The sequence below is a fragment of the Arthrobacter sp. alpha11c genome (assembly GCF_054149985.1).
In genome coordinates this window covers 2,007,622-2,122,964 of sequence record NZ_CP196747.1, presented here as the reverse complement: position 1 = coordinate 2,122,964, position 115,343 = coordinate 2,007,622, and the positions used below count along the sequence as shown (strand labels likewise).

Below are 115,343 nucleotides of genomic sequence, written 5' to 3'. Positions count from 1 at the left end.
CGAGGAGAAGGCAGCCGAGATGAAGATCGAGCTGCCCGTCAACGCCCACTTGCCACATGATTATGTGCCCGGTGAGAGGCTGCGCCTGGAGGCCTATCGGAAGTTGGCTGCCGCTGTGACCAACGAGGCCATCGATGAGGTCCTCGCCGAACTCGTGGACCGCTACGGTGAGCCGCCCTTGCCGGCGCAGAACCTCATCGCCGTGGCCCGCTTCCGGGTGGGGGCCCGCGAAGCCGGCCTGTCCGACGTCGCGCTCCAAGGCAACTTCATCCGCTTCTCGCCGGCGCAACTGCCCGAGTCCAAAACCATGCGCCTGAACCGCATGTACCCGGGTTCCCAGGTCAAGCCTGCCCTGGATGCCGTGCTGATCCCCAAGCCCAAAACGGCCAGGATCGGCGGCCGTGATCTCCAGGACGCCGAGATCCTCCAGTGGGCCAACAGCGTGATCGAAGCGATCTTCTCAGATGTACCCGTAAAGGCAGGCTAACCGAATGATGGGAGGACACCACGCCGCGTCAGGAGCCGCGGCGTGGATTGCTATTGCCTCAACCGGGCCCTACGCCCTGGGCTGGTACCCGCTGGACTCCACCGGCATCCTCATCGGAGCCATGGCGACGGCGGGCACAGCGTTGGTGTGCGACTGGGACCACCGGCACAGCACCATAGCGAATTCGCTGCCGCCGCTGTCCAATGTGATTGCGGTGGGCATTGAGAAAGCCAGCGGCGGCCACCGACAAGGAACTCACTCGCTGTTGGGAGCCGCGGCCTTTGTAGTGCTGGCGGCCATGGCAGCTCAATTTCAGATGGTCACACCGGCTGGGAAGCTCTCCGTCGGCGCTGGTTTGCTGTGCATGTTCATGATCAACCTGGCGGCCAAGGCTTTGAACCTGTTTCCGAAGTCTGGCTGGATTACCAACTGGCTGTTCGCTGTGGTGATGGCCGGCCTGGTGACGTTGTTCGCACCGGATCAATGGGGATGGTTGCCGCTGTCAATGCTGACGGGCGTCGCGGTCCACATTGTGGGGGACATGATCACCGTGGGTGGCGTACCGTTGCTGTGGCCGATCGTCATCAAGCCACCTAAATTCCTGCGGAAATCACTGATCAGTGGCATCTGGCGGGCCAACGGGGCTTTTTCGATTCCGCTGTTGGGCAGGGCAGGTTCACGGCGCGAGTGGCTCGTACTGATTCCTGTCAGCGGATACGCCATGGTGGGCATGGGCGCGGCGGGCTGGGCTCTGGCCCAGCAACATTGGCCCGGAGTGTTGGCGGCATTGGGCGGTGTGATCCAAGCCCCTTGATCCGGACGCCAAGTTGGCGTCATGTCTCGCGGCCTGTGCCCACTCCCTTTACGAGAAAGCGAACTTTTGCGTTTTCACGTATACGGAGGTTCAGATGGCTGTGCTCCACTCACGCAGTATGCACATCGGCAGCAGGGGAGGCCTTCAGGCACTGCGACATGCGGCTTCACTGCGTCGTTCCGTGGTTGATCTTGAAGTCATAATTCCGGCCTACAACGAGGCCGGACGAATTCCCAATACCCTGCTGCAGGCAGTCGATTTCCTGGCAAGTCAGCCCTGGTCTTCGCGGATCGTGGTTGTAGATAACGGCAGCGTTGACGAGACCGGGGCTGTAGTCCGCCGTATTTCGCGCGAGACAGGAAGCCGCGAGTCAGGAAGCACCGTCCCGATTTCCGTGATCGGATGTTCCCGTCGTGGCAAGGGGGCAGCTGTCCGCAGGGGCCTCCTCAGCGGTACGTCACGTTTCACCGGGTTCTTTGATGCGGATCTGGCCACACCGTTGGATACGCTGACTGCTGCCATGTCCCACCTCGAAGAGGGTGCTGCTGCAGTTATTGCCTCGCGCCATGCGCCTGGCTCCACCCTTGTCCGGCCGCAACAATTGGGACGGCGCGTGGGTGGTAGTGCTTTCCGCGCACTGACCAAGTCCAAAGTGAAGGGCATCTTCGATACCCAGTGCGGCTTCAAATTTTTTGAGCGGTCCTCGCTGACGGCGGCCATGGTCCAATGCCGCGCGACGGGATTTGCCTTTGATGTGGAGTTGCTTCTGAGGCTGCAACACCAAGGGGCCCGAATCATCGAACTGCCTGTCGCCTGGACTGACGGAGAATCGTCAACCTTCCGGCCGTTTCACGACGGAATCGCCAGTTTTGCCTCCGTGCTTCAACTAGAGAAATCGATCCTATGACCAGTGCTTTCCCAATGTCCCCAACACATCTTGCTGGAAAGCACGTACTTATCCTGAACTGGCGTGACGTCGGGCATTCCCAAGCCGGGGGCGCCGAGCAATATATGCACGAGATTTCCCGCAGATGGATAGAGGCCGGGGCCAAAGTCACGTGGTTTACCGGGCGAGAAGCGAATCAGACCGCGGAGGACGTCATCGACGGCATCCGGATCCTACGCGCTGGCGGTCCCTTGGCAATCTATGCCCACGCGGCGCTCAAGCTCGTGCGAAAAGGCAGCCTTTACGATGCTGTGGTGGATTGCCAAAACGGGATCCCCTTCTTCTCTCCGCTCTTCATGCCAGCCGGGACTCCCATCATTCAATTGATTCACCACGTTCACCAAGAACAATTCCGCAGCAGATTCTCGCCGCCCTTGGCTGCCCTCGGCCGCTTCCTGGAAAGCCGCGGCGCAAGAGCTGTCTATGGCCAGCGGGCCATTGTTGCCGTATCGCCCTCTACACGGTTGGAACTTCGCAAGCTTGGATTCTCCGGACCAATTCACGTAGTACCCAATGGCACCATTGACGTTCCCGCAGAGGTTGGCCCCAGGGCTCCTGAGCCCACCATTACCGTCGTCAGTCGTTTGGTGCCGCACAAACGGCTGGACTTGTTACTGGGCCAGATTGCCGTTGCAGCCTCCCGTATCCCTAATCTGCGCCTGGAAATCGTGGGCGATGGGCCCGAACGAGGCCGCCTTCAGCAACTTGCGATGGACCTGGGGCTCAGCCACGTTGTGACTTTCCATGGCTATCAGCCCAACGAGGTCCGCAACAGGCTGCTGAACCGGGCATGGCTTACTACTTCCACGTCGGCCTCAGAGGGCTGGGGATGTTCAGTCATCGAGGCGGCCGCCTGGGGTGTTCCCTGCCTTGCCTTGCGAGTTCCGGGCATCCGCGATTCCGTGGTAGACGGCAGCACAGGATGGTTGGTGGATACGCCCAAGGAATTTGGCAGCGCCATGGTTGCCGCCCTGGAGGCGTTGGCCGCCCATCAGGCATCGCAGGAGTTCTCTGCACAATGCCAGGAGTGGGCACGTTGCTTTACGTGGGAGCGGAGTTCGGCACTTCTGGCTGGCGTTGTCCTTGAAGAGACGCAAAGCCTGGAGGCAATCGGTGGACGCAGTTCCCGCTCCGATATGTCCACACTGGTTCGTTTCGAATTACCGCCAGGGACCGACCTCCGGGCCGTACTGCGCCCCACGGATGAAGTGTGGGAGGGCGAAGGCCAGGCCTCGGTATTGATGAAGGGCCGGGACGAGTTCGAAGCCTTCGCAGTCCTGAAGCAGATCGGGGTTGACTCAGCTGAGTTGCAACCGGCCGGACGGAGCGTCCTGCTGGCCGGACCTGGAAGCGTTGCTTCGCCTGCCCACGCCGTTGATGGCCTGTAGGGCGCATCCGGCCGCGACCGGCCAGGGGTGCGAACATGGCTGACACCCTGCTTCAAACGGATCAGGAAGCCACGTCCGGTGGCTTGGAAACGCCATCCCGACGCAGAAGCAAAGTCGGGGGAAACAGCAAAGTAGGTGAAAACAGCGTCTTCCTGGCCATGTCGGCCGGGGTGGTGGGTGCAGTCAGTTACGCCTGCAGTTTGCTCATGGCCAACATGCTTCCAACTGCGGACTACACGCACTTTGCGTCTGCCGCGATGCTGATGGGAATCGTCGGGATTGTTGCATCAGCCTTGGTGCCGCTTCCGCTTTCCCACGTAGTCGCTGTCAATCCTGAAGGCTCCGAGGAACGCAAGGATGGCATGGCCTTCTCGGTTTTTGTGTCATGCCTGGCGGGAGCAGCGGCAGCCGCAGTGACAGGAATGGTGACTCTGGCCTTTGCCACACCAGCGCTCGCGGGCGCTGTGGCGTTGGGTTCGCTGGCTATCTTCATCGTGACGGCGCCCTCGGGTTGGTTGCAGGGTGAATTGCGTTTCACCTGGGTTGCCGTGACGAACATCGGCGAAGTTGTCCTCAGGCTCGGGTTCAGTGTGTTGGTGATCGTCCTCGCATGGGGTGCAGGGGGAGCGGTCCTCGGTTTTGCTGTGGGCTCAGTAGCTCCGCTTGCCGTGCCGCTTTCCTTCTATCGGGACCTGCATTGGCGTCCGCGGGTTCTGCTGGACAAGTGGCGGTGGGCGGAGACCATCGAGATCGCCTCGGTGCTGTGCGTAGTTTCGGTGCTGGTTGGCCTCGACGTTGTGGTGGTTGGGTTTCTGGACGAAGGATCTTCCGCGGCAGCCGGATTCCAAGCATTGGCATCAATTGCCAAGGGGCCGGTGTATGTGGCGGCCGGTACTGCCTTGGTGGTTTTCCCCTTGCTACGCATTCCAGGCGCGGACGTGCGCCAGATCCTTGGAGCCGCTTTCACCTCCTTTGGGCAACTGGCGGTAGTGGCCTTCGTCATTATCGCGACGGCACCGCATGCGCTGGCCGGGCTGATTGTGCCCCAGAAGTATCATGGCTCCCTGGAACTGTTGCCATGGTTGGCAGTAGCTGGCCTTGGCTACGCGGTGCTGATGGTACTGTCCACAATCCTTCTCGCGCTGAGGGCCTACCGGCGATGCCAGGTAGGCCTTGGCATCGCTTGCTTCCTGGTGGTGGGTGGGTTGTGGGCTGGCTGGCATCTGAATGCTGTTGCCGGCATGGCAGTGGGCTCAGCGGCGGGTTCCGTGCTGGCCTCGGTGGTCCTGGCGCTCATCGCTCATCCGGTTCTTGCCGCCACCGCGCGTCCGGGACGTGTGGCCTGGCGGTGGTTTGCCTACCCAGCCGGACTGGTTGTGGTGCTGGCCGTGGCCAGCGGGTTTCAAACGTTTGTATGGCTGCTCCTAGCAGCCGCTGCCGGTTTTGCCATCTTGGCACATCAGCGTGGCTTGTTGCCCGGCTGGAGCAAGGTTGCACGGCGAATTCAGGGACTCACGGGCACCTGGATGCCGTTCTTGGCTGTGGTTGCCGGAGCCTTCGGCGTTCGCGCCCTCGGTTTGGGACAGGGTTTTGAGCTCTGGGTGGATGAGTTGCTGTACGTGCGTCTGGGCGAGTCTGTCAGTGCCGGCCACTTTCCCACGCTCCCTGACGGGCCATTCTTCCTCCACCCGCCCGGCTATTTCCTCCTCGAAGCCGGCGTCATCAGGCTGTTCAACGTCTCTGGTGAAATTGTGGATGTCGTAGTGCAGTTGCGGTGGCTGAATGCGGCGCTCGGAGCATTGACCGTGGGCTTGGGGTTCCTCCTTGTCAAAAGGCTTGCCAGTATCAGGCCCGCGTGGCTCTGCGCCGTGCTTCTTGCTTTCGAGCCTTTCATCCTGCGCAACAACAGCCATGCCTTCCTTGAGACCTCTGCCATGGCAGCTGTGCTTGCGGGGTTTTTGGTATTGATAGGAACGCCGGAACCCGCGAGGAAGATGACCGCTATCCTGCGCTGGTCGTTGGCGGGATTGCTCTTGGGATACGGCGTTCTCTGTAAGGACTTCTTCATCATCTGCACCATCGCTCCGGTGATGGTTGCTGTGTTGTGGAAGAGAACCCTGCCTTTGCGAAAGGCAGCGCTTGTGGTGGCGGCGACTGTCATTCCCTATGCCGCTTACCTCGCTGTGGTAGCGCTGCAGGGACAAATGCCCGATTGGATCTGGGCCAAAAGCAATGGGCTGCTTCGGATGTCCGGGGTTGAGGAGAACACGGGTTTCACGGCGGAAGGCTCGCCCAGCATCGTGTCCCGATTGATCGAACAGAGCGGTCACTTCGGCACGAGTTATATCCTCCTGGCGCTGTGTCCCGTAGTGGGCCTCCTCCTGTGCTTCAGCCTTCATGCAGGGCGCCGGTTCATTGGACTCGCAGGGTTGGCTCTGGGTGTCGCTGGTGCCTACAGCGCTGTGTTCGGCACCTTCGAAGAGCAAAATGGGTATGGCGTCATGGCGGCAGGGGCCTTGTGCTCCGTGCTGGCCGTGGTGGAGCTCATGGAGAGATATCCGAAGGGTCGAAGGGCCCTCGCGGCGATGTCCATATGCTTCGTTGCCTTGGCGGTGCTCCTTGGTATGCGCACGGCACTCACTGTGGACAATGGCTTTGCCAGTGCGAGGCAGTGGGTCAAAGCGAACCTCCCGGCAGATGGGCGCGTGAGCGTCACGAACAGCACTGCCGAGTTGATATTCAGGGATGACGCCAGGTTCGGAATCTGGCCATCAGCACCCTTGATGAAAGAGCACGGAGCAAGTTACATCCTGACCCAGTCGCTGCCGACCAGCCAGGGATACGGCTACGCGAATCCCACCATGCTCGGTTGGCTAAAGGAGCACGCAACTCCTGTTTTCACTTCCGAGGGACCCACCAATGGTGATACGACGCTCTGGTTCGTGCGTGAAGCCGACCTGGATGTTGCTGCATCGGCGAATATCGGGTTCCCGTCCAAAGACCATGGCACAGAACGGTAAAGATCATGAGGGTTTTACATCTTGGGTTCGAAGACCCAGACATGCCCGGCGCCGGTGGGGGATCAGTGAGGACACACGAGGTCGATCGCCGGCTGGCTGCGAACGGCTTCCGGTTGACCGTCCTGACCACCAGGTACCCCGGGTGGTCAGAGCGTGTGCAGGACGGCGTTCACTACGTGCCAATCGGAATAGGCCATGGACGGAACAGGCTGACCCGGCTCCTGGGCTACGTGCTGATGCTTCCCTTTGAGGTTCGACGGCGTCGCGCAGCCGTTGATCTGGTGGTGGAGGACTTTTTCGCGCCCTTCTCCAGCATGGCTGCGCCACTCTGGACTAAGCGCCCCACCATTGGCCTGGTCCAGTGGCTGCATGCGCGTGAGAAGGCACGTGAATACGGGTTGCCCTTGCACTGGGTGGAACGCTGGGGTGTTAGGCGCTACGGGCGAATGATCGCAGTATCGCAGGGAATAGCCGACCGCTTGACGGCCATGAACAGGGACGTCCGCGTGGACGTGATAGGCAACGGTGTGGATCCCGCAGCGTGGAAGCCCGAACCAAGCACCGGACAGGACATCCTGTGCATCGGGCGCTTGGAATTCGGTGGCAAAGGTCTCGATTTGTTGTTGGCGGCCTGGGAAAAATGTGGTGGACGCGTCGATGGCCAGCTCCTGATTGCAGGTGCCGGTCCCGACGAAGCCAAGCTTCGCGCTGTCATCGAAGAGAGGGGCCTCTCCAACCGGATACGCCTTCTGGGGTGGCTCTCCGGGGAGCAGAAATTCCAGGCAATGAGTGATGCGCGGCTTGTGGTTGTTCCCTCCAGGCAGGAGACCTTTGGGCTGGTGGCCATCGAGGCATTGGCTGTTGGAACTCCGGTGATTGCCTTCGATATCCCTTGCTTGAGGGAGATTGTCCCCGACGCCGCCGGCTGGTTGGTTCCGGCGTTCGACGTCGATGCCCTTGCTGCGGAGATCGTTCGAAGATACCCGCAGGATGGACTGATGGAGGTGGGGGCCCAAGGCAGGTCGTTTGCTTCCGGCTTCAATTGGGACCGGCTCGCCGAAATGCAGGCCACATCCTTTCGCAATGCGGTTGCTGAAGCCGCTCCAACAGGGCCTCATCCACAAGGAGGGCCTCCGCATGGCAATTGAATCAAAAATCGAACGATCCTTGGCAGGCGACGCTCCCTGGCTGTTCCTGTCGCCCCACCTCGATGACGCGGTTTTGTCCTGTGGCGCGCTTATTGAGGCGCAGGCGCAGGAACGGGAGATCATCGTGGCAACTGTGTTCACAGAAGCCTCCCCTGCACCGCACACCCGGGCCGCCCGCTCTTTCGTGCGCCAGTCCACGCTGGAGGATGGCGTGCAACTGTTTGAGGCCCGCAAAGCAGAGGACAAGGCCGTCCTTGATGCCATGGGGGTACAGCTCGTACATATGGGCGCCGTGGATGCCTTGTTCCGTCGTCGAGCTTTACCGCGGCTCGCCAAAGGCGCGTGGAACAAGCTCCTGCCGGAATTGACGCACCGCTACTCGACGTATCGATTCGACATCGCGCTCGGACGGATAGCACGGGGAGATAATGCGCTCATCCGGCAACTCCAGGACAACGTTGCCGAGCTAATGGCGGCGACCAGGGCAGAACTGCTCTTCGTTCCCGTAGGTGTGGGTAGCCATGTTGACCACCTCATCACCCGCAAGGCCGGGGAGGGCCACCCTGAAAACCTGGTCCTTTACTCGGACTTTCCCTATGATCTGGTCTCGCCGCCGGATATGGCGGGGTTGGCGCGCCTTGGGTACCAGCCGTGGATTTGGGAACAAGATTTGTCATCCAAGCACCCGCGGATCAGGCAGTATTCCACGCAAGCGGACGGGTTGTTCCCCAGCGGTGTAATTCCGATCAAAGCGGAAACCTACTTTGTCCCGCGTTCATCCTGAAGCTCAAGCAGCTAAGCCCGCCCCAAAAAGCAATGGCCCGGGCATATGCCCGGGCCATTGAGAAACTGCGTGAAAGTTTAGCTTTCGCCAGCTGAGTCCGAGCGGCCAAGGATGGTCTGCGGAATCCAGAATGCCAGTGCGAACAGGCCCAGGCAGACGGCCATCGGCCACGGGTTATCCAGGGTGAGGAATGACAGGGAGTAGATGGCGCCCAGGAAGAGCACGATCATAATCAGGAACAGGACGATGCTTCCGCCGAGGTTGTTCTCTTTTTCAATGGGGGCGCTTGTTGCGTTCTTGGACATTCATTCCTCCTCGGCCCCGCAGGGCTCAAAATCTGTGGCGGTCGCGGATGCCTCAGTAATCCGATGAACCCTGTTCACCTTTGACAATGGCTATTCCGGAACTCGCTCCGATACGTGTTGCACCAGCAGCAATCATAGCCTGTGCGTCAGCCAGGGACCGCACTCCGCCGGACGCTTTGACCCCAACATCGGGCCCAACGGTCTTGCGCATCAAGGCAACGTCTTCAACGGTTGCTCCGCCGCCGTTGAATCCGGTGGAGGTTTTGACGAAGTCAGCCCCGGCCTCCACGGCGGCTTCGCAGGCAATGACCTTCTGTTCATCGGTCAGCATCGACGTCTCGATGATGACTTTCAGGATCGCTTCGCCGGCGTGGACAGCTTCGGCGACGGCGGTGATGTCATCCACCAAGGCGCCCTTGTCATTTGCGCGGGCGGCCGCCATGTTGATCACCATGTCGATCTCATCGGCGCCATCCAACACCGCCCCGCGGGCTTCGAACGCCTTGACGTCGGTGGGTGTGGCGCCCAGCGGGAACCCGATAACCGAGCAGGTCAGTACTCCGGATCCTTTGAGGGCCTTGGTGACGGTCTTGACCCAGATCGGATTGACGCAGACGGACTTGAATTTGTACTCGACGGCCTCGGCGCAAACCTTCAAAACCTCGGCCTCGCTGGCCTCCGGCTTCAACAGTGTGTGGTCGATGTACGAGGCAATGCTTACAGGCGCGACGGCTTCGTTGCTCATGGGATCCTTCCGTGCCGGGCGTGGCCGGCCCGATGGCCGCAGGGTTGTCACTGCCCGTCAAAGGACCATCTTGCCACATGGTCCGATTGCCAGTCGGGGTTGTCCATGTAGGCAGATGGAGGCCGCAGCTAGGCCGCCATCGCGGCCTGCTGGTTGCTGCCCCGTACGCCCAACAGCATCCCCGAGGCGCACAGCATCGCGGAGGATTCGGCGGAGAGAAGGAGACCCAGTCGGAGACCGTCGCAGGAAGCGGCGTCGCCTATCGCCCAGATGCCCGGGACGGAGGTGGTGAGGTCTCGCCCTACTGCGATGCCGCCGTCGGACGCAATCAGGAGACCAGCACTTTCGGCGAGTTCGCTACGCGCCGTACGTTCCTCGGCGAGGACCACGAGGTCCCCGTTCATGCTGCTGCCGTCCTCGAAAAGGATGCCGGTGGCGGCCGGGACGGAACCTGCAGTGGAAGGAACGACGGCGGCAGGGCGGAGGGTGGTGCGGACGGGACGGACTCCGCGGGCCCGGAGCACGGCCTCTGCCTGGCCCGCTGCGGGACCATTGCCGACGAGGATTCCCAGCGGGCGCCGGCCAACGATTCTGGTGACGTCCTTGACCGCTTCACCGATGTTGGTGGCGTCGTCGATGGTGGAGTAACTCAGACCCGCTTCGGCGCCGACAACTGGCGGGAGGCTTGGAGCTGAACCTGTGGCGATCACCAGTTGGTCGTAGGAGAACTCCATGCCGTCCACGGTGGTGACGATCTTCGCTTCGGCGTCAATGAAACTTGCGGCCTGCCCGAACCGGACCGAGACCTGCGGCAGTTCTGCCAGTTCCAGGAGAGCCTCGGGGCATTCGTCGCGATTGCTGAGCACGGTGATGCTGCCATCGAAGGGGCGTTGCCGGGAACCTGAACCGCTGCCGGCCAGCCGCCGCACCAAAGCCTGGGCTGCGGGACCTGCGCCTGCAATGACAATGTGAACGGGTGTGGAGGACATGTTTGGCCCTTTCGCTGGCGTGACCTGTTGATCATTAGCGTAGGGTGTCGGTTTTTCGCGGGTGTTTCCCCCTTGTTGCCATCTTTTGCAGATCGGTAGCGCGCTGTTTACCGGCCGGTAATAACGTGGATCACACTGGAGTTCAGCGATCACAGTGAAGTTCAGTACCGTGCCAGCAACTCCCGCAATCCGTTGGCGGCGAAGCTGGCCACGGCCTCCGCCCGGTCAACGAAGCCGTGGGCACCCACTGGCTCCACAGACGCCAGAAGCCCTGCCGCATCGGCCAGGCTCATGACCAGCTCGGCAGTCAGGCTCCCCACCTGTGACCCGTCCACGCGCAATATTGCCTGGCGCGAGTCGGTCCAGGCATCCGGACCGGGATCGTCCCGCAAGGTGCGCGTCAGGGACACGTCCTGCCACCCGCCGTCGAGCCTGATCCGAGCACGGTACGTGACGTCGTGGCGCTCCGTTTCAACGCGCCCATCCGAGAAAAAGACGCGGCCGCCCAAGAGCGGGTGCTCCAGGAATCCCGTGAACTGCGGCGGCACAGTGGACCCGGCCGTGGGCAGCATGACGGTGGCTTTGAACGTCAGGGGTGAGCCCTCCAGTTCTCCGCGCAGGGTGTCGTTGAATCGGACGCCCGCCGGTGGTTCTGTCATCGCGGTGCAACTGGCGTCCTTCGGAACGCCGGCTGGCGTCATGATGTCCAGGTACGCCCGGGCGTCCCGGTAACCCATGCCGATCAGGGTGTCGGCGTCGATCCTTCCCAGATAGAACTCTGGGTCCAGTGGGAGCGGATGCTCAGGACGCACCACATGCAGCACAAACTCGCGTCCAGCCGCGCTCGCAACCTCGAAATCAGCGAGAAGGGCTCCCGTGGCGCTCATTTCGATCATGTGGACGTACTGCTCCAAGGGCCCGTCACCCCAATATGGCGAGTTGCCGATGCACCAGATCAGCCACACTTCCTTCGCTCCCCGACGCAGCGCTTCGGCTACATTGGCGTCGCGCATCCAGACGGCATCCGTCCAGATCTTTCCATCCCGGCGCAGCGGTGTCAGAAAAATGGGCAGTGACATTCCCGCAGCCATGAGCTCCGCGTCAATGGCGGTGGCATCGATGGCGTGGCATCGCTTTTCGGTGAACTCCACCACGTTGAAGGAACCTTCGACGGCGCCCGGTTCGGCCGCGCGGCCACGGATAGTCGCGTCGTTGATCCCCAGGGCGGGAAAGACCTTGTTCAGGATGCCGTCCGCGTCACCAATAGCGGGCAGGGCCCAGGGGCCCTTGAGGTAGTCACCGACCGGCAGCGCCGAGCCAAAGTCCTTCACGTCCACGCCGGACCACCGGGTGCACATTTCTTCCGCCGACACCCCGGACAGCAGCATCCCCGCCGTCAGGATCCCTCCGGAGCTGCCGTCAACATGGTGGAACTCCAGGCCTTCCTCGGCGAGCGCCCGCATGACGCCGGCCTGCCAGGCCACGCGCATTCCGCCGCCGGCGAGCACCAAAGACCGTTTCACAGCGCGTTTCCTCCGGGCATGCCCCCACTGATCCTGCGCCAATAGACGACCAGGAGTACCGCCGTCGCGAGGTCAAAGAAGGCCACCAGCAGCGCGATGGGTGAGAAGACGCCGTTCAGTACCCCGATGCCGACAGCTCCGAATGCCCCGGCTTTCTGCAGTCCGGACCAGAGCACCACCTCGGGGGAGGGCACGGCGTTGAGCAGGGTGTGGAGGAGCAGTCCGCCCACCACCACCATGAACATGCCTACTGTGCCGAAGAGTTGCCGCATTCCGGGGGTGGGTTCGGCGCCTATCAAGGGCAATATTTGTCCGCCAAACGGGACCTGCACTGCACCGGTCAGCACCGTGATGACGGCGATCGCTGCGAGGATGGCGCGCAGTGGATCGGCGGTGGCCCAAGCCAACACGCCGGGGCGTCGCGCTTGGTGGTGAGGCGCGGGTTGTGCCGGCTGATGGGCGGTCATGCGAAGGACTCCAGCAGGCGTCCGCGGTCCACTAGCAGCCACACCATGGCGGCCCAGGTCAGCGTGGAGACGTAGAAGCGGATGTCGTTGAGCATCATCCAGCGTTTCAGCAGAGAGCGGAGTTCGGCGTCGTCCGCGAAGTCGCCGCCCCGGATGCGCTTGTTGATGGGGATGATGATGCCTTGGCCTACCCAGGTCAGGACGATGATTCCCAGCAAGCAGATGATGGCTGGGATGACGCGGATGGTGCCCCACTCGGACCACACCAGGATGCCGCCTGAGATGAACATGATGGGCACCACGATGGTGAAGAACTTGGTTGCTGCGCGGGTGGGGATGCCGAAGTGCATATCTACGTTCTCGCGGGCCAGCGACCGCCACGTGGGGTACAGAAAGAACTTGAGGACCCACATGGTGCCTACATACATGGTGGCGCCGAACAGGAAGTAGAGCGCGTTGATGAGCAGTAGCCAGTTCACTGGATGCTTCCCGGAGTAGCGCGGGGTACGGCGCCGGAGTCTGGTGCCGTGCGCATTGGTGCCGTGCGTGCGGTCCTGCTCCGGTCCGGCGGGGCCAGCCATTCCTGGCTCTGGCCCAGGTTCACGACGCTGTCCAGCATGTCGCCTCCGCGAAGGGCGGCTGCGGCGGATTCTGTAGGTGCGGTGAGGAACCAGGCTTCGTAGTGGTCGTCCAGGACACCGTGGGCTTGCGGCAGCCAGGCGGTGAACACAGGTTTGCTTTCCACCTGCAGGTTCTTCAAAGGCTCGACGCCGGGCGCGTCACCGAGGATGAGGCGCGCCTTGGCCTGTGCTCCGAGCGCGATGTCACCGGTAGCTTCAAAGTAGATGTCCGATTTCCAGAGCATGTTCCGGAAGACGCAGTAGTTCGACGCAGCAAGCTTCAGCGGCAGGTGAGTTGCGCTTGGTGGGTCGGGACGTTCGATCTCGATGTAGCAACCCAGCCGGCCGTCCTTGTCGTATTGTGCTGACACGGTGGAATCAGTGACCACAAAGTCCAGGTTGGCCTGGTGCTTCGGCATGCCCCAGATTCCCTTGCCACCCTTGACCGAAATCTCCGAACTGACGGGGAGGTCCACCACGAACTGTCCCAGCTTGAAGGTTTTTTGGAAGATCAGCGGGAGGATGGGCGGGGCTGGCCTGCTGCCGTGGGTGATGGCGATGGCCAGTGAGTATTCGATGTACTTGCCGATGTCCGTGGACTTGTAGTTGACCACGGTGACCACCAGCAGCCCTTTGCCGCCCAGGCTGAAGGGCCGCATCTCCGTGCCGGGGAGTGCTGCCGCTGCGGCTTTCTTGTTGATGGGGAAGGCCGCCATGAGCACAGGGGAGTCATCGGAATTGACCGGCATGACGTACTTGATGCCATCGGCCAGTGCGTGCTGGCCGCGGAGGCGTTCCTGGCGTCGGGGAACCGGGGATGGCATGAGCTTGAGCAGGGGGGTAACCAGTTCGGTGAGTGTTTTCATGACCTTGGCTCCTGGACTGGATTGAGTTCCTGGGTTTTGTTGAGCTCTTCGACGATGACCGGGAAGGTGTCCTGCCATGCATGCTGGCCAAAGAAGACGTCCAGATGTCCGTAGCCGGGAATGAGGTGGAGCGAGTCCTTCCCGGGCCGGTGTTTCTGGAAGAAGTCGAAGGTGCGTTGTTGGCTTTCGGGAAGGAAACAGAGGTTGTCCAGCCCGGCGATGAACGCGAACCGTGCATCGGTTTGGGGAGCCTCGGCCACAAAGTTGTCCGGCAGTTCCGGATGGTTTCCGGCAGCTACCATGTGCCCGGCTTTGATGCTGCGGCCCATCTCCTCGAAGAACGTCACCGGGACCTCGGCGAACTCGCCGCTGAGCCATTGGTGAGTGGCGTCGTCGAGGTTTTCGTGGGCCCAGAGCGCCGGACGGCCGCTGCCGTAGGTGAAGCTGACCATCTTGCAGACGATGTTGTCGCACTCGCGGTGGGTGGCCTTGACCAAGCCTCGGATGGCCCGCGTGAAGTAGCCCTGCGACTTATAGCCCCAAGCGGGGGACAGGTAGGGAGTGAAGACCTTGACCACAGGCGTCAGGTAGTCGATCTTGAGCCGCGAGAACGCAGGCACCACGGGATGCAGGGACACCGCGTTGGAGACGATGGTGTCCACTTGGGGCAGGAGACCGGCCACGGCGGACATGGTGAACGACGTCGATCCCTGGCAGTGGATGACGGCCTTCATCGTTTCCGCGCCGGTCGCGTTCAGGACATGCTCGACGGCGGCAGGGTGGTCGTACACGGCAGCGTCGGCAAGCGTCCAGGACAGGGGATCGAGATCGATGGATGCCCTCCAGTTCAGCATCCACACGTCCCACCCGTCCTCCAGCAGGACATCCACAATGGTGGTCCGGACCGGTGGCCTGAACAGCTCCGCCCGCACGCCGGAGCCATGGACCAACATGACCGGTCCTTTAGTCACCTCCACGGGCGACGTCACATGGACCAGGCTCAAGGGCGTGTTGTCCCGGGCCCGGAACGGGATGACCTCGGTCCGGTGCTCGGCACGGGTGATGATCATGGTGCGGTTCCTTTCCGCGTGATGGTGATGGGTTCTTCAAGCAGCCGCACGGCAGGAAGACCGGACTCCGGAACCAGCCGCGCGCCGTCGTCGTTCGTTGCCAGCTGCCAATCGCGGCACACTCTGTCCACCACCAGCGGGTAGACAGTGAGGCTGCCGTCGGCGGCGAGGTGGAGGCGCAGGAATCCCTTGTGGTCTTCAATGGATTGGCCGGACATTTTCCACGTAGAGACCTCCCCGCTGGGCGTCGCAAGGATGAACAGCGCGAAGGCCTCGCTGCCAAGGGCCCAGCCACCCAGGTACACCAACGCGAGCGCCAGCAGCAGGATGACGACGTCAGGCCAGCCGTCCGGCCAAGGAAGCAGGATCACGACGGCGGTACTCACCGCGAGCGCGGACAGCTGGTAGAGCGCGCCGCGGGTGAAGACCACGATCCCGGCCTTGGCCAGCCCAAGGAGTCGTGCCACTAGTGAGAGGACTGCGAGCAGGAGCGGCACCGAAAGGATCAGGAGCAGCGTGTTTCCGTGGGTCAGGCTGCGGAGGCTGTCCACGAAGGATTCCCCGCGGAACGCGCTGAAGACTGTCCAGAGCGTTACTGCTGCGATCACATGCACAATGCCCAGGGACAAACCGAAGCCGGGGTTGCGGATGGGGAGCCAATATAGCGAGAAGGGGTTCGCGAGCCGTGGACCGAGCAACTGGGAATCGGCCTGGTCCGGGTAGAGGGTGGGCATACGGGTGAAGTGGCGGGTTCGTGCGTGTTCGTGGACGCCGTGGGGGTTTCCGGGTTGGGTGACGCTGGAGGACAGGCCCGGTGCGTTTTCGTGGCAGGGAAGGACGAGATGTTCCGGGAGCCAATGGGCGTCTGAAAGGTAGGCGCCGCCCAGGCCGCAGGTGATCATTTGCGTTCTTGTTGGGTCCGCCGGGAGGTTTTGCCCGTTTGGTTCGTCCGTGCCCAGTTCGTCAGGAGACGTCCGCTCCTCGTAGCGGGAATAGTGGTGCAGGTCGCCGGTGAGCCACAGCCGGACGTTTGCGCCCGTGGCCTCGAACAGCCCGGTCTCGGGATTGAACCGACGGCGCAGGTAGTCCTGCTCGAAAAAGTTGACCTGCCTGAACTCATTCGGCCCCGCGTGCTCGGCGTCAACCCAAAAGGGAGCTGCCACGCACAGGATGATGGCATCTCCTGGTTGGAGCTGGAGGGTGACGTTCCGGTAGAAGTAGTCCAGTTGTGGTTCGTCGATGTACTGCCCCAACTGGCTGTCCAGGCCCAGGAGCCACCAACCCGGTGTACCGTCCTGTGGTCCGGCGGAAACTTGCGTGGGTGATTTCCCGGTGAGCCGGACCGCGAAGTAGCTGCGCGTCTGGATGGTCCGCCAGCCCCCGATGCTGCGTTGCCGGGTGAACATCCGGATGAACGAGGTCAGTCCGTCGTACCAGTCGTGGTTGCCAGGGAGTGCGAGCATGATGGGTGTGGGATTGTGCTTGGTGGGCAACGCCATCCGGTATGGTCCTGCCATCCGATTCTCGTAGGCAGCCGGTGAAGCGACGGGGTAGACCTCATCGCCGCCGAGGACCAGCACCTTTCCGCGGGGGAGCTCATGGCCTTGAACGGTTAGCTTGTCCTGGGCGAGCAGCAGCGCAACGGAGTAGGTCGCGTCGAAGCCATCTCCAAGATCGGCGGTGTAATCGAGCCACAAATCAGCAGGGCTTAACGGCCCGCTGGGATTTGTGGTGCGGGACGCCTCAAGCTCCCCGGGGGTTGGAAGCCCGCGGCTGGTGACCGGCGGCTGGGCTGGTTGGCCGGGGACCGGGAGTTTATTCAGGCGCAAAGGATCGGCAGGGAAGCTGCCCTCAAGTTCCCTCTTGTCACCGAAGTCAGCGAACACAGTAGCTGCCATGACCTTCAATGCCGTCCGTGCCAGCGACATCGGCGAGAGCCAGCGAACCGCTGCCTGGGGAGTGAAGCCCAGGACATTACGGTGCTTCGCAAGCTCCCAGCTCTTCATCTGCGTGGCCGTCGCAGTGGGCTCCGGACCGGGAACGGGACCCGTTTGAGGCCCCGCCCGTAGACCTCCCACAACTCGCCGGCGAACAATTTCATGAAGGACGCCAAACCCACAGCAGGCGCCGGGCCCTCGGCACGGAAGGTGGTCAGTTGCTTGGCGAAGTCCAGCGGGCGGATGTACAGAATGCCGGCACCGAAGACGTCCTCCTCGCCTGGCTCTTGGACATCAGCCGCTTCCGACGGCGGAACGTGGCCGCGCAGGATTGTCGCGTACAGCGAGGTGGTGTCCTGCCAGATATCCAGCCCGGCCTCGTTATGGATCAACTTGTACCCCGTGAACGTGAACGGCGTTCCGCCCGGGTCCCGCAGCCACAACCGGTACAGCATGCGCCTGGCCGGCCTGCCGTCGTCGGAAGCGTCCTCCACAAAGAGGTTGAACCAGCCGCGCTCCACCGGCATCCGGCCACCAAAATAGTCTGCGAGGACATACCCCTCCGCCTTCGCAGGGTGGCCCGGATCCTTCACGAACGCATCCATGTCCTCGGCCGTAATTGTCAGCTCGAACATGATCCTGCGGCCACGGTCCCTGCCCAGGCTTCGCCCCTTCTCGGGATCACTGAGACCGGGACTGAACCAGCCGTGCATCTGCTCCGTGAAACGCACAGAGGTGGTGGTCTCTGTAGCCGCCGGTTTCTGGTCTTGGGGTTGCTGGGTTTGGGGTTGTGGCAGCCCCAAATCACGGCTCCTTGCTCCCGTGGTGGCGGCTGCGCCCTCTGCGGCCGCGCCCTCTGCGACTGCGCTCGCAGGCCGCTCCTTCCGCGCGCCCTTGCCCTTGGTAGCGTCCGGTGCCAATTCGCGCGGAGCCGAAGCGTCGGCCAAGTGGTCAGTGGCCCGGTCGTCACTTCGAGCAGCATCGGCGGGGGTAATTCCCTTGTGTCCGGCACTGTGGGCGTTCTCCAGGATGTGACGGCACGCCCGTTCGGCAAAAGCAGAAATGGTCAGCGAAGGGTTGGCGCCCACGGGGCCAGGCATGGCTGCCCCATCCATCACGAACAGGCCGGGATAACCGAACACCTCGCCGTAGGAGTCGCACACCGCCTCGCCCGGGTGGCGGCCCGACGGTGCGCCGCCGATGGGGTGGACCGTGATGACACGTTTGGCCCACCACAGCGGATTGTCTATGAAATCTCCGTCGAGGTCCTTGGCGATTTCGGACATTGTTCCGCGGACGCGTCCGAAGTAGTCCTTGGACGTGGCCATCGTCCAGGCAATGGCGAGCCTCCCGTCGCGAAGGGTCATGACGCCGTCGGGAATATCCCGGCCCATCCCCAGCAGCGGCACGGAACTGGAGGATAGGCGGCCGTCACCCAGTGCGGCGGCGAGGTCGGCGGAGACGTTCGAGCGCCCGGCGTCGAACAGCCTGTCCTTGAGCAATTGGCGGGCAACTTTGGCTGTGCGTTTGACGGTGGTCCCGAGCTGGGCGGTCTCCATGAGCCAGTTCATGAAGGCCGGATACCCGGCGTCCTCCACGTAGTAGCCGCGACCATCGCCGTCGTCGTCGTTGGAATCGGGGATCCTGATCGCGGTGGTGATGACTGGTCCGCGGCTGCCGGTGAGTGTTCGCACTCCGGGTGGGGAGCCGTTGGCCGCGGGCGTCTTGGCGCCCATGATGAACGTCAAGAGATCGCCGTTGCCGCTGAACCGGGTGCCTATGGAGTCGCTAAGGGCAGGTAATGAACTTCGATTACGCAGGAGCAGGAAGTTGGTGCCGAACGTGCCGGCGCCGAGGATGAGCCGGCGGCAGTGAATGATTCGTTCCTTGAGGAGTTCGCCTTGGCGCTCGGGATCGTGCACCACGTAGCGGACCTCGTAGCCTCCCCTCGCAAGTGGCCTGATCCCGCGGACATCGTGGAAGGTGCGGATATCCGCGCCCTGATGAGCTGCGGCCGAAATGTAGTTGTGGTCCAGCGTGTTCTTGGCGCCGGCGTTGCAGCCGATATCGCACTCACCGCTGAGCGTGCACGTGGTCCGGACGGTGTTTGGTCCGTGGATGCTGCCGTAGGAGGGGAGGGGGAGGGGCCTGTTGGTTTGGGGTTCCTTGGTGGGATCCGTGGAAAAAGTGACGGCGATGGGTGGCCTGCTGATCGGTAGGCCAAGGGTTGCGGCGGTGTTCTCCATGGCCATGGTTTTGGCCGTGTCGTTGTACGGATAACGGACCGGTTGGAGCATGTCTTCTGCGGCCTTGTAGTACGGGTCAAGGTCCGCCCGTGTGAAAGGCCAATTCTCGTAACCGCCGCCAGGGATGGGGGACTCGTTGACGAACCATTTTTCGTCCTTGCGCAGGAGGACGTTGGCGTAGATCAGTGAGCCACCACCCAGACCGCTGGACACCAGGCCCTCCGTGCCGCGGAATGTCCAGGCATCAAAAAGCCCGTACAGGCCGCGGTCCGGGTCCCAGAAATTCCTGCCCATCTCGGCTGGCGAACGCGCGAAACTACCGGGCGGATAGGGCTTGCCACGTTCCATGAGCACCACGGATTGTCCGGCCTCGGCCAAGCGGAGGGCAGCCACCGAACCGCCGAATCCGGAACCGACCACCACGGCGTCAACTTTTTCGATGCCTTGTCTTTGGACGTTCTGGGTTTCGGCGTCCTGCGCTCCCGCGTGGCGTGCACTGTGGCGTGCCGGATCAGGTGCTGGTTCCGCACCTGAATTCCCGCTGTTCCCGGTCCCCAGACGACCCATGGCCGTTCCTCTCAGAGGAAAGCTGACCTGAAGGCAGCCCCGGCCTGACCGGGCGGTGCCTCCGGACTATCGCCCTTATGTTCCCACCGGGCCGGGGATCTGTCCATGAGGTGGAGTTATTCCGTTGATCCGGCGTGGCTGGCTTGATGTCACGCGATGATCCGTGTGTACACCAGGTCGAAGTCGTGCTCAAGCGGTGCGCCGAGGTAGGTTCCCCGCTCCCAGCGCCCCGTGATGGTGGTCCCGTCCTCGCTGATGTGGCCGATGTAGCGCTGCGGCCAATCGGGCCCATCCCGGAAAAGGGTCCACACGTTCCCTTCCAGGGTCATGTCCAGGAGGCGGGCGACGCCTCGGGAATCGAAGTAGTGCTGCTGAAGTGCGCCGTCTGATCCTGTAGCGCCGATGGCGCAGATTGCATTCGGGAATTCGGGCCTCTCAACAGTGGAGCGTTGGATGAGGAAACCGCCGCCTGGCAGCCATTCGAACGTTGTTCGGCCCACCGCGTCCATGCCGGGGGCCGTAGTTTCCCATTCGCCGACCAGGATGTTGAGCCGCTCCAGCAATTCGGATGTCATTGGTCCTCCTGAGATGTGTAGCCCCAGTTTCCGCCGCAGCTGAGGATTTGGCGAGGGCCGCTCTGGTTGGTGAAGGTTTCCCAGTGGCATGATGGGCCCATGAGCCGAGTGACGTGCGATCTGACCATCTCCCTGGACGGCTTCATTGCCGGTCCCAACCAGCGAGTCTCGGAGCCACTGGGCGACGGCGGCGAACTCCTGCACCGATGGATGTTTGAAGAGGCCGAAGCCAACGCCGCCCAGGTTGAAGAAATCCTCGCGGCCGGTGCGTTCATCATGGGGCGGAATATGTTCGCGGGGCCCGGCCCAGACGTCTGGGACGAGGAATGGCGGGGATGGTGGGGTGAGGAACCGCCCTATCACGCGCCGGTTTTCGTCCTGACCCACCATCAACATGAGCCGTTGGAGATGCAGGGCGGCACCACCTTCCATTTCGTGACCGACGGGATCGAATCCGCGCTTGCCCAGGCACGGGAAGCTGCGGGAAGCAAAGACGTGGCCATCGCTGGTGGAGCCCAGACAGCCCGGCAGTACCTTGACGCGGGGTTGATGGACGAGCTGCGGCTCCACATTTCGCCCATGATTCTGGGTGGAGGCGAGCGGTTGTTGGAGGGCGTGGGCAATCTCAAGCTTGAACCCACGGAAGTGGCAGGCACCACGCTCGTCACCCATGTGCGGTACCGCCTGCCCCGGTAAGTCCTCGCCTGACACCACCCGCCTGCACCACATCCAGCCCAAGCATCGGCCACTTTGAACAAAGGGCCTTCAACGCCTATTCTTTAAGCAACAAGTGCACACGAGTGCACATATGTACTTATTGATGGGTTGGATTGCGATGTTGTCGGTTTTGCGGGATTCGACGTACCGGCGGTTGTTTGCAGCGCAGATCGTCGCTTTGGTGGGAACTGGTCTGCTGACCGTGGCTCTTGGCTTGCTGGCGTTTGACTTGGCTGGCAGCAACGCAGGTGCCGTGATGGGAACGGCGCTAACCATAAAGATGCTCGCTTATGTTGGTCTCGCTCCTGTGATCAACGCCTTGGTGGAGCGTCTTCCGAAGAAACCGGTGCTGATCGGCGCGGACCTGGTCAGGGCTGCCATGGCCCTCTGCCTGCCGTTCATTACCGAAGCCTGGCAAATCTACGTCGTGATTTTCCTGCTGCAATCGGCATCCGCGACCTTCACGCCGGCGTTCCAATCCCTGATTCCCACTGTGCTCAAGGATGAAAGAGACTACACGCGGGCCCTGTCTTTGTCGCGGCTGGCGTATGACATGGAAGCCCTCGTCAGCCCGGCAGCGGCGGCCCTGCTGTTGAGTATCACCAGCTACAACAACCTGTTCCTTGGCACAGTCGCGGGGTTCTTGGTTTCCGCTGGCCTGGTGGCAATGACTGCCCTTCCCGCGTCTCCGGTTGGCTCAACCACCCAGGGATCTCTCTGGCACCGCACCACCTTGGGTGCCAGGATATTTTGGCGGAACCGGAGACTCAGATCCCTGCTCGCCCTGAATGTAGTGGTGGCAGCACCCACAGCCCTGATACTGGTCAACTCTGTGGTTTACGTGCGTGAAGTCCTCCACCGGCCTGAGACAGATTTGGCATTGGCCCTCGCCTGCTTCGGAGTGGGCTCAATGATTGTTGCTATCTCGGCCCCCAAAGTGCTGGAACGGTTCGGGGACCGGGCTGTGATGCTCACAGGCGCCACGCTGATTCCACTCGGGCTGGCTGGGGCGACGGCTGTCACCCTCACGGCTGGGCCTGGAGTGGGATGGTGGCTGCTGCTGGGCTTGTGGTTCCTGTTGGGCGCAGGCAATTCGACCATCCTCACTCCGTCCTCACGCCTACTGCGCGAAGCATCCACGGAACAGACGCGGCCCTACGTCTTTACTGCCCAGTTCTCGCTCTCTCATGCTTGCTACATCCTCAGCTATCCGTTGGCGGGATGGCTTGGAGCTGCCGCCGGTTTGGGTTGGGCTGCAGGTGCCCTGACAATTCTTGCGATACTGGGCAGTGCAGGAGCTTTCCTGTCCTGGCCACGGCATGATGCCGGGGGAGCAGGAGCACCCGATCTGAAGGAGCGCTACGTTGAGCAGCCAGCCGAGTAATCCTTTCCCTGACGCTCCCAACGAGCCCTCGCTCTTCCACCCGGTCACGGCGGGACCCGAACTACTGGAAAGCGCGGCCGGGACTCTTCGAATGCTCGCAGAACCTACCCGGTTGCACCTGCTGTGGCAGCTCGCCCAAGGCCCCAAGACCGTCACAGAACTGGTCGAAGCAGCTCTTGTCCCGCGCACGGTTATTAGTCAGCACCTGGCCAAACTGAGGCTCAGCGGTTTGGTCGACACCCGAAAGGACGGGCGGCACGTCATCTACAGCCTCCATGACGGCCACTTGGTGAGGCTCATCCAGGAGACCATCAACCTCGCCGACCACCAGGTCACTGGCGAACCCACTCATAACTAACCCGCCACGCGCCTGACCGGCGCTGTCGAGTTGCGCACCACCAATTGCGGCATGAGGCGTTCGTCCGCGATAGGGGCATCCGGATTATTGAGCCGTTCCAAGGCTACTGTGCCGGCGGTCCGACCCAATTCAACAGCATGCAAGTCCACGGACGTCAGGTCGATGCCGTGCAGATGTGCGGTCTTGGTATTGTCATAGCCCACAAGGGACAAATCTTCGGGAATCGAGAGTCCCCGTGCGTAGGCGGCTTCACGTACGCCAAGCGCCAACTGGTCGTTGTGCGTGAAAATCGCAGTCGGCCGGTCGGAATGGTCTAGCATCTGTGCGGCGGCCCGCAGTCCTGCATCCGGTGTGAAGTCCTCTGCTGCGACCGTCTGCGGTGAGAGCCCGGCGTCGCGCATTGTTTGCTCGTAACTCTGGCGGCGGACGACGTGGCCGTCGTAGACCGGGCCAGAGAGATGGGCGATGCGCGTATGCCCGAGGCTGAGGAGATGCTGGGTTGCCGCCCGCGCCCCCGCAAAGTCGTCCGAGTACACGCTGTCCACGCCGCGCACCGGCCTGGTCACACTCACCAGGGGGACGATCCGGGCCATCTCCTGCACGTGTTCGTCCGAGTCCAGCAGCGTAGCTGCGATGATAATTCCGACCCGGGCCTCAATCAGCGATTCCAGCGCGCCAGGATCTACGCCGTCCACGGACCGCGAAACGCTCAGGATGAGCCGGTTGCTGTCTTGGGGGAGCGCTGTCCGGACGCCGCTGAGAACATCGGCGTATATCTCGTTGCGGATGTCCAGCAGATAAAGCCCGACGGCGGAACGGTGCTTGCGTGCCAGATCGGCCGCTACCGCGTTGGGCCGGTACCCGAGACGCTTGGCGGCCTCGAAGATGGCCTGCTTCGTCTCGTGGCTGACACCTGGTGCGCCGCGGAAGGCGAAGGAGACCAAGGTCCGGGAAACACCCACTTCGCGCGCGACGTCGCTTTGCGTGGCGGGGCGGTGCTGAGCGTCAGGAGCCATAGTTCATCCTCCCACGGGGGAAAGAGGAAAATTCGTCATTTGTTAGTTTGACCTTACATTTAAGCCTTTCGCGCGTTAGTCTGTACTTCAGGGCAGGCGACTATGGCCTGCAACACACTGACAAAGGAGTCCTGATGTCTGCTACGCAAACGCAGAGCAAAGGAACCGGCAATGCTGCCCTTCCTCCGCTAACCAATGGCCCGCATCGTAAGCGCCTGGGCCTTGTTGCCCTGGTGGCTACGTTCGGGGGCCTGTTGTTCGGCTATGACACTGGTGTCATCAACGGCGCGCTGAGGCCAATGACAGCCGACCTCGGACTGACACCGCTGACGGAGGGGATCGTCACCAGTTCACTGTTGTTCGGTGCAGCTGCCGGAGCTGTGGGCGGTGGCCGCCTCTCGGACAGCTGGGGCCGCAGGAAGACGATCATCCTCCTGGCCGTGCTGTTCCTCATGGGTACGTTGGCCTGTGTCTCGGCGCCAAGCTTCGAGGTAATGGTCCTCGGGCGCGTCATCCTCGGCCTGGCCGTTGGCGGTGCTTCCACTGTGGTGCCCGTCTTCCTTGCCGAGCTGGCGCCGTACGAAATCCGTGGTTCCCTGGCCGGGCGGAACGAACTCATGATTGTCATCGGCCAGCTGGCCGCGTTCGTTGTCAATGCCATCATCGGCAATGTCTGGGGCGAAGTTGGCGGAGTCTGGCGCATCATGCTTGCCGTTGCCGCGCTTCCCGCCATCGCACTGTTCTTTGGCATGCTGCGGATGCCGGAATCTCCACGCTGGCTCATCTCAAAGGGTAGGAACCCGGAAGCCCTGGCAGTGCTGAAGACCATTCGCTCGGAGGACCGCGCCGAAGCAGAAATGGCGGACGTGAAGCACCTGGCGGACGAAGAAAGAGCATCGAGGGCTACATCATGGGGCGCACTGAAGGACAAGTGGATCCTGCGCATCATTCTTGTAGGGATTGGGCTTGGTGTTGCCCAGCAGCTGACGGGCATCAACTCGATCATGTACTACGGCCAATCCGTACTCGTTGAGGCGGGATTCAATTCCAATGCCGCGCTCGTCGCCAATATCGCGCCCGGTGTGATCGCCGTCGTCGGTGGTGTCATTGCGCTGACGCTGATGCAGCGCGTCAACCGCCGCACAACGCTGCTCCTCGGTTTCACCTTGACCACGGTCTGCCACTTCCTCATCGGTATCGCATCGATCGTCCTCCCGGTGGGCAACGCGGCCAGGCCGTTCGTGATCCTTTTCCTGGTGGTTGCATTCGTGGGATCGATGCAGACGTTCCTGAACATTGCGGTGTGGGTGATGCTGTCCGAGATCTTCCCTCTGCACGTCCGCGGCTTCGCCATTGGCCTGTCCGTTTTCTGCCTGTGGATCGCCAACGCCCTGCTGGGTCTCTTCTTCCCCACACTTGTTGCCGGGATGGGGATCACAGGAACATTCTTCCTCTTTGGTGTCGTGGGCATCCTCGCGCTGGTGTTTATCTACACCCAGGTCCCGGAAACCCGCGGACGCACGCTGGAGGCTCTCGAGGAGGACGTGACCACGGGCGCCATCTACCTGGTGCACAAGAACTAGTCAGTTTTCCAAAACCGCCGGAGGGGAGCGACGCTCAACGCGTCGTTCCCCTCCAGCGGTTTGCGAACCTCTAGTTAGTGCACGACGGCGAAGCTCACCAGGCTTGCCCCCTCACCTTCTGCAAAGAAGGCCACGGCGGTACTGGAGTCCGCCGGAAAGATTTGGTCGGTGATGGTCGCCCTGCCGTCCTGGGCGAAGACCTCGACGGAACAGCGATCCAGGAAGATCCGAAGCCGTATCCGGCCATCTTCCAACGGCACAGCAACGCGATCCACTGACGGAAATGCCTCGTGGAATCCCACGTTGCCGGATTCGGTGCGGTCCAGGCTGAGTTCCTCCGTTGCGGGGCTGTAGGCCAGCACTGTGCGCTCTGAGCCTGCGGAAAAGACACACGGCGCGGCGTCTCGCTGCGGGTCGGCCCGCAGCACGATGCCGACCCTTCCGGCATGCCCGGGCTCGAACTCGGCATCGATCCTCAGCACGTCCCCGGATACCTCTTCGGGAAGCCACGTCAGGCCGGATTCCAGCCGTTGCCGGCCCAGTGTCATCTCCGTCCCATGGCCTTCGAAAGGGTCAATGGCCTCCTGTACCAGCACGGGACGCCCGCCGCGGGAAACCAGCTTCACTTCGCGAACGAGCGACATGGCGCTGCGCCAGCCGTCGGAGGGTGTCTCAGCGCCGTACTGCCAGTTGTTCATCCAGGCGATCATGAGCCGGCGTCCGTCGGGCACGTTGCTGAAGGAGACGGCGGCGTAGTAGTCCCGGCCCCAGTCGAGCCAGCCGTAGTCGGCCATCCGGGTGTCATCGGGCTGGAGGCCTTCGGTGACGGTAGTTTCGGAATGGAACGTCACGCCGTCGAACGTTCCGAGGAAGTACTGGCCGCCGGAGCCGCCGGCGATACCGCCCGGGCTGAGATTTACCACCAGAACCCACCGGGTGTTGGAGGCGTCGCCGTCCACGGGAAGTTCAAAGAGGTCCGGGCATTCCCACACGCCTCCGGTGGCGTTCGCCGGGCCGAAGGTGCTGAGGTATTCCCAGGACAGCAGGTCCGGTGAGCTGTAGAGCACGACTTCGCGGCGGGCTGCTTCGACGGCGACCATCACCCAGTAACTGCCGGCGTCGCCGTCGTACCAAAAGACCTTCGGATCCCGGAAGTCCGGCGAAACCCTGTCCAGCACCGGGTTCCCCGAATACTTCGTCCAGGTGGTGCCGGCGTCCGTGCTGTAGGCAAGGGACTGCGCCTGGAGGCCGGCCATGGGCGAGCCGGAGGTGTAGGCGCTCGTATAGATCGCCACCAGGGGCGGGTTGTCCGCAGTGCCGAAACCGCTCGTGTTATGGATATCCACCACAGCGGAGCCGGAGTAGACGGCTTCTTCGTCGTCGCAGGGGATGGCCACGGGCTGCTCTTCCCAACGCAGCAGGTCCACCGAAGTGGCATGACCCCAGGACATGTTGCCCCACGTATCGCCGTCCGGGTTGTGCTGGTAGAAGAGGTGGTAGACGCCATTGGAGTAGAGGAGCCCGTTGGGGTCGTTGAGCCAGTTGCGCTGCGCGGAGTAGTGCCACTTGGGCCGGTACCGGCAGTCGAGGTCGGTGGTTGTGTTCATGGGAGTATTTCTCTTTCGCATGAGGGGCAAGGCGGGTCAGCCCTTGACGCCGCTGGAGGCGATGCTGTTGATGAAGGAGCGCTGGAATGCGATGAACAGCACCACCACCGGGACGGTGATGAGGGAGGCATAAGCCATGACTTCGCCCCAGGAGACGTTGAGCTGGAAGAAGTATTGGATGCCGATCATGACGGGTCGGAGCTCCTCGGACTGGACCACCATGAGCGGCCACAGGTAGGAGTTCCAGGCGGGAAGGAACGTCAGGATCGCCACCGTGGCTGTCGCTGGGCCTGCCAGGGGCATCACCACCAGGCGGTAGATCTTGAACCACCCAGCGCCGTCAATCCTCGCGGCCTCATCCAGTTCCTTCGGGATCGACTCAAAGTACTGGTGGTACAGGTAAATGGAGAACGCATTGGCGATGAACGGGATGATCTGGACCTGGTAGGTGTCCAGCCAGCCCTTGGAAATCTCCAGGCTGAACCCGTTGAGCTCAAAGAACGGCAACTGGTTCACCCACCACACCAGCGGCAGCGCCAGCGTCTGGAAGGGCACGATCAGCGTGGCCAGGATCGCCGTGAACACTATGCGCTTGCCGCGGACCTGCATCCGGGACAAGGCGAAGGCGCAGAGGCTGTTGATGAAGATCCCCAACACCACCGTCACTGCAGAAACCCCGATGGAGTTGATCAGGAAGCGGGCGGCTGGCACACGGTCAAACACGGCAGCGTAGTTGTCGAACGAGATATTGCCGATGGGCAGGAAGGCTGCCACCGAGGACATGTCCCCGAAGATCTGCTGGTCCGGCTTGAGCGAAGACACCACCATGAACAGGAGGGGGAAGGCGGCGACCACGCCAAACAGGATCCGTACCACCGTGGTCCCTGCACTGCTGAGACCCTTGGATGCGAGTGTCTCTTTCATGTCAGTCCTTCTCTCGGGTCAGGTAGCGCTGCACTGCGGAGATCAGCAGCACCAGGACGAAGAATACGAGGGAGATGGCCGAGGCATAGGATGTTTCCTGCTGCTTGAAGCCGGAGCGCACCGCCTCGAAAATGATGGTGGTGGTGGAATCGAGCGGGCCGCCCTGGGTCATGACGCTGACTTGGTCGAAGAGCCCGAGCGCCTGGATCGTGATGGTCACCAGGATCAGGGTGCGGGTGTGCTTGAGGCCCGGCCAGGTGACGTAACGGAACTGGTGCCAGCGGCTTGCCCCATCAAGTTGGGCTGCCTCGTACAGCTCCCCGGAGATGCTCTGCAGGCCGGCGAGCCAGATGATCATGTGGAAGCCGGCGGCCTGCCAGATCGACAGGATGATGATGGCCGGCATGGATGTGGCGGGATCGTTGAGCCAGTCCGGGCCGTCGATCAGGCCGAAGCTGGCCGCGGACAGGAACTCATTGATCAGCCCGTCCTTGCGGTACATGAACAGCCACAGCAGGGACACCACCACCATGGACGTCACCACGGGAAGGAAGTACAGGGTCCGGAAGAAGTTCACGCCGCGGAACTTCTTGTTGATCAGCAGCGCCATCGCCAGGGCAAGGCCCGATTGGACGGGCACCACTACAACCGCGAAGTAACTGACGTTCAGCAGTGCCCGCCAGAATGTGGGATCCGTGAAGAGCCGGATGAAATTATCCGCACCCACAAACTCAACGGGTCGCGGTGACACAAGGCGGGCGTTGGTGAATGCCAGTCCGAAGCCCAGGATCGCCGGGAGGAAGACAAAGAGCAGCAGCAGGGCTGCGGCGGGGGCGATCATTGCCCACCCGCTGAGCTGCTCGCGCAGGTAGCGCGGCCGGCGATGAGGTTTGCTGGGCGGTGCGGCGGGGGCGGGGGCCGCCAGGCGGCGGCCGGGAGTAGGAGGAATTTGGGTGGTTGTCATGGGGTTCTCCGTTGACAGTCGGGGGCCGGGAGGTCCGACGACGACGGCAGGTGAGTACCGCCGTCGCCGTTCCGTTCGGCTGCCGCCGACTAGTTCTTGTAGCCGCCGTTGGACTTGATGTTGGCGTCAATCGCCTTGACCGCCTTGTCCAGGGCAGTCTTGGGATCCGCGCCGGCCAGGATGTCCTGGACAGCCTTGCCGTATTCGGTGGCGATGAACGGGTAAGCCGGGGATTCAGGCCGCAATACCGCGTACTGGCGGGAGAACTCCATGAAGATACGGTTGGCACCGCCCTCGGCGAATGCGGGAATCAGGGCCGCGGCTTCATTAGTGGCGGGGATGCCTCCCGTTGCCTTGATGACCGAAGCCACGTTTTCCGGCTTCAGGGAATAGGACAGGTAGTCCATCGCGGCGTCCATATTGTTGCAGCCGCTGGTGACGCCCCACTGCCAGGAAGCTCCGCCGATCTTGGGACCGTTGCCCAGATCCACGCTGGGCATGACCACCAGCTCATCTCCCAGGGCGGCCCGGGCCTTGTCGCCTGCCCAGGAACCGGTGTAGAGGAGGCCGCTCTTGTTGTTCAGGAAGTCCTGGGTGGAATCTTTCCCGCTCTTGGTCGCCATGAAGCCCTGATCCGCCAGCCCGCGGAACCACTTGGCCCATTCGACGGCTTTGTCGCCATTAAGGGCTCCGTCAGCAGACTGGTAATCCTCGCGGTTGATCAGGTCTCCGCCGAAGGACTGCAGGAACGGCGAGTATGCATAGGGAAGCCACTCGCCCGTTCCGGCAGTACCCATGTCCAACGGGTAATCCCATTTACCCAATGCCTTGAGTTTGGTGAGCGCGTCCTGGAACTCGTCCTTCGTCCATGGCTTCTCAATGGTCGCGACCCGGACGCCCGCCGCAGCAAGATCAGATTTGCGGGCAAACATGGACAAAGCGACGTCGCCGTACCCAACGGCATAGGTCTCTCCCTGCCACTTGGCAACGGTGCTGGGGAGGTTCTTGGAAAGGTCAGCGGACAGCTTCAGTGGCGCCAGGTACTTGGCCCACGCCCAGTTGGGAACGTTGGGCCCGTCAATGTCCACGATGCAGGGAAGTTTCCCGGCTGACGCGGCCCCAACGACGGAATCGTTGTAGGACTCCTGCGGGAAAGCCTGCACCTTGATCTGCGCCTTCGCACCGCTGCTTTTGTTATAGGAGTCAACGATCGCCTGGGTTGCCGCCAGTTCTTCCGGGTTTCCGGCGGCGTGCGTCCACATGGTGATCTCTTTGGGGCCTTCGCTTGTGGACGAGGAGCTGCCCTTGCTGCAGGCGCCCAGGCCGCCAACGAGGGCCGCCGCAGCTATGCTGGTTGCCAGGATCCGTGTGAATCGTGTGTTCATGATTCTCAATCTTTCTGCTGTTTTTGGGTGTGGATGATTGGCCCGGGTCCTTTGGGGCGCAGCCGCTGCAACGGCTGCGTCCCTCTCTTTGTGGAATCCGGTGATGTGACGTCGTGTTTTGACGTGGTCTTTTGCGTGGGTTAGTGGTCTGTGTCAGTGTGGCGGCGCCACCGAGCCCCGTTCGATGACGGGGCAGAGGAGTTTTTTCTGCCCCGGCGGCGTGCCGGGTTTTTCAATGTCGTCCAGGAGCCGGGTAACGGCCCAGCACCCCATCTCGTAGTGCGGAAGGGCAACGGTGGTCAGCCCTGGCCATAGCGCGTCTGCGATGAGTTCGAGGTTGTCCATTCCCACCACCGAGAGGTCTTCCGGGATGCGGAGGCCTGCTGCGGAAGCTGATTGGTAGGCTCCCATGGCCATGCGGTCGTTGAAGCAGAACAGGGCAGTGGGCCGATCAGGTAAGGACAGCAGTTGTGCCGCTGCTTGCCTGCCACCGACAGTGTCCGAGAGTGCGGAGGCGACGAGCCGGGGATCTTCCGGCAGCCCGTTGCGAATGAGGGCGTTTCGGTAGCCCTCCAGCCGTCCGTGCGTGGCCGGGATATCATCAATATTGTTGATCATCCCGATCCTCTGATGCCCTGCAGCAGCCAGGATTTCCACCGCACTTTCTGCGGCGGCGATTTCATCCGGGACCACTGAGGAGATTGAACTGTCAGCGGAGGCCGCGTCCAGCAGGACGGTAGGTACTTCGTAAAGTTCCTCCGGAACCGTGACGCCCTGGTGGTACATCCGGGCGTAAATGATCCCGTCCACCTGGTGTTGCTGGAGGGTTTGGATTTCGTGTTTCTCAAGATCGTTGTCAAGCCCTGAATTGAGCACCATCAGCAGGTAGCCCCGCTGATATGCAGTTTCCTGGGCACCGCGGATCATGGCCCCCGCAAAGGGCGTGGTGGTGATTTGATCACTGACGAGGCCGATGATCTGCGAACGCTGGTTCCGCAGTCCGCTCGCCAGGCGATTGGGGGCGTAGCCCAGGTCCTTGGCCACGGCCCGTACGTGTTCTTGCGTTTTGCGGTTCACGCGATCGCTCGTGGCGTCGTTGAGTGCATGGGACACCGTGGTGATCGAAACGCCGGCAGCCTTCGCCACTTCGCGGATGCCTACCCTCGTCGTCATCGACAGTCCTTTGCAAAACGTTTTGGATGTTGTTTGAATCACACTACCTAAAACGTTTTGCAGCTGTCAAGGACAAGGTTTCTGCCAAGGAAATGTTCCTGTCAGGACAAGGCGCGCGACAACAGCGCAGATCCGGTTAACGGCGAAAAGCACCGCAACGTCCTGGACGTTGCGGTGCTTTCCTGGGGGGCGAATCTAAGCCCGCAGGCGATACCCGCGCTTCACCACGGTTTCTATGAGCTTGCCGTCCGGAAGCGAGGAACGCAGACGGCTGACGGTCATGTCCAAGGCGTGCACGGAACCGCGGAGGTCCAGGAGATCCGAGAGCGCTTCACGGGACAGCACCGCACCACCGGCGCCGAGCAGGGCCCGGAGCAAGAGCAAGGGCGCCGGAGCGAGTTCTACTACTTCGCCGTTGATCCGCAGGCAGCGCCCCCGGAGTTCGATGGTGGCGCTCTTGGTTTCCAGGCGGCGCACATGGTTCAGGGACAGGTGCTCTGTCACCAGGCGAATCAGGGCGCCCATGCGGTAGCGCTCGGGAATGAGTGGCGTCAGCCCGGCGTCGACCAGTGGCTGTGCGGTCACGGGCCCGACGGCAGCAACCGTCACGGGACCTTTGAGGGCTTCAATAAGCTGGCGGTACAGGCCCATCTCGTGCGCGGTGCTCCACATTGCGTCCACTGCCGGGGCGCTGGTGAAGGTCAGGACGTCAAGGTTGCCGTTGCACACGGCCTCGATCAGGCGCGGCAGTTTGTCCTCGCCGTCGGGCTTGACCCAGCGGTAGGGCGTCACCGTCAGGACGGTGGCGCCGGACATGCGCAGCCGCTCCAGCTGGCGCACATCCGTGTAGCCGTGCAGCTGCACAGCAACAGTCTTGCCCCGGACGCCCTCCGCCAGGAGCATGTCCACGAGTGTGGCCGTGGTTTCGTCACTGCTGATTCCGACGTCGGCAAGGCCGGCCGCGCGGACGGCACCGCGGGCTTTGGGTCCCCGAACGAACATGCGGCACGCCGAGAGTGTTTCCAGAAGTTGCTCGCCGATGCCGAAGGAGTCCGCTGCCTCGCACCAGCGGCGCATTCCGTAGGCCGTGGTGGCGATGCAGATATCCGGCTTGGCGGCGATGATGGTGCGGGTGTCCTCGATGAGGACCATGTCCTCCTGCACGGGCGCGATCTTCAAGGCCGGAGCATGGAGCACGCTCGCACCGCGGCGTTCCAGGGCCTCGATGAGGTCCCTGGAACGGCGATGCGAGGTGACGCCGATGCGGAACCCGTCCAGCGGCGCTTCGGTAGCTTCTGAAACGTCCGTGGCGGTTGTGACGTCTTGGATTTCAAGTGCACGTGCAACAGTCATTGATTTACTTTCAGGCTTCAAGGAGCGAAGCCGCGAGTCGGCTCAGTTCAGCGGATGCTTCGGCATGATTACGGTTGGCTTCAGCCACCCGGACCACCTCGCCTATGACCAGCACGGCCGGGTTGCTGCAACCGGTGGCCGCCGTTTCGATCGTACCCAGATCGGCGATGGTGGTGCGCTGGCCCGGGCGGTAGCCGCGCTCCACCACGGCCATCGGCATGTCGGATTCCATGCCCGCGCGGCGCAGGCCGGCGGCAAGCTGCGGGAGGGTTCCTATGCCCATGAGGACAACGATCGTGCCGCCGAGTCCTGCCAGGTGCGTGTGTTCCTTCTCGGTCAGGGGAGCGTGTCCGGAGACCACGGTGAACATGTGGCTGACCTCGCGGTGCGTTACCGGAATCCCTGCTGCGGCCGGAACGGAGATAGCGCTCGTGACGCCGGAAATCACGCGGACGGGAACGCCAGCGGCAACACAGGCGGCCACTTCTTCGCCGCCGCGGCCAAAGACGTATGGATCGCCGCCCTTCAGCCGAACCACGTTCTTGCCAAGGAGGGCAGCTTCCACCATCAGTTTTTCGATGTCACGCTGCGTCACCTTGTGGTGGCCAGGCTGCTTTCCAACGTCCACCAGCTCGCCGGACGTCAGGTCGGCCAGCTCCTGGTACGGGGCCAGGCGATCGTAAAACACGACGTCGGCATCCCGCAGGGCGTCTACCGCACCAACGGTGAGGAGATCCAGGGCGCCCGGACCACCGCCCACCAGGGTCACCTGGCCTTCGGCGCCCGGTGCCGGCTCGAAGGCAACCGGAATCCCGGCACCACCGCAGCGTTCCACCAACGGCTCCCAGCCGGTGTCGCCGTCGTCCACCACTGCTACCAGGAACGGACGCTCCGGAAGCGGACCGTCTCCGGGTGCGCCAGAAGGTGTGCTGAGGCGGAACACCTTGGCCCCGGCAGCCTGGTAGCGGCGAACCGCTTGGCGGGCGGTCTTTTCGGATCCGGTGACGAGGACTTCGCGGCCTGTTAGATCAATGGTGAGCTGCATGGATACCCCTAGTTCTCTGCGCCGACGGGTTCTGCGCCGACGGTTTCGCGGCGGACCGGGATAGTGGAGGCGATGAGCACGCCGCCCTTTTCCTCGTTCGTCGCGGGACGGATCTGGCCGCGCTCCGGAACGAAGGAGATGGACTCGTCCTTCTGGTTGGGGGCGTTGACGAAGGAGCGGAAACGGCGGAGGCGCTCCGGGTCCTTCAAGGTCTCAGCCCACTCGTCCTCGTAGGTGTCGATGTGCTTGGCCATGGCGGCCTCAAGCTCTTCGGCGATGCCCAGGGAGTCGTGTACCACTACTTCCTCGACGTGCTTGATGCCGCCGTCGAGCTCTTCCTGCCAACGCGCGGTGCGCTGCAGGCGGTCTGCGGTACGGATGTAGTACATGAGGTAGCGGTCGATGTACTTCAGCAGCGTTTCGTCATCCAGGTCCTTGGCGAGCAACTGCGCGTGTGCCGGGGTAGCACCACCGTTGCCGCCCACGTACAGGTTCCAGCCATCAGCGGTGGCGATGACGCCGACGTCCTTGCCGCGGGCTTCTGCACACTCGCGGGCACAACCGGAAACACCCATCTTCAGCTTGTGCGGGCTGCGCAGGCCCCGGTAGCGCAGTTCCAAAGCGATAGCCATGGCTACGGAATCCTGGACGCCGAAGCGGCACCATGTGGATCCGACGCAGGACTTCACCGTGCGCAGGCTCTTGCCGTAGGCCTGGCCGGATTCGAAGCCGGCGTCAACCAATTCCTTCCAGATGTCCGGCAGCTGCTCCAGGCGGGCACCGAACATATCGATGCGCTGGCCACCGGTGATCTTGGTGTAAAGGTTGTACTTTTCGGCGACCGCTGCGATGACCCCGAGACCCTTGGGAGTGATTTCACCACCGGCAATGCGCGGAACCACCGAGTAGGTGCCGTCCTTCTGCATGTTTGCCAACGCGCGGTCGTTGGTGTCCTGCAGGGAACCACGGCCGGCATCCAGGACGTAGGCGGAGTGCTGGCTGGCCAGGATGGAGGCGATGGTCGGCTTGCAGATATCGCACCCGGCGCCCGTTCCATACTTGGCCATGATCTCCTCGAAGGAGGTCAGTTCCAGGACACGGATGGCATCGAACAACTCCTGGCGGGACAGGCTGATGTGCTCGCAGAGGGCCTTGGAAACCTCGATGCCGGACTTCTTCAGTTCGCCTTCGAGGAGCTTCTTCAACATGGGGACGCAGGAACCACACTGGGTGCCGGCACGCGTGCAACCCTTGAGCTCGCCGAGCTCCTGCACGGGAGCGTTGCCCTCGCAGGCACCGCAACCGTTGACGGTGTCACGGATGGTTCCGGCGGACACGTTGTTGCAGGAGCACAGGATGGCATCGTCCGGAAGCTCGGTTTCCGGTGCCTCGCCGCCACCGGCAGCGCTCAGGAAAGCGCCGGGTTCGGCCGGCAGCTCACGTCCCAGCAGCGGGCGCAGGCTCATGTAAGGGGATGCGTCACCCACGAAGATGCCGCCCAGGAGGGTCTTGGCATCGTCAGTAGTGACGATCTTCTGGTAAACGCCACGGGCGGGGTCGGCGTAGACGATTTCGAGGGAGTGCTCGGTGCGGGCAAAGGCATCACCGAAGCTCGCAACATCTACACCGGACAACTTCAGCTTGGTGGCGGTATCGAAACCGGGGAACGTGGCCGCCCCGCCGTGCAGGCGGTCCGCCACGATCTCAGCCATGGTGTTTGCAGGAGCAACGAGGCCAAGGCACATGCCCTCGAAGTTGGCCACTTCACCGATCGCCCAGATACCGTCCACCTCAGTGGCACAGAAATCGTTGATCACCACGCCGCCGCGCTGGCCCAGGCTGAACAGCTGCTCTTCGCCCTCAGCTGCGCGGAAGAGGTCATCGCGCGGCTTCACACCGATAGCCACGATCACGAGGTCCGCATCAATAGTCCGGCCGTCAGCCATCAGGACTCCGGTGACGTTGCCGTCGTCGTCCGTCAGTACTTCGGACGGGAAGACGCCACCGTGGACCTCGAAGCCCTTCGCCTCGATCAAGCGGCCAAGCGCCTGGCCGGCGCCTTCATCCAGCTGCGTGTTCATGAGCCACGGTGCACCGTTGATGACGATCGGCGTGGCGCCCAACTGCTCAGTGCCTGCAGCGGATTCAAGGCCCAGCAAGCCACCACCGATGGTGACCGCGTTAACCTTGCGGCCCAGCTTCTCGCGAAGCTCTGCAATGGCCTTGTTAATGGCCCAGACGTCCTCGAGCGTCCGGTAAACGTGAGTGTGCTCGGAACCAGGGATGGGAAGCCGGGCTGCATCCGAACCCGAGGCAACCACCAGGTGGTCGTATTCGTACTTGTTGCCTGCCGCCGTGAGGACACTCTTGGCAACGGAATCGATCTTGACTGCGCGCTCGCCGGTCTTCAGCGTCAGGGCCTCGTGCTCCCACATGGCAGCATCGCCCAGGGTGAGGTCTACATCGGTTTCCGTCAGGGCCTTGCTCAACGCAACGCGGTCGTAGGGGAGGTGCGCCTCTTCGGTCAGCACCGTAACCTGCCAGCCTTCAAGACCGCGGTTGTACATTGCGTCGGCGAAACGGTGGGCCGCAGGGCCGCCTCCGACGACAACGATGCGGCGCGGGTTCTCTGTACTTGAAGTGTGTCCGGTCACTGGTGGGCCTTTCGCAGATGTTGCAGACGGATCTCCGCAACTTGTGCTTCCAGCCTAGGGACGGGCAGTTTCGCTTCAGTTTCCCCTTTGTTTCGTGATCTTAACTTCTGCATCACGAACGCATTTCGCGGGGTGTGAGGTCTCTTTTACGCACCGGACACAAATGCGGACCCCCGATGAAACACCCGCGCCCTAGCTTTGAAGAGTGGCCGCAAGCGTGGCCCGGTCCGGGGGAGTGAAGGTGGAAATTGCCAGCGCCCGGACACAGTGAGAGGGGCTGAAATGACCGTAATTCTGGACCGTGCCGACGAACTGACTACTACCGCCGTTGGCGAATGGCACCGTGTGTGCCCGGTGGACGAACTCGAAGTGGCCTGGGGCGAAGCGGCACTCATCGAAGGCCGGCAGGTAGCGTTGTTCCGCATCGCACCCGGCGAAGTCTTCGCCGTCGCACAGCAGGACCCGGCCACCCTGGCCAACGTCATGGCCCGCGGCATTATCGGGTCCCGCGGCAGCCGGCCAACCATTGCGTCGCCGCTGCACAAAGAGGTTTACGACCTCGAAACCGGTGAGTGCTTCACGGACCCGGGCCTCAAGCTCGCAACCTTTGCCACCCGCCTTGTGGATGGCTACATCGAGGTCGAACTCTAAGAACCCGCCAGACTCCGGCGGCTACAAGCCCAACGCTTCGCGGACATCCCGAAGGACATCGTCCAGGGATGTCCGCGCTGCTTGGCGTGCAGCGGGAAGCTCGGCCGCCGACTCCACAGCCTGGATGACCTCCAGGTAACACTTGAGCTTTGGTTCCGTGCCGCTGGGCCGGATGATCACGCGGCTCTGGTCCCGTGTGAGGTACAAAAGCCCGTCGGTGGGCGGCAAGGATTCGCTGCCTTCGGCAAGATCGGTGAAAACCTCGACGGCGGAGCCTCCAAACGCTTCCGGCGGGTTGACCCGCAAGCGGTTCATCATGGCATCCAGGAGCCCTAGGTCCGCCACGCGGATGCTCAACTGGTCACTCGCATGAAGCCCGTGCACCAGGTACAGCTCATCCAGGGTGTCGAAGATCGTCTTGCCCTCGGCCTTTGCGGTTGCTGCCAATTCGGCGATAAGAACTGCCGCTGAGATGCCATCCTTGTCCCGGACCAGATCAGGCGCCACACAATATCCCAGCGCTTCCTCGTACCCATAGGTGAGTCCCGGGACGCGCGAAATCCACTTGAAGCCCGTGAGTGTCTCCTCATGGGCATAGCCCGCAGCGGCCGCAATGCGTGACAACAGCCGTGAGGAAACAATGGAGTTGGCGAAGACGCCTGCCCGGGGTTCTTCGCCGGCGCCTGCAGCCATGCGCGCAACGATGTGTGCGCCCAGCAGCGCGCCAACTTCATCCCCACGCAGCATCCGCCAGGCGCCGGTGGCGGGGTCAACCGCAGCAACCGCAGCCCGATCGGCGTCGGGATCGTTGGCCAGGACGATGTCGGCACCCAGGTCCGCCGCGGCCGCAAGCGCCAGGTCCAGGGCGCCTGGTTCTTCCGGGTTGGGGAATGCGACGGTGGGGAAGTCGGGGTCAGGTTCGGCCTGCTCGGCGACGAGGGTGACGTCCGTGAAGCCTGCTGCGTTCAATACCGATACGGCTGTTTCACCACCCACGCCATGCATGGGGGTGAGGACAATCTTCAAGTCCCGCGAGGGGAAGTGCTCTGCATCCACCAAGCCTGCCATTGCCGCCTGGTATTCCGTGGCGATTGAGCCGGGAAGTACGGTCCAGCCAGCTTCGGCCAATTCGATAGACTCCAGGGTGCCCACGGTCTCAATCTTTTCCGCAATCCGGGCATCGTACGGGGCAACGATCTGTGAACCCCTGCCGCTCTCGGTCACGGCGTGCCGGCCAAGATAGACCTTGTAGCCGTTGTCCTGCGGCGGATTGTGGCTCGCAGTGACCATCACACCGCCATCGCAATCCAGCGCCCTGACCGCATAGGCGAGCAACGGCGTCGGGAGTGCTGCCGGCATGAGGAAGGTTTCGATCCCCGCCGCTGTGAAGATGGCAGCCGTCTCTTCGGCGAAAATGTCCGAGTTATACCTGGCGTCAAAGCCGACGACGGCGCGCGGCCGGGTACCAGGAGCAGCTGCGGACACCGCTTCGTTCAGGAATGCAGCCAAGCCAGCCGCTGCCCGGCGCACCACCACCCTGTTCATCCGGTTGGGTCCTGGGCCGAGAGCCGCTCGAAGGCCCGCGGTGCCAAACTGCAGGGTGCCGCTAAAGCTGTCGCCCAATTCCTGGACTGCTCCTGCGTCACCGCCGCTGGCGAGGTCGGTGAGCTCAAGGAGAGCGGCCGACGTCGTGGGGTCCGGATCGTGGGAAGCCCATTCGCGGGCGTCGGTGAGCAGCTGGTTAAGGGCGGCATCGCTTGATGTCATAGGGACAAAACTATCCTCATTGCCCACGTCAAAGGCAACGCGAGGTCAGATATGGCCCATAAATCCAGTCGCAATGGGCCGTATCTGACCCCGCGTTGCTTCAGAGGGCGCGGGATTGGACGGTGAAGTCCGTGTTCCCATCCATGCTGAACACAGAACATCCCGTGTTGTCCCAGTCCGGGAAGAAGATGTCCGAAATAACTGCCGCCCCATCCTGGGCGAAGACCTCCACGGACGAGGAATCCAGGAGGATGCGCAGGCGGACCTTGCCATCGCTGCCTGAGGAGGGCAGGGCAACCTCGTGATAAGGGCTGAATTTCTCGGAGAAGTTGCTGGTCCCGGCTTTGGAACGGTCAACCTTTACCGTGCGCTTTTCCTTGTTGTAGGAGATACGGAGGCCAGCGCTGCCGTCAGCGGATCGACGAAGGAGAATTCCTGCTTCCCGGGCAGAGGTAAGGTCCATTTCGAGCTCAATGAGCTGCGTACGGCTGGCAAAATCGGCGCCAAGATCCTGCGCCTCCAGGCCGACGGTGAGGTTTTTGCTCCTCATCTCACCTGAGCGTTCGAGTGCCTCCCTCGCCACGCCGGCAATTGCCGATCGCAGTTCGAGCCGCTTCTGGCCCCGGACCAGGGTGAGTTCGCGGGGGATTGCCATGGACCCGCGCCACGGCGTGGTGGGAACGTGTTGGGCGTAATCCCAATTGCCCATCCAGCCAAGGAGCACTGGCTTGCCGCCGGGCGCTCCGGAGATGGAGTTTGCCGCGTAGTAGTCGGCGCCATGGTCCAACCACTGGGACTCGGTGAGCGGAGCATCGGCGGGCGCGGCGTTTTCGGCCGTGAAACGGGTGCCGTCGAATTCGCCCACGAAGTACTGCATGCCCGAGCCACCCGCGATGCCGCCGGGGTTGATGCTCAGCAGCATGACCCACTTCTTCGCGGTGGACTCCTCTACGTCCATCTGGACAAGTTCCGGCACTTCCCAGAGTCCGCCCTGGGCGCCGACCCCGGAGAAGTCACTGAGGAAGTCCCAGTGGAGAAGGTCCGTGGATTTGAACATCTTCACTACCTGCGCGTCCGCCACGACCGTGGTCATCACCCAGTATCGGCCGGGTTCGTACCAGGTGATCTTGGGGTCGCGGAAGTTGTTGTTGGTGGGCGCCAGGTTCAGGACGGGGTTGCCCTTGTACTTCTGCCAGGTGCTTCCGTTGTCCAGGCTGAAGGCCACGGATTGCGCTTGCGCACCTTGGGGGAGCGCGCCGTTCTTTCCATATGCGCTGGTGTAGAGGGCCACCATGGGCGGGTTCTGCGCAGATCCCAGACCGGACGCGTTGTTCTTATCCATCACGATCGAACCGGAGAAGATTTCCTCCTGCGGGCTCGCCTCCATGGCAACAGGCTGCTGTTCCCAGTGCACCAGGTCCTTGCTGGTGGAGTGGCCCCAGGACATGTTGCCCCACGAGTTCCCGCGAGGGTTGTACTGGTAGAAGGCGTGGTAGGTCCCGTCGTGGTACACGAGGCCGTTGGGATCGTTGAGCCAGTTCTTTTCAGCAGTCAGGTGGGCTGCGGGCCGCCACGGATCCGAAGCGGATGGCCGGTGCCCGCCTGGGGTGGGGGCCGACGTCGGGCTTTCCGTTGCTGGAGCGGTGCAGGCGGCAGCGGAAAAGGCGACCACGACGGCGGCACTTGCGGCCAGCAGGTGACGGCGGGACAGGCGGGGATTGGGGTAAGTCATGGGGAGAGATCCTGGGGTTGGGGAGTGGCAGGGGTGCCGGCCCTTGTGGAGCCCGCACCCCTGCCGTGGCCTAACGGCCGGGGGTGTTGCGGCCTACTTGTAGAGGCCTTCGCCGCCAACGCGGAGGTTGGTGGGCAGGTAGCCGAACGGGCCGAGGCCGTTCTTGCCGAAGGTGCGGTCGACCTGCGTCACACCACCCTGGAAGTTCATCTTCACGGTGGGGGACAGGGAGCCGCCGCGGACGCCGTCGACGTTGTCGATGAACGACTGCACGAGGCCGCCAGGCTGTACGTAGTGCGAGTAAGCCTGGAACTGACGGCCGTTCTGGCGCGGGTCCGGACCCTCCGGCGCGTTGGCCGGCATGTTCAGGTCCGTGGGGGAGCCCAGGGCCAGGCCGCTGTTGTTCACCGGCTGGAAGTCGGAGCGAACGCCGTTGCCCACGAAGCCGTAGACGCCGTCCGGGCCGCGCATGCCATCCGCGTAGGTGAACTGGTGGCTGATGGTGAACAGGTAGTACTTGTTCTTGCCGTTTTCGTTCTGGATGTAGATCTGCGGACGCTCAGTCTGGTCGTTGACGCAGTTGGCGGACAGGATCGGGGGCAGGAAGCTCCACTTGGTGAGGTCCTTGTTGTCGGCCACTGCCAGGCCAACATTTGCGGTCTGGTACCAGGCACCTGTGGTGGTGTTGACCTGGTCCAGGGTCTCAGCGTGGGGATCGCCCGGGCGGTAGCCGAGGTCTTCCTGCTTGCACTTGTAGTCGCCGCGCGTGCCACCGGTGTTGCCTTCGAAGACCATGAAGGTTTTGCCAGGGTGCGCCGGGTCCGCGAAGGTGTACGGGTCACGGAACGCGAAGCCCGGGTTCTGGGCCTTGTTCTGGTACATCTTTCCGTCCGGCTCCAGCAGCTTGGTGTGCTCGAAGCCGTCGAAGGTCACGCCGTCCTGGTTGGCGTGGATGTTGCCCAGTGCCTTGGCAATGACAGCATCCGGAGCGATGCCGCCGCCGCCTGCGTTTCGCTCAGCGACGTCGTAGAACGTGGTGGCCGTGTAGAAGACGTTGATCTTGTTGCCCTGCATGAGGCGCGTGGAGCCGGACCATTCGGTGTTGCCGATGGAGGAGTTGTCCAGGAACAGGTGTCCGCCGTAGTTCCACTTGTCCTTGGCCGGATCAGCGTTGGTCTTGCGGAAGAAGTACCCGATCCGGGCGTTCCAGTGGCGCTGGTCGAAGCCGTAGCCGGCGTGCCGGTCAGCAACCAGGGAGAAGATGACGTCCCAGCCCTTGTAGCTGATCTGGTTCGCGTTCTCGTCCGTCAGGGACCAGGTGTCCCACACCCAGACGTCGTCGTTCATGGCGGGGAAGTCCTTGGGGATTTCCGGCATGGTGACGTCGGGGCTCATGGAGTTCTGGCCCGGAGCAACGTTGGTGTTGCTCTGTGCCATGATCTGCTTTGCGTCTGCACGGGTCCATTTGGACGTGAAGTCGGCGGCAGGATCGTACGCCTCCTGCGTGTGGACGGAGGGCAGTGGGAAGCCGGGCGTGGGTGCCGGCATGGTGTTCGACGGCGGGTCAGCCGGCAGGTTGGCCTGCGCAGCCGGCGTCACCAGCAGGATGCTGCCTGCCACGCTGGCTGCGGCTGCGAGGGCGGCTGCCTGTCGCAGCCGGCGGCGCGGCCGTTGAAGGGTTGAGTGCGTGTTCATGCTTGCTCTTCTCGCGGAGTGTTGGACTTCGTGGAGTGGGGCGCATGCCCTGGTCCCCTGTTAAGGGGGCTCGCTACTACGGTGTCCGCTCGATCCGCTGAAGGCGTCTTCGAGGGACGCCATCGTTTCGAGGTGCGGCGATCCCTTGTGGGGTTCTCGCCGCGGCGGCTCCGATACGTCGACTTACCGGAACGACTCCCACGCTAGACGTGCTTCGCGGGACAAATCAAAGCACGTTTCGAAGGCCAAAACGGGTTGTCAGACGTCCGTGTGCAAGCGTTTACATTTCTCAACGCGTGCGCGTGCCACAACCTTGGAGGGGAATCAAATGTTTCGCAATAAAGCAGATTTAATCTGAGAATTTGCTGTGTGTTTACTTTTGAAATGGTCCAAGTCACAGAGGCGATGGAGGCCTACTGGCGGGTAATGGAGGGCATTGTTGGAGCCTTCAAATGTCCAATCGATGGACGTAAAATGTGGTAGCGACTCCGGAGCCATCAAAGGAAACCGGATCACGCCTGGTGTGAGCTGGTGCAGCATGTGTGAGTTACCAAAGCGGCGTTGGCGGTCCTCACTGACTCCATTGCGGCTGGTCCTCGCTGTCCTTGCCCTGGCAGCGATCGTGGTGAGTTTGCTGTTTCCGGCCCTGCTCTCGGCCCTGCCCCTTGGTGCGGGCCTCTTGACCCTGGCCGTTGCCGTCCTCATGCCCGCCATCCGGGAAATCGAACTCGGAGCTTCTCCCAGCATCAAGCTCGCGCCCGCCCTGAAAGACCGCGAAGACGAGCTTCGCAGCGTCTTCGAACGGCAGAGGGGGGACATGGAGTACTGCGCCCACTTGCTCTGCGACAACCCCGAAACTGCCCGTCACTTGCTGGAGGCAGCGTGGTCCCAATCCACCAATGTGTGGAAGGGTCCGGTGACGCCCCAGTTGCGCGTCTACACACTGTGCGTCTTCGTGGAACTCCTGAAGAAACACGAACACTGGCTCCAGAGCCGCGAAGGCAAGAAGAAGAAGGCCAAAGCCAGCCAGAGTCCGTTGGCGAGGTTGCCGTACGACGAGAGGGTCGCCGTCGTGCTTCATGTCTTCGCGAACCTGACTGTTGGTGAGATTGCCGGGATGACGGATCGTCCCGCCCTGGACGTCGGCAAATCATTGGCGGCTGCCGAAGAGAAAACCAACCGCCTGGCGTTGGAAGAAGGCCGGCCGTGAGGGACGCGCTGCGGGAGCGGTTGTTGTCCGAGGCTGCGATTCATGCGAAGACCCACCCGGCCGACCTGGACCGTGCCTTGGGCGAAGGCATGTCCACTGTTCGGCGAAGGCTGGTGAGAACCTGGCTGGTGGTGATCGTGGCCGCGGTGCTCGTGACGGCCGGGCTGGTGGCTGTCCGCGTGCTCCTTGACCAGCCACGAGTAGTGCTGGAATCCATCGCCGTGAGCGCTCCGGCAAGCTCGCTCCATCCGGAGGCCATCCTTCAGTTGTCTGCGGAAGCAAGCTACACCGACGGCACCCGACGTCCTTTACAGGAAGGCGTCGAGTGGGCTTCGGACAACCTCGCGGTGGCCGCAATCACCGCTGATGGCCAGGCGACGGCGGTCGCGCCGGGTGTCGCTGGCCTGACAGCAACGGTCGACGGCGTCTCCGGACGCTTCGAGCTCAAGGTCACCACGCCGGGAACGGCCTCGCTGACGGCCCTGCGCATCACCCCGGGCGATGCTGAGACCAGCCCTGGAGGCAAGATACCGCTCGTCGCCGAAGGAACGTATAGCGACGGGTCACTCGGGAGGCTCAACGTCACAGCTATATGGGGGTCCCATGATCCTGGCATTGCGACCGTGGACGGCGACGGCCTGGTCACCGCTGCAAAGCCGGGCACCGCCACCATCTCCGCCTCCCAGGATGGGTTCGAAGCTACCGCACGCATCACCGTCAACATGGCACCGCCGGCCAAGCTCTCGGGCTTGGCGATCGACCCCGCCGAACTCACGATCAAGCAAGGGCAGACGCACCAATTGACCGCAGTTGCCTCGTACACGGACGGGACCACCAAGCCCGAACCCAACGTGACGTGGTCCACCGGCAACCCGAAGGTCGCAACAATCTCCGCCTCCGGACTCCTGACCGCGCAGGGCCTGGGGCAAGTGCTCATCGAAGCCAAACACGTGGACACCGATGGCAAGGAATGGAAAGCGCAATCGAAGGTGACGGTGGAGCATGCGGTGATTGCCGTCGTCGTGAGTCCTGCTGGTCCGCATGCACTGGAACCGGGTGCTACCGTCCAGCTGACCGCCACTGTCAAGTACAGCGACGGCAAGCCCGGGAACCCGGTCATTGCATGGGCGTCGAGCCGCCGGATCGTCGCCACCGTCAGCAATGGCTTGGTACGGGGCGCCCTGCAAGGGCAGGCAATCATCACGGCCACAGTGGACGGCGTGTCCAGCAACGGAGTGGTGGTCAGCGTTGGTCCAACGCTTCCGACCCAAGGGCCGGTAAAGGGCTAGCAGGCCTTCAGAGCTTCGCGATGATTTCCGCCAGCAGCGTGGAGATACGCTTGCCTGCCGCTTGGCCGGCCTCGAGGACTTCGGCGTGGCTCAGCGGAACCGGGCTGATGCCCGCGGCAAGGTTGGTGACCAGCGAGATGCCGAAGACCTCCATGCCTGCATGGCGTCCGGCGATGGCTTCCAACGCCGTGGACATTCCCACGAGGTCTGCGCCGATCCGTTTGGCGTACTGGACCTCGGCCGGCGTCTCGTAGTGAGGGCCGCTGAACTGGGCGTAGACACCTTCCTGCAGCGACGGATCCACCTCGCGGGCCAGTTGCCGGACGCGTGAGGAGTACAGGTCCGTGAGGTCCACGAACGTGGCGCCCTCAAGCGGGGACGTGGCCGTCAGGTTGATGTGGTCGCTGATGAGCACAGGCGTGCCCGGGGTCCAATCCTCGTTGAGGCCGCCGCAGCCATTGGTGAGGACCAGCGTCTTGCAACCCGCGGCTGCGGCCGTGCGAACGCCGTGGACGACTGAGCGGACACCCTTGCCTTCGTAGTAATGCGTCCTGGCTCCAAGAACCAAGGCGCGTTTGCCTTCCTTGGTCAGAACGGAGCGGATGGTTCCCACATGGCCCACAACGGAAGGTTGGTGGAAGCCGGGAACCTCCGAAGCATTCAAGGTGGCGGTTGTTTCACCAATGAGGTCGGCGGCTTCGGCCCAGCCGGAACCGAGCACCAGGGCTACGTCGTGGGACTCAACACCGGTCTCGGCGGCAATGAAGTCCGCGGCGGCCCGGGCAGCTTCGAAAGGGTCTGTGTTCATCAGCTCAGTGTTACTCACTGGTACAAGCTACCTTGCGCGTGCAGCAATTTGGTAGGGACGCGTTCGACGCCGGGGGTGAGGCTTGGCTGACTGGCAGCCTGCGGTGCAATGAGCGAGAATTGAGAATTGTGACCACCCAAGTTGACTTCAGTTCCCCCCGTATCGCGATTCTGGGGGGTGGTCCCGGAGGATATGAAGCCGCCATGGTGGCCGCTTCCCTCGGCGCAAAAGTCACCATCATCGAGCGGGCAGGCCTTGGCGGCTCCGCCGTGCTGACCGACGTCGTGCCTTCCAAAACCCTTATTGCCACCGCCGACCTCATGACCCGCGTCGGTGAGGCGGACGAGTTGGGCGTCAAATTCGACGGCGACGGCGGCGGCTCCAAGCCCCGCGCCGATCTGAAGCACATCAACGACCGCGTCCTGGATCTGGCCCGTGGCCAGTCCCACGACATTCGGGCGGGGCTGGAACGCCTCGGCGTGGAGATCGTGATCGGTTCCGGCAAATTGCTGGACAACAACACGATTGAGGTCCTGACCCTTGAGGGCACACGAACCGTTGATGCTGATGCCATCCTGCTGGCGGTCGGTGCACACCCGCGCGAGCTCCCCACGGCCAAGCCCGACGGCGAACGCATCCTCAACTGGGCCCAGATCTACAACCTGGACGAGCTGCCCGAGGAACTGATCGTAGTGGGCTCCGGTGTCACCGGCGCGGAATTCGCCTCCGCCTACAACGGCCTCGGCTCCAAGGTCACCCTGATTTCCAGCCGTGACCAGGTCCTCCCCGGTGAGGACACGGACGCCGCCAAACTGCTGGAAGGCGTGTTCGAGCGCCGCGGCGTGCGCGTGTTGTCCCGGTCGCGCGCCAACGCGGTTGAGCGGACGGACGACGGCGTGAAGGTCACCCTGGGCGACGGATCGGTAGTTACGGGCTCGCACTGCCTGGTGTGTGTGGGTTCCATCCCCAACACTGCGGGAATCGGGCTTGAGGAAGCCGGCGTGACCTTGACGGAGTCCGGGCACATCAAGGTGGACGGTGTTTCGCGCACCACTGCCCCCAATATTTACGCAGCCGGCGACTGCACCGGCGTGTTCGCGTTGGCGTCCGTGGCCGCCATGCAGGGCCGCATCGCGGTTGCCCACTTCATGGGTGATGGCGTGAAGCCGCTCAAGCTCAACCAGGTGGCCTCGAACATCTTCACGTCCCCGGAAATCGCTTCGGTGGGTGTTTCGGAGGCCGACCTCGCGTCCGGCAAGTACCAGGGCGACGTCGTGATGCTCTCGCTGCTCAGCAACGCCCGCGCCAAGATGCGCAACACCAAGGATGGCTTCGTCAAGATCATCGCCCGCAAGGGATCCGGCACCGTGATTGGGGGCGTGGTGGTGGGACCGAACGCTTCGGAACTCATCTTCCCGATCTCCGTGGCCGTCACGCAGAAGCTGCACGTTGATGACGTCGCCAGTGCGTTCACGGTGTACCCGTCGCTAACCGGGTCCATCTCGGAGGCAGCGCGGCGCTTGCACGTGCACATGTAGCTTCTTGCTCCTGTGGCGCCCGTTTCGACGACTCGCTGCATGCCAGACGATTCCTACCGTCTGGTGCGCAGCGCGTCATCGAAGCGGGCGTTCCTGTTTCCTACGTTTGGAGGGCTGCGATGGCTTCAGCAAGGGGCATGTGCAACGCGGGACCGTGGCCCGGCAGGATCACGTTGGCTTGGACGAGTTTCAATGAGCGTGCCGCTGCGAGGGCGGTCTCCGGGTCCGAGTGGTACATCCGGTGCAGCATCTGGGGCCCGGATTGTGTGCTGATCGGGTGGCCACTGACAAATGTGTCGCCGACGGCGATGGCCTGCGCCCCGGAGAGCAGTAGGGCAACGTTGCCGGGAGTGTGCCCGGGCAAGAGGATGGCTTCCGGCTGGCCAGGCAGGCTCCGGAGCCTGTCCTCGTCCCACGCCTCGGCGCGGGTTGACGGCTCCGCCTGGAGGGCTTTCGCTTTGATGACATGGAGCAACCAGCGGAAAACGCGCGGACGCCAAGCCCGGATCATCACCTGACCGAACGTGACCTGGTGTTTCTCCTTGCCTTGAACGTGTGCCAATTCCTCCGGGGAACACAGGATGGGCGTGCCAAACGTCCGCGAAAAGAAGGCAGCGGAGCCCGTGTGGTCCACGTGGCCATGGGTGATGAGCATGGCTTTGGCATCGGCGGGATCCAGGCCGAGCCCCTTGATCGATTCGAGGACCAAGTCACGGTCGGCGGGGTATCCGCCGTCGATCAGTAGGAAGCCCGTGCCGTCCCGGACAATGACCCAGTTGGACGCGGGCCCCTGGACGAAGAAGACTCCCGGCGCCTGCTCAGATACGTTCACCCCGGAATTCTAGACCGCTGGATACGAACTCGCGGGAGAGCTGCGGGCTCGCAGGGAAACTTCCAGCGAACGCGCAGCTTTCCCGCGTACTGGGTGCCATCCGCTACGACGGGCTACGCGTCAGGCGGCCGCCGCTTGGAAGTGCTTTTCGATGAGCCCCTTGATGTCCTCGTGGCATCCGCCGCACCCTGTGCCCGCGCGGGTGGCCTTGGATACCTCGCCCACGGTGCTGCAGCCTTCCACGACGGAACCTTCGATGCTGGCCGCACTCACCCCGGCGCAGCGGCACACGGTCCTTTGGGGATCGTTGCTGGTGGCGCCGGAATCCAACTGGTCCGGGCCGTCCAGGCGAAGCAGCAGGGAACGGTCGGCCGGCAACTCCGAGGAACGTTCGAAAAGCACCACCAGTTCAGCGGCAGTCCGGGGCATGCCCACAGCCACCAAACCCTCCAGAACACCACCGCGCGTGGTCATCTTGACGTAGCGGCCGTGCTCGGGATCGGCCCACTGGGAGATCTGGCGGCGTGCCCGGCCAGAAGTGGCCCCGGCTTCCAGAAGCTCTTCGTCCCATGGATCGGCTTGGTTATCGCCGGCAACAGCCAGGTTGATGCCGCGTGCTTTCAGAACCACGACGCCGGGCTTTTCTGTGGGCAGGGCTTCCAGCGCGTCCGCGGTTTCCTGGCCGTCCCGGGCCAGGACCACGAGGTATTCGGCCAGCCACTCGGCCTGACGCCAGCCCGGGCCTACCAAGCCGGAGGGGCCGGTGGCGGTCCGGCAATCGAGGCAGGAAGCGTCAGGGCAGCGGACTTCGGCACAATCGCCGATTGCGAACATGTGGGGCTCGTGGTAGGTCCGGAGATGGTGGTCCACCAGGATGCCGGCACCCGTGGGAAGACCACAGCCTTCGGCCAGTTCGATCCTCGGGCGCACACCACAGGATAGAACCAGCAGGTCGCCGTCGATCGCCGAGCCGTCCTCCAGCAGCAGAGCGGAGAAGCTACCGCCGGGGCCAGCGGTTTCCACGCCAGTAGACCTCGCGTTGCCGGCCATCCGGACGCCGCCAGCACGGAGGCTGCTCGTCAGGACGGATCCGCTGCCGCGGTCAATGCTGCGGCCCAAAGGGAAGGGGCCGTTGTGGACCACCGTTGCCTGGGCGCCTTCGTCTGCGGCGGCGAGGGCGGTTTCCAGGCCAAGCACGCCACCACCCAGGACCACCACGCGTTTACCGCCAGCGACAGCTTCACGGAGGACCGCGGCATCGCGAAGATCGCGCAGGGCAGTGACACCGGCCGGAAGAACGGGGCCGGCCGGATCAGGGTTCAAACCGGTGAGGTTGGGAATGACGGGCCGGGAACCGGTGGCAAACACCAAGCGGTCGTAGTGTTCGTTGGTGCCGTCGGAGAGAATCACGTGCTGGCGTGCACGGTCAATCCTCTTCACCTTGACACCCAACCGGACGTCAACGCCGTCGGCCTCCAGTTCAGCAGCATCAGCCATGGCCAGGGCTTCAGGAGTGGTCCGTCCGACGCCGAGTTCTGCAACCATGACGCGGTTGTAGGCGGCCTCGGCTTCCTGTCCGACCACCAGCAGTTGCACGAGTCCTGCGCGGACCGCGGGAAGCAGTTCGTCCACCAGTCGCGCAGCAACCGGGCCGAATCCAACAACAACAATGCGCTCGCTCATGATGCCTCCTTGGCGTGCAGGGGCAGCCCGGATCCGGCAGGCACGGCGACTGGAGCCGCTGACACTGTGGTGGACGCTGCCCGCCGGACCCATACCCGGCTGGTCTTGAACTCCGGCATGCCGGAGATGGGATCGGTGACCGCCTCAGTGAGGCGGTTGGCGTTTTCCTGGCCCGGGAAGTGGAACGGGAGGAACACAGTGTCCGGGCGGACCGAGTTGCTGAGCTCCGCCCGGCAGAGGACCTCACCGCGTTGGTTGGTCACTGTTGCATAGTCACCGTCGGCAATGCCGCGCGCTGCAGCCGTGCCGGGGTGGATCAGGAGCTTGGCCTGGGGCTGCGACGCCAGCAGCTCGCTCACGCGGCGAGTCTGGGCGCCGGACTGGTAGTGCTCCAGGAGGCGGCCAGTGGCGAGGGCCAGAGAGTCGTCCGCAAACGAACGTACAGCCCGCTTGGAGGGGGTAACCGGGACCATCACGGCCCGGCCATCAGCGTGTGCGAACCCGTCCGCGAAGAGTCGCGGCGTTCCCTGGCTGCCCACGGGGTACGGCCAATAGGCAGCTTCGCCACGATCCAGCATGGCGTAGTCGATTCCGGAGTAGTCAGCCAGCCCACCGGCGGAAGCAAGTCTGAGTTCTTCAAACACTGTCTCGGGGTCATCGCTGAACATGGATGGAGCCTCGAGCATTTCCGCGAGCCGTGCCATCAGCCATAGTTCGCTGCGGACGCCCGGGGGAGGGGTGATTGCCCTGCGGCGTCGGATGACGCGTCCTTCGAGGTTGGTCAGTGTCCCTTCTTCCTCGGCCCACTGCGTCACGGGCAGGACCAGATCGGCTTCGGCCGCGGTCTCGGACATGAAGAAGTCGCAAACCACCAGGAAGTCCAGGCTGCGGAGTCCCTGGGTTACCGCGTTGGTGTCCGGCGCCGAAACCACCACATTGGCGCCGTGCACGAAGAGGCAACGGACGCCGTCGTGCTTTCCGAGCGACTTGAGGAGCTCGACGGCGGGCAGGCCGGCTCCGGGGATCAGCGACTCGTCCACACCCCAGACCTTGGCGATGTGGGCGCGTGCAGCGGGGTCGGTGATTTTGCGGTAGCCGGGAAGCTGGTCGGCCTTTTGGCCGTGCTCGCGGCCGCCCTGACCGTTGCCCTGGCCGGTCAGCGTGCCGTAGCCGCTGCGGGCCGAGCCGGGCAGGCCAAGGAGGAGGCTGAGGTTGATGGCAGCGGTTGCGGTGTCCGTACCATCCACGTGCTGTTCCACTCCACGGCCACTGAGGATGTAGCTGCCGCCGTTGCGGGCGCCTTGTGCCAGACGCCTGGCGGTCTCACGGATGAGGGTGGCCGGGACGCCGGTGATGGACTGGACGCGCTCGGGCCAGAAGGCGTTGAGGCTGCGGACCACGGAAGCATAGCCCTTGGTGTTTGCCTCGATGTAGCCGGTGTCGGCCAGGCCTTCGTGGACAACAACGTGGCTGATGCCCAAAAGGAGGGCCAAATCTGTGCCGGGCGTCGGCTGCAAGTGGAGGCCGCCGCCGTCGCCCGTGAAAGCTGCCGTAGCCGAACGGCGGGGGTCCACTACGATCAGCCCACCGGCGTCGCGCGCACCCTGAAGATGCTGGACAAACGGAGGCATGGTCTCGGCGACGTTCGAGCCGAGCATGAGGATCACGGACGCGGAGTCAAGGTCCGTGACGGGGAAGGGGAGGCCACGGTCCACGCCGAAGGCGCGGTTGCCTGCGGCGGCTGCCGATGACATGCAGAAGCGGCCGTTGTAATCGATGCGAGAGGTGCGCAGGGCCAGCCGGGCGAACTTGCCCAGCATGTACGCCTTCTCATTGGTGAGGCCGCCACCACCGAAAACTCCAACCGCGTCGTTTCCGTGCTGCTTCTGGGTGTCCTTCACAGCGGCGGTGATCAGCATGAGCGCCTGGTCCCAGGAGATCGGCTGGTGGACGCCGTCGGATCCTTTGAGCATCGGTTCGGTGACGCGGCCGTTGTGACGCAACAACGACGCCGATGTCCAGCCTTTGCGGCACAGCCCGCCCCGGTTGGTGGGGAAATCGCGCCCTGAAACTTCCAGGGGCACGGCACCGTCACCGGGCATTGCAGGTGTGGCAGGGCTTGCCGGTGCTGCGTCGGACGAGGGCGCGGGCGCTGCCCCAGCTGCCGAAGCAGCCGGGGTCAGCGTCATGGCGCACTGGAGCGCGCAGTAGGGGCAGTGGGTATCGGCGCCGTTGGGCATCTAGATGTGTCCGATCGTGTTGCGCTTCTGGGCGGGGCGGATGTAGCAGACCCAGCAGACGGTGAGCATCAGGACGTAGGCTCCAACGAATCCGTAGAACGCCGGGGTGTAGGAGCCGCTTGCTGTGTTCGAGGCGTTGAGCACCTGGGGGATCACGAATCCGCCGTAGGCACCGATCGCCGAGATCAGGCCCAGTGAGGAGGACGCCAACCGTGCGGTGGTGGCGCTCGGGGCGCCTGCACGGGCGGCCCGGCTGGAGGTCGCGAAGATCACCGGGATCATGCGGTACGTTGCGCCGTTACCGAAGCCACTCGCCAGGAAGAGCACCAGGAACAAGGTGAGGAAGAGCCAGAAGTTCTTCAGCGGCAGCGTCCAGATCATGGTCAGGGTAATGACGGCCATGGAAGCGAACGAGGCAATGGTCATCCGGGCGCCGCCCATGCGGTCTGCCATGCGGCCACCGTAGGGACGGGCCAGGGAACCGACCAGCGGGCCGAGGAATGCCAGGGACAGGGCCACTGCACCGAGGTGGATGGAGGAGAAATCGGGGAAGTAGTCCTTGATCAGCTTGGGGAAGACGCCGGCGAAGCCGATGAACGAGCCGAACGTACCGATGTAAAGGAAGGCCATGATCCACAGGTGCGGTTCTTTGAGGGCCGCTACGGATCCGGCCACATCACCCTTGGCGCTGGTGAGGTTGTTCATGTACTTCCAGGCACCGAAAGCTGCGATCAGGATCAGCGGGATCCAGATGATGCCGGCCATGGGCAGGTTCACGGTTCCAGCTGCGAGCAGGGTGATGGCGATGGGAACCACAAGCTGCGCGACGGCGGCACCAAGGTTACCGCCCGCGGCGTTCAGGCCCAGTGCCCAGCCCTTTTCGCGGGCCGGGTAGAAGAAGGTGATGTTGGCCATCGAGCTGGCGAAGTTGCCACCGCCGAAGCCGGCGAGGGCTGCTACCAGGAGCATGGCACCGAACGGCGTTTCCGGGTTGGAAACACAGATCGCCAGGCCGCTGGCGGGAATCAGGAGGAGCAGTGCCGAGACGATGGTCCAGTTGCGGCCACCGAACTTCGGCACCATGAAGGTGTAGGGGATGCGCAGAGTGGCGCCTACGAGGCTGGGGATGGAGATGAGCCAGAAGATCTGGTTGGTATCGAACTTGAAACCTGCTGCGGGGAGCTGGACGACTACGATCGACCAGAGCTGCCATACGACAAAGCCGAGGAATTCGGCGAAGATAGACCAGTACAGATTGCGCTTGGCGATGGACCGGCCTTCGGCTTCCCACTGGCCCTTGTCCTCGGCATCCCAGTTGGCGATCCAGCGGCCGGGGCGGTGTTCAAGGGTGGGAACGGCGGTAGCAGTGGACTGGGCGGGGGCCAGTTCTTCTGCAGTGCGGTCAACAGTCACGGAGTGCCTCCTTTGTGGGGACGTTGTTCTTCCAAGGTAGGTTTCACGCGTTTCGTGGACCGTCGCCCTTTGTAAACGTGCTGTGACATTTCCCTATCGGCGGGGTCACCGGCGCGTGAGGCAATGGTGAGGTAATGTGTCCCGGACCACAGGGTGAGACTTTTTGACTCGTCCGCATGGTGGACTTAGTTGTCCAGTCAATGGACTGCGGGAACTATTATTGAACTCTCGAATAATCCTTCGCCGGGCAGGCTCGTCAGGGGCATCGGCCGGTGTGAACGAAAGCTGCTACTACATGTCTTCGACTGCCACGTCCAAGGAAGGCGAGTCCACAAAACCAGTGAACTCGCGGGGCAAAGTGATCTTCGCCAGCCTGATCGGCACGACGATCGAGTTCTACGACTTCTACGCCTATGCCACCGCGTCAGTACTCGTCTTTCCCAAGCTCTTCTTCCCGGACGCCACTGACATCAATGCGCTGCTCAGTGCGTTCGCCATCTTCGGTGTTGCCTTCTTCGCGCGTCCCATCGGCGCCGTCGTCTTCGGCCACTTCGGTGACAAGATCGGCCGCAAGGGAACCCTGGTTGCTTCGCTGTTGACCATGGGTATCGCAACCTTCCTGATCGGACTCCTGCCTACGGCTTCCATGGCGGGGTGGGCGATCCTGGCCCCGATCATGTTGGTTATCCTGCGCTTCTTCCAAGGCCTGGCCTTGGGCGGAGAATGGTCCGGCGCAGCTTTGCTGGCCACAGAGAATGCGCCGGAGGGCAAGCGTGCCATCTATGGAACGTTCCCGCAGCTGGGTGCCCCTATTGGCTTCATCATCGCCAACGTCATCTTCATCTGGATGAACGTTGCCCTGACGGCCGAAGAGTTCCTCGCCTGGGGTTGGCGCGTTCCGTTCATCCTCAGTGCGGTCCTGGTCATTGTGGGTCTTTACGTTCGCCTCAAGCTGGTGGAGAGCGTGTCCTTCACCAAGGTGATCGAACAGGAAAAGGTCCAGAAGCTGCCCCTCGCCGCAACCCTCAAGAGCCACTGGCGGCCGGTTCTGGCCGGCACCTTCATCATGTTTGCTACCTACGTGCTCTTCTACATCATGACCACGTTCACCCTGTCCTACGGCACCAAGCCCACCCTGGCGGGCGCGCAGGCCGCAGCTGAAAAGGCAGGAAAGCCGATGACGGCGGACCAGATTGGGGCGTTTGTCCCCGGCCTGGGCATCACCCGGTCCGACTTCCTCTGGATGCTGATCATCGGCGTCGTCTTCTTCGGTATCTTCACCGTGGTCTCCGGACCTTTGGCCGAGAAGTGGGGCCGCCGCAAGTTCCTGCTGGGCGTCACCGTCGGCATCTTCGCGTTCGGTGCGCTGTGGTTCACCATGTTTGGTCCCGGCCAGGCAGCGGCGATGGTTGGCCTCATTGTGGGCTTCACCCTCATGGGCCTCACCTTCGGCCCCATGGCAGCTATCCTTCCTGAGCTGTTCCCCGCCAACGTCCGTTACACCGGTTCTGCTGTGGCGTACAACCTGTCGTCCATGATCGGAGCGGCCCCGGCCTCGTTCGTCGCCATCGCTCTCTGGCAGGCAGCGAACGGCAGCACGTGGCTGGTTGGCGTTTACATGGCGATCGCTGCGGTGATCACCTTCGTGGCGCTCTGGCTCACCCGCGAGACCAAGGACATGGACTACGAGAACAACGTCGCCTGACCTTCGGGAATTAACGACGTCGGCCCCGCACCGGAAAGTGCGGGGCCGACGTGTTTAACTTCGGTTCTTAGTCCTCGATCGTGGCGATGACAGCGCCCGCAGCGACCGTCTCACCCGCTGTGGCTGCCAGGCCGCGAACAGTGCCGGACTTGTGTGCGGTCAATGGCTGCTCCATCTTCATGGCTTCCAGGACAACGATCAGATCGCCTTCTGCCACGACGTCGCCTTCGGCAGCTGCCACCTTGACGATGGTGCCCTGCATCGGCGAGGTCAGTGCATCTCCACCGGCCGCAGCCGCTGTGGCTCCTGCAGAGCGGGAACGCTTCTTGGACTTGCCCGACTTGGTGCCCGGGCCACTGGAAACAGTGGCGACGCTGGCGCCCAAGCCGGACGGCAGGACGACCTCAAGCCGCTTGCCGCCAACCTCGACGACGACGCGCTGGCGCTCACCGGCGTCGGGCGTTTCCGTACCCGCACCGCTGGCCGTCCAAGCGGGGATGTTATTGACGAACTCGGTTTCGATCCAGCGGGTGTGGACGCTGAACGGTCCCTCCACCGGGGCGAAGGCGGGGTCCGTGACAACGGCGAGGTCGAAGGGGATGACGGTGGGAATGCCTTCCACCACCATCTCCTCAAGGGCGCGGCGCGAGCGCTGGAGGGCTTGCTCGCGGGTGGCGCCGGTGACGATCAGCTTGGACAGCATGGAGTCGAAGTTTCCGCTGATGACGTCACCCTCCTCAATGCCGGAGTCCACGCGGATGCCAGGACCCGTGGGGTTCTTCAACGTGCTGACCGTTCCGGGGGCGGGCATGAAGTTGCGGCCCGGGTCTTCGCCGGTGATGCGGAACTCGAAGGAGTGGCCGCGGACTTCGGGGTCCTCGTAGCCAAGAGCTTCGCCGCGCGCGATGCGGAACTGTTCGCGAACGAGGTCGATGCCCGTAACTTCCTCGGAAACACAGTGCTCTACCTGGAGCCGGGTGTTGACCTCGAGGAAGGAGATGGTGCCGTCCTGGCCAACCAAGAACTCGCAAGTACCGGCGCCGAGGTAGTTGGCTTCCTTCAGGATCGCCTTGGAAGATTCGTAGAGCCGCTTGTTCTGCTCCTCGCTCAAGTAGGGAGCGGGGGCTTCCTCGACGAGTTTCTGATTGCGGCGTTGTAACGAGCAGTCGCGGGTGGAGACAACCACAACGTTGCCGTAAGCATCCGCCAGGCACTGGGTCTCGACGTGGCGCGGAGCGTCGAGGAAGCGCTCGATAAAGCACTCGCCGCGACCGAAAGCTGCTGTTGCCTCACGGACGGCGGATTCGTACAGCTCAGGAATCTCTTCCATGGTGCGGGCAACCTTGATGCCGCGTCCGCCACCGCCGAAAGCAGCCTTAATGGCGATGGGCAGGCCAAATTCCTCGGCAAACTTCAGGATCTCGTCCGCGGACTCCACAGGATCAGCTGTGCCGGGGACCAGCGGGGCGCCTACTTTTTCGGCGATGTGGCGCGCCTGGACCTTGTCACCCAAGGCAGAGATCGCCTCGGGGGACGGGCCAATCCAGGTGATGCCGGCGTCGATGACTTTGGCAGCGAACTCTGCATTTTCGGCGAGGAAACCGTACCCGGGGTGGATCCCATCGGCGCCGGCCTGCTTGGCGACGTCGATGATCTTGTCCATGACCAGGTACGACTCAGCTGCGGTGTTGCCGCCAAGGGCATACGCTTCGTCGGCGAGGCGGACGTGCAGGGCGTCACGATCCGGGTCTGCGTAGACGGCTACGGAGGCGATGCCTTCGTCCCGGGCGGCTCGGATGATGCGGACCGCGATTTCGCCGCGGTTGGCAATCAAGACCTTGGTGAGAGGGCTGGAAATGGGCTGCGCCGGGTTAGCTGACAAGTTGTTGACTCCTTCTGTCCTTGAGGAGCCTAGCGTGATTGTGAGGGTTCCGCCCATATTGATGGGGGATTCCGTGTGTGAGGAGATGTTCCTTTGTAGGGTTGCTACAAATCGCTTCTACTGGTGCGCGTCGTGCGCGTCCCACAGTTCGGTGATGCCAACGTTCGCGTGGACCAGCAATTCGCGCAGGGTAGAGATGGAAAGACCCACGACGGCGTGCGGGTCACCGTCCACCTTGCGGATAAACGCGCCACCCAGGCCGTCGATGGTAAACGAGCCCGCGCAGTGCAGTGGTTCTCCGGTGGCGATGTAGGCGTCGATGTCGTTTGTGGTCATCTCGACGAAGTGAACCTCGGCACTGGACACGGAACCGACTGTTGCTCCCGTTCCGTCTGCGGGCTCGTCCTCGTCCACGTCGGCAGCGGTGTCCCGGCAATCGACAAGCCAGTGACCCGTGTGGAGAATTCCCTTGGAACCGCTCATTCGCAGCATCCGCTCACGTGCGACCTCCGCGGTGTAGGGCTTGCCGTGGGATTCGCCGTCGAACTCGAAAACCGAATCGCAGCCGATCACCAGGGCACCGTCTGCTTCGGGGAGCGCGGCGACCGCTTCGGCCTTTGCCCGGGCCAGCAGCAGCGCGGTGTCGTGTGCGTCGGTCACACCGTAGTGCGCTTGCACCGCGTCCTCGTCCACGTCCGAAACCAGGACGTCATGCTGGATCCCCGCCTCCGTCAGCAACTTGGTGCGGGCAGGGGACTGCGAGGCAAGGATCAATCGGGTCACCGTCCCAGCCTAATACGTTGTTCTCTCACGTCCTGTCCGTTTTCGGCCGATCTTCTCTCACATCCTGCCGGTTTTCGGGGCACGTTCTCTCACATCACGCCGGTTTTCGGGGCACGTTCTCTCACATCACCTCGATGTGCCGCCGCCGACCCTCACTCGCCACACGGCGGCCGGGGTTATCAATGCCCTGATGCAGCTCGACGCCAAGCACGACCTCATCGTGTGACAAGGGCACCTGCTAACGATGCACGCAGAAATGCCCGACGTCGGCGCCCAAGAGTTGAGTGCCGACGTCGAGCTTTCCGGGTGGATGTGAGAGAACGTCTGTCAGATCGGGGGTGGATGTGAGAGAAGGTTAGTGGACCAGTTCCTCGGAGCCGGCCTTCGGGCGATCGCTGCGGTTCAGTTTGGCGCCTTCGACGTCCACATCCGGCAGGACGCGCTGCAACCACCTGGGCAACCACCACGCCTTCTCGCCAAGCAGGTACATGACGGCGGGAACGATGGTCATACGGACTACGAACGCATCTATGAGCACACCGAACGCCATCGCGAAGCCCAACGGCCGGACCATGGTGAGGTGGCTGAAAATGAAGCCTGAGAACACGCTGACCATGATGATCGCGGCCGCCGTGACCACTGCTGCCGCGTGGCTGAAGCCGGTACGTACGGCGTGTTTAGCGTTCTCACCATGCATGAAGGATTCACGCATGCCCGATGTGATGAACACCTGATAGTCCATCGCAAGGCCAAACAGCACACCGATCAGGATGATCGGCAGGAAGCTCAGGACTGCGCCCGGGTTGGCGACGTCGAAAATCGCACCCAACCAGCCCCACTGGTAAACCGCCACGACGGCGCCAAATGCGGCAGCCAGCGACAAGAGGAACCCGCCGGTGGCGAGCAGAGGCACGACAATCGAGCGGAAGACGAGCAGCAACAGGATCAGCGAAAGTCCGACGACGATCGCCAAGTACGGCGGCAGGGCAGCGCCGAGCTTTGCGGAGACATCGATGTTGCCGGCAGTCTGGCCGGTGAGGCCGATGCTGACATCGAGGTCCTCGCGGATTTGGGTGCCCTTGGCCCGGACGTCGGAAACTACCTGGACTGTGCTGGCGCTTGCTGGTCCTTCTTTGGGAATGACCTGGAAGACGGCCGTCTGGCGATCTTCGCTCAGGGCCACCGGCACCGCCGCTGTGACATTCTCCACGCTGCGCAGCTGTTCGGCGACGTCGAACTGCTTGTTCTTGGCATCGGTTTCGCTGAGGCCTTCCGGGAACCCGGCCACGACGACGATCGGCCCCGTGACGCCCTCGCCGAAGCTGTTGCGTGTGAGGTCGTAGGCTTTGAAGGCTTGCGAATCGACAGGCTCGGATCCGCCGTCGGGGAGTGCCAGTCGAAGCTGGGAAGCCGGCAGCGCCAGGGCGCCCAACAGCACGACGCTGGCCACGAGGGAAACCCAGGGGTGCCGTGTGACCAAACCGCCCCAGCCACTGCTGCTGCGCTTCTCTTCCAGGGCCCGATCCGCGGCTTCGTGGCCCGGCTCGGCATTGTGCTTGGCGGCCTTGGCCCATGCGCGCTTGGAGATCAGCTTGCGGCCGATCAACGCCAGAATGGCGGGGGTCAGCGTCAAAGCCACGACGACGGCGACGGCAACTGTCGCTGCGGCGGCAACACCCATCACAGCCAGGAAGGGCAGCCCCGGGACCACAAGTGCCGCCAGCGCGATGATGACGGTGAGGCCCGCGAACAGCACGGCATTTCCGGACGTCCCGGTGGCGAGGGCTGCGGATTCCTCGCCGTCCATCCCGGCCAGAAGCTGGTTGCGGTGGCGGTTGACGATGAACAGGGAGTAGTCGATGCCGACTGCAAGCCCAAGCATCAGGGCGAGCATCGGGGAGATGGAGCTCATGTTGATCACGCCAGTCAGTGCGAATGTTCCGCCGACGCCCACAGCCACGCCAATCAGTGCCATGACGAGGGGCAGGCCCGCTGCGATGAGGGTGCCCAGCATGAGGATCAGAACGAGGGCTGCCACAGCGACACCGATGATCTCCGCGACTCCGAAGATCTGTGAGACGTCCTCGGTGATTTCCTTGCTGGCATACGCCGTGACACCGGCCGAGGAAACACCGTGAACAACGTCCTGAACTTGCTTGCGGACGGCGGGATCAACGGCGTTGATGGAGGTCTTGAATTGGACCTGGGCGATGGCGGCCTTGTTGTCGGTGGACACGAAACGCATCCCTTGGGAGGCCTCCAGCTGGCGCTTTCCCAAGGCCAACGCGGTGGCTCCGTCGGCTGCTTCCTTGGCGCCGGCGTCGAGCTTTGCTTTGTTGGCGGCGAGTTCGGCACGCTGCGGCGCGAGTTGGGCCTCGATTTGTGCAGGCGGGAGGCCTGCGGCCGTCATCTGCTGTTCCGCTCCCGCGAGCTGGGCTTCGCCCGCTTCCAGTTGGGCGCGGGCCGCGTCCAGCTGGGTCTTGCCTTCGGCAGCCTTCGCTTCGCCTGCGGCAATCTCGCCGGCCGCCTTGTCCAGCTGGTCCTGGGTGGTGAACGGATTCACCGTTCCCTGCACGTCCGGCATGGCTTCAAGCTTGGTGAGCGCAGTGGCTACGGCATCCTTCTTGGCTTGGTCAAAACCGGAGTCGCCGGCGTCGAAGGCCACGCTCGCCGAACCGCCGGACGCGTCGGGCAGGGCTTCTTTGAGTTTGTCGGCCATCCTCTGCGTTTCCGTGCCAGGGATGCTGAAGTTGTTGGACATGGTGCCGTGGAAGGCGGCGGCCGAACCTCCGACGGCCACCAGGACTGCCAGCCACAGCGAGATGACCAGCCAGCGGCGGCGGTAAGAAAACTTGCCCAGGCGGTAGAGGAACGAGGCCATGTCAGAACCGATCTGTGGAGGAGGAGGATGATGCATGCGCGGCTGGCGCCGCTTGCGGGGTGACTTCCGACGACGGCGCGAAGCCGGCCCCCAGCAGGCCCATGGCGTCGATGAGGTACTGCCGGAGAGTCGCCAGCGATTCGGCCGACAGGTCGGGACCCCGCTCGGCGAACCAGACTGTCATGGCCGCCTTGCCGCATGAGATGACGGATCCGGCAAGGGCATGCAAGTAGAGCTCGCTGGTCTCTGGTCCAAGTCTGCTGCGGGCGGCGTCGATAATCTGCCCCGTGCAGTGTTCCCATGCTTCGAGTTCGGAACGGGCCAGGGAACGGTTCTCCTGGGTGAGGCTGAAAAGTTCGGCCATAGGTGCTACCGACATGGGGTCAGCGAGGGCCACCAGCGCGGCCTGTGCGGATTCGAGGATCGATTCCTCGGCTGGCCTCAACCGGAATTGCTCAAGGGCGCGATCCATGAAGCCGTCGGCCACGGACGCGAGGGCAGCCTCGAGGCTCGCGAAGTAGTTGAAGAAGGTCCGTCGGGAAACGCCTGCACTCGCGGTGATGTCCTCCACCGTGAAATTGCCGGGGCCGTTGCTGCGGAGAAGGTCAAGGGCTGCGGTGGCGATGGAGGCGCGGGTTGCCGCCTTGTTGAGCTCGCGCCGTGAGGGGCCGCTGGTTTCGGCGGGCTCCACGGTGGTGGGCTGATTGTTTACTGGGGTCACATACTTACACTAAGTGCAACTTTGCACTCTGCGCAATTTTTTCTTGGAGGGCGCCGAAAAATCTGGTTCGCATTGCACGCAAACTCAATCCGACGCGGGGCGAGCACGGCTACTCCTGTACGCAAAATCTGGGGGGCTAATAATGTCCGTGCCCACTGGAAGAGTGTGTGTATGCAGCAGAACCGGGAGGGAAAACAATGACAGCAGTCGCGTCGCCACGTGTTCCTGCTCGCTTAATCCCTCCCGTTCCGGCAAGCGTGGTGAGCGGGGACCTCATTGATCAGTTGCGTGTGCTGGAAGACATGAAGTCCGCCATCGCTGGTTTGCAGGCCAAGATCGCTGTGGCGTTCGATCTCGCCCAGCGCCAAGCCCAGGCGGAGATGGGCACTCCGGCGGCTGAGCAGGGCCAGGGTGTCGGTGCACAGATCGCCCTCGCCCGGCGGGAATCACCGAACAAAGGATCCCGGCTCCTCGGACTGGCCAAGGCCCTGGTCTCGGAAATGCCGCGGACCATGGCAGCCCTGGAAACCGGACACTTGAACGAATGGCGTGCCACACTGCTCGTGAAGGAAACAGCCTGCCTCTCCGTCGAAGACCGGGCCGCCGTGGATGAAGAACTCGCCCCCGATACCGGAACCTTCGACGGCGCCGGAGACAAAACCATCATCGCCGCCGCACGAGCCGCAGCCTACCGGCGCGACCCACGCTCCGTGACCCAACGAGCAGCCCATGCCGCGTCCGAACGGCACGTCAGCCTCCGCCCAGCCCCTGACACCATGACCATCTTCACGGCGTTGCTCCCCGTTGCCCAGGGTGTCGCCGCCTACGCCGCGCTGACCCGGCACGCCGATTCGGCCCGCTCCGGCGGGGACACCCGGAACCGGGGCCAAGTCATGGCCGACACCCTCGTCGAACGCCTCACCGGCACACCCGGCGGGATCACGGGCGTTAACCTCAATCTCGTCATGACCGACCGCACCCTCTTCCAAGGCGACAGCGAACCAGCCCGCCTCCAGGGCTACGGAATCGTCCCCGCAGGGTGGGCCAGGACGCTCATCGCCGGAGGCAGCAACCAGACGCACGGCGAACCAGCGAACGGCGACGCAGACGGAGAGGCGCGAATCAAAGGTCAGGCCAGAATCGAACGTCAGGCCGAGGTCGCCAGGCAAGGGGAATCGGGGCAGGCCAACTCGGATACGGAACGCACGGGCCGTGAGGAGTTCAAAGTCTTGCTCCGCCGGCTCTACACCGCACCCACCTCCGGTGAACTGCTGGCCATGGACTCCAAAGCCCGGACCTTCCCACGAGGAATGCGACGCTTCATCGAAACCCGGGACGACACCTGCCGCACACCCTACTGCGACGCGCCCATCCGCCACATCGACCACATCGTCCCGTGGCATAACGGCGGTGCCACGAGCTTGGCCAACGGGGCCGGGCTCTGTGAAGCCTGCAACCACACCAAGGAAAACCCTGGCTGGGCGGCAAAAACTGTGCCCGGAAGCGTCCATACCAGCCGCATCAGCACACCGACGGGCCATACATACCAATCCAAGGCCCCACCTGTGCCCGGTCACCCACCCCGGTCAACATTGGCGTCCAAAACCTAGGCCCACAACAGGAAGATTTACGTCCCGGTACGACGAATCCCGCCCTTGTTCGCCCTACTCACCGCACAAGTGCGAGGAGAGCGAACAAGAGCGGGACGCTGTGACGCGGAGGGAAGTAGGTCAGAACTGGTGCGGGGGAGCCTGGGGCGTAGGGTGAGTCGGCTGCGCTGGCTGTTGCTGCGCCTGCTGAGCCTGCTGCCCTTGTGCGGGCTGGGACGCTGTCTTGGTCAAGTACACGGACTGGCCGGTCGCGCCGGGTTCGCCTTCGCCGAGCGGGAGCACGTAAACGGCCGTGCCATACGCGCAGACTTCCGTCCAGTTGGTCCCCATTTCGGACGTGTCGAAACGCATGGCGACAATTGCGTTGGCGCCGCGCTGCTGCGCTTCGTTGACCATGCGGGCCATGACTTCTTGCCGGCTTTCGTAGAGTGCCCTGGTCATTTCGGGCAGCTCGCCGCCACCGAGGGAGCGGAAACCGGCAAGCATCTGGGAGCCGATATCGCGGGAACGGACAGTGAGGCCCATGACTTCGCCGAAGACGGCGTCGATCCGGTGGCCAGGTATCTCATTGGAGGTGACGATCAACATGTTCCGAGCCTATCCAGCTTTCGCCGTTAAACCGCGCAATCCCCGGGGGAGAAGTCCCCAAGGGATTGCGCGGTGCGAAAAGCCAGCTGGTGCTATGCCTTGGAATCGGCCAGTTCGCGCGCCTCGTTCTCGGCAGCAGCAGTGTCGTTGGCGAACTCGTCGGCGAACGCGGCACCATTGCGGGGCGCGTTGTACAGCGATTCGTCCAGAATGCCTTGGCGCTTGGCGACGATTGCAGGGATGAGCGCCTGGCCCGCCACGTTGACGGCCGTGCGGCCCATGTCCAGGATGGGGTCGATCGCCAGCAGGAGTCCGACGCCGGCCAGCGGCAGTCCCAGCGTGGACAGGGTCAGCGTGAGCATGACGACGGCGCCCGTGGTACCTGCCGTGGCCGCAGAACCGAGCACGGACACCAGCACAATGAGCAGGTACTGGCTGAAGTCCAGATTGATACCGAAGAACTGGGCCACGAAGATCGCTGCGATGGCAGGGTAGATCGCTGCGCAACCGTCCATTTTGGTGGTGGCGCCCAGCGGTACGGCAAAGGAAGCGTAGCCCGAGGGAACGCCGAGGTTACGCTCGGCGACACGCTGGGTGAGCGGCAGCGTACCGATCGAGGAACGGGAGACGAAGGCCAACTGCACGGCCGGCCATACACCGGAGAAGTACTGCTTGATGGAAAGGCCGTGGACGCGGACCAGGATCGGATACAGGACGAAGAGCACCAGTGCCAGGCCAATGTAGATGGCGGCAGTGAACTTGCCAAGGGAGCCGATGGTGTCCCAGCCGTAGATGGCAACGGCGTTACCAATCAGGCCGATAGTGCCCAGTGGGGCGATGCGGATGATCCACCACAGCACCTTCTGGATGACGGCCAATGCCGAGGCGTTGAAGGTCAGGAAGGCTTCTGCCTGCTTGCCGACCTTGAGGGCAGCGATGCCGACGGCGATCGCGACTACCAGGATCTGGAGCACATTGAAGCTGACGGAGGTGCTGACCGTGGTGGCAGCGTTGGCGCTCTCCGTGACAGTGGAACTCGCGCCGAGTCCGAGGAAGTTCTTCGGGAAGAGCCCGATCAGGAATGCCCACCAGTCACCGGTTTTGCCGGCGTACTCGGCCTTCTGCGTGATCCCGGTAGCTGCACCAGGCTGCAGGAGCACACCCAGGCCGATGCCGATGAGCACCGAAACCAGTGAGGTGATGGCGAACCAAAGCAGCGTGTTCCAGGCTAGGCGGGCCGCGTTGGAAACCTGTCGAAGGTTCGCGATGGAGCTCACCACCGCGGTGAAGATCAAAGGAACGACGGCGGTCTGCAGCAACGAGACGTAGCTGGAGCCAATCGTTTGAAGAGTTGCGCCGAGGCCGTTGGGGGCGGTCTTGGTGCTGCCGGTGTACTTGGCGATGAGGCCAAGTACGAGGCCGATAATGAGGGCTGCAATGATCTGGACGCCGAAGGATCCTGCCCACTTGGGAAGCTGGAAGCCGTTCTTTCCAGGCGCGGAAGTGATGTTATTTGAGGTGCTCACAGGAACACGCTAGGTGCACCCCAAATAACATAGCGAACGGACGTTTAGAAATATTACGTACCTATGAAGTTATTCCCGCCGTAGGTGTGGCGTGCGTCTCGGGGCGGTTGGCGATTACCCCAGCAACGCCCGGCGCAATACGTCCAAGCCGACCGAGCCGATGTTCAGTGCCTTGCTGTGGAAGGACTTGAGATCGAACCCTTCGCGGGTTTCAAGCTCGGCCCGGATCTGCTCCCAGAGCCGCTGACCCACCTTGTACGAGGGTGCTTGCCCGGGCCAGCCGAGGTAGCGGGTGAATTCGAACTGGAGCTGGCCTTCGCTGATGTCGAGGTTGGCCTTGAGGAAGTCAAAGCCCTTCTCGGGTGTCCAGGTTCCGGTGCCCCAGCGTTCGGGGACGGGTAGTTCCAGGTGAACGCCAATGTCGAACACAACGCGGGCGGCACGCATGCGTTGGCCGTCCAACATGCCCATATGGTCGCCGGGGTCTTTGAGGTAGCCGAGTTCGAGCATGAGTTGCTCGGCGTAGAGTGCCCAGCCTTCGCCGTGTCCGGAGACCCAGCAGACGTTGCGGCGCCAGTTGTTGAGGAGTTCGCGGCGGTAGGTGGCGGTGGCGACCTGGAGGTGGTGGCCGGGGACGCCTTCGTGGAAGACCGTGGTTGTTTCGGACCAGGTGGTGAAGGTGTCTTCGCCGGCGGGAACGGACCACCACATGCGGCCGGGCCGGGAGAAGTCGTCGGACGGGCCGGTGTAGTAGATGCCGCCTTCGTCGGTGGGGGCGATCATGCATTCGAGGGTTTTCATGACGTCCGGGATGTCGAAGTGGACGTCTGCGAGCTCGGATACTGCGCGGTCCGAGAGTTCCTGCATCCACGCCTTCAGGGCGTCCGTTCCCTTGATCTGGCGGGCGGGATCGTTGTTGAGGATGCTTTTGGCTTCTTCGATGCTGGCGCCGGGCTTGATCTGCGCGGCTACCTTTTCCTGTTCGCCGATGAGCCGTTCAAGCTCCTGGACGCCCCAGGCATACGTTTCTTCCAGATCGACTTCGGCGCCAATAAATGAGCGGGAGGCCAGTGCATACCGTTCCCGTCCCACCGCGTCCTTTTCCGGGGCAACGGGGAGAAGCTCGTCCTGGAGGAAAGTACCCAACGACTCGTAGGCTGATCGCGCAGCTGAGGTTCCGGCGTCGAGCTTGGACTGAACGTCTGCGGGAAGCGGCTGCCCACCAAGGGAAGCGGATGAAGCCATCTTGGCGAAGAAGCCGTCCGCGGCGGCGTAGCGGGCGGTCTGTTCGATAACGATCCGAACCTGGCGCGCCGCGGCTGCTTTGCCGTCTTCCTTGGCAGCGCGAAGGGAGGAAATGTAGCCCTCGATGGCACCTGGAACGTTGGCGGCACGGCCGGCAATGTGCTCCCATTGCTCCACGGTGTCCGTGGGCATGAGATCGAAGATGGCGCGGATATCCTGCGCGGGCGAGGCGATGTTGTTGAGGTCGGCAGCATCCCAGCCGGTTTCGTGGATCTCCAGCTCCAGGCCGAGCCGCTCGCGCATTGCGTCCAGGGTGACGACGTCGGATTCGTCGGTCGGTTCCAACGCCGCCAGCGATTCCAACGCCTGCCGGGCGGCCTGTGCGTGGGCCTCGGCGCCCGCGGGCGAGTAGTCCTGATATTCAGTCTCGTGCCCCGGCAACCCCAACGTGGTGGCGAAGCTGGGATTGAGTTCGATCAGCTTTTCCGTGTACGCGTCAGCAACGGAATCGATGGCGGTCTTGGGGCGTGCAGGCGTGTTTGCAGTAGTCACCCACAGAGCCTAACCGTGAGTCGGCTCACGTGAAAGGGTTGTTGCACTTTCTTCCCGCCACCACGATGAAGCGAACTATCCGCGGCTGCGCTTCCACGCGCCCGGACCCGGCGTGGGGTCCAGGCGCAACTGCTGACGACGCACCCAATGACGAACGTTCGGCTTTGCAGCCTCGGGCGTCTGGGGTACTCCGGCAGAAGCAACGACGGCGGCAAGCGCAGCGAGCTCTTCAGCGGTTGGTTCGCCCTTGACCACGGAGAACATGGGAGCAACGGGTTCGGGCGCTGAAGGGCTTTCGTCTGCCCTATGCTTTGCCGGGCTCACAGCGGGATGTTCCCGTGCTTTTTGGTGGGCAGGCTGGCGCGTTTGTCGCGAAGGGCGCGCAGGCCGCGGATGATCTGGAGACGCGTGTCAGAAGGTGCAATGACGGCGTCCACATAGCCCAGCTGAGCTGCCTGGTAAGGGTTGAGGAGTTCTTCCTCATACCCTTGGATGATCTCGGCGCGCTTGGCCTCGACGTCGCCGCCGGCCTCGGCAACCGCTGCGAGGTCGCGACGGTAAAGGATGTTTACCGCACCCTGGGCGCCCATGACGCCGATCTGGGCGGTGGGCCACGCGAGGTTCAGGTCCGCGCCGAGCTTCTTGGAGCCCATCACGATGTACGCGCCGCCGTAGGCCTTGCGGGTGATGACGGTGAGCTTGGGCACGGTGGCTTCAGCGTAGGCATACAGGAGTTTGGCGCCTCGACGGATGATTCCCTGGAATTCCTGGTCCTTGCCGGGGAGGAAGCCGGGCACGTCCACCAACGTGATGATGGGGATGTTGAAAGCATCGCAGTGCCGGACGAACCGGGCGGCTTTCTCGGATGCGGAGATGTCCAGGGTGCCTGCGAACTGCATGGGCTGGTTCGCAACGATGCCAACTGTGTGGCCTTCGACCCGCCCGTAGCCAATGATCACGTTGGGGGCGTAGAGCGACTGCATTTCAAGGAAGTGGGCGTCGTCCACGATCTGCTCAATGACCTTGCGCATGTCGTACGGCTGATTGGCCGAATCAGGGATCAGCCCATCCAAGGCGAGATCGTCGTCGTCGAGTTCCAATTCCTGGTCGTGTTCTACAACCGGCGCCTCGGAGAGGTTGTTGGAAGGCAGGAAATCAAGGAGTTCGCGGACGAATTCGATGGCGTCGGCTTCGTCAGAGGCAAGGTAAGTGGACGTTCCGGTGGTGGCGTTGTGCTGGCGGGCACCGCCCAGGGTTTCCATATCCACGTCCTCGCCCGTGACGGTCTTGATGACATCCGGGCCGGTGATGAACATGTGCGAAGTCTTGTCCACCATGACCACGTAGTCGGTCAGGGCGGGGGAGTAGGCAGCGCCGCCGGCGCACGGGCCCATGATGAGCGAGATCTGCGGGACGACGCCGGAGGCATGGACGTTGTTGCGGAAGATATCCGCGAACATGGCAAGGGAAGCCACGCCTTCCTGGATGCGCGCGCCACCGCCGTCGTTGATGCCCACTACAGGGCAGCCGTTGCGGAGGGCGAACTCCTGGACCTTGACGATCTTCTCGCCGTTGACCTGGCTCAAGGAGCCGCCGTAGACGCTGAAGTCCTGGCTGTAGATGGCAACGAGGCGCCCGTCCACTGTGCCGTAACCGGAGACGACGCCGTCGCCCAGGGGCTTCTTTTTCTCCATGCCGAAGGCTGTGGAACGGTGGACGGCGAGGGCGTCGAACTCAACGAATGACTCGGGATCGACCAGGAGGTCAATGCGTTCGCGGGCAGTGTTCTTACCGCGTGCGTGTTGCTTTTCGATCGCTTCCGGGCCGGAAGGCTGCTCTGCACGGGCCTGGCGGTCGCGGAAGTCTGCAATCTTTCCCGCTGTCGTTGTCAGATCGTGGCTCATCAAGTGTCTCCGGCTCTGTAGCTGATTTTCGCTGGCGCAGTTCTGGTGCAAACAAGTAGCTGACTTAAGTCAGCTTCCGTACAAAGAACAGGCCCCGCTGGCCAGTCTAGTGACGCCATTGCCGCGAACCGCTGTAGAAACCCTACAATTTTCAGCGCCCAAGCCAAAGCTGTCGCTATGTTACCCGCGAGTAACATACTTGGGTTAGAGTGTCTCCATGACTCCAAGCAACGATGCTTCCCCAGCTTCCGAAGAGAGTAAGCCGAAGGGCAGCACTCCTTATGTAGCCAGCGGTTCGCTCAAGGGCCGCACCATCATCATGTCCGGCGGCAGCCGTGGCATCGGACTGGCCATCGCCACCCGCGCAGCCCGCGACGGCGCCAATATCGTACTGATGGCCAAGACCGGAGAACCCCACCCGAAACTTGAGGGAACCGTCTTCACCGCGGCTGATCAACTGGTCGCCGCCGGTGGTCAGGCTCTGCCCCTCGTGGGCGATGTCCGCAATGACGACGACGTCGCCGCAGCGGTGAGTGCCGCCGTCGAGCGTTTTGGGGGAATCGACATCGTCATCAACAACGCGTCAGCCATCGACCTCTCCCGCACGGATGCGATTGACATGAAGCGCTACGACCTCATGCAGGACATTAACGTCCGGGGAACCTTCCTGCTCTCGAAGCTGTCCCTCCCTGCACTGCGGGAATCCGGGAACGGGCACATCCTCACGCTGTCTCCACCGCTGAACCTCGATCCAAAATGGGCCGGGATGCATCTCGCCTACACCATGGCCAAGTATGGAATGAGCCTCACCACCTTGGGACTCGCCGAAGAGTTAAAGAGCGACGGCGTTTCGGTCAACTCGCTCTGGCCTTGCACGCTGATCGATACCGCGGCGATCCGGAACATGCCTGGCGGGCAGCAGATTGTGAAGGCCGCCCGTGGACCGGAGATCATGGCTGATGCTGCGCACGCTGTGCTGACTGGCGCCAACCTTGCCGACGGCGTCACGGGTTCGGGGAACTTCTACACCGACGAAGAAGTCCTCAGGGCTGCCGGCGTGAAGGAGTTTGCGCCATACAGCCTCGGCGCGCCTGAGGACCGTCTGGTGCCAGACATCTTCCTCTAAGCGGATTCCCATGGTTCGGGCAAGTTCTGCGGGCCGCAACTGGATAGGATTCAGCTATGGATGCCGAACAGCCTGCCAGCAGCGAACCCCTCGTCCCCAGGTCCGGGGAAGACCGGCCATCATTGGACCGTCAGGCGCTGCTCGAGCCTGATTTCCTGTCGGCAACCGGTATTTCCCAATTGAACATTGTCGAGTCCACGGGATCCACCAACCAGGACCTCGTGCGTGCCGTAACCGTTGAGCCCAAAAAATGGGCTGATCTCGCCGTGTTGACCGCCGAACACCAGACGGCGGCACGCGGACGGCTGGACAGGCACTGGGAATCGCCGGAGCGCTCTGCCGTTTCAGTGTCGATGGTGCTGCGGCCCGTCACAGCCGAAGGCATGCCCGTGCCGACGCAGAGTTACTCATGGCTCTCACTGCTTGCCGCCGTTGCCCTGCGCGAAGCATTGCAGGAAACGGCTGGCGTTACGGCAGAAATCAAGTGGCCCAATGACGTCCTGGTCAATGGACGCAAGATCGCCGGAATCCTCGCCCAGATGACGCCGCTGGGTGACGGGTCGGTCCCTGCAGTGATCCTGGGCGTTGGCCTCAACGTCTCGCTGGCGCAGGATGAATTGCCGGTGCCAACCGCTACATCGCTGGCCTTGGAAGGGGCCACGACGACGGACCGCACCGCGCTGCTGAAGAGCTACCTTTCACGCTTCAGCCGGCTTTACCGCAGCTTCTGCAACTCAGAAGGCGATCCCGCGGCAGGGTTGGCAGGTGGGCCCTCGCTGCATAAGCGCGTTGAGTCGGCAATGGTCACCTTGGGACGCGAGGTGCGCGCGCACCTGCCCGGTGATCACGAAGTGGTGGGCCATGCCTCCCGATTGGACGAGCACGGATCGCTCCTGGTGGTGGACCACGGCGGCCGGGAACATGTTGTGACGGCTGGTGATGTGGTCCATCTGCGCGCCACGGAAAGCGGTTATGCGTAAAGAGTTGCTTCCGGGGGAGCAGGTCATCACCATCACGCGGCAACAGGCCCGCTCGCTGTTCTTGCCAACGCTGGCCTTCATAGTGGTTCCTGCCCTGGCAGCCTACGCCTGTGCGTGGATTGTCAAAGGAAATCCGCAACGCCTTGCCCCATTCATTACAGTGGAATGGACGCCATGGCTTGTCGGTGCCTGCGTGGGCCTGGCAGGGCTCGTGCTGGTGACCTACAGCTTGAAGCGGGTGTTGAAATGGCGTTCAGTCAGGTTCATCCTGACAAGTCGCCGGATAATTGCCAAGTACGGAATGTTTCGCCGCGGCGACTGGCAGGTGTCATTGATGGCGGTCCGCAGCGTGGGGGTCCACCAGAACCTGCTGCAGCGGACATTGCACTCCGGGAATATATCCTTGGATACCGGGCCCTCTGGCGAATCCGTCTTGACTGACGTACCGGAGGTCGGAAAATTCAGGGGCTACATTCTTGACGCCATGGATGAACTGCCCAATCGTGGGGTTTTTGAGGGTGAAGTCCTGTCGGACTTTGATGGGTTGCCGTGGGAATTGAGAGAAGGTGGAAGAGATGAGCGTTGAGGATCAGAAGTCCGGCGAGGACCTGGACGAGGAGTTCGACGCCGTACCCGAACCTTCAGTGGATGAGGACACGGAACCAGCGCCCGTCCAAGCGCCCGTGACCACCGGCCCGCCCACCGGCGTGATGTCCGCAGAACGCCTGGCCATCAAAGCGCTTGAGGCGAGGTTGCTTGGCGGCGAACGCAAGCTCCGCCGTCGTGAAGTTGCTGCAGGTGCCGGTGTCTCCATTCTTTCCGCGCGGAAGTTGTGGCGGGCTTTGGGCTTCCCCAACTTCGGCGACGACGACGTCGCTTTCACCGAACGTGACCAAGCAGCGTTGTCCACCATTCTTGACCTTGTCCGGGCAGGGATCCTCACCGAGGAAGCTGCGATATCCGTTACCCGCTCCATCGGCCAGATGACGGACCGCATGGTGGTCTGGCAGATCGAGGCCCTGGTTGAAGACATGGTCCAGGAGCAAGGAATTCCGGATGCCGTGGCCCGCAAGCAACTTGTGGGCCAGTTGCCGGCCCTGGTGGATTCCCTGGAAGAGATCCTGGTCTACTCGTATCGTCGTCAACTCAATGCCGGTGTTCAGCGGCTTGCCGTTCGCGCCGAGGCAGGCCTGCAAGCGAGCGAGGAAGGACGCGAAGGGGACGAGGACGATTCTCCTTTGCCCTTGGCGCGTGCCGTAGGGTTCGCCGACCTCGTCTCCTACACAAGCCTCTCCCGGCGCATGAACGAGAAAACCCTGGCCCAAATGGTCCAGCGCTTCGAGAACAAATGCGCCGAGATCATCTCCGTGGGCGGCGGGCGCCTGGTGAAAACCGTGGGCGACGAAGTGCTTTATATTGCCGAGACCCCGGCGGCGGGCGCGGAAATTTCCCTCGCGTTGGCACAAGCCTTCACGGAAGACGAGATCCTGCCCCAGGCTCGGGTGTCCATGGTGTGGGGTCGCATCCTGTCCCGACTCGGCGACATCTATGGCCCCACCGTTAACCTTGCGGCCCGCCTCACCACCCTGGCCCAGCCGGGGACGGTTCTGGTTGATGCTATGACCGCTGCTGCACTCGGACAGGACGAACGCTTCGTGCTGGTCCCGCAAAAGTCCGAGAACGTCCGTGGTTTCGGTGAAATCCACCCGGTGATGCTCGCGCGTGGCCGCGGCAAGGGGCTGGTGCTGGACTAAACGCTCTCTCACGTCCTGCGGGTTTTTGGCGATCCTTCTCTCACGTCGTGTGGGTTTTTGGCGATCCTTCTCTCACGTCCTGCGGGTTTTTGGTGATTGTTCTCTCACTGCGGGTTTTTGGTGATTGTTCTCTCACGTCGTGTGGGTTTTTGGTGCCCGGGCCGGTGAGGTTCCCGATGCCTGCGAGGCCGGATTCCCAGCTGTCTTCCTCCCGGCTGATCTCTCCTCGACGATCTGTCCCGCCGCCTGTCATGAGACAGGGTTGGCCGCATCGCTCCCTCACGGAAAGCCGCAGCGTACCCCAGGAATACGGTGCGGATGAGAGAGGGATCGGGACAAGCGGTGGGGATGTGAGAGAGGGATCGGGGAAAGCGGTGGGGATGTGAGAGTGCCCCTATGTTTTTCGTCAAGTGGTGGCGGGTGTTGGGGGTTGGTAGAGGGCGCCGTCGCGGAGCATTGCGTAGAGGGTGTCACAGCGGCGTCGTGCCAGGGCAATGATTGCCTGGTTGTGGCGTTTTCCTTCGGCGCGTTTGCGTTCGTAGTAGGCCCGGGACGGCGGGTCGTGGAGCGCAGCGAACGCGGAGAGGAAAAGAGTTCGTTTGAGGACTTTGTTGCCTTTTCTGGAGGAGTGGTCGCCGCGGATGGAGGACCCGGATCGCCAGGTGACTGGGGCCAGCCCGGCGTAAGAGGCCAGGTGCCCGGCGGTGGGGAAGTCTTTCCCGGCGACTTCGGTGAGGATTCGTGCGGCGGTCCTGATGCCCACGGCCGGCAGAGACATCAGGACCGGGTGAAGAGGGTGGGCCTCCACGAGAGCTTCGACCTGGGTGAGGACCATGGCGCGGTTTTCGTGAAGCCCGGAGAGCATGGCCGCGAGCTGGGGCAGCACGATGGTCGCGGCATTCGTGCCGACAACAGTGACTGTTTGCCGGCCCAGGGCCTCGATGATTTCATCGGCAAGGCGTTCGCCCATCCGCGGCGCGAGTTTGGTCAGCCGGTTCCCGATCCGGCGCCGGCCTGCGTGACGGAGCGCTTCGGGGGTAGGCCAGGTCCGCAGCAGGTCCAGCACCGCAGGATGATCCATGTAGGGTCCCAACACCCTTTCCAGAGCAGGGTGGATCTGGGTGAGCAGCCCGCGGATCCGGTTCGAGGTCGCCGTGGCCTGCTTGGCCAGGTCATCATCGAAACCACAAAGCATGCTCAGCTCAGCGAGCTGCTCATCGGCCAACTGAACCGAGCGCAATGTATGCGGCATGGTCCTGGCGGCCTCGGCGATGATGAACGCATCCCGGGCATCGGTTTTCGCCTCTCCGGGGTGCAGGTCCGCGATCCGGCGCATCGCCAGCCCCGGCAGATACCCGACAAGAACACCGGCGGCCTGGGCCACCGCTACCGGCAACGCGCCGATGGTTGCTGGCTGGTCAACGACCAACAACACTCGTCCGGCGTCCTCGAGTTCGGCGATGATTTCCCGGATTTTGGCTTCATCGTTGGGCAGCGCCCGGTCCAGCAATTTCTTTCCGGCCCGGTCCACGGCAACGGCATGATGGACGCCCTTGCCAACATCCAGACCAATAAACACTTCGACACCATCGTGGTTCGCGATCATCCGGTCCCTCCAGTCGTAGTCAGCTCCATGCTGGCCCGGCAGCGGTGTCAGGACCCGGCACCCACGTTACGCACGACGTTCCCGAACTGTCCTGCCCCTATCAGCGGTCTCCCGGCACCTACCAACCCCGGTGACAACACTCTCAAGATCATCGGATCGACAGAGGAAAGCAATCATGCCGGGGCAGCAGGCCAGCACACCCACATCCTGCACCAGGAAACGGGCTACGAAAAAGGTAACGAGGGATCGGGACAAGCGGTGGGGATGTGAGAGAGAGATGTGGTTGAGGCCACCCGTCACATCTGCGCAAATCGATGGACAAAACGGGTAGTCTTGGGGATGGTTCGTGCTCGTATGGCGACAGGCTCAGTCCCCGTCGCCGCATAGTGGGGGAATGTGAATGGCTCTGCCTGATGTGTCCGGCAAGGGCCGTTCCAAAACACCGGGCAGTTCCAACAAGCGCCCATTCAGCCGGCCAAAGGGTCTGAGCGCCGCTGCGTTCCTCGCCGCTGCAGCTGTGGTTGTCACCGGTGCCATCCTTTATCCAGGCTTCAAAACCACTGACGTAGACCTCAACGACGGCGGCGTTTGGGTGGTCAGCAAATCGAAAAACGCGGCAGGCAGGCTTAACTACCCGTCAAAGTCGTTGGACGGTGCCGTCACCCCGGCCAGCACTGACTTCGAGATTCTCCAGCAGGCAAGCGACATCTTCATCGACGACGCCAGCGGGGCCAGCATCAACCCGGTCAGTGCCGCGAACATGCGCCTCGGGGGAGACCAGAAGCTGCCCGGCGCGGCGGAAGTCAGCTTCGGCAACAAGGTATTAGCGGTCACCGATCCCTCCAAGGGCAAAGTCTGGGCTGTTTCGCCAACGTCCATCGGGGGCTTCAGCGATGAATCCCAGCCCCTGCTGGAACAGTCCACGGGCATCGCTTCGGTGGTGGGTATGGACGACACCATCCACACTTTGGATCCGAAAGCAGGAAAGCTCACTGCCACGAAGGTAGACACAGATGGCAACGCAACCGACTCGCAAGTGCGGACTGATGACGCCCTGAAGGCTGACGGCGAAGTCCAGCTTGCCGCGGTGGGCGGCCAGGCGATCGTCCTCAACCAGGCCACGGGGAACATCGTCCTGCCCAACGGAAACAAGGTGCACTTGGACGATGCCAGGGACGCCAGGCTGCAGCAGAGCGGTCCCGCTGCCGACTTCGTGGCCATTGCTACGCCCAAAGCCCTGCTCCTGCAGCCGCTGGATGGCGGAACAGCAAAAACGGTCCAGGCGGACGGCCAGGGAACTCCCGCAGCGCCGGTCCATCTGGGCTCCTGCACTTACGCCGCCTGGTCCGGGGCCAACAAATACGTCCGCGACTGCAGCAATGAAGCGGACAACCGGCGCGCCGACGTGCCCAAGGCGAGTGCATCGCCGTCGTACGTTTTCCGGGTCAACCGTGATCTCGTGGTGCTGAACGACGTGAACTCCGGAAACGTCTGGATGGTCAACCAGAACATGCAGCTGGTTAATAACTGGGATGACGTCATTCCGCCGCAGCAGACCTCGGACGACGCCGACAAGGACTCTGCGGACGAAGTCCAGCAGACAGTTCTTCCGGACCGCAGCAAACCCAACACACCGCCCATCGCGAAGCCGGACTCGTACGGTGTCCGGGCAGGAAAGACCACCATCCTGCCGGTCTTGGACAACGATGCCGATGCCGATGGCGACGTATTGACGGTCGGAGTGGGGGAGCCGCTGAAGTCGGGAGCGTTGTCAGCGGTCTACGGTGGCACGGGTTTCCAGATTGCCGTGCCGGCCGGCGCTTCCGGTTCCGAAACATTCAAGTATTCGGTGGACGATGGCCGCGGGGGATCGGGCGCTGCTGATGTAGACCTCCGAATCGTCCCTCCGGAGGAAAACAGCGCGCCCCAGCCCAAACCGAACCGCAACAACGCGCTGGTGGTTCAGTCGGGCAAGATCGCCAGCCAGTTTGTCCTCACTGATTGGACGGACCCCGACGGCGACGACATCTTCGCCGTTGCTGCTTCCAGCAGCGACCCGGCTGACCAGGTCCGGGTCAGGCCGGATGGCCTGCTCACCTTCCAGGACTCGGGTGCGGGGGCGGGCCGGAAGACCCTCAACGTCAAAGTCTCGGATGGCACGCTCACCGCGGAGGGCCAGATCAGCGTGGATGTGCGCGCTCCTGGAGCCTTGCCACCCATCGCGAATGCGGACCACGTGGTTGCTGTTGCGGGCCAGGACACGGTGATCGCCCCACTGAAGAACGACACGGACCCCCAAGGCGGCACGCTTCGCCTTGCCCAGGCGCAGCCCGACGGCCAATCGACGGCGGTGGTCGGGCCGGACCAGCAAACGTTTACCTTCAATTCCGGTGCTGTCGGACCGCATTACGTCACCTATATGGTGACCAACGGACCGGCGAGTGCCCAGCAGCTGGTGCGCATCGACGTCGTCTCCGGAAACAGCGACGGCGCGCCGGTAGCCGTGCGCGATATCGCCCTCCTGCCCAGCGGCGGGAGCACCGTGGTTGACGTCCTCGGCAACGACTCGGATCCCGCAGGCGGCGTCCTGGTAGTGCAGTCGGTGACGGCAGCTGATGGGCTGCCGGTGAGTGTGGCCGTGCTGGACCACTCGGTGGTCAAGATCAGCGACATCCGGGCGGAAGGGCAGCTGTCCCTGAAGTACACGATTTCCAATGGCAAGGCCTCGGCCACAGGTGACATCTCGGTCCAGGTGGTTCCGGCGCCCACCAAGCTGCAGGCTCCGCAGGCGAAGCCCGACGATGTGACTGTCCGCGCTGGCGACGTCGTAACGATTCCGGTCCTGGAGAACGATTCGGATCCCAACGGTGGCGAACTCGACCTGGACCCAGCCCTGGCCCAGCAGCCGGACGAAGCAAGCGGCCGCATGTTCGTCGCTGGAAACACGCTCCGCTTTATTGCGGGGGACGAGCCCAAGACGGTCTATGCGATCTACAAGGTCAGCAACGCGTCCGGTCAAACGGACTCCCAACAGGTCACCATCCGAATCCGTGCCCGGGACGATGCCACCAATAGCCGGCCGGAGCCCCGGAACCTCACGGCCCGCGTTGTGGCGGGCATGACCGTGAAGATCCCTGTTTCCCTGGACGGCATCGACTCCGACGGCGACTCTGTCCAGCTCATCGGGATCGACAAAGCCCCGACGTTGGGGACAGCCCTTCTGCGGGACGGCTACCTGGAGTTCACGGCTGGCGGCAAGTCTTCCGGAACGGACACTTTCAGCTACCGCGTGAAGGACCGGATCGGGGCAGAGAACACTGGCACGGTGATCGTGGGCATCGCCCCGGCTGACGTGGATAACCAGAAGCCGATCGCCGTTGACGACGCCATCGATGTCCGTCCCGGACGCCGGGTGGCAGTGAACGCACTCCAGAACGATTCAGATCCCGACGGCGATCCCATCGGCCTGGCGTCTGCGTTCGAAGCGAATCCTGGGCTGCAGGTCGAGGCAGCCGCGGGGAAGGTAATGCTCACTGCGCCCGGTGTGGCCGGAAACGAAAGCATCAGCTACCAGATCCAGGACGACAAAAAGGCGGAAGCCAGCGCTGTTATCAGGGTTCAAACAAGCCCGACGGCGGACCTGCACGTGCCGCTGGCACAGGACGACCACGTCACCCTGGCCGAGACACTGGGCAAGGCCGCAGTAGACGTACCCGTCCTGAAGAACGATTCCGATCCCGATGGCATAGCCGAAGACCTGAAGATTTCCCTTCCCGATGGAAACCCGAACGCCCGCGTGGGTACCGCCGGAAATGTAGTGGTGACGTTGGTCCCACAGGATCAGCTGATTCCCTATACCGTCACTGATATCGACGGCCAGACGGCAACCGCAGTGATGTGGGTTCCCGGCCAAGGCCTTCAGTACCCGACCCTCGCCAAGACCGACGTCGTGGAAGTCACCGCCGGTGATGAGCTCACGTTGGCGCTCCAGGAATACGTCAAGGTAAGGGAGGGCCGGACGCCACGCATCACCGTGGCGGACAAGATCCAGGTCCTGGGCGGAGATCCCCTGAACGTGATCGCGCGCGACGGGACGGCACTGCGGTATGCCGCCGGAGCAGATTATGTCGGTCCAGGTTCTGTCACCTTCGAAGTGACGGACGGCGCTGGACCGGACGACGCCGAAGGGCTCAGGTCCACCCTCACCATCATGACGCGGGTGCTCCCGGATCCGAATGCCAACCACGCCCCTACCTTCAGCGGCGCTGCGATCGATGCTCCCAAGGGCGACGCCTCAGAGCTTGACCTCGCCAACCTTGCCAAGGATGTGGACGCACAGGACCAAGGCAAATTGAAGTTCGAGCTCGACGGCCAACAGCCGGGCGGATTCGACGCGCGGATCGAGGGTACCGTCCTCAAAGTCACCCCGGGCCCGTCCATCAACCCCGGAGCCCGTGGTACCTTCCCGCTCAAGGTCACCGACGGCAGGTCCGAGCCCGTCAGGGCAGCTGTGACAGTGACGGTGGTTTCCTCCAACCGTCCACTCCCGGCAGCCAACGATGACGTCGTGGATAAGGCCGACGCCGGGCGATCGGAAACCATCAACGTGCTGGGGAACGATTTCAACCCCTTCAATGAATCACCACTGACCATCGTGGGAGCGGTGGTGGAAACCGGATCCAGCTCGGGTCAGCCCGCCATCTCCGGCGACTTCATCACGGTAACGCCCGCGGACGGGTTTAAGGGCGTGCTGGTGGTCCGCTACACGGTGAAGGATAAGACCGGGGACCCCAGCCGGCAGGCCATTGGACGTGTACGCATCACCGTCCGCGACAAGCCCGACGCCCCATCTGCTCCAGTGGCGACCGACGTTCGGAGCCGCACGGCCGTGCTCAAGTGGGCACCGCCGTCGGACAATGGCGCAGCCATCACCAAGTACACGGTCAAGGCAGCCGGGTTCCAGCAGGAGTGCCCCACCACCACGTGCACGCTCTCCGGCCTGACCAATAACGTCAAGTACGTGTTCACCGTATTTGCTACCAACGAGGTAGGTGATTCGGCCGCCTCCGTCCCATCCAACGAGATCCGCCCGGACGAGAAGCCCTCGCCGCCGGACGCGCCGTCGGTCAAAGCCGGGGATAAGAACCTGGCCATCACCTGGACCCCAGCGAAGACCGAGGGGTCACCAGTGAAGCATTACAACCTGGAGATCTCACCGCCACCAGCCAGCGGTATCGCGGTCAAGAACGAGGTCACCGGGTTGAGCTACACGTGGCCGGGCCTAACCAATGGCGTGAAGTACAAAGTCCGCGCGCAGGCTGTCAACGAGCTCGGCCCTTCCGACTGGAGCCTGTACTCCGCGGAAGACCACCCAGCCGGGCTGCCCGGCGCCCCGGCGGCGCCCAGCACCGCCGTCGTATCTTCTGTTGGCACTCAGAACCAGCTCCGTGCCGATTGGTCTGAACCGGACATCAACGGCGACCCCATCAAGAACTACTACGTCACGATGAGTGCCGGCGGCGGAGCAGCGCAGTCACAAACCGTACCCGGCAACGTCCGCAGTGCCACCTTCACCGCCAGCAACTCCGAGGCCGGTTACACGTTCACCGTGCAAGCCGAGAATAAGGCAGGCAAGGGCGGAGTCAGTGCCGCGTCGGCACCGCGTCGCGCCACGGGCAAGCTCGGAACCGTAGGAAATGTCAGTGCCACCCCCGCCAACACAGGGGGAGCAGGCACCCAGCTCACGGTCAACTTCAACCCGTTGACTGCTGCGCAACGTAACGGCTCCAGCGCGAATGAAGTCAGCTATACCTACAGGGCGAGTACCGGCCAATCTGGGGCTATCCAGCCGGGCCAGACTGTGGGTGGCTTCACCAACGGCCAGGCAAGCAGCGTTACCATCACCGCACATTCCTCGGTGGCGCCCAGCTCGGATGCGAGTGCCCCTGCAACGGCCACGCCTTTTGGATCTCCGGGCACACCTTCTGCTTCTGGAACGAACGGTGCTCTGAACAACCAGTCCGTAACGCTTAACTGGGCCTCGCCCCCGCCGTCCAGCAACGACGTCAAGACCACAAAGATCAGGATCGACAACGGTGCTTGGGAAACAGTTGCGGCTTCCGGAAGCAGGACAATCAATACCGGCGGCTGGGAGCAAACCCGCACCATTTATGTCCAGACGTTCAATTCCCTCGGGACAGCAGGGCCGGAAGTCAGCGCAAGTGCTACATCGGGCCGGCAGGGAGTCTGGGAGGGTGTCCTGAACACCTCGGTGGTTCAGCGTTCCTGCACCTACACGTTGGGCGGAGACAACTACCGGCCAACGCCCTACTTTGACTGCGATGGCGTGAATGCCAACCTGCCGCCATGGGAATACCCCGGGCAGAAGATGGTGGTGAAGTGCTACATCGTCCAAGGCGACCAGTCCAACCAAATGTTCACCTGGTGGAGGATCGAAGACGGTTCGGACAGGAACGTGGGCCGCTACATCATCTCCTTCCACACCACGGTGGGTGAGCCTGGCCGGGTGGGGGCGCCTCAATGCTAGCCGCCGTCCACGGGAGGGGAGTTCTCCCCATCGCCGCATCCCCGGGGAAGGCCATAGGCTGTCAAAGCCAATGGAGAGTCCAATCTCGGGTTCCCTTGGCTACTCGTGCGGTGCGTGGGATAGTCTTAGGGACTGAAAATTCCGCCGCCGTATGGGGGTACTGCGGAATGCAAGGCTGCCGGCACATGCCGGTTGGCCTGGACGCCGCCTGGGGGCGGCTGTACAACAAGGGAATTTTGGGGCTGTGACATCTTTCTTCGGCAAGCTGGGGCTGAAAAAGCGTCGAAACAAGAAACTCGTATCTGCAACTGCAGTGACTGCGGCCGGCGCCTTGCTGGTAGCGGGCGCAGTACTGTATCCGGGGTTCAAGACGGCCGAGGTCGATTTGAACGACGGCGGCGTGTGGGTTGTGAGCAAGACCAAGAACGCCGTGGGACGGCTGAATTATCCTTCCCGGGTTCTTGATGGAGCTGTGACACCGGCAACCACCACCTTCGATGTCCTGCAGCATGACGGCAACGTCTTTGTGGACGATGAATCCGGCTCCACCATCAACCAGGTCTCCGCGGCGAACCTGAAGTTGGGTGGCGACAAGCAACTGCCCTCGTCCTCGCAAGTCAGCTACGGTTCCAGCGTCCTCTCGGTCACGGACCCCGCCCGTGGAAAGGTGTGGGCACTTTCGCCCTCCACCGTGAACGGCTTCGACGAAGAATCCACCGAACCCGTCCTCACGGGCTCGCAGAACATGGTGTCGGCCGTAGGACAGGACAACCGCATTTACACGGCGGACCCGGGCAAGGGCGAAATCACCATCACCACCGTGGACGCCAACGGCGAACGGACTGCCTCGGAAGTAACCAAGGCGGACGAGCTCAAGGGCGCCGGTGATCTGCAGATTGCTGTTGTGGGCGACAAACCGGTAGTGCTGGATGCCGCATCCGGAAACCTCTTCCTCCCTGGTGGCCGCAAGCTCCAGCTACAGGACGCGCGGGAAGCCAAGCTCCAGCAGAGCAGCGAAGACAGCGGCTATGTGGCCATCGCTACGCGCAAAGCCATTTTGAAGCAGCCTTTGGACGGATCCACGGCAGCGACTGTCAACGTGGATGGAGAGGGAGTTCCCGCCGCGCCCGTGCAAGTCAGCAAATGTGTTCACGCAGCGTGGGCCGGGGCCAACAAATACATCCGTGATTGCGATAACGACGCAGACGACAAGAAAAACGATGTCCCCAAGGCCAGCGCATCGCCCAGCTACGTCTTCCGCGTGAACCGGGACCTCGTGGTCCTCAACGACATCAACTCCGGCAGCGTGTGGCTGGTCAACCAGAACATGCAGCTCGTGAACAACTGGGACGATGTTGTCCCGCCCAAGAACCAATCCGATGACCAGGACCAGGAATCCGCGGACAACAACACCATTAACGTCCTCCCGGACCGTACCAAGCCGAACCGTCCGCCCGAGACCAAACCCGATGAGTTCGGCGTTCGTCCCGGCCGCACTTCAGTCCTGAGCGTCCTGGACAACGATTCAGATCCCGACGGCGATGTCCTCACCTCCTCGGTTGGCGCCAACGGCCCGAAGTCGGGTGCGCTGGAGAACATTTACGGTGGCTCAGCGTTCCAGATCAAGGTCCCTCCCACCGCGAAGCCCGGCACGGAGGTCTTCGACTACAACGCAGCGGACGGCCGTGGCCTGTCGGCTGGTGGCAAGGTGACGTTGCACGTCGTCGCGCCGGAAGAGAACAAGCCTCCACTGTTCAAGCGTGCCGAGCCCACTACGATGCTCGTGGAGCAGGGCAAGTCCGTTAGCCAGAACATCCTTACCGACTGGATGGATCCCGACGGCGACGACCTCGTCCTGCTGGACGCCAAGGCTGACAATGACCAGGACCAGGTCAAGGTCCGCCGGGACGGGTTGCTCACGTACCAGGATTCAGGGGCAGCGCCCGGCAAAAAGAACGTCACCATCACCGTCTGGGACGGCCGCGCCACCACCACAGGCCGGGTGGTGGTGAATGTGCAACCGCCCGGAGCCCTCGCACCGGTGGTTAACGCGGACCACGTCACAGCAGTGGTGGGCCAGGACCTGGTCATCTCCCCGTTGAAGAATGACGTTGACCCCAACGGCGGCGCCTTGCGCGTGGCCCATGTTGAGGCTGCCGGCCCGGCAGAGCTGGGTCCAGTGACCGACGGCGGAACCTTCACGTTCCGCAGCAACACCCCCGGCCCTGTGTATTTGAGTTACATCGCCAGCAACGGACCACAAAGCAGCCAAGGTTTGATCCGCGTGGATGTGGAGTCCGGCAAGGACGCCGGAGCCCCGGTTGCTGTCCACGACGTCGCCCTGCTGCCTGTGGGTGGAAGCGTGTTGGTTGATCCGTTGGCCAACGACTCCGATCCTTCCGGCGGAGTCCTCGTCCTCCAGTCGGTTACGGTGCCGGACGGCTCTTCGGCATCGGTCAGTGTGATCGACCACAGCGTCCTTCGCGTCACTGACGTCCTCGGCGCCAAGGAACCTTTTGTGTTTAGCTACACCATGTCCAACGGCCGCGCCTCGGCCACCGGAACGGTGGGCGTCGTCCCGGTGCCGGCCCCGCCGTCGTGGAGGCTCCTCAGCCGAAACCCGACGAAGTGAACGTGCGCGTCAACGACGTCGTCACCATTCCTGTGCTGGACAACGACACGCATCCGCAGGGCGAAAAGCTTTCTGTTGATCCGGTCTTGGCCCAGCCCGTTGCCGAAGAAGACGGCAAGGCGTTCATTTCCGAAGACACGCTCCGCTTCATCGCAGGTCCTGCCCCCAAGACCGTTCGCGCCATCTACAACGCCGTGGATCCACAGGGACAAAAGAGCGCCGCTGCAGTGACCATCCACATCCTCCCGTTGGAAGGCGCCCAGAATTCGCGGCCACAGCCCAAGAACCTGACGGCACGGGTGGTGGCTGGCGGCAGCGTCCGCATTCCGGTTCCGTTGGATGGCATAGACCCCGACGGCGACTCGGTCCAGCTCACCGGCATCGACAGCACACCCAGCATGGGAACCGCGACGGCGGGCAGCAACTTCATCGATTTCGTCGGCGCAGGCGACGGTGCAGGTACCGACACGTTCCGATACAAGGTGATTGACCGCCAAGGAGCCGTCAACACGGGAACTGTCACAGTGGGGGTTGCGCCGCGCGGTGAAGACAACCAGAAGCCGGCTCCGGTGGATGACGAAGTCAAGGTCCGTCCAGGCCGGCAGATTGCCGTGGATGCTACTGCCAACGACACCGATCCGGATGGTGACCTCATCCGGATCGTGGCCGATGGCATTGAAGCTGACGCCGGCTTGGACGCCCACGTGAGCAAGACCAGTGGCCGCATCCTTATTACAGCGCCTGCTGCCGAAGGCACGGTGAACGTCCGCTATTCCGTGGCCGACGACCGCGACGCCGTGGGCCAGGCCAGCATCCGGGTGATCGTCAAGAACGATATCCCGCTGCAGGCTCCGATTGCCCGCGACGACCGCGTGACATCGGCCCAGACCCTCGGGAAGACGGCTGTGGACGTGCCCGTCCTGAAGAATGACGAAGACCCGGATGGTGTGGGGGAGAATCTCAAGATCAGTACTGGGTTGGAGACGGCCCGGCCGGGTTCTGAGGGCAACGTCATCGTTGACCTCACGGAGCAGCCCCAACTGGTGCCCTACACCGTGGAGGACGTGGACGGACAGAAGTCCACGGCCATCATCTGGGTGCCGGGCATCGGGCAGCAGGTTCCCACCTTGGCCAAGGACGAGGTGGTGGAGCTGGTATCGGGCCAGACCGTCACCGTGAATTTGGCCGACTGGGTCAAGGTCCGTGATGGACGTTCACCACGCCTCACCCAGGCGGACCGCATCAAGCTCATCGGGGCCGACGGCAGCGATCCTATTGCCAATGGTGGCACTGCAATCAAGTACACCGCAGGTGCAGAATACGTGGGCCCTGGATCCATCAGCTTTGAAGTCACGGATGGAACAGGTCCTGATGATCCCAACGGCTTGAAGTCCACGCTCAGCATCCGTACCAAGGTGCTTCCGGACCCCAATAAGAACAATCCGCCCACGCTGCTTGGCAGCCAGGTTGAGGTTCCCAAGGGGGACTCGGCGAGCCTGGACCTGGAGAAACTGACCTCGGATCCTGATTCGGACGATGTCCAGAACATGAGCTACGAGCTGGTGGGCGCGGCGCCCGGCGGTTTCCGGGTGAACGTCGACGGTAAGACACTCAAGGTGTCCGCTGATGATTCCGTGCAGATCGGCCAAAGCGGCACAGTCCAGGTGAAAGCCAAGGACCGCCGCGGGCTGGAAGCGCTGGCTACGTACAAGCTCTCCCTGTCGGCATCCAACCGCCCTAAACCTGTTGCCAATGATGACGTGGAACCTGATGCCCAATCGGGCAAACCGGTCACGGTCAATGCGCTGGCGAACGATTCGAACCCGTTCCCGGATACACCCCTGAAGATCGTGTCGGCTGTCACGGAGACTGGCCAGGGGACGGCGGATTCCAGTGGTGGAAACGTGACGGTGACGCCCGCAACAGGCTTCACCGGAACAATGGTTGTGGCATACACAGTGCAGGACAAGACCGGGGAGCTCTCGCGGTACGCCACGGCACGCATCCGGCTCACGGTGAAGGACAAGCCGGCGGCCCCCACCACTCCGCTGGCACAGAGCGTCGGCGACCAAACAGCCTTGCTGACCTGGAATGCCCCTGCAGACCGTGGTTCGCCCATCACCAAGTACACGGTGTACGGCGAAGGCGGCTTCAAACAAGACTGCCCTGCCAACACCTGCACGCTGACTGGCCTGACCAACAACGTGAAGTACCACTTCACAGTGACGGCCACCAACGCCATCAACGAGTCCGATCGCTCGCCGGTGTCCGCTGAGGTTCGACCCGACGTCAAGCCGGACACTCCCGTGGCACCGACGCTCAAGTTCGGGGACAAGCAGTTGTCCGTGGCCTGGGTCCCGCCAGCCAGCAAGGGCTCGCCCATCAAGTCCTACGATCTTGAGATCTCACCGGCTCCCGCGGGCCAGAATCCCCAGATCCAGAACCTCACCGGTGCAAGCTACGTTTGGAAAGGCCTGACGAACGGCGTTGCCTACAAGGTCCGCGTCCTGGCCAGGAACGATGCCAAAGAACCCTCGGAGTGGAGTCCCTACTCCGCCGCGGAAACTCCGGCAGGGGTACCGGCAACACCGGCTGCTCCCTCTGTGTCCGGCGCAGGGTCAGTTGGCACCCAGAGCCAGTTGAAGGTCAGCTGGGTAGCTCCCAACAACAATGGCGATCCCGTGTCCGCCTACACGCTGACCACCTACCGGGGTGGCGCCGTCGTGGGTTCCCAATCAGTAGCCGCGACATCGCAGAATGTCACAGTGGCAAACGCTGAGGCTGACTACACCTTTACGGTTTCGGCTACAAACAAGGCCGGTGTCAGTGGAGTCAGCCAGCAGTCTGCTGCCATTCGTGCTGCGGGCAAACCCGGCACGGTGGGCAGCGGTTCGGTCGCTGCAACTGGTACCAGTGGACAGCTCCGGGTGACGTTCACCCCGCTGACCGCCGCGGAACGCAACGGTTCGCAGGACAACGAGATCACCTACCGCTGGCAGACCGCCTACGGCTCCGGTCCGATTGGCCGGGGCGGAGGAGACATCGGTGGCCAGCCGAACGGCACCAACGTGGTGGTCAACATCATCGCCACTTCAGTGAAGAACGGCATGTCCGGCGATGCCAAGGCAATCGGCACGGGGAACCCCTATGGGCCCCCGAATGCGCCGAACGTCAACGGTGGAAAATCGGCCAAGGGCGATGGCCAGGTGCACTGGACGTGGAACAACCCATCCATGAACGGCCGTCCCTTGGATCACTACGAAGTCAGCCTGGACGGTGGCGGTTGGAACGGCGTGGGTAAGGCCACGAGCTTTGACGCCTCCGGCGGGGGATGGAACAACACCCGCAACCTGAAGGTCAGGGCTGTGACTGTTGTGGCGGGACCGGCCGGCAATGCCAACTCCACCAGCGGCGACGATCCCACCCCACCGCCGCCAGCGTCACAGATCCAGGTGGACGCCAGCAGCGTCCGTACCTGCCCGGGCAAACCCAATCTGCCGGACTCCTACACTCCGGGCAGCCCTGCCGGCTGCGGGGTCGGCTGGGTGGAGCGCTCCTGGGGCAAGATCACCATCAATTGCACCAAGGACATTTACGGCAACGGCACCCCCTGGTACCGGCTCCAAGGCAGTGCCAAGGACGGCTGGTTCGTCAAGTCCACCACGGTGGATCTCTACGGACCCCGGCCCGGCGGTTGCTGAATTGCCCACAACACGTCATCCCAACCCGTCATACCCAGAAAAGGACTCAACCCCATGACCATGACAAACGAGCAGGCCGCGTGGTTTGCAGAAACGTTCGAGAAGCTCGTTGCCAACGTGGGCCAGGCCGTTCTGGGCAAGGACCACGTGATCCGGCTGACCTTCACGGCGATGCTGGCTGAAGGCCACGTCCTGTTCGAAGATGCGCCGGGTACCGGCAAGACCTCGCTTGCCCGTGCCTTGGCTGCGACAGTGCAGGGTTCCCACAACCGCATCCAGTTCACTCCGGACCTCCTGCCTTCGGACGTCACGGGTGTGACCATCTATGACCAGAAGACCCAGAAATTCGAGTTTCATAAGGGCCCGGTCTTCAACAACATTGTCCTGGCCGATGAGATCAACCGCGCCTCGCCCAAGACCCAATCGGCATTGCTGGAGGTCATGGAAGAATCACGGGTCACCGTGGATGGCACCACGTATGAGGCAGGCCGTCCGTTCATGGTCCTGGCTACGCAGAACCCGATTGAACAGGCCGGTACCTACCGCCTGCCCGAAGCGCAGCTGGACCGCTTCCTGATCAAAACGTCCATAGGCTACCCGGACCACGCCTCCACCGTGCGGCTCCTGGGTGGGGCCAACCTGAAGGACCGTTCCAAGGATCTCACTCCCATCATCACCACCCAGGCCGTGGCTGACATGGCTGACCTCGCCGCCACCACCCACGTGGACACTGCAGTGCTGGAATACATTTCACGGCTTTGCGAAGAGACGCGCAACGCTTCCGAGACCCGCCTTGGCGTCTCCGTCCGTGGCGCTTTGGCCATGGTGCGCGCCGCGAAGGTTTGGGCCGCCGGACAGGGACGCAACTTTGTCCTTCCGGACGACATCAAGGAACTTGCACCCGTGGTCTGGACACACCGTTTGGTGATGGATCCCGAGGCCGAATTCTCGGGCGCAACGCCGGAGGTCGTGCTCACGCGTGTCCTGGCCGAGGTCGCGGCCCCGCAGCAACGCGCGAGCGCCTAGGGCTGTGCGAACGCTTAACAAAGTAGTCGGTGCTTGGCAGCGTAAACCCGGCATCCAGAAGCCTGGCATCCAGAAGCCCGGCAAACTCCATCCCTCGGCCGTATGGGCTGAAGCAGTGGGAACAGCAGGTGAGTTTGTCGCACCGGCGTGGGCTAAGGTGCGGGAGCTGTGGCTTCGCTTCGCCTGGCCTGTCCTTTCCGTGGTGAGTGTGCTCGGATGGGTGGTCCTTGCTGCGGCTATTGGGTTGTGGATCGCTGGGCAGGCCTGGGGTTGGCAAGAGGCGAAGTCTGCCGCGATGGTTGCTTTCCTGCTGTTTGTGTTGGCGGTGGGCTTCATCGTGGGCCGCTCGGCTTACGGCGTGGTCCTGGATCTGGCCCGCACCCGTGTGGCGGTGGGGGACGACGCAGTGGGCAGCATCGCCGTGTCCAACGTTTCGGCCAGGCCCCTGTTGCCCGCCGCGTTGGAGTTGCCGGTGGGCGCCGCGACCGCTGTCTTTCACTTGCCGCGCATGAAGCCGGCCCAGATACATGAGGACCTTTTCACCATTCCGACGGCACGGCGTGCTGTGATTGTTGTCGGTCCCGTACGATCCGTGCGTGCTGATCCGCTCCATCTACTGCGGCGGCGCGTGCTCTGGACTGAGCCGGTGGACCTTTTCGTCCACCCGCGCACCGTACCGTTGGGAGGCTCGGCTGCCGGCTTCATCCGTGACCTTGAAGGCATGCCCACCACGGAACTTTCCAGCGCCGATGTGTCCTTTCACGCATTGCGTGACTACGTTCCCGGGGACGATCGCCGTCACATTCACTGGAAGACCACAGCGCGCACCAACAAACTCATGGTTCGCCAGTTCGAGGAAACGCGCCGCGCGCACCTGGCTATCTCGCTCTCCATCAACACCGACGAGTACGATTCCGAACCCGAATTCGAAATGGCCATTTCCGTTGCGGCGTCCATCGGCCGTCAAGCCATCCGGGAGCAGCGTGAGCTGGACGTACTGACCCAAAAGGGACCGCTCCGCTGTGAAACGGGCCGCAACCTGCTGGACGACATGACCAGGATTGTGGGGGCACCCCTCCGGAAGACCGCCGTCGACCTCGCCCGGAACCTCTCGGACACTGTTCCCAATGCATCGGTGGTGTTCTTCGTCGTCGGCAGCCACATCACGGCAACGCAGCTTCGCACTGCGGCCGCGTCCGTTCCCCCGGGCGTTCGCAGCCTGGCCGTCCGTGTCCAACCCGGAGCGGCGCCGTCGAGGGCCAACATTGCAGACCTGACGGTCCTCACCGTTGGCGACCTCGATGACCTGGCCATCGTGCTGAGAAAGGCGGCAGCATGAGCACCGCACCAAATCTTCGCGCGCGCCGCAGGGACACCAACCGCAGGGACACCAACAGCGGAGCCAGGCGTGGCAACACAGGCTCGCTATTCGCCGACGGCCGGCCCTTGTGGCATTTCGTCGTCGACTGCGGCGCCCTGGTGGTCCTGCTGTTCCTGGGCGTGCTTGGCTTCAGCCTGAGCTTCGGTGGCGACCCGCGTTACATCATCGCCGGCCTGGGCGGCATTTTCCTCGGACTCGGTATCGCGATCCTGAACGCGCATCTCCGTTTGGGACTGCTGATCACCACCGCGCTGAGTTTCGGTGCATATATGCTGTTCGGTTCGGCACTGGCAGTACCGGACTCAGCCGTCCTCGGGTTCCTGCCGAGCCTGGACTCGCTGCGGACGTTGCTGCTGGGGATCGTCTTTGCGTGGAAGGACATGCTCACGGTCGGCGTGCCCGTAGGCACGGCCAACGGCATGCTCATTGTGCCGTTCCTCAGTTCAATGATTACCGCGCTGGCTGCGGGTTTGTTGACCTGGCGCCTGAAGAGTCCGTATTGGCCGCTGTTGCCGGTGCTGGTCCTTTTCGTCACCGGCATCGCCTTCAGTACCAGCGCGGGTTTCCTTAATGTGGAGCGCGGCGTTTCGCTGACCATTGTTTCGATCGTCTGGGCGACGTTCCGCCGTGACGCACTCCGTCAGAGCAGCACCAAGACCGTTTCGGCCAACAGGGCTGAGTCCGACGCCGGTGCGGCCCGCCGCGGGAAGCTTCGCCGCCTGGGGACTGCTGCTACCGTGGTGGTCGCCGCCGTCGGAATCACCGCAGTCGCTTCGCCTTTGGTGACTGCCAGCGACGACCGGAAGGTACTGCGCAACACGATCGTTCCGCCGTTCGACCCCCGCGACTACATCACGCCGCTTGCGAGCTTCCGTAATTTCGTGAAGGACGAGAAAGACCAGACGCTGTTCACTGTGAAGGGTCTACCCAAGGACGCACGCGTGCGACTGGCGGCGCTGGATGCCTTTAACGGCCTGAACTACACCATGGATCCCAACAGTTCCGGGAACTTCAGCAAGGTGGGTGATGCCCGTTCGCTGAACACGCTGGCCGATACGGGAAGCCCTGTAGCCGGAACCAATTACACGCTGCAAATCAGCATCGAGGACTACCAGGGATATTTTGTTCCCGGAGGCCGCCACACCACAGGTATGAGCTTCCTGCAGAGCTCCGGGGCGGCGTCGGGACTGTACTTCAACGCCGGCACCGATACTGCGGTGACCACCAAGGGCCTGGCAAAGGGCGACAACTACACAGTCCAGGTTTCTGATCCGGGAACTCTGGAACATGGCCAGCTGACGCAGTACGACTTCGCCAAGCTCACGTTGCCCGAAGCCCAGGAAGTACCGCCGATCGTCGCCTCGCAGGCCAACGAGCTATCGGCTGACGCTCCCACGGCCATCGACCGTGTTCGGCAGATCGAAGCCCATTTCCAGAAGAGCGGGGCGTTCAGCAACGGCCTCGTGGCTGACGGCCAGCTGCCTAGCTTGCCTGGTCACAGCGCGGCACGTGTTCGCAGCCTGCTCTCCGCCAAGCAAATGCTGGGCGATGACGAACAGTACGCTGTGGCGATGTCACTCATGCTGCGTCACCTCGGCATCCCTTCGCGCGTTGTCATGGGGTTCTATCCGGATCCCAAGAGCCCGGAAAACGGTGCAGGGGACGTCAAGATCATGGGCAAGGACGTGCACGCCTGGGTGGAAGTGGCCTTCGACCGCGTCGGCTGGGTATCCTTCGATCCCACTCCGCCCAAGGACAACGTGCCCATCCCGCCGGACCCGGAGAACAAATCCAAGCCGAAGCCGCAGGTGCTGCAGCCGCCGCCCCCGCCGCAGGAGCCCGCGGACCTCCCGCCGGACTCCACCCCGGATGCCCTGGATGCTGACGAGAAGAAAAACAACCCTTGGCTGTTCTGGGGGCCGCTGCTTGCCGCCATCGGGGTGGCAATGATTCCGTTGGGGATTCTCGCCGTCCCGCTGCTGCTGATACTTCTGCTGAAATCACGACGCCGGAAGGCACGTTTTCGTGATGGCCACCCCGCCCAGCGGGTCGGCGGTGGGTGGAACGAGGTGCTGAGCCTTGCCACCGACATGGGCGCCTCGATTGACGCCAAGTCCACGCGGCGGGAATCGGCTACTGTCATCGCGGATGCCTTCCCTGTTACGGGAACCACCACCACGATGTTGGCGCACAGGGCTGACGCCGCAGTTTTCGGGGCGGGTCAACCCAGCGAGGAAGAGGTCAAGGAGTACTGGGAGATCGTGGATTCCTCGCTTGAGGACATCACCGGAAGCGTTGGTTTCTGGAAGCGGCAGCAGGCTCGGTTCTCGCCGAGGTCGTTGCTTTCCGATGGCCGGGCCGCGCTGCGCCGACGGGAGCAGACACCCCCGGATTCCACGAAGGGTGGCATGTTCACCAACCGCACCCTGTTCAAGAAGAAGGGCAGCATTGATGAGTAGTGAAGCTGAGCTGTGCCCGGCCTGCAAACACCCGGTGCGTCCCGGCGCAGCCTTTTGTACTCATTGCGGATCGCCGCTGACCAATCGTGGAGCCCGGAAGGAACGCAACGTCAACCGTGCCCAGGCTGCCGCCCTTGACTTCGCAACCCGGCAAGGCCTGCCCGATCCCGGTAGTATCTCGGTAGTGCCGGCGTCAACAGCACCGATGCAGCCGGGACGTGAAGCAGCTGCAAACGTACATCCGGGGCCAGGGGGAGGGACCACAATGACTACACAGCTCGAGCTGGTACCGGCATCCGCAGGAAAACGCCTGGGTGCGGCAGTGCTGGACTGGTTGGGACCTGTTGCCGTCCTGGCAACCACGTTCGCACTTGGCATCGCGGGCATCACCCAAAGCCGGCGGAATGGCTTTATCGTCTACGACACCTCCCTGCTGGTCCTCTTGGGGAGCATCGGCCTCGGTGTCACAGTCCTGTACGTGTTTGTACTTCTGGGAATCGAAGCCCGGTCCGGAAACACCCTCGGTAATCAACTGATGGGTATCCGAAGTGCCGATGCCGACGGCTACGCTCCGGGCGGCGGTGTGGTTTTTGTCCGTGGCATTCTCACGGGCGGGCTCCTTCTGCTGGGGGCAATCCTGGGTGCTGTGCTGTTGGGCCTGGGCCTGCTTGGATTGGTCCTGTGGATCGCCCTCCCGCTCATGGTCCTTGGAGTGGTTTGGGCCGTCCTGGTGGTTCTTTCCAATGCCTGGGACAGGAACGGCAAGCTACGTGGCTGGCATGACAAAGCAGCGAAGTCCTTGGTCTTCGACGTCCACGCGGGCCGCAACCCGGTTGCCACCGGAGGAATCCAGGGGCCCTACAGCTTCGCGCCCGTGGAGCTGCCGCCCGTGCAGCCAGTGGTGTCACCCATGCCGTCAATGTCCGGGGCAACAGCAATGTCCAGGACAACAGCAAAGCCCGGGCCAGCAGCAACGGCAACCCCGGTTCCAGCCCCAATGCCCACAGCGCAGCCTTCCCACAACCCCAACCAGTGGCGTCCTCCTGCGGCCCCGCAGCCGGTCCCCCAGCCAGCTCCCGTTGCCCCTGCGCACCCGGACGACGACGTCGAGAGGACGCAGATGCGGCCCGGGACTGCCCGGGCGGAGGCCGTGCTCCGCATCCGTGTCGACGACGGCCAGGACGTGGAACTGGGTGGGACCGTGCTGGTTGGCCGCAATCCCGCACCCCAGCCTGGGGAAGCTGCCGAGCAGTTGCTGGCGGTTGCGGATCCCGGAAGGTCCATCTCCAAGACCCACTTGCACCTCCGGGTTGATGGCGATGGTGTGTGGGTTACAGACCGCAACTCAACCAATGGCAGCGCTGTCACTACGCCCGATGGCCTCCAGACCCGGCTTCATGCGGGGGAAGCAGTTTTCGTCAGACCCGGTTCCACCGTTCACTTCGGGGACCGTTCCTTCCACCTAGGACAAGCATGAACTCTCAGCCGGCCAGCCCCGCCGACGCGGATGCCAACGCCGCTGGATCCGCCTTTCAACTCAGCTACGGATACGGCACGGACCGCGGACTGCGTCGCGAGCTGAACGAGGACTCCTTCATAGCCTCGGATCCCGTGTTCGCGGTGGCCGATGGTATGGGGGGCCACGAGGCGGGCGAGATCGCCAGCGGCGTTTGTGTGCGGACCTTGGGCAGTGCCCCTGTCCTGGCGGCAGGGGTTCGTTCGGCTTCGGCAGCGGACTTGCAGGAGTGCCTGTTGAAGGCCGATGCCAGCATCCGCGAAGCCACAGGAGCACGCGCGGGCACCACGCTCTCCGGCGTCGTGGTGGTGGAACAAATGGGCGTGCCCTATTGGCTGGTCATGAACATCGGGGATTCCCGGACGTATCGCCTCAGCCAGGGTCATTTCGCCCAGATCAGCGTGGACCATTCAGAGGTCCAGGAGTTGGTGGACTCCGGTGACATCACCGCGGAGCAAGCTGCCGTCCACCCCCGCAGGCACGTAGTCACCCGCGCTTTGGGCACTGGCGACGAAACCGAGGCGGACTTCTGGTTGCTGCCCATTCAGGAGGGGGACCGGATCATGGTCTGCTCCGACGGGCTGAACGGCGAACTGGGGGATGACCATCTCTTCCGCATCCTCAGCACCGTGGCCCATCCTCAGGACGCAGTGGATGCTTTGATCCAGGCTGCCCTGCGCAGCGGCGGACGGGACAACGTCACGGTGATTGTTGTTGACGCCAAGAACGTCCTTAACGACGCCGGCATCGCCACCACCGCGCCACGCCCCGAGATCGAATCCGAGGTGGAGGAGGACACCCTCCCCAGGGCCTGGGTCACCGGAACGGATCACGAGGAGGGCGTCGATGGAAAGCAATAACAACCCACCCCACGCCCGATACCAGCGCGGTGACTGGTTCGGCGTCGTCCGTCAGGGCACTGTGGTGCTGCTCGGCCCCGACACCTCGCACGCCCTGATCGATTCCGTGTGGGAACTTCTCGCGTCCGCGCCCGAAGCCCATGAGGTCCTCCACGAAGTGACCGAGGCTTTCGGGGTTTCCCTTAGCCGCATTCCACCCTTTGGGATCATCGACTCCAAGGACGCCCTGCGCGTGTTCCTTCGCGGCGACCTTGAACTCGTTGTGAAAATGTCCGCAGGGGAAGAGGTGCTCTCTGGACGCGACGTGACTACCTGGACGGAGCGCCGGCTCACCGCGGCTGATTCGTACAGCCTGCGGATAGGCTCGGGATCCCGTTCCCCATCCGCCCCGTCAAACCTTGCTAAAACCTCGACGCCGGATGGCAGCTTGCCGCTGGGGGAGGGCGTGGTTCTGCTTGCCTCCCTCGACGTGGTGCTCCAAGCCGCCTCTGTGAAGGTTCCGGCGGCGGCTGTGGTTTCCGATGAAACGATGATTGGCTACGCCGATGCGGACCTGGGTTTGACCATCGCGCCTGGACATTCCGAAGGTCATGAACAGCCGGAACAGTCCGAAGGTCATGTGCAGCCGGAGAGTCCCGAACAGCCCGAAAGCGCTGAAGAATCCTCGGGCGTTCCCGTTCACACCAGCACCACGGATCCCATAGTTCCTTCGCTGGAGACCACCACCAACTACGACCACCTGTGGGACAAGACGGTGATGCGCAACATCGAAGACGCAGCTGTGCGCGTGGACGACGAATCTGACGATCACGATGCTCCGGCGGCCCACACGCCTGCGCCACAAACTCCGGCATCAGAAGCTCGGGCACCAGAAACACCCACGGCAGCTTCTGCACCAAGTTCCGCGCCTGAGTCGGCCGAAGCGGGCAGTGACAAGGCAGCGGACGGTGACAAGGCAGCGGGCGGTGGATCCGACGTCGGGCATGTGCCTGCACTGATCGAGTCCGTTCCGTGGCTGCGCAGCCCTGGCCAAGTGCCCGCCTCTGAGGGACAGCCCGAATCGATAGCTCAGCCACAATCCCCTCCCGCTTCAGCGAATGGCAAACGGCCTGCGCCTCAGGTTCCGGCGGGATGGGAGTCGGCCCCGGCGGGTTTGGCGTCGATGCCCGCGCTTCCACCCACCATGCCAACGAACACCATGGCAACGAACACCGTGCCAACGAACAGTCCGCGCCTGGATAGCGTCCCCACAGAGGACGATGCTGATCATGACGGGCAGACGATCATGAAGAGCAGCATCGCCAGCCAGGACGCACAAGGTGCTGAGCCTGGGGTTGCTCCAAAGGAAGCCGCGGCCGGCAACGGTCCCAGCGTTTTAGCACGGGTGTGCTCCCAAGGTCATGCGAACCCGCCGACGTACTCCCAATGTGCCACGTGCGGCTTCGCACTATCCGGTGATTCCCTCCAGGTCCCGCGGCCCCGTCTGGGCAGGATGCGGTTATCCACTGGTGAGCTGATCGATTTGGACCAGTCGCTCATCATCGGCAGGCAGCCGTCAGTGTCCCGCGTGCAAGGCGGCACAATGCCCAAGCTGGTGCAGGTGGAGAGCCCCGGAGGGGACATTTCCCGCTCACACGTGGAGGTTCGGTTGGAGGGTTGGCACGTCATGTTGTGCGACCTCAAAGCGACGAACGGAACCGTACTCATTCGAGAAGGCCAAGCACCCCGCCGACTCGCCCAAAACGAGATGGCTATCCTTTTGGACGGCGACATCGCTGAATTGGGCGACGACATTTCATTGCGTTTCGAGGAGATTCTTTGAGTTCCAAGAGGCCCCCCGCGCCGCCTCCACCCATTCCCGGTTTCAAGTACATCAGCCTGCTGGGCTCCGGTGGCTTCTCTGACGTGTACCTGTACGAGCAGGACAGGCCGCGCCGTAAGGTAGCCGTCAAGGTGCTGCTGTCCGACTTGAAGACCGAGGGCGCACGCCGCCGTTTCGAGTCCGAAGCGAACCTGATGGCGCAGCTGTCCTCGCACCCGTACATCGTCACGATTTTCGAGGCGGAAATCACGGAGAGCGGCCACTCCTACCTGGCCATGGAGTACTGCTCCCGGCCCAGCCTCGATGTCCGATACCGCCGCCAGCGCTTTAGCGTGGATGAGGTCCTGGCCGTCGGCATCCAGGTGGCATCCGCCGTCGAGACCGCACACAGGGCCGGCATCGTGCATCGGGATATTAAGCCCGCCAACATCCTGGTCACCGACTACAACCGTCCCGCCCTCACCGATTTCGGCATTTCCGGGACCATTGGGGCAGATACCGAGGACGACGCCGGAATGTCCATCCCCTGGTCACCGCCGGAGCAATTCCGCGGCGGGGCCGTCGATGGCGTTCCGGTGGACATTTGGGCGCTCGGTGCCACGCTGTACACGCTGCTTGCGGGTCGTTCACCGTTTGTTCTTCCTGGCCAGGACAACTCCCAGCGGGAACTGATCTCCCGCATTACCAACTCGCCGCTGCCCAGGCTCGGCCGTGCCGACGTTCCGGAGTCCCTGGAACTCGTCCTGTCCACGTCAATGGCGAAGTCCCCGGAATCCCGCTATTCGTCGGCCCACGCTTTTGCCTTGGCGTTGCAGCGGATCCAGACCGAGCTGAACTTGTCCGTGACGCCCTTCGAGGTGCTCGAAGAACCGGGTCACGGAGACGAGCAGCACCCTGACGACAACTTCGAGGAAACGCGCGTCCGCAGCATCGCTTCGATCGATCCGGACGCTTCGGGAACAGCTACCACTGGCTCGGCTCCCACGTTCCCGGCGCGGACCTTCCCGTCCACTGTTCCCGGCGCCACCCAGGCCCCTGCACAGCCTGCTGGCCCGCCGCAAACGATCCAGCCGGGCCAGATCCGTCCCACGCAGCCAACCCAGGCTAACGCCCAGCAAACGCAACCAAGTGCCCAGCAAACCCCGCCGCAGTTCCAAGTGCCAGTCAGGGACTACCGACAGCCCGGGCAACCGGACGTGGCGGAGTCTACGGTTCTGCGCGGCTGGCAGCCTTCGCGTCCACAGGACGACGTCGGCGCAACGGTTCGGCGCTCCAAGGCGCTTGCCGGCGCATCGCCGGCGTCCGAAGACGCTGCGCCCGGCGTGGATCATGGCAAGCGCAATGTCTGGCTGGCGGCGACTGGTGCCACGGTTTTGGTGGTCGCCGTTGCGATTGGCGTGGTCCTGGGTGCCCAGGCGCAGCCGAAAGTGGTACCCACGGAGACGGCGAGCAAGTCAGCCGTCGACGCCTTGGGCGACGGCGGGGTTCCGGACGTGGAAGACTTGTTCGGCACGCGTCGGCCGGGCAAACCCGACTTCGCAGATTTCGAGTGGAAGAACCCGGAGCCCAAGAAGGGCGACACGTATAAATGGCGCTATAAGACGGCCGTCCTTGAGGGTGAATACAGCAACTCCGAAGTGGAACCCCATGCACTGGCCTATGGCACGGAATCGCCTCTCTGCATCCAGGTATTGATAGTCCGTGCTGACGGCAGCGCCTCGTCCGGCGGCTCGGGATCCATCGCCTGCGTGGAGTAGTAGCCCGCACATGAGACTTACTTATCGCCGACTGAGGAGGCACAGATCATGGGGGATCTAGCAATAGATTTCTGTGGGGAATGGTACGAACCATCCGACGAAGACGTCTTTGACATCGGTCGGGAAGGCGACCTGGAGGTCGACGACAACCCGTACCTGCATCGGCGCTTTTTGCAGATTGCACGCTATGACGGCATGTGGTGGCTGAGCAACGTAGGCAGCATGCTCTCTGCAACCGTGGCGGACGGATCGGGCGGCATGCAGGCGTGGCTGGCCCCTGGTGCCCGGATTCCGCTCGTTTTCAGCCACACCAATGTCATCTTCACCGCTGGGCCCACTACGTACGAGTTCGCCGTGCATTTGAAGACGCCCTCCTTCCGGCATGAAGCCCGGGACGAGGACCAAGCGGGGGACACCACCATCGGGCCGGTGATCTTTACCGACTCGCAGAAAGCACTGATCGTGGCGCTCGCTGAGCCCATGCTGCGCCGGGATGGCACCGGCTTCAGCGCTATTCCGTCCTCGGCGGAGGCGGCCAAGCGGCTTGGTTGGGCCCTGACCCGCTTTAATCGCAAGCTGGATAACGTCTGCGACAAATTGGACCGCGTGGGCGTGGTGGGCTTGCGTGGTGGCGCCGGCAAACTCGCCACAAACCGCCGTGCGCGCCTGGTGGAGCACGCCGTGACCTCACACCTGGTGACAGCCGCGGACCTATACCTTCTGGAAACCATGACTGGAGCAGACGAAGCATGAAGTTCCGCTTGACCTTGCGGCGAGACCCCGCGGAAGCAAAGGACCTCGCCGTTACGGTGGATGGTCGCGCCACCGTGGCGGACATCGCCACCGAACTTTGGACTGCCGACCCCGCGCGCAAGGGCACCGAACCGCCGTCGAATCTTTCCATCAGCGTGGACGAAGCGTTCGTGGGCGGCGGGCTTTCCGGCCATGTCCTCAGGCCCTCGGATAACCTGCTCGAGTCCGGCCTGCGGCCGGGTTCCAAGGTTTCGCTCGCGCAGGTGAGCGAGCAGTTCGCGTCCAACGGCAACGGCGGTACCAACGGCCAAAACCGGGGACCAGCCGCGGCGACCCTGCGGGTTATGTCAGGGCCCGACGTCGGACGCGAATTTTCACTGCCTTTCGGCACCAGCTACATCGGCCGGGACAGGGACGCCGATATCCGTCTCTCGGACCCGCTGACGTCCAAACGCCACGCGCGCATCACAGTTGGCGAGACCGTGGAGATCGTGGACACGAACTCGGCCAACGGACTCCTCATGGAAGGGTTGCCGGTCACCCGGGCAACCCTTGAATCCTCGGATACGGTGACCCTGGGCGATACAACCGTGGGAGTAGTGTCACTGTCGCGGAACCATGGAGGCGGCCCATCATCGCCGCTGGTCGACTTCAACCGCTCGCCGCGTGTGCTGCCGAGGTTTGAGTCTCCCAAGCGCGTGCCGCCAGCCGGCCCCAAACGCCCTGAACACCAACCATTCCCGTACATCATGTTGATCGCCCCGCTGCTGATGGGTGGCGTTCTTTTCGCATTCACCCAGAACCTGCTTTCGGTGCTTTTCATGGCCATGATGCCGCTGTTCATTGTTGGCCACTATGTGGACCACAAGATGCAGAGCAAACGCCAGGCGAAGGAAGGCCATAAGCAGTTCCAGGCTTCGATGCTTGCGTTCCGCGAGGACATTGACCGGCAACAGAACATTGAACGGGCCGTGCGGCTTCAGGAAGCGCCCTCCGTCAGCGATACCGTGGATGCCATCTACAAACTCGGACCACTTCTGTGGACCAACCGTCCTGAGCATCAGCATTTCCTTGGTGTCCGGTTCGGACTCGGATCTTCGCCGTCGCGGATTCAGTTCGAAGAACCCGGCGCCAACGAAACCGAACCCCGGTACATGAGGGAAATCCAGGAATGCCTGCAGCAGGTCCGCGTCATTGATGGCGTGCCGATCGTGTCCCAGCTGCGCACTTCGGGTTCGTTCGGCGTGGCAGGGGACCGCAGCGTGGTGGACGACGTCGCCCGGGGCATGGTGCTTCAGTTGGTGGGACTCCACTCGCCCGCGGAGGTGGTGTTGACTGCACTTACCTCGGCCCGCTCGCGTGAGCGCTGGGACTGGTTGCAGTGGCTCCCGCACGTTGGTTCCGGCCACAGCCCGCTCTCCGGCGACCATCTGGCCGCCGGCCCTGCTGCTGGTGCCTCGCTGCTCTCGCGCCTTGAAGACCTCGTGGAGCAGCGCGAGGCCCAGGCCACAGAACCCGGTCCGCAGCCACGTCCAGCGCTCAAGGACGAGCACGAAGAGATTCCCGGCCCCGTTGTACCTGCTGTCCTGGTAGTTGTTGAGGACGATGCGCCTGTGGACCGGGGACGGCTGACGCGGCTGGTGGAACGCGGCCCGGACTTCGGGGTGCACGTCATGTGGGTGGCAGCGAATGTTCAGTCCCTGCCTGCTGCTTGCCGGGACTTCCTCTCCGTCGACGGCGATCACGGCACCACTACCGGCCAGGTCCGCCTTGGCCGCCACACCTACCCGGTGAGCTGCGAAAGCCTCGACGCCGATCTCGCCACGCAGCTGGCGCGCATGATGTCGCCGCTGGTAGACGTCGGAAATCCGCTCGAGGACGATTCGGACCTCCCGCGTGCTGTTTCCTACGCCACCTTGATCGGCAAGGAACTGATGGACAACCCGCAGGCCGTGGCCGAGCGCTGGCAGGAGAACAATTCAGTCCATGCCACGGCCGTGCCCAACCGCAAGGACAACGGAAGCCTGCGTGCCTTGGTGGGCTCCAAGGGCGTTGAACCGTTCTACCTGGACCTCAAGAACGAAGGACCACACGCGCTGGTGGGCGGAACTACTGGCGCGGGCAAATCAGAGTTCCTTCAGTCATGGGTGATGGGAATGGCAGCGGCCTACAGCCCGGACCGCGTCAGCTTCCTGTTCGTGGACTACAAGGGTGGTGCTGCCTTTGCGGACTGCCTGCACCTGCCCCACACCGTGGGGCTCGTCACCGACTTGTCTCCGCACCTGGTACGCAGGGCCCTGACCTCGTTGCGGGCCGAACTTCACTATCGTGAACGCCTCCTGAACCGCAAAAAGGCCAAGGACCTGCTGGCGCTACAGCGGGAAGCAGACCCCGAAGCGCCGCCGTACCTCATCATCATCGTGGACGAATTCGCGGCGCTGGCCACCGAGGTTCCTGAGTTCGTTGATGGCGTGGTGGACGTTGCTGCCCGTGGACGTTCCCTGGGGCTGCACCTGATCCTGGCCACCCAGCGCCCTGCAGGCGTCATCAAGGACAACCTGCGGGCAAACACGAACCTCCGCGTTGCCTTGCGCATGGCAGATGAAGTGGATGCCGTGGACATTCTTGGGGTCCCCACGGCGGCCTACTTCGATCCTTCCATTCCAGGCCGCGGTGCTGCGAAGACCGGGCCAGGCCGCATCCAGGGCTTCCAGACCGGATATGCCGGTGGCTGGACCACCGAGAAGCCACAGCGCCCACGGATCGACATCGTGGAGATGGCCTTCGGATCCGGTCCCTCCTGGGAACCACCTCCTGCCACAGCTGTGGAGGAAGAACCCGCAGGCCCCAACGACATCGCCAGAATGACCGGCAACATCATCCGGGCGGCGGACTTCCTTGCGATTGAACCACCACGCAAGCCGTGGCTGAACGAACTCGCCATGACATACGACTTCTCCAAATTGCCAAACCCACGCACGGACGAGCGACTCCTGCTGGGCGTGGCCGATGACCCCGCGCACCAGGACCAGCCCACCGTGTTCTATGAACCGGACAAGGACGGCAACATGGCCGTCTACGGTACGGGTGGTTCGGGCAAGTCAGCAGCGTTGCGCGGAATTGCCATCGCCGCCGCCGTCACGCCTCGTGGTGGTCCCGTCCACGTGTACGGTATCGATTGCGGTTCTTCAGGTTTGAAGATGCTGGATGGACTTCCGCACGTGGGTGAGGTCATCAACGGCGACGACGTCGAGCGGGTTGGACGCCTTCTGCGTTGGCTCAAAGAGGTGGCCGATGACCGCGCTACGCGGTTCGCCGAGGTCCGGGCTTCCACCATTGTTGAATACCGGCAACTCGCAAACCGTCCGGACGAAAAGCGCATCTTCATCCTGGTGGACGGTATGTCCGCCTTCCGTGAAGGCTATGAGTACAGCAACCTGTCCGCACTCTGGGACATCTTCCTGCAGTTGGCAACCGATGGACGTCCCCTGGGTATCCACCTGGTTGTGAGCGGTGACCGAACCAACTCTGTTCCGGCGTCGCTCCTTGCCTCGATCCAAAAGCGTTTGGTCCTGCGTCTTAGCTCCGAAGACGACTACATGACGCTCGATGTGCCCAAGGACGTCCTCAACGCAGCCTCACCTCCAGGCCGCGGTTTGCTCGATGGCCTGGAAGTCCAGCTGGCCGTGCTGGGTGGTAACTCGAACCTGGCGCTGCAGGCCCGCGAAGTGTCCAAACTCAGCCAGGCCATGGTGCGCCAGGGCTTGGAGCAGGCACCACAGATCCAGCGGCTTCCGGAACTCGTGGATTTGGATATCCTGCCCACTGGTGCCCCGGACACTCCTGTTATTGGCGTGGACGACGAGACCTTGGGTTCGGCCACCATCGCTGCCAAGGGTTCGCTCCTGCTCGCAGGGCCGCCGGGTGCCGGACGTACAGTTGCCTTGGTCACGTTGGCGTACGCCCTGCGGCGGTCCAACCCGCGGACAGACCTCATCTACATCGGCTCCCGCCGTTCTGCGGTTGCCTCATTGAACATCTGGAGCAGGTCCCTGGTGGGGCCGGACGAGGTCTCGGACGTGGTGGATGATCTCATCGACAAAGCGACGGACAACCCCGGCAGCATGGCCATCTTCATCGAGGGCCTGACCGAGTTCACGGACACGTTGGCGGAATCGGGCGTGGGACGGTTGGTCACGGCTGCCATCAAGGCCGATCAGTGGGTGGTAGGTGAGTCTGAAACGTCTACATGGTCCCAGGCATGGTCCTTGGCACAGCCCTTCAAGTCGGGCAGGCGCGGACTGTTGCTCAACCCTGGAGATGTGGAAGGGGATACCCTCCTGAACACCTCGCTGGGCCGGATCAGCAAGGACTTCATCCCTGGCCGCGGTTACATCGTGGGACGTGGAAAGGTACGCAAGCTGCAGATTGCCATGCCGCCGGAGAACCGCAGCTAGGAGTCGGCGGGCATGTGCTCTCATCCTGACGGATCAATAATGTCCGTGGGTTGCGGCAAGATAGACCTGTGAGCACACCAGAGAATCCAGATCCGGTCCGCACCACAACCCAGGTTGCCGATGCGGCCTTAGTCGCAGAAGAGGGAACACCTCCTTCGGAGAGCCTGCGGGATGAGTACGAGCAACTTGCCGATCTTGTGCGCAAGTACCGGTATGCCTATTACCAAGAGGACGCCCCCACGGTTTCCGACGCCGAGTTCGATGAACTCTACCGTCGCCTGGAAGAAATCGAAGCGCTGCACCCGGAACTCGTCTCCAACGACTCACCCACGCAGGAAGTCGGCGGCGAGGTCTCTGCCGCCTTCACCGCCGTCGCGCATCTACAGCGGATGTACAGCCTGGACGACGTCTTTTCCCTCGAAGAACTCGAGGCCTGGGTACGCAAGGCTGAAGCTTCAGTGGCCAGACTCGGGGACAGCGTCCCGCCCATTGCCTGGCTGACTGAACTGAAAATCGATGGACTCGCCGTCAACCTGCTGTACAGGGACGGAAAATTGGTGCGCGCAGCCACCCGTGGTGACGGCACAACCGGTGAGGACATCACCCACAACGTCCTCACCATCAAGGAGATCCCGCGTCAACTCAGTGGCTCGGGTTATCCCTCGGAAGTTGAGATCCGTGGGGAAGTGTTCATTCCCTCCAAGGCCTTCGTTGAGTTCAACGAAGCCCTGGTTGCCGCAGGCAAAGCCCCTCTCGCCAATCCACGCAATGCGGCTGCGGGCTCGCTCCGCCAGAAGGACCCGGCAGAAACAGCAAAGCGTCCCCTGAGCATGTTCGTTCACGGTATCGGCGCCCGGGAAGGCCTGGATGCCAAGAGCCAATCCGAAACCTACAAACTGCTGGCTGACTGGGGGCTGCCTGTCAGCCCCTACTTCAAAGTTCTGGATTCCTTTGAAGGCGTCCTGGAATTTATCGCCCATTATGGCGAGCACCGGCACGACCTCCTTCACGAAATCGATGGCATCGTGGTCAAAATTGACGACTTCGCCACGCAACGTGCCCTCGGCTACACCTCCCGCGTCCCCAGATGGGCCGCCGCCTACAAGTACCCGCCGGAGGAAGTCCACACCAAACTGTTGGACATCCTCGTCAACGTGGGCCGCACCGGGCGCGTCACGCCGTTCGGCCTGATGGAGCCGGTGAAGGTGGCGGGTTCCACCGTGGGAATGGCCACTCTGCATAACCAGGATGTGGTCAAGGCCAAGGGCGTCATGATCGGCGACATCGTGATTCTCCGCAAGGCCGGTGACGTGATTCCCGAGATCGTTGGACCTGTACTGGCGCTGCGCGACCAACAGGATCCACCCGTGCGCGAATTCGTGATGCCCACCGAGTGCCCGTCGTGCGGCACCCCGCTGGCACCGGCAAAAGAAAGCGATGTGGACATCCGTTGCCCCAATGCCAAGTCCTGCCCGTCCCAGCTGCGTGAGCGTGTTTTCCATCTGGCCGGCCGCGGTGCGTTCGACATTGAAGCCCTGGGCTGGGAAGCGGCGATCGCCCTGACCCAGCCGGCGGAGCCGGAAACTCCGCCATTGACGAGCGAAGCTGGCCTGTTCTCTTTGACCCGGGAGGATCTGGCGAATGTCATGATCCGCCGGGAGAAGAGGTCCAAGGGCGTAGGCACGGGCCAGTATGAGCTTGTTCCGTACTTCTACTCACGGGGGACGGCCAAGTCGCCATCGAAGCCAACGGCAACCACGGAAAAACTCTTTGCCGAGCTGGAGAAAGCGAAGAAGCAGCCCTTGTGGCGTGTCCTCGTGGCATTGTCCATTCGGCATGTGGGACCCACTGCCTCCCGGGCCCTGGCGACGGCCTTTGGCAGCATGGACGCGATCCGGAACGCGACCGAAGAGCAGCTTGCGCATGTTGACGGAGTTGGACCTACCATCGCGGCGGCCCTCAAGGAATGGTTCGCCGTGGACTGGCACAACGAGATCGTGGACAGCTGGGCCGCTGCCGGTGTGCGGATGGAAGACGAACGCGATACCAGCATGCCGCGAACCCTGGAGGGCCTCACTATCGTGGTCACGGGGACGTTGCCCAACTTCAGCCGGGACGAGGCCAAGGAAGCCATCATCATCCGTGGCGGAAAGGCTTCCGGATCCGTGTCCAAGAACACCAGCTACCTCGTGGCTGGTGAAAGTGCTGGGACCAAGCTGGATAAAGCCGAGCAGCTCGGTGTTCCGGTATTGGATGAGGACGGCTTCCGCGAGCTGTTGGCGAATGGCCCGGCCAAGGCTGACGCCGATGCTGACGTTGACGCCGAGGCCCAGGCCCAGGCCGTGGCCGAAACCGAAACCGCAGCCGAAGCTGCCGACACAGTGAAGGCAGAAGCAGAATGACCGACGCCATTGAGTTGCTCGCCGTAGCGAAACGCGCTGCTGCTGCGGGCGCGGCTGTCCTGTCCCGGAGATCTGCCGCGGGCACAGGCGGCGTGGGGTTGGGAATATCCAACAAGGGCGATGCCGGTGACTGGGTGACCGAGTTCGATGTCGCAGCCGAGAACGCAGTCCGCGAAGCAATCCTGGCGGCACGGCCCAACGACACCATCACGGGCGAGGAGCACGGTACCACGCGTCCCGAGCATGCCTCGGGTTACCGCTGGTCCATTGATCCCCTTGATGGCACCACCAACTTCATCCGCAACATCGTCTATTACGCCACGTCAGTGGCCGTGGCAGATGCCGACGGCGTCTGGCTGGCGGGAGTAGTTCACGCGCCGGCTCTGGGCCGGGTCTATTCGGCGGCCAGGGGCGAGGGCGCCTGGCTGGAAGTCGCGGGGGAGACCAGCCGGCTGGCTGGCCCTGTTCCCGGACGCACCGGCCTCATTCTTGCCACAGGATTCAGTTACGATCCCGATACCCGCGCCAATCAAGCGGAAGGCCTCGCCGAACTGATGAACGGCTTCGCGGATGTTCGGAGGCTGGGTTCCGCGGCTTTGGATCTATGCCTGGTGGCCGATGGCACTTACGACGCCTTTGGGGAACGGGGACTGAACGAGCATGATTTCTCCGCTGGCGCCCTGATCGCCGAAGAAGCGGGCTGTTGGGTGCGCAGGCCACGGCTTGAGAGCCCACTCGACGGCGGTCCAACCATCGAGGATCGCTTGGCCGCGTGGACGTGCGCAGGGGCCTTGGAGCTATCCGGCAAATTTCCGCTGTGACCCTCCTGTACCCATGACCCTCCTGTACCCATGACCAGCATCCCTTCGCCGTGATCAGGACCCTTGCGATCGCCAATTACCGCTCCATTCGCGATCTCGTGGTGGAGCTGCATGGCTTGGACGTGGTCACAGGTGCCAACGGCAGTGGCAAATCCTCCCTGTACCGCGCGCTGCGCCTCCTGACCGAATGCGCCGGGGGCGACTCCGGAAACGTGGTGGGATCCTTGGCCAGGGATGGCGGACTGGCGTCCACACTCTGGGCCGGCCCTGAGTCAATCAGCGAAGCAATGCGGCGTGGCGAAGTTCCGGTCCAAGGCACGGTCCGCCGGGATTCTGTCAACCTGAAACTGGGGTATTCCGGGGACGACTTCGGTTACCTCGTGGACTTGGGCATGCCCGTGTCCAGTGGGGCCGGATTCGACCAGGAAACAGGCAGGCCCCGCCCTTCGGCTTTTAGCCTGGATCCCGAGATCAAGCGCGAGCAGATCTTTTCCGGACCGGTAGCAAGGCCAGGTTCCCTGTTGGTGGATCGCAAAGGAAGCCTTGCGAAGCTCCGGGGACCTGACGGGGACTGGACTGAACTTTCGCGTCGGCTGGACACGTTCCAGAGCATGCTGACGGAAGTTTCGGACCAGGACCGGGCTCCTGAAGTACTGCGGGTCCGGGACTCCGTGCGTTCCTGGCGGTTCTATGACCACTTCCGGACAGATGCGGAAGCGCCCGCCCGGCAAGCGCAGCTCGGCACCCGCACTCCCGTGCTGCACCATAGCGGGAAGGACCTGGCCGCGGCGCTGCAGACCCTGCGCGAAGTGGGATTTGAGCGGCAGTTGGATGCCGCCGTCGATCACGCCTTTCCGGGGAGCCGCCTCGGCATTGCCGTGAGCGATGGCCGCTTCAGCGTGGAGTTGCGGCAGCCTGGCATGCTGCGGCCCATGAAGGCAGCCGAACTCTCGGATGGAACGTTGCGGTTCCTGCTGTTGACCGCCGCATTGCTCACTCCGCGCCCACCGGAATTGATGGTCCTCAACGAACCCGAGACGAGCCTCCACGTCGATCTGATGCCGGCACTGGCTGGACTCATCGTCCAAGCCAGTGCCAACAGCCAGATGATCGTTGTGACGCACTCCGAAGCACTGCTCAGGGCGCTCCGGAAAAGTGGAGCGGCCCACGAGCACGAACTTTACAAGGATTTGGGCGAGACCCGGATCAAGGGACTCGGTTCCTTGGAAGGCCCGTTGTGGAGTTGGCCCAAGCGGTAACAGCAACAACCGTGGTAACCGGGTTTTACCGCGATGAACGACGCCGCCGGGCCGGGTCGGTCAGCCATGCCGGCTCGTAGCCCGCGTCAGCCGTGTTCAGCGTTGTGCCCGGCGCCACGATCTCGTCGATCCTGTCCAGGACGTCGGGGGACAGCGTGAGCTTGTCCGCTCCGAGCGCCGCCTCGAGGTGCTCCAGTGTCCGTGGCCCGATGATCGCCGAGGTCACTGCAGGGTGCTCCAGCACGAAGGCCAAGGCGAGGTGGATCAAGGACAATCCGGCTTGGTCGGCGAGGTCCGTCAGCGCAAGCACGGCTTTGGTCTTGAGGGCGTTCTCGGGCAGGTCAGGATCATGCCGGGCCGGTTGGCGTGCGGCCCGGCTCGACGCAAGGTGTCCGCCGTCGTGCTTTATCCTTCCGGACAACCAACCGCCAGCCAGGGGGCTCCACGGAAGGACACCGAGCCCGTGCTGCTGCGCAAGGGGCAGGACCTCGCGTTCAGCGCCACGGGCCAGGAGCGAGTAGGGCGGCTGTTCGGTCACGGGCCGCTCCCGGTGACGCTCGCGGGCCACGTACTGTGCCTCGACGATTTGCCCCGGAAGGAACGTGGACGTCCCGATGTACCGGATCTTGCCCTGCGCGACGAGATCACTGAGCGCGCCGAGCGTTTCGTCGATGTCCGTGTCTGGATCCGGCCGGTGGACTTGGTAGAGGTCGATCCAGTCTGTTTGGAGTCGTCGCAGGCTGTCCTCGACTTCACGGATGATCCAGCGGCGCGAATTGCCGGCCTGGTTCACGTCCTCGCCGAGGCGTCCATGGACCTTGGTTGCCAGGACCACGTCATCGCGGCGTCCCTTCAAGGCCTTTCCGACGATCTCCTCCGACTCGCCCTGGGAGTACACATCGGCCGTATCCACTATGTTGATGCCCGCGTCCAGGGCCTTGTGGATGATGCGGATGCTGTCGTCGTGGTCAGGATTGCCGATGGCCCCGAACATCATGGTTCCCAGGGTCAGCTGGCTGACCTTGACGCCGGTGCGCCCGAGGTTGCGGTATTCGGTCATCAGAATGCCGAGCCGATAGAGGTGAGCTGCTGTGCCGCAGAACCTGCAAATCGGTTCGCGGGCCGTGCAAGCCCGTAGTGCCCGCGCAGCGTCGACGCCGTGTATTCGGTGCGGAAGAGGCCACGCTGCTGGAGGATCGGCACCACCTGGTCCACGAAGATCTCCAAACCGGAGGGGAGAACCGGCGGCATGATGTTGAAACCGTCGGCTGCGCCTGCCTGGAACCAGTCCTGGATGGCGTCGGCTACCTGCTCGGGCGTCCCGGAGAAGGTGCGGTGGCCACGCCCGCCACCCAAGCGACCGATCAACTGCCGGACTGTGAGCTGCTCGCGGCGGGCAAGCTCCACGATCAGCGTGTAGCGGCTCTTTGCGCCCTCGATGTCGTCTTCGGAGGGAAGGTCCGCCGGCAGCTGCTGGTCCAGAGGCAGGTCCTGGGGTGCCACCCGCAGGGTCTTTGCCAACTGCTCCCGGGCATATTCAGGCTTGATCAGCTCATCGAGTTCGCGCTCGAGCTTCAGCGCTTCTGCCTCCGTGGAACCAATCACCGGGACGATGCCCGGCAGGATCTTGATGCCTTCGGGGTCCCGTCCAGCGGCCAAGGTGCGGGCCTTGAGATCCGCGTAGAAGGCCTGGGCATCCTCCACTGTCTGGTGGGCGGTGAAGACTGCCTCGGCGTACTGGGCGGCGAGCTTCTTGCCGTCCTCCGAGGATCCGGCCTGCACGATCAGCGGGCGGCCTTGTGGGGAACGGGGGACGTTCAGCGGACCACGGACGCGGAAGTGCTTGCCCTCGTGCTCAATGGCGCGGATCTTGTGGGCGTCTCCCCACACGCCCTCGGCCTTGTCGGCGAGGACTGCGTCATCCTCCCAGCTATCCCACAGTTTCTGGGCTACCTCGATGAACTCGGCCGCCCGCTCGTAGCGAACCGCGTGTGCCGGCTGGTCATCGACGCCGAAGTTCCGCGCAGCGTCCGGCCCCGCCGTCGTGACGACGTTCCAACCGGCGCGGCCTCCGCTCACCCAGTCCACCGAAGCGAAGCGGCGTGCCAGGTTGAAGGGGTCGTTGTAAGTGGTGGAGGCAGTGGCGATCAGACCGATCTTCTGTGTTGCGGCGGCGATGGCGGTCAGCAGGACCGTGGGTTCCAGCTTGCCGGCAGGGCGACGGCCCACCTCTCCGAAGAGGACAGGGGAGTCCGCGAAGAAGATGGAGTCCAGCTTCCCGCGTTCGGCCGTGCGGGCCAGGTGCTGGTAGTGCTCCACCTTGGTGGCGGCGAAAGGATCGCTTTCCGGCAGGCGCCACGAGGCTTCGTGGTGGCCGGTGCTCATCAGGAAGGCGTTGAGGTGGAGTTGGCGTGGTGGGGTGGACATGTGTTTCTCCTTGGATTACGTGAGGTGTGGGGATGAGTGAGAGGTTGGGTTTCAGGCAGCTACGTGGACGCCGAGGGCAGCGAGGAGCTCGCCCCTCAGCGATGAATGGTCGACGGCGGCTCCGGCCTTGCGCTCCAGCGCGACGCGGCCGTCTTGGAGGACAATGACGCGGTCGGCCAACGTGATCGCTTCATCGACGTCGTGGGTAACAAGCAAGACGGCGGGACGATGTGCGGCCACGAGATCCTTCAACAGGACGTGCATCTTCAGCCGGGTCAGGGCGTCGAGGGCACCGAAGGGTTCGTCGGCCAGAAGCAGCCGGGGCTCCCGCGCCAGCGACCTCGCCAAGGCGACGCGCTGCTGCTCACCTCCGGACAGTTCATGTGGCCAGGCCTTTTCGCGGCCGCCGAGTCCGACTTCGGCAAGGGCGCGGCGTCCGCGGGCACCGGAGTCGTGATCTCTGAGGCCCAAAGTGACGTTGCCCAGGACGGTGTCCCACGGCAGGAGTCGCGAATCCTGGAACACTACCGAGACCTGTTCCGGGACCTTGACGATTCCGCTGCCGCGGACGTCGCGGTCAAGGCCGGCGAGGGCGCGGAGCAGCGTGCTCTTGCCGCAGCCGCTTGGCCCGAGCAGGGCGACGAACTCGCCAGGAGCGATGTCCAGGTCCACGCCGTTGAGCACGCCCTTGGGTCCGAAACTGCGGATGAGGTTGCGGACGGAGACCTCAAAGGAAGTGTCCGCAGAGGAGGCTCCTGCCTGCAGCGGCTGGTCCAGAGTCAGCCTGCCAGCGTACGTTGCCATGACAATGCCTTTCGTTCAAGGAGCCGTACGGCTGCGTCTGAAAGCAGGCCAAGGACGCCGTAGACGGCGAGGCCCAGGACGATGATGTTGGTTTGGCCATAGGTGCGGGCGAGCTCCATCATGTAGCCGATGCCGCTGGTGGAGTTGATCTGCTCCACCACCACCAAGGACACCCAGGCGCCAGTAACGGCGAAGCGGAGCCCCAGGAAGAATCCGGGCAACGCCCCGGGGAGCACCACGCGGCGGATGAACCCGGACCGGGTCAGCCCGACAGTCTGGGCCAGCTCAACGTAGCGAAGGTCGATCCCCCGCAGCCCCGCGTGTGTTTGCAGGTAGATCGGCACGAACACACCCAAGGTGATGGTCAGGACCTTCATGGTTTCGTCGATGCCGAACCAAAGGATGAGCAGGGGGATCAGGGCCAGGCCGGGGATGGCGCGCTTGATTTGCACAGGCCCATCTATCAGCGCCTCACCTGCCCGGCTCAGTCCAGCCACGAGCGCCAGCAGGGCGCCCACCACAATCCCAAAGAAAAGCCCCAAACCGGCACGCTGGGCAGAAATGGCCAGGTTCTCCTGGAGCCGGCCGTCTGCGATCAGTTCGCCCGCCGTGGACACCACGGTCCACGGCTCGGACAGGATCCGCGGATCCAGCAGGCCGGTGGCCGAGGCCGCAACCCACCCAAGGATCAGCGCGGCGGGACCCACCAAACCGGCCAGGCGGCGACGCCGACCAGGTCCAAGGCGCCGACTGGCGGGCCGGACATCCGGGCGGCCTGTTAACGCAGGATCCAGATGAGGCTCGAGAACCAGATGAGGTTCGGCACCTCCATGAGGTTCGGCACCTCCATGAGGTTCGGCACCTCCATGAGGTTCGACGGCGGCCAACGGCGGGGTGCCGACGTCGCGTGTTGGCGGGGGAGCGGTGCGGGCACGGGCAGTAGCGGCAGACGCACGCTGGGCAGCAGTTGTTGTCATGGCTAAGCACCCCCTGCCGCGGCGTATGCCGTGCCGCCGATGGCCTCGAAACGCAGGTCATACAGCTTGGCGGCGTCCAGTTTCGGCTTCTTCTGCTCGCGGGCCAGCAGGTCGATGGTTTGCTGGTGGCGGGCGATGGCCTCGGTCCACGACGTGGGCAGGTCGCGCTTGCCGGCGGCGTCGATCAGGTACTGGCCGTCCTCGGCGGAGAGCCCCTGGTTCTTGACGTAATAGCCTTCAAGCCACTCTTTGGGGTGGTCCTGAATCCATCGCTGTGCCTGACCCCACAGCCCTACATACTCCGCAAGTGCTGCAGCCTTGGCCGGATCCTCCAAGACCTTGGCCGGCGCATACAGATGGCCGGGATCGTCGCGGAGGCCGTGCCGGAGCGTGGTTCCGCCGTCGGCGCCGTACTTGGCAAGGTATCTCTTGATTTGAACGCCGCCCAGTGGGGCAGCATCAACCTGCTTGCTGGACAGGGCCGTGGAATAGGTGTCCCCGGTGCTGGGCAGTTCCACGAGCTTGACGTCGCTTTGCTGCAGGCCTGCCTTTTCCAGGATGCGCAGGACGAGCGCGCCCTGCGCCTGGCCGGGGCTGTACGCGATCTTCTTGCCGCGAAGTCCTTGCAGATCCTTAATCCCGGCACCGGGTGCCACGCCCAGCTCGTAGAGCGGGTGGTTCACGGCGTCCTGGCGGAAGACGCTGGCAATGATCCGGACGTCCAGGCCTGTCCACGTGGCGTGGATAGGAGGAATGTCGGCAACCGAACCAACATCCAGGGCATTGGCGCGGAAGGCTTCGGTGGTAGCCGGGCCGCCGGAAATGTTGGCGAACTTCACGGGGAAGCTGAGTTTCTTGTCCAGCCCGGAGAGTTCCAAGGCAACCTGGACCGTGGGGTCGCCCACCACCAGGGTGGTTCCTTCCGGGACAGTGGTGGCCAGCGGCGCGGTGACCTGCGCGGCCTGGGTGGATCCGCCACCGGCCGTTGCCGAACCGCCGCAGGCAGCCAGCAGGCCGACGACGGGGAGGGCAAGGAAGGCGCCGAGGATGTGGCGGCGATTGGGTGCGGTGCTGTGGGGTGCGGTGCTGTGGGGTGCGGTGTGTTGATGAGGGGTGTTGATCAGTGTTCGAACGCGGGGGGACGCGGACATGTGAGGCCTTTCAGGTGCGGGTAGGTCGCCGCAGCCCGGAGCCAATGGCGTCAAACGGGCGGCGGTGGTGCAAATCGCTTATTTCTGAAGGCAGGACGGACAGCAGGTGCGAGCCTGCGTCACGCTGATCTGGGCCGGGGGCATCGTTCCTCCTGTTCTGTATGTCCGAATGCCGGCATTTTCCGAATCCTGGCATATGGCGAATGCTCGTCTTTCCGAGCTTGTCCAAGCGGGTGAACGGCAGTGTGCGGTTGCCGTGTGGCAACTCAAGCACGGTCGCAGCACCCTTCGCCAGCTCTTCGACACGTGCCCGCAACACCGGGAAACCGGGCTTCACAGCACGCCATAGGACTCAATCAAGCGCCACAGAAGGCAACAGAAAAGCAGCCCGGCGATACCCGGCCTCATCAACATGACGCAACAAATCCGCCGTCGGGAATTCAGCGGCGGACTGATAGTTCGGTCACGGAAAGGGCTGTTTGGCGTTTGGTGCGGTGACCGCGCCACTACCATTGATAAGTGCATTCGTCGATTACTGTCCGCCCAGCCCTGCCCGAAGACTACGACGACGTTGCCCGCATCACGCAGGATTCATACGTCACCGCGGGGTACTACGGCAGCGCGGACCACCCGTACCTGCAGCAACTCCAGGACGTGGCAGCTCGCTCGCAGCACGCCGAGATCTTCGTTGCTGAACGGAACGGCCAGGTGATCGGTTCCGTCACGGCAGCACCAGCGGGTGGCGGTTTCTCGGACATCGGCCTGGACGACGAACTGGAACTGCGCACCCTTGTAGTAGATCCCGCGGTGCAGCGTTCCGGCGCCGGACGGGCTTTGGTGCAGGCCGTCGTCGAGCAAGCCAAAGCGATGGACGGCATCGGTGCTGTCTCCCTCACTACGGGAGCCACGTGGGAGAGTGCCAATGCCCTCTACGCCCGGACCGGTTTTGCCCGCGCTCCCCACCGCGACTGGTTCGTCCCCGGCACCGACATAAAGCTGTTCGTTTACAGGCTGGACCTCCCACGGTCATAAAGTTTCCTTTCGTAAACCCCGCCAGGTTTGTACAACCGGGACGGGCACAGCGATCAGGAAAGGCGCGGCATGCGCAAGACATATGGCACGGGTTCCGTCTGGGAACAGACCCTGGGATACTCCCGCGCGGTCCAGGTGGACAACACACTCTTCATTTCTGCCACGGCGGCCAGTGGGCCTGATGGCATTGTCGGCGATGACTTCTACTCGCAGACCAAATACATCCTTGAGAAGCTTGGAGCGGTCCTGGAAGAAGCCGGGTTCTCCTACGAGGACGTCGTTCAGTCCAAGCTGTACCTGACGGACATCAGCAAGTGGGAAGACGCAGGACGCGCCCACGGTGAGGTTTTCGGCGAGATCCGTCCCACCCTGGCCTTGGTGCACGTGCTGCCATTCCTGGACTCAAAGATGCTGGTGGAGATCGAGCTCGTCGCGCAGAAGTCCGCGTAGCTCACCCAATTGCGAACTACGTGGGCTAGCCCGGAATGCCGTAGCGGTGTTCCGGGCGGCCCGTGCTTCCGTAGCGTAATTGGATTTCGACGGCGCCGTCGTCGGCAAGCGAGGACAGGTACCTCTGCGCGGTCGCCCGGGAAACGCCCACCCGGTCTGCGACCTCGGCGGCTGAGTACTGTTCGCCGGGAAGCAGCGATTCCAGGACCGCGGCTTCGGTTGCCGAGCGTGGTTTTTGCGTGGGCGTCACGTCACCTGGGATCAGTGCCCTCTTGGCACGCTCAATGGTGGTCTGGTCTACACCCGTTTGCTGCCCAAGGATCCGGCGATACCGTGCATAGGACCTCAGCTGCTGGGACAAGGATTCCGCGGTGAAGGGTTTCAACAAGTACCCCAGGGCGCCGCGCCGAATCGCAACCCTGATGGACGGGGCATCAGAGGCCGCCGTCAGCATGATCGCATCGATGTCCAACTGGCCCAGCAAATCGAGCCCTGAACCATCTGGCAAGTAGACGTCCAGCAATACCAAATCAGGACGCAGGCTGTGGATCGCCTGCAGAGCCTGGGACACCGAACCTGCCGGAGCGAGCGCCATGAATCCGGCCACCGAGTCCACGTAGGCTGCATGCAGTCTGGCAACGTGGAAATCATCGTCCACGATGAGCACCCTCAAATCCTCAGCCACTGCTGTCCTCCCGCATTGTCGTACCGGCTTCCGTGCCAGGTGC

The 115,343-nt window shown here is 63.2% G+C and carries 80 protein-coding genes and 2 pseudogenes (2 of these 82 only partly in view); 37 read left to right on the top strand and 45 right to left on the bottom strand.

From position 1 onward, the window contains the following. The 7 genes from mfd to ACTAQJ_RS09635 all read left to right on the top strand — a co-directional run. Nucleotides 1–487, top strand: the 3' end of a protein-coding gene (mfd, locus tag ACTAQJ_RS09665) for a transcription-repair coupling factor (protein WP_498701837.1). Its footprint begins 3,146 nt before the window's first position; 487 of the gene's 3,633 nt are visible here — the last part of the coding sequence; its start codon lies beyond the left edge, outside the window; its stop codon occupies nt 485–487. Between the two features lie 4 nt (nt 488–491). Beyond that, the gene (locus tag ACTAQJ_RS09660; RefSeq protein ID WP_498701836.1) at nt 492–1,301 is read left to right on the top strand and encodes a metal-dependent hydrolase; all 810 of its coding nucleotides are present in this window, start codon (nt 492–494) and stop codon (nt 1,299–1,301) included. A gap of 94 nt (nt 1,302–1,395) precedes the next feature. Then, nucleotides 1,396–2,208 (top strand): glycosyltransferase, encoded by an 813-nt coding sequence (locus ACTAQJ_RS09655; protein ID WP_498701835.1) that lies wholly within the window; start codon nt 1,396–1,398, stop codon nt 2,206–2,208. 14 nt (nt 2,209–2,222) lie between these two features. Further along, the gene (locus ACTAQJ_RS09650) at nt 2,223–3,635 is read left to right on the top strand and encodes a glycosyltransferase family 4 protein (protein WP_498701834.1); all 1,413 of its coding nucleotides are present in this window, start codon (nt 2,223–2,225) and stop codon (nt 3,633–3,635) included. A 35-nt stretch (nt 3,636–3,670) separates the two neighbouring features. After that, entirely contained in the window at nt 3,671–6,655 is a 2,985-nt protein-coding gene (locus ACTAQJ_RS09645; RefSeq protein WP_498701833.1) for an oligosaccharide flippase family protein, read from the top strand. 5 nt (nt 6,656–6,660) lie between these two features. Then, nucleotides 6,661–7,803, top strand: a complete 1,143-nt coding sequence (locus ACTAQJ_RS09640; protein WP_498701832.1) for a glycosyltransferase family 4 protein — start codon at nt 6,661–6,663, stop codon at nt 7,801–7,803. Continuing rightward, entirely contained in the window at nt 7,793–8,587 is a 795-nt protein-coding gene (locus ACTAQJ_RS09635) for a PIG-L deacetylase family protein (protein WP_498701831.1), read from the top strand. Before ACTAQJ_RS09640 ends, ACTAQJ_RS09635 begins: the two co-directional genes overlap by 11 nt. 77 nt (nt 8,588–8,664) lie before the next feature. On the opposite strand, the gene ACTAQJ_RS09630 is transcribed toward ACTAQJ_RS09635, so the two are convergent. The 11 genes from ACTAQJ_RS09630 to ACTAQJ_RS09580 form a co-directional block, all read right to left on the bottom strand. Then, nucleotides 8,665–8,892 carry a hypothetical protein gene (locus ACTAQJ_RS09630; protein WP_498701830.1) on the bottom strand — a complete coding sequence of 76 codons (228 nt, stop codon included), beginning with the start codon at nt 8,890–8,892 and terminating at the stop codon, nt 8,665–8,667. A 52-nt stretch (nt 8,893–8,944) separates the two neighbouring features. Then, nucleotides 8,945–9,637 (bottom strand): deoxyribose-phosphate aldolase, encoded by a 693-nt coding sequence (gene deoC / locus ACTAQJ_RS09625; protein WP_498701829.1) that lies wholly within the window; start codon nt 9,635–9,637, stop codon nt 8,945–8,947. A 128-nt stretch (nt 9,638–9,765) separates the two neighbouring features. Next, nucleotides 9,766–10,626, bottom strand: coding sequence for an FAD-dependent oxidoreductase (locus tag ACTAQJ_RS09620; protein WP_498701828.1), 861 nt, complete (start codon nt 10,624–10,626; stop codon nt 9,766–9,768). 161 nt (nt 10,627–10,787) lie between these two features. Further along, nucleotides 10,788–12,149, bottom strand: a complete 1,362-nt coding sequence (locus ACTAQJ_RS09615; RefSeq protein WP_498701827.1) for a patatin-like phospholipase family protein — start codon at nt 12,147–12,149, stop codon at nt 10,788–10,790. Beyond that, nucleotides 12,146–12,616, bottom strand: coding sequence for a hypothetical protein (locus ACTAQJ_RS09610; RefSeq protein ID WP_498701826.1), 471 nt, complete (start codon nt 12,614–12,616; stop codon nt 12,146–12,148). Before ACTAQJ_RS09610 ends, ACTAQJ_RS09615 begins: the two co-directional genes overlap by 4 nt. Then, complete coding sequence (locus ACTAQJ_RS09605; RefSeq protein ID WP_498701825.1) at nt 12,613–13,095, bottom strand: hypothetical protein; 483 nt, start codon at nt 13,093–13,095, stop codon at nt 12,613–12,615. The genes ACTAQJ_RS09610 and ACTAQJ_RS09605 overlap by 4 nt, the downstream gene beginning before the upstream one ends. Beyond that, nucleotides 13,092–14,102, bottom strand: coding sequence for an acetoacetate decarboxylase family protein (locus tag ACTAQJ_RS09600; RefSeq protein ID WP_498701823.1), 1,011 nt, complete (start codon nt 14,100–14,102; stop codon nt 13,092–13,094). Before ACTAQJ_RS09600 ends, ACTAQJ_RS09605 begins: the two co-directional genes overlap by 4 nt. After that, nucleotides 14,099–15,172 carry an alpha/beta fold hydrolase gene (locus tag ACTAQJ_RS09595; RefSeq protein ID WP_498701822.1) on the bottom strand — a complete coding sequence of 358 codons (1,074 nt, stop codon included), beginning with the start codon at nt 15,170–15,172 and terminating at the stop codon, nt 14,099–14,101. Before ACTAQJ_RS09595 ends, ACTAQJ_RS09600 begins: the two co-directional genes overlap by 4 nt. Further along, on the bottom strand, nt 15,169–17,178 hold the full coding sequence (locus ACTAQJ_RS09590) for a hypothetical protein (RefSeq protein WP_498701821.1): 2,010 nt from the start codon (nt 17,176–17,178) through the stop codon (nt 15,169–15,171). The genes ACTAQJ_RS09595 and ACTAQJ_RS09590 overlap by 4 nt, the downstream gene beginning before the upstream one ends. Beyond that, complete coding sequence (locus ACTAQJ_RS09585) at nt 17,175–19,922, bottom strand: GMC oxidoreductase (protein ID WP_498701819.1); 2,748 nt, start codon at nt 19,920–19,922, stop codon at nt 17,175–17,177. Before ACTAQJ_RS09585 ends, ACTAQJ_RS09590 begins: the two co-directional genes overlap by 4 nt. Nucleotides 19,923–20,071: 149 nt before the next feature. Beyond that, nucleotides 20,072–20,497, bottom strand: a complete 426-nt coding sequence (locus ACTAQJ_RS09580) for a hypothetical protein (protein WP_498701818.1) — start codon at nt 20,495–20,497, stop codon at nt 20,072–20,074. Nucleotides 20,498–20,596: 99 nt separating this feature from the next. Here ACTAQJ_RS09580 and ACTAQJ_RS09575 point away from each other — a divergent pair, with 99 nt between their 5' ends. The 3 genes from ACTAQJ_RS09575 (at nt 20,597) to ACTAQJ_RS09565 (ending at nt 22,956) form a co-directional block, all read left to right on the top strand. Next, nucleotides 20,597–21,193, top strand: a complete 597-nt coding sequence (locus tag ACTAQJ_RS09575) for a dihydrofolate reductase family protein (protein ID WP_498701817.1) — start codon at nt 20,597–20,599, stop codon at nt 21,191–21,193. Nucleotides 21,194–21,332: 139 nt separating this feature from the next. After that, nucleotides 21,333–22,598 carry an MFS transporter gene (locus tag ACTAQJ_RS09570; protein ID WP_498701816.1) on the top strand — a complete coding sequence of 422 codons (1,266 nt, stop codon included), beginning with the start codon at nt 21,333–21,335 and terminating at the stop codon, nt 22,596–22,598. Further along, complete coding sequence (locus ACTAQJ_RS09565; RefSeq protein WP_498701815.1) at nt 22,579–22,956, top strand: ArsR/SmtB family transcription factor; 378 nt, start codon at nt 22,579–22,581, stop codon at nt 22,954–22,956. The genes ACTAQJ_RS09570 and ACTAQJ_RS09565 overlap by 20 nt, the downstream gene beginning before the upstream one ends. Here ACTAQJ_RS09565 and ACTAQJ_RS09560 read toward each other — a convergent pair. Further along, nucleotides 22,953–23,972: a LacI family DNA-binding transcriptional regulator gene (locus ACTAQJ_RS09560; protein ID WP_498701814.1), complete on the bottom strand. Its 1,020-nt coding sequence runs from the start codon at nt 23,970–23,972 to the stop codon at nt 22,953–22,955. The two genes, ACTAQJ_RS09565 and ACTAQJ_RS09560, sit on opposite strands and share 4 nt — an antisense overlap. Nucleotides 23,973–24,106: 134 nt before the next feature. On the opposite strand from ACTAQJ_RS09560, the gene ACTAQJ_RS09555 reads away from it, so the two are divergent. Further along, nucleotides 24,107–25,555, top strand: a complete 1,449-nt coding sequence (locus ACTAQJ_RS09555) for a sugar porter family MFS transporter (RefSeq protein WP_498701813.1) — start codon at nt 24,107–24,109, stop codon at nt 25,553–25,555. A gap of 74 nt (nt 25,556–25,629) precedes the next feature. On the opposite strand, the gene ACTAQJ_RS09550 is transcribed toward ACTAQJ_RS09555, so the two are convergent. The 8 genes from ACTAQJ_RS09550 to nirB all read right to left on the bottom strand — a co-directional run bounded on the left by ACTAQJ_RS09550 (nt 25,630) and on the right by nirB (nt 36,660). Beyond that, the gene (locus ACTAQJ_RS09550) at nt 25,630–27,162 is read right to left on the bottom strand and encodes a glycoside hydrolase family 32 protein (protein WP_498701812.1); all 1,533 of its coding nucleotides are present in this window, start codon (nt 27,160–27,162) and stop codon (nt 25,630–25,632) included. A gap of 36 nt (nt 27,163–27,198) precedes the next feature. Continuing rightward, nucleotides 27,199–28,086: a carbohydrate ABC transporter permease gene (locus ACTAQJ_RS09545; protein ID WP_498701811.1), complete on the bottom strand. Its 888-nt coding sequence runs from the start codon at nt 28,084–28,086 to the stop codon at nt 27,199–27,201. Between the two features lies 1 nt (nt 28,087). Continuing rightward, entirely contained in the window at nt 28,088–29,050 is a 963-nt protein-coding gene (locus tag ACTAQJ_RS09540; protein ID WP_498701810.1) for a carbohydrate ABC transporter permease, read from the bottom strand. Between the two features lie 89 nt (nt 29,051–29,139). Next, nucleotides 29,140–30,435, bottom strand: a complete 1,296-nt coding sequence (locus ACTAQJ_RS09535; protein WP_498701809.1) for a sugar ABC transporter substrate-binding protein — start codon at nt 30,433–30,435, stop codon at nt 29,140–29,142. A 153-nt stretch (nt 30,436–30,588) separates the two neighbouring features. Beyond that, nucleotides 30,589–31,608 (bottom strand): LacI family DNA-binding transcriptional regulator, encoded by a 1,020-nt coding sequence (locus ACTAQJ_RS09530; protein ID WP_498701807.1) that lies wholly within the window; start codon nt 31,606–31,608, stop codon nt 30,589–30,591. A 195-nt stretch (nt 31,609–31,803) separates the two neighbouring features. Then, nucleotides 31,804–32,961: a uroporphyrinogen-III synthase gene (locus ACTAQJ_RS09525; protein WP_498701806.1), complete on the bottom strand. Its 1,158-nt coding sequence runs from the start codon at nt 32,959–32,961 to the stop codon at nt 31,804–31,806. Between the two features lie 10 nt (nt 32,962–32,971). Next, nucleotides 32,972–34,006, bottom strand: coding sequence for a uroporphyrinogen-III C-methyltransferase (gene cobA / locus ACTAQJ_RS09520; protein WP_498701805.1), 1,035 nt, complete (start codon nt 34,004–34,006; stop codon nt 32,972–32,974). A gap of 8 nt (nt 34,007–34,014) precedes the next feature. Further along, entirely contained in the window at nt 34,015–36,660 is a 2,646-nt protein-coding gene (gene nirB, locus ACTAQJ_RS09515) for a nitrite reductase large subunit NirB (protein ID WP_431119203.1), read from the bottom strand. 282 nt (nt 36,661–36,942) lie between these two features. On the opposite strand from nirB, the gene nirD reads away from it, so the two are divergent. Next, a complete protein-coding gene (nirD, locus tag ACTAQJ_RS09510; protein ID WP_431119205.1) occupies nt 36,943–37,311 on the top strand; it encodes a nitrite reductase small subunit NirD in 369 nt (122 codons plus the stop codon). A 21-nt stretch (nt 37,312–37,332) separates the two neighbouring features. Here nirD and ACTAQJ_RS09505 read toward each other — a convergent pair whose 3' ends face one another. The 3 genes from ACTAQJ_RS09505 to ACTAQJ_RS09495 all read right to left on the bottom strand — a co-directional run bounded on the left by ACTAQJ_RS09505 (nt 37,333) and on the right by ACTAQJ_RS09495 (nt 42,505). Beyond that, the gene (locus tag ACTAQJ_RS09505) at nt 37,333–39,078 is read right to left on the bottom strand and encodes a phospho-sugar mutase (RefSeq protein ID WP_498701804.1); all 1,746 of its coding nucleotides are present in this window, start codon (nt 39,076–39,078) and stop codon (nt 37,333–37,335) included. A 100-nt stretch (nt 39,079–39,178) separates the two neighbouring features. After that, entirely contained in the window at nt 39,179–40,810 is a 1,632-nt protein-coding gene (locus tag ACTAQJ_RS09500) for a glycoside hydrolase family 32 protein (RefSeq protein WP_498701803.1), read from the bottom strand. A gap of 93 nt (nt 40,811–40,903) precedes the next feature. Beyond that, nucleotides 40,904–42,505 (bottom strand): glycoside hydrolase family 68 protein, encoded by a 1,602-nt coding sequence (locus ACTAQJ_RS09495; protein ID WP_431119209.1) that lies wholly within the window; start codon nt 42,503–42,505, stop codon nt 40,904–40,906. Between the two features lie 538 nt (nt 42,506–43,043). On the opposite strand from ACTAQJ_RS09495, the gene ACTAQJ_RS09490 reads away from it, so the two are divergent. Both ACTAQJ_RS09490 and ACTAQJ_RS09485 read left to right on the top strand, forming a co-directional pair. Further along, complete coding sequence (locus ACTAQJ_RS09490) at nt 43,044–43,715, top strand: hypothetical protein (protein ID WP_431119211.1); 672 nt, start codon at nt 43,044–43,046, stop codon at nt 43,713–43,715. Beyond that, nucleotides 43,712–45,004 carry an Ig-like domain-containing protein gene (locus ACTAQJ_RS09485; RefSeq protein WP_498701802.1) on the top strand — a complete coding sequence of 431 codons (1,293 nt, stop codon included), beginning with the start codon at nt 43,712–43,714 and terminating at the stop codon, nt 45,002–45,004. Before ACTAQJ_RS09490 ends, ACTAQJ_RS09485 begins: the two co-directional genes overlap by 4 nt. 7 nt (nt 45,005–45,011) lie before the next feature. On the opposite strand, the gene ACTAQJ_RS09480 is transcribed toward ACTAQJ_RS09485, so the two are convergent. Then, entirely contained in the window at nt 45,012–45,812 is an 801-nt protein-coding gene (locus tag ACTAQJ_RS09480; protein WP_416418752.1) for a purine-nucleoside phosphorylase, read from the bottom strand. Between the two features lie 128 nt (nt 45,813–45,940). Between ACTAQJ_RS09480 and ACTAQJ_RS09475 the strand changes: the two genes are divergently transcribed. Continuing rightward, complete coding sequence (locus ACTAQJ_RS09475) at nt 45,941–47,350, top strand: NAD(P)H-quinone dehydrogenase (protein WP_431119213.1); 1,410 nt, start codon at nt 45,941–45,943, stop codon at nt 47,348–47,350. Between the two features lie 100 nt (nt 47,351–47,450). Here the strand turns inward: ACTAQJ_RS09475 and ACTAQJ_RS09470 are convergent, their stop codons facing one another. The 4 genes from ACTAQJ_RS09470 to ACTAQJ_RS09455 form a co-directional block, all read right to left on the bottom strand. Beyond that, a complete protein-coding gene (locus ACTAQJ_RS09470) occupies nt 47,451–48,182 on the bottom strand; it encodes an MBL fold metallo-hydrolase (RefSeq protein WP_498701801.1) in 732 nt (243 codons plus the stop codon). A gap of 120 nt (nt 48,183–48,302) precedes the next feature. Further along, complete coding sequence (locus tag ACTAQJ_RS09465) at nt 48,303–49,865, bottom strand: FAD-dependent oxidoreductase (RefSeq protein WP_431119216.1); 1,563 nt, start codon at nt 49,863–49,865, stop codon at nt 48,303–48,305. Next, entirely contained in the window at nt 49,862–52,105 is a 2,244-nt protein-coding gene (locus tag ACTAQJ_RS09460) for a molybdopterin oxidoreductase family protein (protein WP_498701800.1), read from the bottom strand. The genes ACTAQJ_RS09465 and ACTAQJ_RS09460 overlap by 4 nt, the downstream gene beginning before the upstream one ends. Next, nucleotides 52,106–53,518: an MFS transporter gene (locus ACTAQJ_RS09455; RefSeq protein ID WP_477513738.1), complete on the bottom strand. Its 1,413-nt coding sequence runs from the start codon at nt 53,516–53,518 to the stop codon at nt 52,106–52,108. Nucleotides 53,519–53,813: 295 nt separating this feature from the next. Between ACTAQJ_RS09455 and ACTAQJ_RS09450 the strand changes: the two genes are divergently transcribed. Then, nucleotides 53,814–55,223 (top strand): MFS transporter, encoded by a 1,410-nt coding sequence (locus ACTAQJ_RS09450; protein ID WP_498701799.1) that lies wholly within the window; start codon nt 53,814–53,816, stop codon nt 55,221–55,223. Nucleotides 55,224–55,290: 67 nt separating this feature from the next. On the opposite strand, the gene ACTAQJ_RS09445 is transcribed toward ACTAQJ_RS09450, so the two are convergent. The 4 genes from ACTAQJ_RS09445 to ACTAQJ_RS09430 all read right to left on the bottom strand — a co-directional run bounded on the left by ACTAQJ_RS09445 (nt 55,291) and on the right by ACTAQJ_RS09430 (nt 61,490). Further along, nucleotides 55,291–57,162 (bottom strand): acetyl/propionyl/methylcrotonyl-CoA carboxylase subunit alpha, encoded by a 1,872-nt coding sequence (locus ACTAQJ_RS09445; protein ID WP_498701797.1) that lies wholly within the window; start codon nt 57,160–57,162, stop codon nt 55,291–55,293. 60 nt (nt 57,163–57,222) lie between these two features. Next, nucleotides 57,223–57,888, bottom strand: a complete 666-nt coding sequence (locus ACTAQJ_RS09440) for a Maf family protein (protein ID WP_498701796.1) — start codon at nt 57,886–57,888, stop codon at nt 57,223–57,225. Between the two features lie 355 nt (nt 57,889–58,243). Then, nucleotides 58,244–60,769 carry an MMPL family transporter gene (locus ACTAQJ_RS09435; protein ID WP_431119227.1) on the bottom strand — a complete coding sequence of 842 codons (2,526 nt, stop codon included), beginning with the start codon at nt 60,767–60,769 and terminating at the stop codon, nt 58,244–58,246. A gap of 1 nt (nt 60,770) precedes the next feature. Beyond that, nucleotides 60,771–61,490: a TetR/AcrR family transcriptional regulator gene (locus ACTAQJ_RS09430; RefSeq protein ID WP_431119228.1), complete on the bottom strand. Its 720-nt coding sequence runs from the start codon at nt 61,488–61,490 to the stop codon at nt 60,771–60,773. Between the two features lie 197 nt (nt 61,491–61,687). Here ACTAQJ_RS09430 and ACTAQJ_RS09425 point away from each other — a divergent pair, with 197 nt between their 5' ends. Next, nucleotides 61,688–63,100, top strand: coding sequence for an HNH endonuclease (locus ACTAQJ_RS09425; RefSeq protein WP_431119229.1), 1,413 nt, complete (start codon nt 61,688–61,690; stop codon nt 63,098–63,100). Between the two features lie 120 nt (nt 63,101–63,220). On the opposite strand, the gene ACTAQJ_RS09420 is transcribed toward ACTAQJ_RS09425, so the two are convergent. The 5 genes from ACTAQJ_RS09420 to ACTAQJ_RS09400 all read right to left on the bottom strand — a co-directional run bounded on the left by ACTAQJ_RS09420 (nt 63,221) and on the right by ACTAQJ_RS09400 (nt 68,915). Further along, nucleotides 63,221–63,688, bottom strand: a complete 468-nt coding sequence (locus ACTAQJ_RS09420) for a YbjQ family protein (protein WP_431119231.1) — start codon at nt 63,686–63,688, stop codon at nt 63,221–63,223. Nucleotides 63,689–63,780: 92 nt separating this feature from the next. Beyond that, nucleotides 63,781–65,214, bottom strand: coding sequence for a dicarboxylate/amino acid:cation symporter (locus ACTAQJ_RS09415; protein WP_431119233.1), 1,434 nt, complete (start codon nt 65,212–65,214; stop codon nt 63,781–63,783). Between the two features lie 114 nt (nt 65,215–65,328). Beyond that, the gene (locus ACTAQJ_RS09410; RefSeq protein ID WP_498701795.1) at nt 65,329–67,011 is read right to left on the bottom strand and encodes a DUF885 domain-containing protein; all 1,683 of its coding nucleotides are present in this window, start codon (nt 67,009–67,011) and stop codon (nt 65,329–65,331) included. Nucleotides 67,012–67,086: 75 nt separating this feature from the next. Continuing rightward, complete coding sequence (locus ACTAQJ_RS09405; RefSeq protein ID WP_498701794.1) at nt 67,087–67,335, bottom strand: acyl-CoA carboxylase epsilon subunit; 249 nt, start codon at nt 67,333–67,335, stop codon at nt 67,087–67,089. Beyond that, nucleotides 67,332–68,915: an acyl-CoA carboxylase subunit beta gene (locus ACTAQJ_RS09400; RefSeq protein ID WP_216925413.1), complete on the bottom strand. Its 1,584-nt coding sequence runs from the start codon at nt 68,913–68,915 to the stop codon at nt 67,332–67,334. The genes ACTAQJ_RS09405 and ACTAQJ_RS09400 overlap by 4 nt, the downstream gene beginning before the upstream one ends. 217 nt (nt 68,916–69,132) lie before the next feature. On the opposite strand from ACTAQJ_RS09400, the gene ACTAQJ_RS09395 reads away from it, so the two are divergent. The 4 genes from ACTAQJ_RS09395 to ACTAQJ_RS09380 are packed head-to-tail and all read left to right on the top strand — an operon-like array spanning nt 69,133 to nt 72,775. Continuing rightward, nucleotides 69,133–70,041, top strand: coding sequence for an SDR family oxidoreductase (locus ACTAQJ_RS09395; RefSeq protein ID WP_498701793.1), 909 nt, complete (start codon nt 69,133–69,135; stop codon nt 70,039–70,041). A gap of 56 nt (nt 70,042–70,097) precedes the next feature. Then, entirely contained in the window at nt 70,098–71,021 is a 924-nt protein-coding gene (locus ACTAQJ_RS09390) for a biotin--[acetyl-CoA-carboxylase] ligase (protein WP_498701792.1), read from the top strand. Continuing rightward, complete coding sequence (locus ACTAQJ_RS09385) at nt 71,014–71,607, top strand: PH domain-containing protein (RefSeq protein ID WP_498701791.1); 594 nt, start codon at nt 71,014–71,016, stop codon at nt 71,605–71,607. Before ACTAQJ_RS09390 ends, ACTAQJ_RS09385 begins: the two co-directional genes overlap by 8 nt. Continuing rightward, the gene (locus tag ACTAQJ_RS09380; protein ID WP_498701790.1) at nt 71,597–72,775 is read left to right on the top strand and encodes an adenylate/guanylate cyclase domain-containing protein; all 1,179 of its coding nucleotides are present in this window, start codon (nt 71,597–71,599) and stop codon (nt 72,773–72,775) included. Before ACTAQJ_RS09385 ends, ACTAQJ_RS09380 begins: the two co-directional genes overlap by 11 nt. A 406-nt stretch (nt 72,776–73,181) precedes the next feature. Here ACTAQJ_RS09380 and ACTAQJ_RS09375 read toward each other — a convergent pair. Beyond that, nucleotides 73,182–74,442, bottom strand: a pseudogene (locus tag ACTAQJ_RS09375) (IS110 family RNA-guided transposase). Between the two features lie 339 nt (nt 74,443–74,781). On the opposite strand from ACTAQJ_RS09375, the gene ACTAQJ_RS09370 reads away from it, so the two are divergent. The 14 genes and pseudogenes from ACTAQJ_RS09370 (at nt 74,782) to ACTAQJ_RS09305 (ending at nt 107,774) form a co-directional block, all read left to right on the top strand. Further along, entirely contained in the window at nt 74,782–80,928 is a 6,147-nt protein-coding gene (locus tag ACTAQJ_RS09370) for an Ig-like domain-containing protein (protein WP_498701789.1), read from the top strand. Between the two features lie 151 nt (nt 80,929–81,079). After that, a pseudogene (locus tag ACTAQJ_RS09365) lies at nt 81,080–87,261 on the top strand (Ig-like domain-containing protein). 54 nt (nt 87,262–87,315) lie between these two features. Next, nucleotides 87,316–88,287 (top strand): AAA family ATPase, encoded by a 972-nt coding sequence (locus tag ACTAQJ_RS09360; RefSeq protein WP_416417455.1) that lies wholly within the window; start codon nt 87,316–87,318, stop codon nt 88,285–88,287. Between the two features lie 52 nt (nt 88,288–88,339). After that, a complete protein-coding gene (locus tag ACTAQJ_RS09355; protein ID WP_498702169.1) occupies nt 88,340–89,626 on the top strand; it encodes a DUF58 domain-containing protein in 1,287 nt (428 codons plus the stop codon). Continuing rightward, nucleotides 89,623–92,127, top strand: coding sequence for a transglutaminase TgpA family protein (locus ACTAQJ_RS09350; protein ID WP_498701788.1), 2,505 nt, complete (start codon nt 89,623–89,625; stop codon nt 92,125–92,127). Before ACTAQJ_RS09355 ends, ACTAQJ_RS09350 begins: the two co-directional genes overlap by 4 nt. Further along, on the top strand, nt 92,120–93,604 hold the full coding sequence (locus ACTAQJ_RS09345; protein WP_498701787.1) for an RDD family protein: 1,485 nt from the start codon (nt 92,120–92,122) through the stop codon (nt 93,602–93,604). The genes ACTAQJ_RS09350 and ACTAQJ_RS09345 overlap by 8 nt, the downstream gene beginning before the upstream one ends. Then, entirely contained in the window at nt 93,601–94,503 is a 903-nt protein-coding gene (locus tag ACTAQJ_RS09340) for a PP2C family protein-serine/threonine phosphatase (RefSeq protein ID WP_431119253.1), read from the top strand. Before ACTAQJ_RS09345 ends, ACTAQJ_RS09340 begins: the two co-directional genes overlap by 4 nt. Continuing rightward, nucleotides 94,490–96,325, top strand: coding sequence for an FHA domain-containing protein (locus ACTAQJ_RS09335; protein WP_498701786.1), 1,836 nt, complete (start codon nt 94,490–94,492; stop codon nt 96,323–96,325). The genes ACTAQJ_RS09340 and ACTAQJ_RS09335 overlap by 14 nt, the downstream gene beginning before the upstream one ends. Beyond that, nucleotides 96,322–98,082 carry a serine/threonine protein kinase gene (locus ACTAQJ_RS09330; protein WP_498701785.1) on the top strand — a complete coding sequence of 587 codons (1,761 nt, stop codon included), beginning with the start codon at nt 96,322–96,324 and terminating at the stop codon, nt 98,080–98,082. The genes ACTAQJ_RS09335 and ACTAQJ_RS09330 overlap by 4 nt, the downstream gene beginning before the upstream one ends. 48 nt (nt 98,083–98,130) lie before the next feature. Then, entirely contained in the window at nt 98,131–98,835 is a 705-nt protein-coding gene (locus ACTAQJ_RS09325) for a hypothetical protein (RefSeq protein ID WP_498701784.1), read from the top strand. Further along, nucleotides 98,832–103,292, top strand: a complete 4,461-nt coding sequence (locus ACTAQJ_RS09320; RefSeq protein ID WP_498701783.1) for a type VII secretion EssC family protein — start codon at nt 98,832–98,834, stop codon at nt 103,290–103,292. Before ACTAQJ_RS09325 ends, ACTAQJ_RS09320 begins: the two co-directional genes overlap by 4 nt. Before the next feature lie 68 nt (nt 103,293–103,360). Beyond that, nucleotides 103,361–105,694: an NAD-dependent DNA ligase LigA gene (ligA, locus tag ACTAQJ_RS09315; protein WP_498701782.1), complete on the top strand. Its 2,334-nt coding sequence runs from the start codon at nt 103,361–103,363 to the stop codon at nt 105,692–105,694. Then, nucleotides 105,691–106,515: an inositol monophosphatase family protein gene (locus tag ACTAQJ_RS09310; RefSeq protein WP_498701781.1), complete on the top strand. Its 825-nt coding sequence runs from the start codon at nt 105,691–105,693 to the stop codon at nt 106,513–106,515. Before ligA ends, ACTAQJ_RS09310 begins: the two co-directional genes overlap by 4 nt. A 50-nt stretch (nt 106,516–106,565) precedes the next feature. Next, on the top strand, nt 106,566–107,774 hold the full coding sequence (locus ACTAQJ_RS09305; RefSeq protein ID WP_498701780.1) for an AAA family ATPase: 1,209 nt from the start codon (nt 106,566–106,568) through the stop codon (nt 107,772–107,774). Between the two features lie 25 nt (nt 107,775–107,799). Here ACTAQJ_RS09305 and ACTAQJ_RS09300 read toward each other — a convergent pair whose 3' ends face one another. Genes ACTAQJ_RS09300 through ACTAQJ_RS09280 form a run of 5 tightly spaced genes read right to left on the bottom strand, consistent with a single transcriptional unit; the run spans nt 107,800 to nt 113,133 of the window. Then, on the bottom strand, nt 107,800–108,834 hold the full coding sequence (locus ACTAQJ_RS09300) for an aldo/keto reductase (RefSeq protein ID WP_498701779.1): 1,035 nt from the start codon (nt 108,832–108,834) through the stop codon (nt 107,800–107,802). After that, the gene (locus tag ACTAQJ_RS09295; protein WP_498701778.1) at nt 108,834–110,201 is read right to left on the bottom strand and encodes an LLM class flavin-dependent oxidoreductase; all 1,368 of its coding nucleotides are present in this window, start codon (nt 110,199–110,201) and stop codon (nt 108,834–108,836) included. The genes ACTAQJ_RS09300 and ACTAQJ_RS09295 overlap by 1 nt, the downstream gene beginning before the upstream one ends. Nucleotides 110,202–110,252: 51 nt before the next feature. Further along, the gene (locus tag ACTAQJ_RS09290; protein WP_498701777.1) at nt 110,253–111,005 is read right to left on the bottom strand and encodes an ABC transporter ATP-binding protein; all 753 of its coding nucleotides are present in this window, start codon (nt 111,003–111,005) and stop codon (nt 110,253–110,255) included. Continuing rightward, nucleotides 110,981–111,982 carry an ABC transporter permease gene (locus ACTAQJ_RS09285; protein ID WP_477513714.1) on the bottom strand — a complete coding sequence of 334 codons (1,002 nt, stop codon included), beginning with the start codon at nt 111,980–111,982 and terminating at the stop codon, nt 110,981–110,983. The genes ACTAQJ_RS09290 and ACTAQJ_RS09285 overlap by 25 nt, the downstream gene beginning before the upstream one ends. A gap of 2 nt (nt 111,983–111,984) precedes the next feature. Beyond that, nucleotides 111,985–113,133 (bottom strand): ABC transporter substrate-binding protein, encoded by a 1,149-nt coding sequence (locus ACTAQJ_RS09280; protein WP_498701776.1) that lies wholly within the window; start codon nt 113,131–113,133, stop codon nt 111,985–111,987. Between the two features lie 519 nt (nt 113,134–113,652). Here ACTAQJ_RS09280 and ACTAQJ_RS09275 point away from each other — a divergent pair. Next, nucleotides 113,653–114,165: a GNAT family N-acetyltransferase gene (locus ACTAQJ_RS09275; protein WP_498701775.1), complete on the top strand. Its 513-nt coding sequence runs from the start codon at nt 113,653–113,655 to the stop codon at nt 114,163–114,165. Nucleotides 114,166–114,234: 69 nt separating this feature from the next. Next, on the top strand, nt 114,235–114,615 hold the full coding sequence (locus ACTAQJ_RS09270; RefSeq protein WP_223948469.1) for a RidA family protein: 381 nt from the start codon (nt 114,235–114,237) through the stop codon (nt 114,613–114,615). 25 nt (nt 114,616–114,640) lie between these two features. On the opposite strand, the gene ACTAQJ_RS09265 is transcribed toward ACTAQJ_RS09270, so the two are convergent. Further along, on the bottom strand, nt 114,641–115,300 hold the full coding sequence (locus ACTAQJ_RS09265; protein ID WP_431119273.1) for a response regulator: 660 nt from the start codon (nt 115,298–115,300) through the stop codon (nt 114,641–114,643). After that, nucleotides 115,293–115,343, bottom strand: the 3' portion of a protein-coding gene (locus ACTAQJ_RS09260; RefSeq protein WP_498702168.1) for a sensor histidine kinase. The gene runs 1,704 nt beyond the window's last position; only the last 51 of its 1,755 coding nucleotides appear in the window; its start codon lies beyond the right edge, outside the window; its stop codon occupies nt 115,293–115,295. The genes ACTAQJ_RS09265 and ACTAQJ_RS09260 overlap by 8 nt, the downstream gene beginning before the upstream one ends.

Coding starts and splice junctions, on each gene's coding strand:
- ACTAQJ_RS09280 (WP_498701776.1), bottom strand. CDS start 113,133: ATGTCCGCGTCCCCCCGCGTTCGAACACTGATCAACACCCCTCATCAA.
- ACTAQJ_RS09490 (WP_431119211.1), top strand. CDS start 43,044: ATGTGTGAGTTACCAAAGCGGCGTTGGCGGTCCTCACTGACTCCATTG.
- ACTAQJ_RS09500 (WP_498701803.1), bottom strand. CDS start 40,810: ATGACTTACCCCAATCCCCGCCTGTCCCGCCGTCACCTGCTGGCCGCA.
- ACTAQJ_RS09580 (WP_498701818.1), bottom strand. CDS start 20,497: ATGACATCCGAATTGCTGGAGCGGCTCAACATCCTGGTCGGCGAATGG.
- ACTAQJ_RS09360 (WP_416417455.1), top strand. CDS start 87,316: ATGACCATGACAAACGAGCAGGCCGCGTGGTTTGCAGAAACGTTCGAG.
- ACTAQJ_RS09635 (WP_498701831.1), top strand. CDS start 7,793: ATGGCAATTGAATCAAAAATCGAACGATCCTTGGCAGGCGACGCTCCC.
- ACTAQJ_RS09325 (WP_498701784.1), top strand. CDS start 98,131: ATGGGGGATCTAGCAATAGATTTCTGTGGGGAATGGTACGAACCATCC.
- cobA (WP_498701805.1), bottom strand. CDS start 34,006: ATGCAGCTCACCATTGATCTAACAGGCCGCGAAGTCCTCGTCACCGGA.
- nirD (WP_431119205.1), top strand. CDS start 36,943: ATGACCGTAATTCTGGACCGTGCCGACGAACTGACTACTACCGCCGTT.
- ACTAQJ_RS09400 (WP_216925413.1), bottom strand. CDS start 68,915: ATGAGCCACGATCTGACAACGACAGCGGGAAAGATTGCAGACTTCCGC.
- ACTAQJ_RS09645 (WP_498701833.1), top strand. CDS start 3,671: ATGGCTGACACCCTGCTTCAAACGGATCAGGAAGCCACGTCCGGTGGC.
- ACTAQJ_RS09390 (WP_498701792.1), top strand. CDS start 70,098: ATGGATGCCGAACAGCCTGCCAGCAGCGAACCCCTCGTCCCCAGGTCC.
- ACTAQJ_RS09540 (WP_498701810.1), bottom strand. CDS start 29,050: ATGACAACCACCCAAATTCCTCCTACTCCCGGCCGCCGCCTGGCGGCC.
- ACTAQJ_RS09595 (WP_498701822.1), bottom strand. CDS start 15,172: ATGATCATCACCCGTGCCGAGCACCGGACCGAGGTCATCCCGTTCCGG.
- ACTAQJ_RS09480 (WP_416418752.1), bottom strand. CDS start 45,812: ATGAACACAGACCCTTTCGAAGCTGCCCGGGCCGCCGCGGACTTCATT.
- ACTAQJ_RS09295 (WP_498701778.1), bottom strand. CDS start 110,201: ATGTCCACCCCACCACGCCAACTCCACCTCAACGCCTTCCTGATGAGC.
- ACTAQJ_RS09285 (WP_477513714.1), bottom strand. CDS start 111,982: ATGACAACAACTGCTGCCCAGCGTGCGTCTGCCGCTACTGCCCGTGCC.
- ACTAQJ_RS09495 (WP_431119209.1), bottom strand. CDS start 42,505: ATGAACACGCACTCAACCCTTCAACGGCCGCGCCGCCGGCTGCGACAG.
- ACTAQJ_RS09450 (WP_498701799.1), top strand. CDS start 53,814: ATGTCTTCGACTGCCACGTCCAAGGAAGGCGAGTCCACAAAACCAGTG.
- ACTAQJ_RS09630 (WP_498701830.1), bottom strand. CDS start 8,892: ATGTCCAAGAACGCAACAAGCGCCCCCATTGAAAAAGAGAACAACCTC.
- ACTAQJ_RS09380 (WP_498701790.1), top strand. CDS start 71,597: ATGAGCGTTGAGGATCAGAAGTCCGGCGAGGACCTGGACGAGGAGTTC.
- ACTAQJ_RS09460 (WP_498701800.1), bottom strand. CDS start 52,105: ATGCCCAACGGCGCCGATACCCACTGCCCCTACTGCGCGCTCCAGTGC.
- ACTAQJ_RS09335 (WP_498701786.1), top strand. CDS start 94,490: ATGGAAAGCAATAACAACCCACCCCACGCCCGATACCAGCGCGGTGAC.
- ACTAQJ_RS09345 (WP_498701787.1), top strand. CDS start 92,120: ATGAGTAGTGAAGCTGAGCTGTGCCCGGCCTGCAAACACCCGGTGCGT.
- ACTAQJ_RS09655 (WP_498701835.1), top strand. CDS start 1,396: ATGGCTGTGCTCCACTCACGCAGTATGCACATCGGCAGCAGGGGAGGC.
- ACTAQJ_RS09570 (WP_498701816.1), top strand. CDS start 21,333: ATGTTGTCGGTTTTGCGGGATTCGACGTACCGGCGGTTGTTTGCAGCG.
- ACTAQJ_RS09320 (WP_498701783.1), top strand. CDS start 98,832: ATGAAGTTCCGCTTGACCTTGCGGCGAGACCCCGCGGAAGCAAAGGAC.
- ACTAQJ_RS09660 (WP_498701836.1), top strand. CDS start 492: ATGATGGGAGGACACCACGCCGCGTCAGGAGCCGCGGCGTGGATTGCT.
- ACTAQJ_RS09270 (WP_223948469.1), top strand. CDS start 114,235: ATGCGCAAGACATATGGCACGGGTTCCGTCTGGGAACAGACCCTGGGA.
- ACTAQJ_RS09425 (WP_431119229.1), top strand. CDS start 61,688: ATGACAGCAGTCGCGTCGCCACGTGTTCCTGCTCGCTTAATCCCTCCC.
- ACTAQJ_RS09620 (WP_498701828.1), bottom strand. CDS start 10,626: ATGTCCTCCACACCCGTTCACATTGTCATTGCAGGCGCAGGTCCCGCA.
- ACTAQJ_RS09555 (WP_498701813.1), top strand. CDS start 24,107: ATGTCTGCTACGCAAACGCAGAGCAAAGGAACCGGCAATGCTGCCCTT.
- ACTAQJ_RS09575 (WP_498701817.1), top strand. CDS start 20,597: ATGAGCCGAGTGACGTGCGATCTGACCATCTCCCTGGACGGCTTCATT.
- ACTAQJ_RS09445 (WP_498701797.1), bottom strand. CDS start 57,162: ATGGGCGGAACCCTCACAATCACGCTAGGCTCCTCAAGGACAGAAGGA.
- ACTAQJ_RS09395 (WP_498701793.1), top strand. CDS start 69,133: ATGACTCCAAGCAACGATGCTTCCCCAGCTTCCGAAGAGAGTAAGCCG.
- ACTAQJ_RS09550 (WP_498701812.1), bottom strand. CDS start 27,162: ATGAACACAACCACCGACCTCGACTGCCGGTACCGGCCCAAGTGGCAC.
- ACTAQJ_RS09370 (WP_498701789.1), top strand. CDS start 74,782: ATGGCTCTGCCTGATGTGTCCGGCAAGGGCCGTTCCAAAACACCGGGC.
- ACTAQJ_RS09290 (WP_498701777.1), bottom strand. CDS start 111,005: ATGGCAACGTACGCTGGCAGGCTGACTCTGGACCAGCCGCTGCAGGCA.
- ACTAQJ_RS09610 (WP_498701826.1), bottom strand. CDS start 12,616: ATGACCGCCCATCAGCCGGCACAACCCGCGCCTCACCACCAAGCGCGA.
- ACTAQJ_RS09385 (WP_498701791.1), top strand. CDS start 71,014: ATGCGTAAAGAGTTGCTTCCGGGGGAGCAGGTCATCACCATCACGCGG.
- ACTAQJ_RS09310 (WP_498701781.1), top strand. CDS start 105,691: ATGACCGACGCCATTGAGTTGCTCGCCGTAGCGAAACGCGCTGCTGCT.
- ACTAQJ_RS09420 (WP_431119231.1), bottom strand. CDS start 63,688: ATGTTGATCGTCACCTCCAATGAGATACCTGGCCACCGGATCGACGCC.
- ACTAQJ_RS09505 (WP_498701804.1), bottom strand. CDS start 39,078: ATGACATCAAGCGATGCCGCCCTTAACCAGCTGCTCACCGACGCCCGC.
- ACTAQJ_RS09545 (WP_498701811.1), bottom strand. CDS start 28,086: ATGAAAGAGACACTCGCATCCAAGGGTCTCAGCAGTGCAGGGACCACG.
- ACTAQJ_RS09435 (WP_431119227.1), bottom strand. CDS start 60,769: ATGGCCTCGTTCCTCTACCGCCTGGGCAAGTTTTCTTACCGCCGCCGC.
- ACTAQJ_RS09300 (WP_498701779.1), bottom strand. CDS start 108,834: ATGACCGAATACCGCAACCTCGGGCGCACCGGCGTCAAGGTCAGCCAG.
- ACTAQJ_RS09465 (WP_431119216.1), bottom strand. CDS start 49,865: ATGAGCGAGCGCATTGTTGTTGTTGGATTCGGCCCGGTTGCTGCGCGA.
- ACTAQJ_RS09590 (WP_498701821.1), bottom strand. CDS start 17,178: ATGAAGAGCTGGGAGCTTGCGAAGCACCGTAATGTCCTGGGCTTCACT.
- deoC (WP_498701829.1), bottom strand. CDS start 9,637: ATGAGCAACGAAGCCGTCGCGCCTGTAAGCATTGCCTCGTACATCGAC.
- ACTAQJ_RS09530 (WP_498701807.1), bottom strand. CDS start 31,608: ATGACGACGAGGGTAGGCATCCGCGAAGTGGCGAAGGCTGCCGGCGTT.
- ACTAQJ_RS09340 (WP_431119253.1), top strand. CDS start 93,601: ATGAACTCTCAGCCGGCCAGCCCCGCCGACGCGGATGCCAACGCCGCT.
- ACTAQJ_RS09640 (WP_498701832.1), top strand. CDS start 6,661: ATGAGGGTTTTACATCTTGGGTTCGAAGACCCAGACATGCCCGGCGCC.
- ACTAQJ_RS09535 (WP_498701809.1), bottom strand. CDS start 30,435: ATGAACACACGATTCACACGGATCCTGGCAACCAGCATAGCTGCGGCG.
- ACTAQJ_RS09585 (WP_498701819.1), bottom strand. CDS start 19,922: ATGGGTCGTCTGGGGACCGGGAACAGCGGGAATTCAGGTGCGGAACCA.
- ACTAQJ_RS09525 (WP_498701806.1), bottom strand. CDS start 32,961: ATGACTGTTGCACGTGCACTTGAAATCCAAGACGTCACAACCGCCACG.
- ACTAQJ_RS09650 (WP_498701834.1), top strand. CDS start 2,223: ATGTCCCCAACACATCTTGCTGGAAAGCACGTACTTATCCTGAACTGG.
- ACTAQJ_RS09600 (WP_498701823.1), bottom strand. CDS start 14,102: ATGAAAACACTCACCGAACTGGTTACCCCCCTGCTCAAGCTCATGCCA.
- ACTAQJ_RS09560 (WP_498701814.1), bottom strand. CDS start 23,972: ATGGCTCCTGACGCTCAGCACCGCCCCGCCACGCAAAGCGACGTCGCG.
- ACTAQJ_RS09350 (WP_498701788.1), top strand. CDS start 89,623: ATGAGCACCGCACCAAATCTTCGCGCGCGCCGCAGGGACACCAACCGC.